This window comes from Blattabacterium sp. (Mastotermes darwiniensis) str. MADAR, from assembly GCF_000233435.1.
Lineage (GTDB): Bacteria > Bacteroidota > Bacteroidia > Flavobacteriales > Blattabacteriaceae > Blattabacterium.
In genome coordinates this window covers 173,014-288,356 of sequence record NC_016146.1, presented here as the reverse complement: position 1 = coordinate 288,356, position 115,343 = coordinate 173,014, and the positions used below count along the sequence as shown (strand labels likewise).

Annotated in this window: 112 protein-coding genes, 5 tRNA genes, 1 other RNA gene and 1 pseudogene (2 of these 119 only partly in view); 63 read left to right on the top strand and 56 right to left on the bottom strand. The window is 27.8% G+C overall.

All coding sequences use genetic code 11. The features are described from left to right. The 11 genes from cysS to mnmA form a co-directional block, all read left to right on the top strand. Nucleotides 1-177 carry the final stretch of a cysteine--tRNA ligase gene (gene cysS / locus MADAR_RS01410; protein ID WP_014158755.1) on the top strand. 1,281 nt of this gene lie to the left of the window's left edge, so 177 of the gene's 1,458 nt are visible here — the last part of the coding sequence; the start codon falls outside the window, past its left edge; its stop codon occupies nt 175-177. A 56-nt stretch (nt 178-233) separates the two neighbouring features. Then, nucleotides 234-1,256 carry a F0F1 ATP synthase subunit A gene (gene atpB / locus MADAR_RS01405; protein WP_014158754.1) on the top strand — a complete coding sequence of 341 codons (1,023 nt, stop codon included), beginning with the start codon at nt 234-236 and terminating at the stop codon, nt 1,254-1,256. 19 nt (nt 1,257-1,275) lie between these two features. Further along, nucleotides 1,276-1,503, top strand: a complete 228-nt coding sequence (gene atpE, locus MADAR_RS01400) for an ATP synthase F0 subunit C (protein WP_014158753.1) — start codon at nt 1,276-1,278, stop codon at nt 1,501-1,503. Nucleotides 1,504-1,511: 8 nt separating this feature from the next. Then, nucleotides 1,512-2,012, top strand: a complete 501-nt coding sequence (atpF, locus tag MADAR_RS01395; protein ID WP_014158752.1) for a F0F1 ATP synthase subunit B — start codon at nt 1,512-1,514, stop codon at nt 2,010-2,012. Continuing rightward, on the top strand, nt 2,012-2,551 hold the full coding sequence (gene atpH / locus MADAR_RS01390) for an ATP synthase F1 subunit delta (protein WP_014158751.1): 540 nt from the start codon (nt 2,012-2,014) through the stop codon (nt 2,549-2,551). Before atpF ends, atpH begins: the two co-directional genes overlap by 1 nt. 8 nt (nt 2,552-2,559) lie before the next feature. Then, nucleotides 2,560-4,146 carry a F0F1 ATP synthase subunit alpha gene (gene atpA / locus MADAR_RS01385; RefSeq protein ID WP_014158750.1) on the top strand — a complete coding sequence of 529 codons (1,587 nt, stop codon included), beginning with the start codon at nt 2,560-2,562 and terminating at the stop codon, nt 4,144-4,146. Nucleotides 4,147-4,154: 8 nt separating this feature from the next. Further along, nucleotides 4,155-5,012, top strand: coding sequence for an ATP synthase F1 subunit gamma (gene atpG / locus MADAR_RS01380; RefSeq protein WP_014158749.1), 858 nt, complete (start codon nt 4,155-4,157; stop codon nt 5,010-5,012). A 6-nt stretch (nt 5,013-5,018) separates the two neighbouring features. Next, a complete protein-coding gene (gene trpS, locus MADAR_RS01375; protein WP_014158748.1) occupies nt 5,019-6,005 on the top strand; it encodes a tryptophan--tRNA ligase in 987 nt (328 codons plus the stop codon). 78 nt (nt 6,006-6,083) lie between these two features. After that, complete coding sequence (locus tag MADAR_RS01370) at nt 6,084-6,626, top strand: nucleotide exchange factor GrpE (protein WP_014158747.1); 543 nt, start codon at nt 6,084-6,086, stop codon at nt 6,624-6,626. A gap of 11 nt (nt 6,627-6,637) precedes the next feature. Continuing rightward, nucleotides 6,638-7,759: a molecular chaperone DnaJ gene (gene dnaJ, locus MADAR_RS01365; protein ID WP_014158746.1), complete on the top strand. Its 1,122-nt coding sequence runs from the start codon at nt 6,638-6,640 to the stop codon at nt 7,757-7,759. 14 nt (nt 7,760-7,773) lie between these two features. Continuing rightward, nucleotides 7,774-8,958: a tRNA 2-thiouridine(34) synthase MnmA gene (gene mnmA, locus MADAR_RS01360; protein ID WP_014158745.1), complete on the top strand. Its 1,185-nt coding sequence runs from the start codon at nt 7,774-7,776 to the stop codon at nt 8,956-8,958. Between the two features lie 12 nt (nt 8,959-8,970). Here the strand turns inward: mnmA and MADAR_RS01355 are convergent. Continuing rightward, nucleotides 8,971-9,056 (bottom strand) — tRNA-Leu (locus tag MADAR_RS01355). Nucleotides 9,057-9,169: 113 nt separating this feature from the next. Between MADAR_RS01355 and dapB the strand changes: the two genes are divergently transcribed. Both dapB and lepB read left to right on the top strand, forming a co-directional pair. After that, nucleotides 9,170-9,874, top strand: coding sequence for a 4-hydroxy-tetrahydrodipicolinate reductase (gene dapB / locus MADAR_RS01350; protein ID WP_014158744.1), 705 nt, complete (start codon nt 9,170-9,172; stop codon nt 9,872-9,874). A 1-nt stretch (nt 9,875) separates the two neighbouring features. Next, complete coding sequence (gene lepB / locus MADAR_RS01345) at nt 9,876-11,369, top strand: signal peptidase I (protein WP_014158743.1); 1,494 nt, start codon at nt 9,876-9,878, stop codon at nt 11,367-11,369. On the opposite strand, the gene MADAR_RS01340 is transcribed toward lepB, so the two are convergent. Genes MADAR_RS01340 through mutY form a run of 6 tightly spaced genes read right to left on the bottom strand, consistent with a single transcriptional unit; the run spans nt 11,366 to nt 17,357 of the window. Further along, the gene (locus tag MADAR_RS01340) at nt 11,366-12,064 is read right to left on the bottom strand and encodes a rhomboid family intramembrane serine protease (RefSeq protein ID WP_014158742.1); all 699 of its coding nucleotides are present in this window, start codon (nt 12,062-12,064) and stop codon (nt 11,366-11,368) included. The genes lepB and MADAR_RS01340 overlap by 4 nt on opposite strands. Continuing rightward, nucleotides 12,065-13,804: a DNA mismatch repair endonuclease MutL gene (gene mutL / locus MADAR_RS01335; RefSeq protein ID WP_014158741.1), complete on the bottom strand. Its 1,740-nt coding sequence runs from the start codon at nt 13,802-13,804 to the stop codon at nt 12,065-12,067. It abuts the gene before it with no gap. A gap of 11 nt (nt 13,805-13,815) precedes the next feature. Next, entirely contained in the window at nt 13,816-14,274 is a 459-nt protein-coding gene (gene ribH / locus MADAR_RS01330; protein WP_014158740.1) for a 6,7-dimethyl-8-ribityllumazine synthase, read from the bottom strand. A 12-nt stretch (nt 14,275-14,286) separates the two neighbouring features. Continuing rightward, a complete protein-coding gene (locus MADAR_RS01325) occupies nt 14,287-14,919 on the bottom strand; it encodes a tol-pal system YbgF family protein (protein ID WP_238523429.1) in 633 nt (210 codons plus the stop codon). Nucleotides 14,920-14,945: 26 nt separating this feature from the next. Next, nucleotides 14,946-16,256 carry a gliding motility-associated protein GldE gene (gene gldE, locus MADAR_RS01320; RefSeq protein WP_014158738.1) on the bottom strand — a complete coding sequence of 437 codons (1,311 nt, stop codon included), beginning with the start codon at nt 16,254-16,256 and terminating at the stop codon, nt 14,946-14,948. 54 nt (nt 16,257-16,310) lie between these two features. Next, nucleotides 16,311-17,357: an A/G-specific adenine glycosylase gene (mutY, locus tag MADAR_RS01315; RefSeq protein WP_238523424.1), complete on the bottom strand. Its 1,047-nt coding sequence runs from the start codon at nt 17,355-17,357 to the stop codon at nt 16,311-16,313. Nucleotides 17,358-17,439: 82 nt separating this feature from the next. Between mutY and MADAR_RS01310 the strand changes: the two genes are divergently transcribed. From MADAR_RS01310 to MADAR_RS01300, 3 genes are all read left to right on the top strand, one after another. Continuing rightward, nucleotides 17,440-17,772: an HU family DNA-binding protein gene (locus tag MADAR_RS01310; protein ID WP_014158736.1), complete on the top strand. Its 333-nt coding sequence runs from the start codon at nt 17,440-17,442 to the stop codon at nt 17,770-17,772. Between the two features lie 152 nt (nt 17,773-17,924). Next, nucleotides 17,925-19,457 (top strand): Rne/Rng family ribonuclease, encoded by a 1,533-nt coding sequence (locus tag MADAR_RS01305; RefSeq protein WP_014158735.1) that lies wholly within the window; start codon nt 17,925-17,927, stop codon nt 19,455-19,457. Nucleotides 19,458-19,466: 9 nt separating this feature from the next. Continuing rightward, nucleotides 19,467-19,549, top strand: a tRNA-Leu gene (locus MADAR_RS01300). Between the two features lie 11 nt (nt 19,550-19,560). Here MADAR_RS01300 and MADAR_RS01295 read toward each other — a convergent pair. The 3 genes from MADAR_RS01295 to fabD are packed head-to-tail and all read right to left on the bottom strand — an operon-like array spanning nt 19,561 to nt 22,668. Beyond that, nucleotides 19,561-20,817, bottom strand: a complete 1,257-nt coding sequence (locus MADAR_RS01295; protein ID WP_014158734.1) for a citrate synthase — start codon at nt 20,815-20,817, stop codon at nt 19,561-19,563. Between the two features lie 44 nt (nt 20,818-20,861). Continuing rightward, nucleotides 20,862-21,821, bottom strand: a complete 960-nt coding sequence (locus MADAR_RS01290) for a GYDIA family GHMP kinase (RefSeq protein ID WP_014158733.1) — start codon at nt 21,819-21,821, stop codon at nt 20,862-20,864. After that, a complete protein-coding gene (gene fabD, locus MADAR_RS01285; RefSeq protein WP_014158732.1) occupies nt 21,811-22,668 on the bottom strand; it encodes an ACP S-malonyltransferase in 858 nt (285 codons plus the stop codon). The genes MADAR_RS01290 and fabD overlap by 11 nt, the downstream gene beginning before the upstream one ends. A gap of 32 nt (nt 22,669-22,700) precedes the next feature. On the opposite strand from fabD, the gene MADAR_RS01280 reads away from it, so the two are divergent. Then, nucleotides 22,701-23,474, top strand: a complete 774-nt coding sequence (locus tag MADAR_RS01280; protein WP_014158731.1) for a TatD family hydrolase — start codon at nt 22,701-22,703, stop codon at nt 23,472-23,474. Between the two features lie 3 nt (nt 23,475-23,477). On the opposite strand, the gene fumC is transcribed toward MADAR_RS01280, so the two are convergent. Further along, nucleotides 23,478-24,860, bottom strand: a complete 1,383-nt coding sequence (gene fumC / locus MADAR_RS01275; RefSeq protein WP_014158730.1) for a class II fumarate hydratase — start codon at nt 24,858-24,860, stop codon at nt 23,478-23,480. Nucleotides 24,861-25,053: 193 nt separating this feature from the next. Here fumC and MADAR_RS01270 point away from each other — a divergent pair, with 193 nt between their 5' ends. Next, a complete protein-coding gene (locus tag MADAR_RS01270; RefSeq protein ID WP_014158729.1) occupies nt 25,054-25,332 on the top strand; it encodes a septum formation initiator family protein in 279 nt (92 codons plus the stop codon). Here the strand turns inward: MADAR_RS01270 and mnmG are convergent. Next, nucleotides 25,329-27,200 carry a tRNA uridine-5-carboxymethylaminomethyl(34) synthesis enzyme MnmG gene (mnmG, locus tag MADAR_RS01265; protein WP_014158728.1) on the bottom strand — a complete coding sequence of 624 codons (1,872 nt, stop codon included), beginning with the start codon at nt 27,198-27,200 and terminating at the stop codon, nt 25,329-25,331. The genes MADAR_RS01270 and mnmG overlap by 4 nt on opposite strands. Nucleotides 27,201-27,207: 7 nt before the next feature. Then, on the bottom strand, nt 27,208-27,630 hold the full coding sequence (gene ybeY / locus MADAR_RS01260; RefSeq protein WP_014158727.1) for an rRNA maturation RNase YbeY: 423 nt from the start codon (nt 27,628-27,630) through the stop codon (nt 27,208-27,210). A gap of 70 nt (nt 27,631-27,700) precedes the next feature. On the opposite strand from ybeY, the gene MADAR_RS01255 reads away from it, so the two are divergent. Next, nucleotides 27,701-28,378: a phosphatidylcholine/phosphatidylserine synthase gene (locus tag MADAR_RS01255; RefSeq protein WP_014158726.1), complete on the top strand. Its 678-nt coding sequence runs from the start codon at nt 27,701-27,703 to the stop codon at nt 28,376-28,378. Nucleotides 28,379-28,397: 19 nt separating this feature from the next. Continuing rightward, a complete protein-coding gene (locus tag MADAR_RS01250) occupies nt 28,398-29,168 on the top strand; it encodes a 3'-5' exonuclease (protein ID WP_014158725.1) in 771 nt (256 codons plus the stop codon). On the opposite strand, the gene htpG is transcribed toward MADAR_RS01250, so the two are convergent. The 5 genes from htpG to rpmB all read right to left on the bottom strand — a co-directional run bounded on the left by htpG (nt 29,169) and on the right by rpmB (nt 32,582). Further along, a complete protein-coding gene (gene htpG, locus MADAR_RS01245; protein WP_014158724.1) occupies nt 29,169-31,007 on the bottom strand; it encodes a molecular chaperone HtpG in 1,839 nt (612 codons plus the stop codon). It lies immediately after the preceding gene. Between the two features lie 77 nt (nt 31,008-31,084). Then, the gene (ftsY, locus tag MADAR_RS01240) at nt 31,085-32,011 is read right to left on the bottom strand and encodes a signal recognition particle-docking protein FtsY (RefSeq protein WP_014158723.1); all 927 of its coding nucleotides are present in this window, start codon (nt 32,009-32,011) and stop codon (nt 31,085-31,087) included. A gap of 25 nt (nt 32,012-32,036) precedes the next feature. Next, nucleotides 32,037-32,183: a DUF4295 family protein gene (locus MADAR_RS02990; protein WP_014158722.1), complete on the bottom strand. Its 147-nt coding sequence runs from the start codon at nt 32,181-32,183 to the stop codon at nt 32,037-32,039. Continuing rightward, nucleotides 32,180-32,362: a 50S ribosomal protein L33 gene (gene rpmG / locus MADAR_RS01235; protein ID WP_014158721.1), complete on the bottom strand. Its 183-nt coding sequence runs from the start codon at nt 32,360-32,362 to the stop codon at nt 32,180-32,182. The genes MADAR_RS02990 and rpmG overlap by 4 nt, the downstream gene beginning before the upstream one ends. Then, nucleotides 32,343-32,582 (bottom strand): 50S ribosomal protein L28, encoded by a 240-nt coding sequence (rpmB, locus tag MADAR_RS01230; protein WP_014158720.1) that lies wholly within the window; start codon nt 32,580-32,582, stop codon nt 32,343-32,345. Before rpmB ends, rpmG begins: the two co-directional genes overlap by 20 nt. A gap of 75 nt (nt 32,583-32,657) precedes the next feature. On the opposite strand from rpmB, the gene MADAR_RS01225 reads away from it, so the two are divergent. From MADAR_RS01225 to MADAR_RS01220, 3 genes are all read left to right on the top strand, one after another. Next, nucleotides 32,658-33,371, top strand: coding sequence for a YebC/PmpR family DNA-binding transcriptional regulator (locus MADAR_RS01225; protein WP_014158719.1), 714 nt, complete (start codon nt 32,658-32,660; stop codon nt 33,369-33,371). After that, an RNA gene (rnpB, locus tag MADAR_RS02970) (RNase P RNA component class A) lies at nt 33,365-33,659 on the top strand. The genes MADAR_RS01225 and rnpB overlap by 7 nt, the downstream gene beginning before the upstream one ends. 5 nt (nt 33,660-33,664) lie before the next feature. Then, nucleotides 33,665-33,752 (top strand) — tRNA-Ser (locus MADAR_RS01220). A 1-nt stretch (nt 33,753) separates the two neighbouring features. Here MADAR_RS01220 and MADAR_RS01215 read toward each other — a convergent pair. The 3 genes from MADAR_RS01215 to rho all read right to left on the bottom strand — a co-directional run bounded on the left by MADAR_RS01215 (nt 33,754) and on the right by rho (nt 36,558). Continuing rightward, on the bottom strand, nt 33,754-34,920 hold the full coding sequence (locus MADAR_RS01215) for a DNA recombination protein RmuC (RefSeq protein WP_014158718.1): 1,167 nt from the start codon (nt 34,918-34,920) through the stop codon (nt 33,754-33,756). Between the two features lie 28 nt (nt 34,921-34,948). After that, nucleotides 34,949-35,021: transfer RNA gene (locus MADAR_RS01210), tRNA-Met, on the bottom strand. 46 nt (nt 35,022-35,067) lie between these two features. Beyond that, nucleotides 35,068-36,558, bottom strand: coding sequence for a transcription termination factor Rho (rho, locus tag MADAR_RS01205; protein ID WP_014158717.1), 1,491 nt, complete (start codon nt 36,556-36,558; stop codon nt 35,068-35,070). An 89-nt stretch (nt 36,559-36,647) separates the two neighbouring features. On the opposite strand from rho, the gene MADAR_RS01200 reads away from it, so the two are divergent. Together MADAR_RS01200 and prfA are read left to right on the top strand one after the other, a co-directional pair. Further along, nucleotides 36,648-37,031 carry a DUF4293 family protein gene (locus MADAR_RS01200; protein WP_014158716.1) on the top strand — a complete coding sequence of 128 codons (384 nt, stop codon included), beginning with the start codon at nt 36,648-36,650 and terminating at the stop codon, nt 37,029-37,031. A gap of 10 nt (nt 37,032-37,041) precedes the next feature. Continuing rightward, nucleotides 37,042-38,154, top strand: coding sequence for a peptide chain release factor 1 (gene prfA / locus MADAR_RS01195; RefSeq protein ID WP_014158715.1), 1,113 nt, complete (start codon nt 37,042-37,044; stop codon nt 38,152-38,154). On the opposite strand, the gene accC is transcribed toward prfA, so the two are convergent. Genes accC through rpmF form a run of 3 tightly spaced genes read right to left on the bottom strand, consistent with a single transcriptional unit; the run spans nt 38,136 to nt 40,172 of the window. Then, nucleotides 38,136-39,488, bottom strand: a complete 1,353-nt coding sequence (accC, locus tag MADAR_RS01190) for an acetyl-CoA carboxylase biotin carboxylase subunit (protein ID WP_014158714.1) — start codon at nt 39,486-39,488, stop codon at nt 38,136-38,138. The two genes, prfA and accC, sit on opposite strands and share 19 nt — an antisense overlap. Nucleotides 39,489-39,491: 3 nt before the next feature. Then, nucleotides 39,492-39,971: an acetyl-CoA carboxylase biotin carboxyl carrier protein gene (gene accB, locus MADAR_RS01185; protein WP_014158713.1), complete on the bottom strand. Its 480-nt coding sequence runs from the start codon at nt 39,969-39,971 to the stop codon at nt 39,492-39,494. A 24-nt stretch (nt 39,972-39,995) separates the two neighbouring features. Further along, nucleotides 39,996-40,172: a 50S ribosomal protein L32 gene (rpmF, locus tag MADAR_RS01180; RefSeq protein ID WP_014158712.1), complete on the bottom strand. Its 177-nt coding sequence runs from the start codon at nt 40,170-40,172 to the stop codon at nt 39,996-39,998. 74 nt (nt 40,173-40,246) lie between these two features. Here rpmF and proS point away from each other — a divergent pair, with 74 nt between their 5' ends. Then, nucleotides 40,247-41,713 (top strand): proline--tRNA ligase, encoded by a 1,467-nt coding sequence (gene proS / locus MADAR_RS01175; RefSeq protein ID WP_041177990.1) that lies wholly within the window; start codon nt 40,247-40,249, stop codon nt 41,711-41,713. On the opposite strand, the gene MADAR_RS01170 is transcribed toward proS, so the two are convergent. Beyond that, nucleotides 41,710-42,657 carry a dihydroorotate oxidase gene (locus tag MADAR_RS01170; protein WP_041177989.1) on the bottom strand — a complete coding sequence of 316 codons (948 nt, stop codon included), beginning with the start codon at nt 42,655-42,657 and terminating at the stop codon, nt 41,710-41,712. The genes proS and MADAR_RS01170 overlap by 4 nt on opposite strands. A gap of 60 nt (nt 42,658-42,717) precedes the next feature. Between MADAR_RS01170 and pyrF the strand changes: the two genes are divergently transcribed. Together pyrF and MADAR_RS01160 are read left to right on the top strand one after the other, a co-directional pair. After that, nucleotides 42,718-44,112, top strand: a complete 1,395-nt coding sequence (gene pyrF / locus MADAR_RS01165; RefSeq protein WP_014158709.1) for an orotidine-5'-phosphate decarboxylase — start codon at nt 42,718-42,720, stop codon at nt 44,110-44,112. A gap of 82 nt (nt 44,113-44,194) precedes the next feature. Further along, nucleotides 44,195-44,776 (top strand): MarC family protein, encoded by a 582-nt coding sequence (locus tag MADAR_RS01160; RefSeq protein ID WP_041177988.1) that lies wholly within the window; start codon nt 44,195-44,197, stop codon nt 44,774-44,776. Here the strand turns inward: MADAR_RS01160 and MADAR_RS03100 are convergent. Genes MADAR_RS03100 through fbp form a run of 3 tightly spaced genes read right to left on the bottom strand, consistent with a single transcriptional unit; the run spans nt 44,761 to nt 46,142 of the window. After that, a complete protein-coding gene (locus MADAR_RS03100; protein WP_083812383.1) occupies nt 44,761-44,952 on the bottom strand; it encodes a hypothetical protein in 192 nt (63 codons plus the stop codon). The two genes, MADAR_RS01160 and MADAR_RS03100, sit on opposite strands and share 16 nt — an antisense overlap. 22 nt (nt 44,953-44,974) lie before the next feature. After that, the gene (locus tag MADAR_RS03040) at nt 44,975-45,133 is read right to left on the bottom strand and encodes a hypothetical protein (RefSeq protein WP_158306296.1); all 159 of its coding nucleotides are present in this window, start codon (nt 45,131-45,133) and stop codon (nt 44,975-44,977) included. Between the two features lie 16 nt (nt 45,134-45,149). Beyond that, on the bottom strand, nt 45,150-46,142 hold the full coding sequence (fbp, locus tag MADAR_RS01155; RefSeq protein WP_014158707.1) for a class 1 fructose-bisphosphatase: 993 nt from the start codon (nt 46,140-46,142) through the stop codon (nt 45,150-45,152). A 121-nt stretch (nt 46,143-46,263) separates the two neighbouring features. On the opposite strand from fbp, the gene MADAR_RS01150 reads away from it, so the two are divergent. After that, on the top strand, nt 46,264-47,022 hold the full coding sequence (locus MADAR_RS01150; protein ID WP_014158706.1) for a 1-acyl-sn-glycerol-3-phosphate acyltransferase: 759 nt from the start codon (nt 46,264-46,266) through the stop codon (nt 47,020-47,022). An 18-nt stretch (nt 47,023-47,040) separates the two neighbouring features. After that, nucleotides 47,041-47,526, top strand: a complete 486-nt coding sequence (locus tag MADAR_RS01145; protein ID WP_148256088.1) for a ribonuclease HI — start codon at nt 47,041-47,043, stop codon at nt 47,524-47,526. Here MADAR_RS01145 and MADAR_RS01140 read toward each other — a convergent pair. Beyond that, nucleotides 47,523-48,287 (bottom strand): RNA methyltransferase, encoded by a 765-nt coding sequence (locus MADAR_RS01140; RefSeq protein WP_238523422.1) that lies wholly within the window; start codon nt 48,285-48,287, stop codon nt 47,523-47,525. The two genes, MADAR_RS01145 and MADAR_RS01140, sit on opposite strands and share 4 nt — an antisense overlap. A gap of 41 nt (nt 48,288-48,328) precedes the next feature. On the opposite strand from MADAR_RS01140, the gene MADAR_RS02980 reads away from it, so the two are divergent. Then, nucleotides 48,329-48,763 carry a dCMP deaminase family protein gene (locus tag MADAR_RS02980; RefSeq protein WP_014158703.1) on the top strand — a complete coding sequence of 145 codons (435 nt, stop codon included), beginning with the start codon at nt 48,329-48,331 and terminating at the stop codon, nt 48,761-48,763. Then, nucleotides 48,746-48,828, top strand: a tRNA-Leu gene (locus tag MADAR_RS01135). The genes MADAR_RS02980 and MADAR_RS01135 overlap by 18 nt, the downstream gene beginning before the upstream one ends. Nucleotides 48,829-48,833: 5 nt before the next feature. Here MADAR_RS01135 and ureC read toward each other — a convergent pair. Beyond that, nucleotides 48,834-50,540: an urease subunit alpha gene (gene ureC, locus MADAR_RS01130; RefSeq protein ID WP_014158702.1), complete on the bottom strand. Its 1,707-nt coding sequence runs from the start codon at nt 50,538-50,540 to the stop codon at nt 48,834-48,836. Next, a complete protein-coding gene (locus MADAR_RS01125) occupies nt 50,537-51,166 on the bottom strand; it encodes an urease subunit gamma (protein WP_014158701.1) in 630 nt (209 codons plus the stop codon). Before MADAR_RS01125 ends, ureC begins: the two co-directional genes overlap by 4 nt. Nucleotides 51,167-51,347: 181 nt before the next feature. Between MADAR_RS01125 and thrA the strand changes: the two genes are divergently transcribed. Beyond that, on the top strand, nt 51,348-53,807 hold the full coding sequence (gene thrA / locus MADAR_RS01120) for a bifunctional aspartate kinase/homoserine dehydrogenase I (protein ID WP_014158700.1): 2,460 nt from the start codon (nt 51,348-51,350) through the stop codon (nt 53,805-53,807). A gap of 51 nt (nt 53,808-53,858) precedes the next feature. Here thrA and MADAR_RS01115 read toward each other — a convergent pair whose 3' ends face one another. Continuing rightward, nucleotides 53,859-54,656, bottom strand: a complete 798-nt coding sequence (locus MADAR_RS01115; protein WP_014158699.1) for a thymidylate synthase — start codon at nt 54,654-54,656, stop codon at nt 53,859-53,861. Between the two features lie 35 nt (nt 54,657-54,691). Here MADAR_RS01115 and MADAR_RS01110 point away from each other — a divergent pair, with 35 nt between their 5' ends. From MADAR_RS01110 to MADAR_RS01100, 3 genes are read left to right on the top strand one after another with little or no spacing between them, the layout of a single operon-like run. Further along, complete coding sequence (locus tag MADAR_RS01110; protein ID WP_014158698.1) at nt 54,692-55,627, top strand: ribose-phosphate pyrophosphokinase; 936 nt, start codon at nt 54,692-54,694, stop codon at nt 55,625-55,627. An 8-nt stretch (nt 55,628-55,635) separates the two neighbouring features. Beyond that, nucleotides 55,636-56,232 carry a 50S ribosomal protein L25 gene (locus tag MADAR_RS01105; RefSeq protein ID WP_041178032.1) on the top strand — a complete coding sequence of 199 codons (597 nt, stop codon included), beginning with the start codon at nt 55,636-55,638 and terminating at the stop codon, nt 56,230-56,232. Nucleotides 56,233-56,235: 3 nt separating this feature from the next. Continuing rightward, nucleotides 56,236-56,667 (top strand): nucleoside deaminase, encoded by a 432-nt coding sequence (locus tag MADAR_RS01100; protein ID WP_014158696.1) that lies wholly within the window; start codon nt 56,236-56,238, stop codon nt 56,665-56,667. Between the two features lie 6 nt (nt 56,668-56,673). Here the strand turns inward: MADAR_RS01100 and MADAR_RS01095 are convergent, their stop codons facing one another. Next, nucleotides 56,674-57,327: a DedA family protein gene (locus MADAR_RS01095; protein WP_014158695.1), complete on the bottom strand. Its 654-nt coding sequence runs from the start codon at nt 57,325-57,327 to the stop codon at nt 56,674-56,676. A gap of 252 nt (nt 57,328-57,579) precedes the next feature. Here MADAR_RS01095 and aroB point away from each other — a divergent pair, with 252 nt between their 5' ends. Both aroB and gyrA read left to right on the top strand, forming a co-directional pair. Beyond that, on the top strand, nt 57,580-58,626 hold the full coding sequence (gene aroB / locus MADAR_RS01090) for a 3-dehydroquinate synthase (RefSeq protein ID WP_014158694.1): 1,047 nt from the start codon (nt 57,580-57,582) through the stop codon (nt 58,624-58,626). A gap of 49 nt (nt 58,627-58,675) precedes the next feature. Continuing rightward, nucleotides 58,676-61,126 (top strand): DNA gyrase subunit A, encoded by a 2,451-nt coding sequence (gyrA, locus tag MADAR_RS01085; RefSeq protein WP_014158693.1) that lies wholly within the window; start codon nt 58,676-58,678, stop codon nt 61,124-61,126. A 5-nt stretch (nt 61,127-61,131) separates the two neighbouring features. Here gyrA and MADAR_RS01080 read toward each other — a convergent pair whose 3' ends face one another. Continuing rightward, nucleotides 61,132-63,264 (bottom strand): carboxy terminal-processing peptidase, encoded by a 2,133-nt coding sequence (locus MADAR_RS01080; RefSeq protein ID WP_014158692.1) that lies wholly within the window; start codon nt 63,262-63,264, stop codon nt 61,132-61,134. Between the two features lie 29 nt (nt 63,265-63,293). Between MADAR_RS01080 and surE the strand changes: the two genes are divergently transcribed. From surE to guaA, 13 genes are all read left to right on the top strand, one after another. Next, nucleotides 63,294-64,157 carry a 5'/3'-nucleotidase SurE gene (gene surE, locus MADAR_RS01075; protein ID WP_014158691.1) on the top strand — a complete coding sequence of 288 codons (864 nt, stop codon included), beginning with the start codon at nt 63,294-63,296 and terminating at the stop codon, nt 64,155-64,157. Next, nucleotides 64,114-65,082, top strand: coding sequence for a Holliday junction branch migration DNA helicase RuvB (gene ruvB / locus MADAR_RS01070; protein WP_014158690.1), 969 nt, complete (start codon nt 64,114-64,116; stop codon nt 65,080-65,082). Before surE ends, ruvB begins: the two co-directional genes overlap by 44 nt. A gap of 58 nt (nt 65,083-65,140) precedes the next feature. Then, nucleotides 65,141-66,445 (top strand): adenylosuccinate synthase, encoded by a 1,305-nt coding sequence (locus tag MADAR_RS01065; RefSeq protein WP_014158689.1) that lies wholly within the window; start codon nt 65,141-65,143, stop codon nt 66,443-66,445. A 23-nt stretch (nt 66,446-66,468) separates the two neighbouring features. Next, the gene (gene purB, locus MADAR_RS01060) at nt 66,469-67,905 is read left to right on the top strand and encodes an adenylosuccinate lyase (RefSeq protein WP_014158688.1); all 1,437 of its coding nucleotides are present in this window, start codon (nt 66,469-66,471) and stop codon (nt 67,903-67,905) included. 20 nt (nt 67,906-67,925) lie between these two features. Continuing rightward, entirely contained in the window at nt 67,926-71,660 is a 3,735-nt protein-coding gene (locus MADAR_RS01055; RefSeq protein ID WP_014158687.1) for a phosphoribosylformylglycinamidine synthase, read from the top strand. 14 nt (nt 71,661-71,674) lie between these two features. Next, entirely contained in the window at nt 71,675-72,148 is a 474-nt protein-coding gene (gene purE, locus MADAR_RS01050; RefSeq protein ID WP_014158686.1) for a 5-(carboxyamino)imidazole ribonucleotide mutase, read from the top strand. 2 nt (nt 72,149-72,150) lie between these two features. Beyond that, a complete protein-coding gene (purC, locus tag MADAR_RS01045; protein WP_014158685.1) occupies nt 72,151-72,885 on the top strand; it encodes a phosphoribosylaminoimidazolesuccinocarboxamide synthase in 735 nt (244 codons plus the stop codon). Between the two features lie 62 nt (nt 72,886-72,947). Then, entirely contained in the window at nt 72,948-74,360 is a 1,413-nt protein-coding gene (gene purF / locus MADAR_RS01040; protein WP_014158684.1) for an amidophosphoribosyltransferase, read from the top strand. A gap of 35 nt (nt 74,361-74,395) precedes the next feature. Further along, the gene (gene purM, locus MADAR_RS01035) at nt 74,396-75,385 is read left to right on the top strand and encodes a phosphoribosylformylglycinamidine cyclo-ligase (RefSeq protein WP_014158683.1); all 990 of its coding nucleotides are present in this window, start codon (nt 74,396-74,398) and stop codon (nt 75,383-75,385) included. Between the two features lie 6 nt (nt 75,386-75,391). Continuing rightward, entirely contained in the window at nt 75,392-75,964 is a 573-nt protein-coding gene (locus MADAR_RS01030) for a formyltransferase family protein (protein WP_014158682.1), read from the top strand. Nucleotides 75,965-75,983: 19 nt separating this feature from the next. Next, on the top strand, nt 75,984-77,504 hold the full coding sequence (gene purH / locus MADAR_RS01025) for a bifunctional phosphoribosylaminoimidazolecarboxamide formyltransferase/IMP cyclohydrolase (protein WP_014158681.1): 1,521 nt from the start codon (nt 75,984-75,986) through the stop codon (nt 77,502-77,504). Between the two features lie 4 nt (nt 77,505-77,508). Next, nucleotides 77,509-78,744, top strand: a complete 1,236-nt coding sequence (purD, locus tag MADAR_RS01020) for a phosphoribosylamine--glycine ligase (protein WP_014158680.1) — start codon at nt 77,509-77,511, stop codon at nt 78,742-78,744. After that, a complete protein-coding gene (guaA, locus tag MADAR_RS01015) occupies nt 78,707-80,263 on the top strand; it encodes a glutamine-hydrolyzing GMP synthase (protein ID WP_014158679.1) in 1,557 nt (518 codons plus the stop codon). The genes purD and guaA overlap by 38 nt, the downstream gene beginning before the upstream one ends. A 6-nt stretch (nt 80,264-80,269) precedes the next feature. On the opposite strand, the gene accD is transcribed toward guaA, so the two are convergent. Beyond that, nucleotides 80,270-81,109, bottom strand: coding sequence for an acetyl-CoA carboxylase, carboxyltransferase subunit beta (accD, locus tag MADAR_RS01010; RefSeq protein WP_014158678.1), 840 nt, complete (start codon nt 81,107-81,109; stop codon nt 80,270-80,272). Further along, nucleotides 81,109-82,176: a class II fructose-bisphosphate aldolase gene (gene fbaA, locus MADAR_RS01005; protein WP_014158677.1), complete on the bottom strand. Its 1,068-nt coding sequence runs from the start codon at nt 82,174-82,176 to the stop codon at nt 81,109-81,111. The genes accD and fbaA overlap by 1 nt, the downstream gene beginning before the upstream one ends. Nucleotides 82,177-82,238: 62 nt before the next feature. Here fbaA and MADAR_RS01000 point away from each other — a divergent pair, with 62 nt between their 5' ends. Next, the gene (locus MADAR_RS01000) at nt 82,239-84,884 is read left to right on the top strand and encodes an exodeoxyribonuclease V subunit beta (RefSeq protein ID WP_014158676.1); all 2,646 of its coding nucleotides are present in this window, start codon (nt 82,239-82,241) and stop codon (nt 84,882-84,884) included. 13 nt (nt 84,885-84,897) lie between these two features. Here MADAR_RS01000 and lipA read toward each other — a convergent pair whose 3' ends face one another. Beyond that, nucleotides 84,898-85,752 carry a lipoyl synthase gene (lipA, locus tag MADAR_RS00995; RefSeq protein ID WP_014158675.1) on the bottom strand — a complete coding sequence of 285 codons (855 nt, stop codon included), beginning with the start codon at nt 85,750-85,752 and terminating at the stop codon, nt 84,898-84,900. A gap of 104 nt (nt 85,753-85,856) precedes the next feature. Between lipA and MADAR_RS00990 the strand changes: the two genes are divergently transcribed. The 3 genes from MADAR_RS00990 to MADAR_RS00980 are packed head-to-tail and all read left to right on the top strand — an operon-like array spanning nt 85,857 to nt 88,342. Beyond that, nucleotides 85,857-86,960 (top strand): Nif3-like dinuclear metal center hexameric protein, encoded by a 1,104-nt coding sequence (locus tag MADAR_RS00990; RefSeq protein ID WP_014158674.1) that lies wholly within the window; start codon nt 85,857-85,859, stop codon nt 86,958-86,960. An 8-nt stretch (nt 86,961-86,968) separates the two neighbouring features. Beyond that, nucleotides 86,969-87,760 (top strand): zinc ribbon domain-containing protein, encoded by a 792-nt coding sequence (locus tag MADAR_RS00985; RefSeq protein WP_014158673.1) that lies wholly within the window; start codon nt 86,969-86,971, stop codon nt 87,758-87,760. Between the two features lie 18 nt (nt 87,761-87,778). Continuing rightward, on the top strand, nt 87,779-88,342 hold the full coding sequence (locus MADAR_RS00980) for a thioredoxin family protein (RefSeq protein WP_014158672.1): 564 nt from the start codon (nt 87,779-87,781) through the stop codon (nt 88,340-88,342). Here MADAR_RS00980 and MADAR_RS00975 read toward each other — a convergent pair. Genes MADAR_RS00975 through MADAR_RS00960 form a run of 4 tightly spaced genes read right to left on the bottom strand, consistent with a single transcriptional unit; the run spans nt 88,326 to nt 92,171 of the window. Then, nucleotides 88,326-89,339, bottom strand: coding sequence for a bifunctional oligoribonuclease/PAP phosphatase NrnA (locus MADAR_RS00975; protein ID WP_014158671.1), 1,014 nt, complete (start codon nt 89,337-89,339; stop codon nt 88,326-88,328). The two genes, MADAR_RS00980 and MADAR_RS00975, sit on opposite strands and share 17 nt — an antisense overlap. Nucleotides 89,340-89,341: 2 nt before the next feature. Next, nucleotides 89,342-90,769 carry a CCA tRNA nucleotidyltransferase gene (locus tag MADAR_RS00970; RefSeq protein WP_014158670.1) on the bottom strand — a complete coding sequence of 476 codons (1,428 nt, stop codon included), beginning with the start codon at nt 90,767-90,769 and terminating at the stop codon, nt 89,342-89,344. Between the two features lie 5 nt (nt 90,770-90,774). Next, nucleotides 90,775-91,353, bottom strand: coding sequence for an L-threonylcarbamoyladenylate synthase (locus MADAR_RS00965; RefSeq protein ID WP_014158669.1), 579 nt, complete (start codon nt 91,351-91,353; stop codon nt 90,775-90,777). Between the two features lie 2 nt (nt 91,354-91,355). Continuing rightward, on the bottom strand, nt 91,356-92,171 hold the full coding sequence (locus MADAR_RS00960; RefSeq protein WP_014158668.1) for a 2,3,4,5-tetrahydropyridine-2,6-dicarboxylate N-succinyltransferase: 816 nt from the start codon (nt 92,169-92,171) through the stop codon (nt 91,356-91,358). A 50-nt stretch (nt 92,172-92,221) separates the two neighbouring features. Between MADAR_RS00960 and ruvX the strand changes: the two genes are divergently transcribed. Both ruvX and def read left to right on the top strand, forming a co-directional pair. Further along, nucleotides 92,222-92,647: a Holliday junction resolvase RuvX gene (ruvX, locus tag MADAR_RS00955; RefSeq protein WP_014158667.1), complete on the top strand. Its 426-nt coding sequence runs from the start codon at nt 92,222-92,224 to the stop codon at nt 92,645-92,647. Between the two features lie 3 nt (nt 92,648-92,650). Next, nucleotides 92,651-93,176 (top strand): annotated as a pseudogene (gene def / locus MADAR_RS00950) (peptide deformylase). Here def and rplT read toward each other — a convergent pair. From rplT to MADAR_RS00895, 11 genes are all read right to left on the bottom strand, one after another. Beyond that, nucleotides 93,166-93,513, bottom strand: a complete 348-nt coding sequence (rplT, locus tag MADAR_RS00945; RefSeq protein WP_014158666.1) for a 50S ribosomal protein L20 — start codon at nt 93,511-93,513, stop codon at nt 93,166-93,168. The pseudogene def and the gene rplT sit on opposite strands and share 11 nt — an antisense overlap. Before the next feature lies 1 nt (nt 93,514). Continuing rightward, on the bottom strand, nt 93,515-93,703 hold the full coding sequence (gene rpmI / locus MADAR_RS00940; RefSeq protein WP_014158665.1) for a 50S ribosomal protein L35: 189 nt from the start codon (nt 93,701-93,703) through the stop codon (nt 93,515-93,517). A gap of 1 nt (nt 93,704) precedes the next feature. Beyond that, entirely contained in the window at nt 93,705-94,166 is a 462-nt protein-coding gene (gene infC, locus MADAR_RS00935; RefSeq protein WP_014158664.1) for a translation initiation factor IF-3, read from the bottom strand. A gap of 133 nt (nt 94,167-94,299) precedes the next feature. Continuing rightward, nucleotides 94,300-95,502 (bottom strand): threonine--tRNA ligase, encoded by a 1,203-nt coding sequence (gene thrS / locus MADAR_RS00930; protein WP_014158663.1) that lies wholly within the window; start codon nt 95,500-95,502, stop codon nt 94,300-94,302. Nucleotides 95,503-95,573: 71 nt separating this feature from the next. Beyond that, nucleotides 95,574-96,296, bottom strand: a complete 723-nt coding sequence (locus tag MADAR_RS00925) for an MIP/aquaporin family protein (protein WP_014158662.1) — start codon at nt 96,294-96,296, stop codon at nt 95,574-95,576. A 7-nt stretch (nt 96,297-96,303) separates the two neighbouring features. Further along, complete coding sequence (glpK, locus tag MADAR_RS00920; protein ID WP_014158661.1) at nt 96,304-97,794, bottom strand: glycerol kinase GlpK; 1,491 nt, start codon at nt 97,792-97,794, stop codon at nt 96,304-96,306. Nucleotides 97,795-97,816: 22 nt separating this feature from the next. Beyond that, nucleotides 97,817-99,397 carry a glycerol-3-phosphate dehydrogenase/oxidase gene (locus MADAR_RS00915; protein WP_014158660.1) on the bottom strand — a complete coding sequence of 527 codons (1,581 nt, stop codon included), beginning with the start codon at nt 99,395-99,397 and terminating at the stop codon, nt 97,817-97,819. An 81-nt stretch (nt 99,398-99,478) separates the two neighbouring features. Then, complete coding sequence (gene ffh / locus MADAR_RS00910; RefSeq protein WP_014158659.1) at nt 99,479-100,831, bottom strand: signal recognition particle protein; 1,353 nt, start codon at nt 100,829-100,831, stop codon at nt 99,479-99,481. Nucleotides 100,832-100,846: 15 nt separating this feature from the next. Beyond that, nucleotides 100,847-102,595, bottom strand: coding sequence for an arginine--tRNA ligase (argS, locus tag MADAR_RS00905; RefSeq protein WP_014158658.1), 1,749 nt, complete (start codon nt 102,593-102,595; stop codon nt 100,847-100,849). Next, nucleotides 102,595-103,656 (bottom strand): branched-chain amino acid aminotransferase, encoded by a 1,062-nt coding sequence (locus MADAR_RS00900; RefSeq protein WP_014158657.1) that lies wholly within the window; start codon nt 103,654-103,656, stop codon nt 102,595-102,597. Before MADAR_RS00900 ends, argS begins: the two co-directional genes overlap by 1 nt. 50 nt (nt 103,657-103,706) lie before the next feature. After that, nucleotides 103,707-106,172, bottom strand: coding sequence for a thiamine pyrophosphate-dependent enzyme (locus tag MADAR_RS00895; protein ID WP_014158656.1), 2,466 nt, complete (start codon nt 106,170-106,172; stop codon nt 103,707-103,709). 53 nt (nt 106,173-106,225) lie between these two features. Here MADAR_RS00895 and ndk point away from each other — a divergent pair, with 53 nt between their 5' ends. The 3 genes from ndk to MADAR_RS00880 are packed head-to-tail and all read left to right on the top strand — an operon-like array spanning nt 106,226 to nt 108,066. Continuing rightward, nucleotides 106,226-106,660, top strand: a complete 435-nt coding sequence (gene ndk / locus MADAR_RS00890; protein ID WP_014158655.1) for a nucleoside-diphosphate kinase — start codon at nt 106,226-106,228, stop codon at nt 106,658-106,660. A gap of 37 nt (nt 106,661-106,697) precedes the next feature. Next, nucleotides 106,698-107,297: a LemA family protein gene (locus MADAR_RS00885; RefSeq protein WP_014158654.1), complete on the top strand. Its 600-nt coding sequence runs from the start codon at nt 106,698-106,700 to the stop codon at nt 107,295-107,297. A gap of 10 nt (nt 107,298-107,307) precedes the next feature. Next, complete coding sequence (locus tag MADAR_RS00880; RefSeq protein WP_014158653.1) at nt 107,308-108,066, top strand: YgcG family protein; 759 nt, start codon at nt 107,308-107,310, stop codon at nt 108,064-108,066. A gap of 5 nt (nt 108,067-108,071) precedes the next feature. Here the strand turns inward: MADAR_RS00880 and MADAR_RS00875 are convergent, their stop codons facing one another. Continuing rightward, entirely contained in the window at nt 108,072-110,696 is a 2,625-nt protein-coding gene (locus MADAR_RS00875) for a valine--tRNA ligase (RefSeq protein ID WP_014158652.1), read from the bottom strand. Nucleotides 110,697-110,729: 33 nt separating this feature from the next. Here MADAR_RS00875 and MADAR_RS00870 point away from each other — a divergent pair, with 33 nt between their 5' ends. Then, nucleotides 110,730-111,221 (top strand): dihydrofolate reductase, encoded by a 492-nt coding sequence (locus MADAR_RS00870; protein ID WP_014158651.1) that lies wholly within the window; start codon nt 110,730-110,732, stop codon nt 111,219-111,221. Here MADAR_RS00870 and MADAR_RS00865 read toward each other — a convergent pair whose 3' ends face one another. After that, nucleotides 111,222-111,830 carry a bifunctional nuclease family protein gene (locus MADAR_RS00865; RefSeq protein WP_014158650.1) on the bottom strand — a complete coding sequence of 203 codons (609 nt, stop codon included), beginning with the start codon at nt 111,828-111,830 and terminating at the stop codon, nt 111,222-111,224. Between the two features lie 145 nt (nt 111,831-111,975). Here MADAR_RS00865 and MADAR_RS00860 point away from each other — a divergent pair, with 145 nt between their 5' ends. Beyond that, nucleotides 111,976-112,575 carry a hypothetical protein gene (locus MADAR_RS00860; protein ID WP_014158649.1) on the top strand — a complete coding sequence of 200 codons (600 nt, stop codon included), beginning with the start codon at nt 111,976-111,978 and terminating at the stop codon, nt 112,573-112,575. Between the two features lie 61 nt (nt 112,576-112,636). After that, entirely contained in the window at nt 112,637-113,617 is a 981-nt protein-coding gene (locus tag MADAR_RS00855) for a pyruvate dehydrogenase complex E1 component subunit beta (protein WP_014158648.1), read from the top strand. Here the strand turns inward: MADAR_RS00855 and metF are convergent. Next, the gene (metF, locus tag MADAR_RS00850; RefSeq protein WP_014158647.1) at nt 113,614-114,573 is read right to left on the bottom strand and encodes a methylenetetrahydrofolate reductase [NAD(P)H]; all 960 of its coding nucleotides are present in this window, start codon (nt 114,571-114,573) and stop codon (nt 113,614-113,616) included. The genes MADAR_RS00855 and metF overlap by 4 nt on opposite strands. Nucleotides 114,574-114,583: 10 nt before the next feature. After that, a protein-coding gene (serS, locus tag MADAR_RS00845) for a serine--tRNA ligase (protein WP_014158646.1) crosses the window boundary here: on the bottom strand, nt 114,584-115,343 show its 3' portion. It continues 509 nt past the right edge of the window; 760 of the gene's 1,269 nt are visible here — the last part of the coding sequence; the start codon falls outside the window, past its right edge; it ends in the stop codon at nt 114,584-114,586.

Below are 115,343 nucleotides of genomic sequence, written 5' to 3'. Positions count from 1 at the left end.
ATAGTTGAAAGAAATATTTTAGAAAATGATTCTAAAAAATTAAAAATTCTTATTGAAAGATTAATAAAAATTCGTACAGAAGAAAGAAAGAAAAAGAATTGGATTCTTTCGGATAAAATCAGAGAGGAATTATCGAACATAGGAATTTCATTACATGATGAAAAAATTATTTTATAAAAGATTTACTTTTTTTATGGAAAAAAATCTAAATTTGTTGCCTATTCGTCTATTGAATGACTTTAAATAAATTAGTAATATTTTATTTATTTTTTAGCATTATTCATGTGAATCTTTTCGCAAAAGAAAAGAAAAATATTGATGTAGCTAAAACCATTATTGAACATGTCAGCGATTCCCATGATTGGGATATAGTTGGAAATATAAAATTATCTTTGCCTATATTCTTGTGGAATGATGGATTGGAAGTTTTTCTTTCTTCTCAATTTTACTATGGAAAAGTAGCAAGAGGAAAATATGGATATTATAAAATGTTTCAAGAAAAAATATATCAAACCGATTCTATCGGTCATTTATATATGAATTCAAAAGGGATTCCAAAAAATGATAAACCTTGGGATTTTTCTATTACAAAAAATGTAGTATCTCTTTGGATCTCCTTTTTGTTATTGTGTTTGATTTTCAGTAAAATGGCACAAAAATATGAAAATAATCAGATTAAATGGAATTTAGGAATTCTTTTAGAGTTCTTAATTCTATTTATTCGTAATGAAATTGTTGTTCCAAATATTGGGAAAAAAAAATATAAAATCTATTTTCCTTTTTTGTTGACTGTATTTTTTTTCATATTAATTAACAATTTGATAGGAATAATTCCAGGATTTCCAAATGTTACAGGAAATATAAGTATTACGTTAGTTTTAGCAGCCATTACTTTTATAATAGCCCTGATTCAGGCTAATAAAAGTTATTGGAAACATACTTTTTGGATGCCAAATGTTCCTATAGGTATAAAGTTATTACTAGCTCCAATAGAATTAGTTAGTATTTTAATTCGTCCGTTAACTTTATGTATTCGTTTGTTTGCTAATATTTCTTCTGGTCACATTGTAATTTTAAGTTTTATTTGTCTTATTTTTATTTTTAAAAGTTTTTTTATTGCTAGTTTTTCTATTATATTCGGTTTTTTTATTTATCTGTTAGAAATTATGGTAGCTTTTTTGCAATCCTTTATTTTTACCACTTTATCTTCTTTACTTATAGGAATTTCCGTAAAAAATTATGAAAATTATGAATGAATTAAAATAATATTATATTATGGATATAGATTTGACTTATTCAGGAATAGCAGCTTTAGGTGCTGGATTCGCAGTAATAGGAGCAGGGTTAGGAATTGGGAAGATTGGGAGTTCAGCTATGGAAGCTATTGCTAGACAACCTGAAGCTTCAGGAAAAATACAAAATTCCATGATTATTGCTGCAGCCCTTATTGAAGGAGCGGCTCTTTTTGGAATAGTAACTGCTTTATTAACGGTTTTTAAATAATGTGATTAATGGATTTGGTAACTCCTTCTATTGGATTAATTGTTTGGCAAACCATAATATTTTTGATATTGATGTTTTTTCTTACAAAATATGCTTGGAAACCAATAATAAAATTTATTGATAAAAGGGAAGAAAAAATTCGTATTTCTATAGAAAAAGCAGATCAAGTTCAAAGAAAATTAGATTCTGTAGAGAATGAAAAAAATAAAATTTTGAAAGATGCTCGTATAAAAAGAGATATGATTCTAAAAGAAGCTATTCAAATTAAAGAAAATATTAAACATAAATCCATGGAAGAAGGTTTTTTAGAAAAAAAGAAGATTTTAGAAGAAACGAAAAAAATTATACAAATAGAAAGAAAAACAGCTATTCAAGATTTGAAGAATCAAATAGGAGATATTTCTATAAAAATTGCCGAAAAAATATTAATGAAAGAATTTGATAAACATCCAAAAATGGATAAACAAGAAAAATTCATAAAGGAATTACTAAATAATAAGTTTCACTAATGTTTTCGGAAAAAAGAGTAATTCAACATTATGCTATGGTTCTTTTTGAGTTTTCCGAGAAAAACCATAATAGAGATTCTATTCCCCAAAAAATAAGAAGAATATCTTTGTTGTTGTCTAAAAATTTAGAGTTAAATAAAGTTTTTGATACCTGTTTGTTAAGTGATGAAAATAAAATACAAATTGTAGAAAAAATTTTCTATTCTTTTGATATTTTTATTTTTCATTTTATCAAACTTTTGATTACCAAAAAGAGGGGAATTCTTCTAAGAAAAATTCTTTTAGAATATCAAGAAATATATAATAGAAAAAGTTTTTTGAGATGCATTCTTACTTCAGCTTATCCTTTAAGTATAGATCTTCAAAAGATTGTGGTACAAAAAATAATTTCTTCAAAATCAAAAAAGTATAAAATTTTTAATAAAATCGATAAATCAATTATTGGAGGTTTTTTGCTGAGGACAGGATATAAAGAATGGGATTTAAGTATCAAGGGTCAATTATTTAATATTCAAAAAAAATTGAAAAATTCAATATAAAGCATTTCATGTCCGATTTAAAATATTCTGAAATATCATCTATATTAAAAAAACAATTGTCTGATTTTAAATATGAATCCAAATTATCTGAATACGGAATTATTGTCCAAATAGGAGATGGGATAGTTCAATCTTTTGGACTTAATTCTGCTTTTTGTGGAGAAATGGTAGAATTTCCTAATGGAAAAAAAGGGATCGTATTGAATCTGGAAGAAGATTATGTGAGTATTGTATTACTTAGTTCCTCAAAAGATATAAAAGAAGGAGATAGAGTAACACGCACAGGAAAGATTTTTTCCATAAAAGTTGGAGAAGGAATGTTAGGACGTATAATAGATCCTTTAGGAACTCCTATTGATGGAAAGGGACCTATAGAAGGAAAACTATTTGAAATGCCATTAGAAAGAAAAGCACCAGGCGTTATTTATAGAGAACCTGTAAAAGAACCTCTTCAAACAGGTATAAAATTTATAGATTCTATGATCCCTATAGGAAGAGGACAAAGAGAACTGATTATTGGAGATAGACAAACTGGAAAAACAACCATAGCCATTGATACCATTATTAATCAAAAACATTTTTTTGAAACGGATAATCCCGTTTATTGTATTTATGTAGCTATAGGACAAAAAGGATCTACAATAGCTAGAATAACGAAAATTCTAGAGGAAAATGGGGCAATTCCTTATACTATTGTAGTAGCTTCTAGCTCTTCGGATCCTGCATCTATACAGGTTTTTTCTCCATTTTCTGGAACCGCTATAGGAGAATATTTTCGTGATACGGGTCGTTCTTCTTTAGTAGTTTATGATGATCTTTCAAAGCAAGCTGTATCCTATAGAGAAATATCCTTATTATTACGACGTTCCCCTGGAAGAGAAGCCTATCCAGGAGATGTTTTCTATTTACATTCTCGTTTGTTGGAACGTTCAGCTAAAATAATCAGAGATCAAGAAATAGCTGAAAAAATGAACGATATTCCAGAATCCATCAAAAATAATATAAAAGGTGGAGGTTCTCTAACCGCTATTCCTATTATTGAAACCCAATCTGGAGATGTATCTGCTTATATTCCCACCAATGTTATTTCTATAACAGATGGACAGATTTTTTTAGAAAAAGACCTATTTCTTTCTGGAATACGTCCGGCAATTAATGAAAGTATTTCTGTTTCCAGAGTAGGAGGATCTGCTCAAATTGAATCTATGAGAAAAATATCTGGATCTCTAAAAATAGATCAAGCTCAATTCAGAGAATTGGAATCTTTTTCTAAATTTGGTTCTGAATTAGATCCTACAACTATTAAAATTATACAAAAAGGAAAAAGAAATATAGAGATTTTAAAACAAAAACCTCATAATCCATACAATATTTACGATCAAATCGCTATTATTTATGCTGGGACTAAAAATCTTTTGAAAGATATACCGATTGAAAATGTTTCTTCTTTTGAAAAAGAGTTCATTTTTTATTTAAATGAAAAACACAAAAGTTTATTGAATTCTTTAAAAAATGGAATTTTAGATAAAAAATCAGCTTTAATATTAGAAAATGTTGCCATGAAATTAAGTCAAAAATATTTGTCCTCCTCTTGAATTAAATTATGTCCAATATTAAAGAAATAAAGAGAAAAATTTTATCCATTTCTTCCGTGATAAAGACTACGGAAGCCATGAAAACAATCTCTTTTATAAAATTACGAAAATCAAAAAAATTACTTTCTCATATAAATAAATATTCAAGTTCTATAGAACAATTGTTCCAACATATTATAGGAGATAAAGAAAATTTAAACAAGAATAGATATTTCTTTTCATACAAATACAACAAAAAGAATAAATTGTTTATTGTCATCACTTCTGATCGTGGATTATGTGGATCTTTTAATTCCTTAATTTTTGATAAAATTTGTAAAATAATTCAAAAAGAGGAAACATGTCTTTTTTTTTCTATTGGAAAAAAAGGTTTGGATTTTTTATCCAGAAGATATGCTGCTATGTATGAGTATAATAAGAATAAAAGTTTCGACTATAAGGGAATATCTATTTTTGTAAAAAAATTAATTGAAGATTTTTTATCCCAGAAGATTTCTTCTATATATTTGATATATAATCGTATAAAAAGATCTTTATTTCAAGAAATAATTGTAGAAAAAATTCTTCCAATTGATATTCAAATTAAAGAAAAAACATCCAAATATAACTATTTCATTTTAGAAACATCCAAAAAAGAAATTTTAGATCATCTTATTCCAAAACTTATGAGTGTTAAACTATTCAAAAGTTTACTGGAATCACATACTTCAGAACATGCTGCACGTATGATTTCTATGCATAAATCTACAGAAAATGCTTATGCCATTCAACATAATCTTATGTTGAATTATAACAAGGAAAGACAAACCACCATTACTAAGGAAATACTTGAAATCATTGGGGGATTGGAAGCTTTAAATAAATAATAACTTATGAAAAGAATTTTAACAGGAATTCAAAGTACAGGAACTCCTCATTTAGGAAATATTTTAGGAGTGATGATTCCATCTATAGATCTATCTAATCAAAATTCAAAATTTTCTTCATTTATATTTGTAGCAGATTTACATTCACTAACAAAGATAAAGGATTTTGATGTTATACGTAATAATACTTATCAAATTGCGGCGGCATGGTTAGCTTTTGGTTTGAATACAGAAAAAAGCATATTTTATAGACAATCGGATGTTTCGGAAGTTACTGAATTAGCTTGGTATCTTAATTGTTTTTTTCCATTTCAAAGATTAACATTAGCTCATTCTTTTAAAAAAAAAAGGGAGAATCATGAGAAGATTAATGTAGGATTATTTACTTATCCTATTCTAATGGCAGCTGATATCTTACTTTATAATGCAGAAATAATTCCAGTAGGAAAAGATCAGTTACAACATGTAGAAATAGCACGATATATAGCCAATCGTTTTAATCAAAGAATAGGGAAAAAAATATTCGTATCACCTGAGTCTTTCATACAACAAGAGGCTATGTCCATTATAGGTACAGATGGAGAAAAAATGAGTAAATCCAAAAAGAATTGTATCGATATATTTTCTTCAGACGAAATACTAAGAAAACAAATTATGAATATTCATACAGATAATAAATCTTTAAAAGAAAAAAAGAATCCGGATAAAGATTCTATAATGTCCTTATATAAATTGCTAGCTCCCATAGATAGAGTAGAAGAAATGAGAAAAAAATATATAGAGGGGGGATATGGATATTTAGATGCTAAAATAGCGTTATATGAGTGTATTATTAAAAAATTTTCAGTGGAAAGAAAAAATTTTTTTTCTTTGATAAAGAAGAAGTCTTTATTAGATCGTATTCTTTCTTCAGGTGCTCAAAAAGCAAAATATATTGCCAAGGATAGATTAAATAAAATTAGAAAAAATTTGAAGTTGAATCCTTCATCCTAACGTGTCATAATGACACAATTATAAAATGTGGCAAATATTTTGCTCTAGAGCATAAAATTTGCAAATATTTTTTATGTTATGAATACCAATGAAAAAAAGGACGAAAGTCCATCTATTAGTGATCTATCGGATATGGATAAAACCTCTTGTAAAAAAGATGATCCATTAAAAAAAGAAGTAGAAATTCTTAAAGAAAAATTAGAAAAAGAAAAAGATAAATTCTTGCGTGTTTTTGCAGAATTTGAAAACTATAAAAAACGTATTCAAAAAGAAAGATTGGATTTCTTTAGAATTATTCATCAACAAATTATCATAGATTTAATTCCGATTTTAGATGATTTCGAGAGAGGACTTAAAGAATTGAAAAAATCCAAAGATGAAATTCTCATTCAAGGAGTATCCCTCATACAGGAAAAACTTATCAAAATTTTAAAAGAAAAAGGGTTGAATAAAATTCAAATAAAAAAAGGAGATGATTTTAATACAGATTTCCATGAGGCAATTACACAAATACCAGCTATTACAGAAGATTTAAAAGGGAAAGTAATAGAAATTGTAGAAGCTGGATATATCCTTAAGGAAAAAGTTATACGACATGCTAAAGTCATTACTGGAAAATAATTAACTTTTACATGGGGAAAAAAGATTATTACGAAGTATTAGGTGTTTCTAGAAATGCCACTTCAGAAGAAATAAAAAAAGCTTATAGAAAATTAGCTATTAAATATCATCCGGATAAAAATCCGGATAATAAAAAGAGAGCAGAAGAAAAATTTAAAGAAGCGGCTGAAGCTTATGAAATATTAAGCAATCCAGAAAAAAGACAACGTTATGACAAGTTTGGACATTCTGGTGTTAAAGGAAGTGGATCTGGGTCAGGAATGAATATGGAAGATATTTTTGCCAATTTTGGAGATATTTTTGCAGATGCATTTGGGGAAGGATTTTCTAGTTTTGGATTTGGAAAATCTACCAGACATAGAAGAACTATTAAGGGTAGTGATCTTAGAATTAGAGTAAAGTTAACCCTAGAAGAAATAGCTAATGGAATAGAAAAAAAAGTGAAGGTCAAAAGACTAAAAGTAGCTCCTGGGGTAAAATTTAGAACTTGTAATTCTTGCAATGGGACTGGTCAAATAACACGTATAACCAATACTATTTTAGGAAGAATGCAAACCACTTCTCAATGTAACCTATGTTCTGGAACTGGAAAAAAAATTGAAAATATTCCATATGGAGCTAATAAACATGGTTTAATTAAAGAAGAAGAATTAGTTAATATACAAATACCTGCTGGACTTACAGAAGGACTTCAATTAAAAGTTTCTGAAAAGGGGAATGAGGCTCCATTTGATGGAATTTCTGGAGATTTGATTGTATGGATTGAAGAAATTCCTCATCCTAAATTAAAAAGAGAAGGATGTCATCTTCATTATGATTTATACATATCATTTCCAGATGCTGTATTAGGAGCTTCAAAAGAAGTTCCTACCATTAGTGGAAAAGCTCGTATTAAAATAGATCCAGGAACACAATCAGGAAAAACTCTTCGATTAAAAAACAAGGGATTACCTAATATTGAAGGATACGGATTTGGAAGTCTTTTAATTCATGTTAATGTTTGGACTCCACGAAGAATTAATGAAGAACAGAGAAAATTTTTTGAAAAAATGAGGAAAAATGAAAATTTTCTTCCTCATCCTGGAAATGAGGAAAAATCTTTTTTTGATCGTGTTAGAGAAATGTTTTCATAACATAAGACATAAATATGAAAAGAGTAGTGGTAGGACTTTCAGGAGGGGTTGATTCCAGTGTTGCTGCTTTACTTCTTAAAAAAAAAGGTTATGAAGTTATTGGTTTATTTATGCATAATTGGGATAATTATAGTTCCAGTAATAATCAGTGTACTTGGTTAGAAGATAGTATTGATGCTATGTTGGTATCTAAAGAATTGAATATTCCTTTTCAAGTAATAGAAATGAAAAAAGAATACAAGAATTCTATTCTCAATTATATGTTTGATGAATATAGATCTGGGAGGACTCCTAATCCAGATATATTGTGTAACAGAGAGATAAAATTCAATGTTTTTTTGAAAATAGCTATGGATTTAGGAGCTGATTTTATTGCTACAGGTCATTATGTTAATAAAAAAATAATTATAAAAAATAATAAAATTATTTATCGTCTTTTGATTGGAAAGGATTCCAATAAAGATCAATCGTATTTTTTATGTCAATTAACACAATATCAATTAGAAAAATCTATATTTCCATTAGGAATGTTGACCAAAAATCAAGTACGAAAAATAGCAGAAATAAATGGATTATGTAACGCCAAGAAGAAAGATTCTCAAGGATTATGTTTTGTTGGAAAAATTAAATTATCCAAATTTCTTCAACAAGAAATTATTCCGAAAAAAGGAGAGATCATTAATATAGATTCAAATGCATCAATATATAAAAAAAAAAAGAGATCCTTTTTATCCAAAGAGGAAGAATTATTCTTTCTATCTAAGAATAAAAAATATAAAAAGTCAGATGGAAAATTAATTGGATATCATAAAGGAGCTCAATTTTTTACAAAGGGACAACGTAAAGGAATTTCTGTAGGAGGATATAAGAAAGCTCTTTTTGTTCTAGAGACAGATATTCAAGAAAATATTGTTTATACAGGAATGGGGAAAACTCATCCTGGGTTATATAAAAAATCCTTATTCATTAAGGAAAAAGATATTCATTGGATACGAGAAGATCTTTCTCTTCTTAATGGAGAAAAAATGGAGGTTTTTTGTAGAATTCGTTACAGACAACCATTGCAAAAATCCTTGTTATATAAGATGAAAAATGGAATGTTTATAGAATTTGAAACAATGCAATGTGCAATCACTGAAGGACAATTTGCCGTTTGGTATCTTGAAAAAGAATTAATAGGATCCGGAGTTATTTCATAAAATAAATAATTGTACCCACGACTGGATTCGAACCAGCATATCCTGAATTGGATACCACCCCCTCAAGGTGGCGTGTCTACCTATTTCACCACGTGGGTAGGTTATGCTTAGCTTTGGAGATATTGTTCCGTTAAATCCACAGAAAACTATTACTTTTTTTTTCATTTATTATAAATATAATTTATTTTATAATAAAATTTCAATAATAAATATGAATATAGCTATAATAGGATATGGAAAAATGGGAAAATCTATAGAAAAAATAGCAAAAGTTAGAAATCATAAAATTTCCTTTTTTTCTAACAAAAGTCCTTGTCCCATTTTACTGAAAAAGTCAGATGTAGCAATAGAATTTAGCCGACCTGATTCTGCCTTTAAGAATATAAAGATTTGCATAGAAAATCATATTCCTATAGTATGTGGAACTACAGGATGGATAGAAAAACTTCATCTTGTTAAAGATTTATGTGAAAAAAATAATGGAACTTTTCTATACTCTTCGAATTTTAGTATAGGAATGAATATATTTCATGAAATTAATCATAAATTGTCAAAATTGCTATCCCCATATTCTATAAATTACGAAGTAAAAATTGAAGAAATTCATCATAAAGAAAAATTAGATAAACCTAGTGGAACTGCTTTGGTTTTAGCAAAAAGTGTTCTCAATAATCAAATGAAAAAAACATGGACTTTAGATCCCAATAAAAAAAAAGATAAAATATTAATCGTTTCAAAACGAATTGAAAATATCCCAGGAATACATATAGTTACATATCAATCTAAAATGGAAAGTATTGAAATGCAACACAAAGCTCATAATAGAGACGTATTTGCAATTGGAGCTATTATTGCTGCAGAATGGATCAAAGATAAAAAAGGGATTTTTTCTATGAAAGAAGTATTAGGGATATAATATGTTTCAATATATTTTATTTAGTGGTATTTTTTTATTATTTGAACATTTTATTCATGTTCTAGGTACATGGAGGCTTTATAAGAAATTAGGAATAACTTATCATAAGGTAATTATTCCCATATACAATATTATTCTCCTCTTTAAAATTAATCGTATACCTGTCTGGTTTTTGTTTCTTTTGTTTTTTCCATTAACAAGTATTTTTCTACTTGTATTTTTATGGATAAATTTACTTAAAATGTTTGGAAAAAATAGAAGAAGAGATATTTTTTTATTTTTATTTACCTTTGGATGGTATATATTTTATATAAACTACTCCTACTCCAAAAATATTGTTGTTGCATCTAAAATTAAAAAATTTAAGGAAGATACTGGATCTAGTATTGTATTGGCTATGATTCTTTCTTTCCTTACACATACTTATATAGTTCAACCTTTTTCTATTCCTACTTCTTCTATGGAAGGAACTTTACTGGTAGGAGATTTTATATTAGTAAGCAAAATCCATTATGGATTGCGTATGCCTATTACACCTCTATCTATTCCATTTACACATAACACTATTCTTGGAAAATGGAAATCTTACATTTCTTTTCAATGGCCTTATTTCCGTCTTCCTCCTATAAAAAACATAAGAAGAAACGATATTGTAGTTTTCAATTTTCCTAAAGATGTAAAACACAAAGTGATAGATAGAAAAGAGAATTATATCAAACGTTGTGTAGGGTTACCAGGTGATTCAATTTTCATAAAAAATGGAATTGTATTTATCAATCATCAAAAAGAAAAATCATCAAAAGAAAAGCAACATGGATACTTGATTAAAACAAAAAATATTCCATTAAATATAGAATTTATCAAAGACCACTTGGATGTGGAAGATGTAGAATTTATAGAAGAAAACAATGACGAATATCTTTATCAAATAATGTTAACAGAAAAAAAAGCAATACAAATAAAAAACTTATTTGATAATATAATTTTTATAAAAAAATATATTTTACCAATTCATTTTAAAGAAGAATCTATATTTCCAAACAATCTTGGTTGGAATAGAGATTTTTTTGGTCCGTTATTGATTCCTAAAAAAGGAGATTTTATTAAATTGAATTCAAAAAACATTAATATTTATTATGATCTTATTGTAGATGAAGGAAACAATATTGAAAAAAAATATTTCATAAACCATAAAAGAAATAATTATTATAGAATAAAAAAAAACTATTATTTCATGATGGGGGATAACAGAGATAATTCTTACGATTCTCGTTATTGGGGTTTTGTTCCAGAAGATCATATAGTAGGAAAACCTATATTCATATGGATGAGTATTGATTGGAATAGAGAAAATCCCTTAAATTTTTTTAATTGGAAATTTCGCTGGAATCGTATGATGACTACTATAAATGGGAAAAATTCTTATTTGTCCTTTTTTTTTGCATTTCTATTTTCTTATATTTTATTCTATAAGACAATAAAAAATTCGTCTTAAAAGATATTTTTTTCTTTTTTTAAAAAAAAGTTTCCTATAAAATAACCGGATAATATTCCTCCAATATGAGCAAAATGTGCAACTCCAGGCGATAAATTAAAAATTACAGAAAGAAAACTTCCAAAAATAAAAATAAAAATAGCTTTTCGTACGGCAATTGGAAAAGGAAAAGGTAAAATAAATATTTTATGTTCTGGAAAATATCTAGCGAAAGCCCCTACTATTCCACTTACGGCTCCAGATGATCCCATCATAGGAGAATACATAGAACTATAAAGATTGATACGTTGTTCCTGATTCAAATAATCAAATATTTTTTTCGCTTTGGAAAAGTCTAATGTATGAACAAAATAATACAGAATACCAGTATTGAATACTATTTGTAATAAAGCTGCTAATATTCCTGATAAAAAATATATTATCATAAATTTTTTTATCCCTAATAAAGTTTCTATCTTCCATCCAAACATGAATAAGGCTAACATATTGAAAATTATGTGCAAAAAAATCCGTTTGGAATGGACAAACATATGAGTAAAAATCTGATACAATTCAAACCTATCATCCAAAGGATGATATAAAGATAAAACACTTTCTATTTTGTATTGTGAAAAAACAAAGGTAGCTGTATATACAAGTATATTAATACTAATTAAGTGCTTTACAGCATCTGCATTAAAATTTGAGATATTCACTTACAAAATTGTTTTTTTTATAAAATTTTTATTCAAAATAAAAAATATAGGATCTCCTGAATATGTATAGTTGATATTTTTACAGGAAAAAAAATCTCTAATTAAACATTCCATTTTCTCTGAATGTAATTTTGTTCCGTATTTTACAGCTGCAGATTGAGATATAGATTTAATCAATATTTTTTTATTTATTTTTTCTCCTTTAATAAAATTATATGTTAGAATATTCTTAAAAACTTCAATCAGTATATTTTGATGGATATTCTCAGGGATAGAATATAAATATGCGGATTGATTCAAAAAGTATAAATGAAACCCTATTTCAATCAATTCATGTTGAATATTTTTTAATGAAATAAATTCATTCTTTAAAAGTCTCATTTTAATTGGAAAAAGGAACTGTTGACTTATTTTTTTTCTTGCTTTAAAAAAAAATTCAAATAATATGTTTTGATGTGCTCTATGTTGATCTACTAATATTATATCTTCATTATTCCATGAAAAAATTATATATTTCCCATTTATTTGAAAAGTTTTTATATTCTTTTCATGACATACATAATTAGATACTTTTTTCGTAAAGTGTACATCAGGAATAAAATTATATTTTTTCATTTTAGGAAAAAAATTTTCCAATTGAGCAACTTTTTCTTTATAAGAAAGTTCCTCAAAAAAAGAATCGTAAGGATTCATAAATAGAAATGATTCTTTTTTAAAAGAATAAAATTTATCTAAATCTTCTTTGTTCACTTTGTATTGAAAACATAAAATATTTTTTATTTCTTGTTGAATCATATTGGAAATAGGATCTTCTTCTTCCAATTGTACTTCTTTTTTTGTAGGATGAATATTACAGTTTACTAAAATTGGATCTATATAAATAAAAATAAAATAAGAAATAGTTTTTAAATCGTTTAAAAGACCTTTATAAGCATGAATAATTTTTCTATGTAAAAGTGTATTTGTTATACAACGTTGATTCACAAATAAAAATTGATCTCCTTTTTTTACAGAATGATCTGGTTTACTAACAAATCCTTCTATAAGAATTCTATTTTTTTTTATTGAAATAGGAATTAATATTTTTTTATTATTTTTTATAAAAATTTCTTTTATTCTTTCTTTTAAAGAAGCCTTTTTAAAAGAAAAAACAATTTTATCGTTATGATAAAAACGATAAACTATATCTCTATGTGCTAAAATAATTTTATAAAATTCATGAATAATATGTTGAAATTCTGTTCTAGAAGATTTTAAAAATCGTCTTCTTGCAGGAAATTTATAGAAAATGTTTTTTACTGAAACTCTTGTTCCTTTAAGCATATCAATGGGTTTCTGTTTGTTTATTTTTCCTTCTTCTACAAAAAGGTGCACCCCCACTGTATTTTCTTTATTTTTAGTTTGTATTTCTAACTGAGAAATGAATGCTATTGCAGCTAAAGCTTCTCCCCGAAACCCTTTTGTATGAATTCTAAAAATATCTTCATTTTTTTTTATTTTAGAAGTAGCGTATCTTTGAAAACTTTTCCTAGCATCATTATAACTCATTCCATCTCCATTATCCATTATTTGAATCAATGTTTTTCCTGAATCTCTTATAAAAATATCAATTTTTTTAGATTTTGCATCTATTGAATTTTCTAAAAGTTCCTTTAATACAGAAGAAGGACGTTGTATTACTTCACCAGCCGCAATTTGATTGATAACTTTTTTAGGTAAAAATTGAATAATATCCTTCATAAAAAATATTTTTATTCCATGGATTTTTTAAATAAAGCCATATTTAAAGCTGTTTTAGCACATTCTATTCCTTTGTTTCCATTTTTTCCACCTGATCGATCAAAAGATTGTTTTTTATTTTTATCGGTAAGAACACAAAATATAACCGGAACATCATATTTAATATTTATATCTTTAATACCTTGTGAAACTGCTTGACAAAGATACTCAAAATGAGGAGTTTTTCCTTTTATAATAGATCCTATAACAATAATTGAGTCGAAATTATAACAAAGAGCTATTTTTTTAGCAGAATAAATTAGCTCATAACTTCCAGGAACTTCCCATTTTTTTATTTTTTCTTCTAAAATTCCTGACTGAATTAAAGTGTCATAAGCTCCTTTATACAATTTATGAGTAACATCACTATTCCATTGTGCAACAATAATGGCAAATTTTAAATCTTCACTTATTTTTTTATTGATCTTCATGATCAAGAATTTTTATAATTTATTTTCAATAAACATGAGATATTTATCTACATTGTCTTTATGCAAAAAAAAAGGATATTTTTTTTCTATTATTTTAAAAAAAAATTTAGAATCTTTGTATTTTTTCATAGAAAAAGTTAGCAATGCTGCTTTGTAATAATAAAGGGGTGTAGTTATTTCATTATCTCTTATATTAGCTGCCTTTATGTAATTTTTTAAAGCCTCATTTTTGTTTTTAATATGTGTAAAAGCATCTCCTATTATTCCATATTTTATAGAGGATAAAATTTCATCTTTTGCAGAAAAGTTATTCATCATTTTTATAGATTCCTTGTAGTTCCCTAATTGATAATAACAAATACCGGCATAAAATTTGGATATATTTCCTGCTTTAGTAAAAGGATACTTATCTACAATTCCATAAAAACCTAGATAAGGATTTTTAAGCTTATTTTTGTTTAAAGCTTTCTCTATTTCTCCCTGTGAAAGATATTGTTGAGCAAAAGTTAATTCTTTCAAAGCTTTTTCTTCTGATGGATATAAAATAAATTTTTTGTATAAAAAAAAGATTACTGCTGTTACAATAAAAATTATACTAAAAAAAAGAACTATAATTTTTTTCTTTTTTAAAAAGATTTTCTTCATACAATTCATGATACTAAATCGTTAATTTAATTTTTTTTTCTTATTACCTCTATACTCTTTATTCTTTTATTATCTATGCTCCTTATAATAAAGGAATAATTTAAGAAATTAATTTTTTGTTTTACATTTGGAAATTTTTTATTTATTTCCATAATAAAACCACCTAAAGTATCTGCATCTCCTTTTTTTTTTTCAAAAAAAACTTCTTCTTCTATTTCCATTATACGGTAGAAATTAATCAGAGAAGTTTTTCCATCAAATAAATAGTTATTTTCATTCAATTTGGAATAAGAAATTTCTTCTTCATCAAATTCATCAACAATATCTCCCACTATTTCTTCAATAACATCTTCAAGAGTTACTAAGCCACAAGTTCCTCCATATTCATCTACTACAATTGCTAGATGTATTTTTCTTTTTTTAAAATCACTCAAAAGATCATCTATCTTTTTATTTCCTGGAACAAAAAAAGGAGAATGAATTAGTTTGATCCATTCAAATTGTTTCTCATGAATAAATGGAAGAATATCTTTAGAAAAGAGTATTCCTTCTATATCGTCTATACTATCTTTGTAAATAGGAATTCTAGAATATCCATGATAACGAATTAATTCTAAAACGTTATAAAATAAAGTATTCTTGTTCAAAGCAAACATATCTATTCTTGGAGTCATAATTTGATGTGTTTCCGTATTTCCAAAATCAACAATTCTTTGCAAAAATTGACCTTCTTTGAGGTTATTTTTATTTGAAGACGCTATTTTTAAAGCTTTTGAAAGCTGATCCACAGATATCCTATTATTTTTTTTTATCATAACTTTTTCTATCATTCTAGAAATTAAAATCATAACTTTACTAATAGGATACAATATTTTAATAAGAAAAATCAATGTTTTTGACATCAAAATGGCAAAACGAAAATTATTTCTTTTAGCATATATTTTTGGAATTATTTCTCCAAATAAAAGTATAACAAAAGTCAAAAGCACTACTTCTAAAAGAAAGTTAATAGGAATATTATAAATAAAACTATCTTGTAAATATTCTGTTATTAAATATGAACTTAATATAACTATTCCAATATTTGATAAATTGTTGGATATTAGTATAGTAGCAAGAAGTATTTTTCTATTCTTAAGAATATTTAATACTCTATTTCCTCTAGAGGGATTTTTTTTTCTTTCTTTCTCAATGGTTTTTTTTTCCAGACAAAAAAAAGCAGTTTCAGATCCAGATATAAGTGCAGAAAATAATAGTAAGAGGATTATTAACAAAAAATAAATAACTATATATAGAGTACTTTCTAAAAAAATATTCGTCGAAGATCCTATTTCCAATAGATTTAATTTTTATAATTGGATATTTAATCCAAAATCTAAAGTTAAAAAAAACTAAATCATTTTTTCATTTTTCAAAAATAAGGTGATAGGACGAGGAAAAGGATAATCACAAATTTTTTCATTTGGAATAAAAAATAATTTATCCAAATATCTTTTACTGATAATTTTCCCATTTAAAAAATGAATAAATAAAGTCTGATTAGTAATTCTATGGTTGACTTGATAAATGATTTTTTCCGAATATACTTTAAATTTTTTCCAAATTTTATCTCTTATTTCGAGAATAGTGAGACTTTTTTCTGATACTATTAAAGGAAAATCGTAAAGTCCTTTCCATATATCTTGATCCGATCGTTTATGGATCCCAAAGTTTTTGTTGCTATCACATAGAAAGATATAATAAAAAAATCTATTTTTTATTGATTTTTTTTTTATATTCTTTACAGGTAATTCATATACTGTTCCATTTTTAAATGAAAAACAAGAATTTTTTACGGGACATAATAAACACTTTGCTCTTTTTGGAGTACATAAAGTAGAACCTAAATCCATGATGGATTGATTGAAAACACCTGGATTTTTTTTATCCATCATTTTTAAAATTAAAATACTGAATATATTTTTTGTAACCATCGATGTGATGTCCTTATAAATTCCTAGATATCTAGCGAATACCCTATAAGCATTTCCATCCATGGCTGGAACAACTTCATCGAAACATATAGAGGCTACAGCAGCACCAGTGTATGGGCCTATTCCCTTATACTTAATCAAGTCTTTGTATTTACTTGGAAAAAAGAACCCTTGGTTTTTTTTTAATCTTTTGGCAAATAAATGTAAATTTCTAGCTCTGGTGTAATAACCTAAACCTTCCCATTTCTTCAATACCTCTTTTTCTTCAGCTTCAGCAAGTTTTTCTAAATTAGGAAATTCTTGTATAAAATTTAAATAATATTTTACAACTTGTGAAGCTTTGGTTTGTTGCAACATAAATTCTGAAACCAATACATAATATGGATTCTTAGTTTTTCTCCAAGGAAATTTTCTATAATTATTTTTATACCAAATTGTTATATTTTTAGAAAAATTCATTTTCATTTAATTTTAGAACAATTTTATAAAAAATTGGTATATTTAAGAAACAAAATTTTGTTATTCGATATTATAAGAAGGTTTTAACATGACAAAAGCAGATATAATAACAGAAATAATATCAGAAACTGGATATGAGAGAATTGAAACGAAAAAGGTTATAGAGACTTTTATGAAAAAAATCAAACAAAGCCTTACATCTGGAGAAAATGTTTATTTAAGAGGATTTGGATCATTTATTATTAAATATAGAGCTAAAAAACTTGGTCGTCATATATCCAAGAATATGTCCATTGTAATTCCTGCGCATAATATACCAGTATTTAAACCTGCAAAAACATTTACTGAACTAGTAAAGAAGAACGTTTCTATTAAAAGAAAAAGAAATAGTATATCCGAAAATAAATCAACAACGATTTAAAATTATGCCCAACGGAAAAAAAAGGAAAAGACGTAAAATGGCTACCCATAAAAGAAAAAAAAGAAATAGAAAAAATAGGCATAAGAAAAAAAAATAAAAATATCAAGTAATTGAATTAATCCATTTTTAAAATTTTTACCTTGTTTTTGTGTATGAATAAAGAGTTAGTTATAAATGCAAATGCAGAAGAACAAGAAGTTAAAATTGCCCTTCTAGAAGAAGGAAAGTTGTTGGAACTTCATAGAGAAATTTTCAATAAAAAATTATCCGTTGGAGATATATATTTAGGAATAGTGAAAAAAATTTCATATGGATTGAATGCAGCTATTGTTGATATAGGAGTTTCCAAATCAGCTTTTTTGCACTATGATGATATTGGATTTCAAGTAGGAAATATGTTGGAATTGATTGCTCAAAATCAAAATAAATATTTAACAAATACTTGTTCCTTTTCAAGGGGAAATAAAAGTTCTATAGAAAAAATATTGCATCCTGGACAAAATATTTTGGTTCAAATATCTAAAGAACCAATTTCTAACAAAGGACCAAAATTAACGACAAAAATCTGTATCCCTGGAAGAAATTTAGTATTAATTCCTTTTTCAGAAAAAATTTTTATTTCTCATAAAATAAAAAATACAAAAGAAAAAAATAGATTAATCTCCTGTATACAAAAAATAAAACCAAAAGAATTTGGGATTATTATTCGTACAGCAGCATGCTTTAAAGTGGAACAAATTTTAAAAAAAGAACTTTTTCTATTGATAAATAAATGGAAAAAAACATTAAGTAATTTAATGAAAATACCTCCAGTTAAAGTTTTCAGTGAAAGCAGTAAAACTTCTTGTTTATTGAGAGATACTTTTAATGATGATTTTAAATATATTCATTGTAATAATAATTTCATTTGTAAAGAAATTCATTCTTATTTATCTTTAATTTATCCAGAAAAAACCAATATTATTAAACATTATAAAGGAAATATTCCCATATTTGAAAAATATGGAATTGAAAAACAGATACAAACTTTTTTAGGAAAAAACGTACCTCTAGCAAACGGTGCTTATCTTGTCATTGAACATACTGAAGCTTTACATGTCATAGATGTTAATAGTGGAATGATTAATCACATGAAACAAAATTGTACAGAATCGGAAAGAATTGATCATGTATTAGAAATAAATCTTTTAGCTGCCACGGAAATAGCTAGACAACTTAGATTAAGGGATATGGGAGGAATAATTGTGGTAGATTTTATAGATATGTCTGAACCCTATCAAAAAAGAAAATTATACGAACATTTAAAAGAAAAAATGAAAAATGATAGAGCCAGACATCAAATATTACCTCCAAATGAATTTGGTTTAGTTCAATTTACTCGTCATAGAGTAAGACCTGAATACATCCATAATAAAAAATATCAAGAATTAGAAGTATCTCCTATAGTTTATGTTCATCATATAGAATTTATTTTAGAAAAAATAATAAAAAGGCATAAAAAAATACAATTACATCTACATACTTTTGTAGCTGCCTATCTTAAAAGTGGTTTTCCTTCTATTCAACAAAAATGGTTGTTTAAATATAAAAAATGGATTAAAATCATTCCTAGAAATTCATTCAAATACACGGAATATCAAATTTTTAATGATAAAAAAGAAGTTCTTTCTTCTTCCTATTCATAAAAAAAAAATGTGGGCGTGGTGGAATTGGTAGACACGTCAGACTTAGGATCTGATGCTTATCATGCGTAAGGGTTCGAATCCCTTCGCCCGCACAACCATTAGTCTAGTCTATATTCCTTTTTTTATATCCTATATAAATCTGTCGAGGTCTTCCTATAGGTTCTCTATTCAATCTCACTTCTTTCCAATGAGCCATCCATCCAGGTAATCTTCCCAAAGCAAACATTACCGTAAACATCTCTTTTGGAATTCCTATAGCCTGATAAATAATTCCTGAGTAAAAATCTATATTCGGATATAGTTTTTTCTCCATAAAATAAGGATCTTGAATAGCAATTTCTTCAAGTTCCTTTGCCAATTCTAGAATCGGATCATCAATTTCTAATTCACTAATAATATTTTCAGCTACTTCTTTTACTATTTTTGCCCTTGGATCAAAATTTTTATATATCCTATGTCCAAACCCCATCAATCGAAAAGGATCTTTTTTGTTTTTTGCTCTTTCAACCCATTTTCTTATATTTCCACCACATTTTAAAATATTTTCCAGCATTTCAATGACAGCTTGATTAGCTCCTCCATGCAACCTCCCCCATAGAGCACTAATTCCTGCGGATACAGAGGCAAACAAACCTGTATGAGCAGATCCTAATAAACGAACCGTAGTAGTGGAGCAGTTTTGTTCGTGATCTGCATGTAATATTAAAAGTTTATCTAAAGCATCCGTAATAATAGGATCGTTTTTATAATATTTTTTAGGGACGGAAAAAAACATTTTTAAAATATTAGAAGTATAATATAGATTTTTATCTGAGGTAGATGGAGGAAGTCCTATTTTTTTCCTATAAGTCAAAGCAGCTAATATAGGAAGTTTTGCCAAAAGATGGATATACATATCTTTTTCTTTAAGTCCATCTTTTTTTGTAATAAAAGCTGTAAGAATACATGTCAAAGAAGACAACATTTCCATAGGATGATAAAATACAGGGGATTTATCAAGTATTTGATGAATATCCTTATTGATTGAATTGAATTCTTTTATTCTTTCAGAAAAAGATTTTAATTGTGCCGTATTAGGTAATTCTCCATTTAAAAGAAGATAACTAGTTTCTATAAAAGAACATTTTTTAATAATTTGTTCAATAGGATAACCTCTATACAATAGAATTCCTTTTTCTCCATCTATGAAACTGATAGAACTTTTAACAATTCCTGTATTTTTGAATCCTGGATCAAATGTAATAAATCCTGTATTTTCTCTAAGTTTAGATATATTAATAGCTTTTTCATAATAAGTTCCACCAACTATTGGTAATTTATAATTGCATCCATTTATATTGAAATTAACAATACGGCACATAATAAATAAATTTTGAATAATATAATAAAAATCGTAATATTCTGTTATAAAATCATTTCATCAAAGGAAAGAATAGTATGAAATCCTTTTTTTGAAAAATACTTCTTCATTCCACTTCTATAACTTATTAAAACAAAATCTCCACCCCAAGCTCCTAAACTTTTTACTATTCCTAAATAATCTGGAAAATAGATTTCTTTTATAGTAGGAATATCCAGTATACAGGATATAATCCTCTCATGTTGGATCAATAACATTTCAAATTCTTTTAAAGTTTTACAAAAAAGTATTCTTTTAGTTATAAAAGAAATAGTATCAATGATTTTTATAGATACATTTTTTTTTGAACGAAACAATCGTATTCCTTCACAAGTATTTTGTTTTCTATTAAGATGTAGAAAAAAAAGTTGATCTTTAAATGGGGGATTAAAATCTATAGGAATAACATGAGGTCTTTTATTTTTTAATCTATAGATTATAGGTCTTGATTCAGATACACAAGCAATGTCATACCCACTTCCTGTAAATTTATTTTCCAATAACATATAGGGATTTATTTTTGCCCATTTTGCGATGTTATTGATTAAAGTAGAGCTACTTCCTAATCCCCAATTTATAGGAAATTCTAATTTTGTTTTTACATAATATATTCCTAATGAGTTTTGAAGAAATTTTTTTTTAATTTTTCTAGATTTTAATAATAGATCCCTTAATCTAAGAGCTATTTTATTTTCTGTTTCATAACAGATATCTAAAGAAGGAAGTTTAAAAAATACTTCAAACCAAAGTTTGTCTATTTCATCAAAACTTTTCCAATATAATCCAGAAAATTTAGAACTATTATTGTAATATATGGTCAATGATTGTCCTTTAACGGTAGGTAATGCTAAACCAGAACTTCCATATAAAATAAAATATTCTCCTGTTAACAATAATTTTCCATGGCTATAAAAAAAATGTTGATATTGTCTCATAGGAAAAATATCATTATTTCTAAATATCATTGAAAATTTTTTTCATCATTCCTTGTAAGATATTACTTGGTCCTATTTCAGTGAATGAAATTGCTCCATTATGGATCATTTTTTTCACCAATTGTTTCCATTTTACGGGAGAAGTCAATTGTTCAATTAAATTCTTTTTTATATCTTTAGATTTTGTAACCGATTCTGCGGTAACATTTTGATATATTATACATTTAGGATCTTTAAATAAAATTTTTTCTATAAATTTCGATAATTTTTTTTTAGCTGGTTCCATAAGAGGAGAATGAAAGGCTCCATGAACAGGAAGTCTTAATATTTTCTTAGCACCTATTTTTTTTAAAGAATAGCAAACTCTTTTCAGAGCTTCTTCTTCCCCAGAAATTACCAATTGTCCAGGACTATTATAATTAGATGGGACTATAATCCCTTTATCTTCCTGACAAATTTTTTCTATAATATTATCTTCCAATCCAAATACCACAGCCATCCCTCCATGTATAGATTCACATATTTCTTGCATAAAAGTTGCTCTTTTATCTACTAACATCAATCCTTCTTCAAAAGAAAAGACATCAATAGCTGCCAATGCAGAAAATTCTCCAAGAGAATGACCGGCTACCATATCTGGATTAAAATTATTTAGTATTTTTGATTGTATTACTGAATATATATAAATTGAAAGTTGTGTGTATCTGGTTTTTTTTAACACTTTCATAGGACCATCGAACATGATTCTTGTCATCCTAAATCCTAAAATATCATCGGATAATTGAAACAATTTTCTTGCTAGGCTGGAAGTATTGTATAAATCTTTTCCCATTCCAACAAATTGAGTACCTTGACCAGGAAATATATAAGCATTCATAACATAAGTTTTTAATTAAAATAACGTTTTCAATGAAAATTTCTGATACTCATGCTCATTTATACATGGAACAATTTGATGAAGATAGGGATTGTGTTATAAAAAAAGCAATTGATAATGGAATAAATCGATTCTATCTTCCTTCTATAGATAGTACCAACATTCCTAAAATATTACAATTGGAACAACAATATCCAAACATATGTTTTCCTATGATAGGATTACATCCTAGTAAAGTACATCCGAATAATTTAGAAAAAGAATTGAATTTCATAAAAAAATGGTTAAATAAACATTCTTTCATTTCTGTAGGAGAGATAGGAATGGATTTACATTTAGAAAATAAATTTGTTCTTGAACAAGAATATGCCTTTACCACTCAAATACAATTGGCAAAAGTAAAAGGATTACCCATAGTTATTCATTGTAGAAAAGCGTTTGATCAAGTTTTTAATATTTTATCAAAAGAAAACAATTCTTCCATGACAGGGATCTTTCATTGTTTTTATGGAACTTTAGAACAAGCAAAAAAGATTGTTGATTTTGGACTAAAACTAGGAATTGGAGGAATGATTACTTTTAAAAATAACAAACTCCGTACTTTTTTACATAAAATAAGTTTAAAAAATATAGTATTAGAAACCGATTCTCCCTATTTATCTCCTTATCCTTTTAGAGGAAAAAGAAATGAACCATTTTATTTAAAAATAGTTTTAACAAAAATGTCTCAAATATATTCTATTTCAGAGGAAGAAATAGCTAATGTAATCGATATGAATGTAAAAGAATTATTTCGTAAAGGATAAATACTACACCATTTTATCCGGTTTGACTAATTCATCAAATTCTTCAATGGTTAAATATCCCAGACGAATAGCTTCTTCTTTTAAAGTACTATTGTTTTCATAGGCTAACCTTGCAATTTTTGCGGATTTTTCGTATCCAATACGAGTATTGAGAGCTGTTACTAACATTAAGGATCTATCTAGTAATTCTTTAATTCTTGGATAATTAGGAGTGATCCCCTTAACACAAAGATTAGAAAATGAATAAGATGCGTCAGAAAGAAGATGTGCCGATTGTAAAAAATTATAGGCCATCAATGGTTTAGAAACGTTTAACTCATAATTTCCTGATGATCCAGCTATTGATATAGATAGATCATTTCCTATGACTTGTGTACAAACCATAATAAGAGCTTCACATTGTGTAGGATTTATTTTTCCGGGCATAATAGAAGATCCAGGTTCATTCTCAGGAATATGAATTTCTCCTATTCCTGAACGAGGTCCGGAAGATAAAAATCGAATATCGTTTGCTATCTTAATTAAAGAAACAGCTATTTGTTTTAAGGATCCATGAGATTCCACAATAGCATCGTGAGATGCTATAGATTCAAATTTATTTTTTGCTACTTGAAATGGAAGGCCAGTATATTCGCAAATATATTCAGTAACTTTTAGATCATATCCTTTAGGAGTATTTATTCCAGTTCCAACCGCTGTCCCTCCAATAGATAATTCAGAAAGATGATCTAAAGTTTTTTTAATAGAATTTAATCCGTGATCTACTTGAGAAACGTAACCGGAAAATTCCTGTCCTAAAGTTATAGGAGTGGCATCCATAAGATGAGTTCTTCCTATTTTAATCACATTGTTAAATGATTTTGTTTTTTTTTCCAATGTATTACGTAACTCTTTTAAAGAAGGAATGGTTTTCTCTATCAATTTTTTATAAGAAGCAATATGCATTGCTGTAGAATAAACATCATTAGATGATTGCGACATATTAACATCATCATTGGGATGTAGAACAGTTTTTTTTCCAAGAATTCCACCTGTTAAAACATGAGATCTGTTAGAAATTACTTCATTCACATTCATATTGGAATGTGTTCCAGATCCTGTTTGCCATATAACTAAAGGAAATTGATCATCTAATTTCCCTTCTATAATTTCCTCACAAACAGAAGTGATTAAATCTCTTTTTTTTCTAGATAAAAACCCCAATGAAAAATTAGCATGTGCAGCTGCTTTCTTTAAAATAGCCAAAGCATGAATAATTTCTATAGGCATAGACCCTTCTAATCCAATTCTAAAATTATTTCTGGATCTCTCTGTTTGTGCCCCCCAATATTTATCTATGGGAACTTGTACAAAACCCAAAGTATCTCTTTCTGTTCTAGAAATCATTTTTATCTGTTTATTTTTACAAAATTAATAAAATTTATAAATATGATAATGAAATTCATAGGATTTTTGTTTTTTCTATTTATAATTATATCTGGATTTTGGTGTATTATTTTTTTATTCCTTATAAGTTTATATTGGTCTATAAGTATAGGATTTTACACTATAAAAAACTGGATCAATAAAAAAAAATAAAATGTTTTTTGTCAATAAATATTTTTGGATCAGTTTATTTTTTTTTGTATGGATGCTTTTTTTTGACACTAATTCTTTGGTATTACACTGTAAGTTAAAAAAAACTATCCATAAAATGATACTGGATAGAAATTGGTTAAAAAATCAAATTTTATTGGAAAAAAATCATTTAAATAAATTAAATACAGATTATAAATACTTGGAAAAAGTAGCTAGAGAAAAATTTCACATGAAGAAAGATGATGAAGATTTATTTGTACTATCTAAAAAAAAAAACTAGCGTCCCATATAAATCAACAAAATACTTAAATCGGAAGGAGAAACTCCACTAATTCTTGAAGCTTGCGACAAAGATTCTGGACGATGATAAGTTAATTTTTCTCTAGCTTCTAGGGATAAAGATTGTATTTGATAATAATCAAAATCATTAGGAATTCGAATATTTTCAAGTCTCAACAATTTCTTGGCATTTTCTTTTTCTCGTTCAATATATCCTTTATATTTAATCTGAATAGAAACTTGCTCTAAAATTTCTTGATCAAAATTATTTTTTTCTACTTCTTGTTTTAAAGGTGGAATAGACACTATATCTTGTATTTCTATTTCAGAACGAGACAATATTGTATCAATTTTTTGTTCATGATGTACAATAGTAGATCCTTTTTGGTTTAAAATAGGATTTATAATTTCTGGTTTTAAACTCTTATTTTTAAAAAAATAGATACATTTTTCTACCTTATATTTTTTTTTATCTACAGATTTCATTTTTTTTTCTGAAACTAATCCAATCTTATATCCCATAGGAGTTAGTCTTTCGTCTGCATTATCTTGACGTAATAACATTCTATATTCAGCTCTTGAGGTAAACATTCTATAAGGCTCTTCTGTTCCTTTTGTAATCAAATCATCTATTAAAACTCCAATATAAGCCTGATTCCTTTTAAGAATAAAAGGTTTTTTTTGATTAATCTTTAAATGAGCATTAATTCCTGCCATCAATCCTTGAGCAGCCGCTTCTTCATATCCTGTAGTTCCATTAATTTGTCCGGCCAAAAAAAGATTTTCTATTAACTTACTTTCCAAAGTAAGTTTTAATTGTATTGGAGGAAAATAATCATATTCAATAGCATATCCAGGTCTTAACATTTTCACTTGTTCAAATCCTGAAATTCTTTTTAAAGCTTTATATTGGACTTTCTCTGGCAAAGAAGTAGAAAAACCATTTATATAAACTTCTACAGTATTCCAACCTTCTGGTTCTACAAAAATAGGATGTTCTTCTTTATCATAAAATCTATAAATCTTTTCTTCAATAGAGGGACAATATCTAGGACTAACTCCTTTAATAGATCCTGTAAAAATAGGAGAATAGTTAAAATTTTTTCGAATAATATCATGTACTTCTTTATTTGTGTAAGAAATATGACATTCACGTTGTTTCTTTAATTTTATAGTTCTTGAAAAAGAAAATTTTTTAGGATGAATATCTCCATTTTGAGATTTCATTTTATTGTAACTTAAGGAACGTCCATCTACTCTAGGAGATGTTCCTGTTTTCATTCTCCCATGCATAAACCCAAAATATTCAGTTAATTGTTCCGTAATTCCTCTAACTTCTTGTTCCGCTATTCTTCCTCCATTAATTTTATTTTTTCCAATATGTATTTTTCCGTTTAAAAATGTTCCATTTGTGAGTATTACAGATTTTCCCTTAATTTCTATTCCAAAAGAAGTTATCACTCCTTGAACTTTATTTTTTTTTACTATTAGAGAAGTCACGGTATCTTGGTATAGATCTAATTTTGGATTCTTTTCCAAAAAAAATCTCCAATTATTAGAAAATAATTTTCTATCACATTGTGCTCTAGGACTCCACATAGCAGGTCCTTTAGATTGGTTCAGCATTCTAAACTGAATCATACTATAATCCGTGATGATTCCAGAATAACCACCTAAAGCATCTATTTCTCTTATTATTTGTCCTTTAGCTATTCCTCCTATAGCTGGATTGCAGGACATTTGACCAATAGTTTGTAAATTGGTTGTAATAAGTAAGGTTTTTGATCCCATGTTAGAAGATGCAGAAGCTGCTTCAGCTCCAGCATGTCCTCCTCCAACAACAATAATATCGTATATATCCAAAAACATGATTCTTTTATAGAAATAAAATTAAGTAAAACTCCTCTTTTTTTCTCATTAGTTCTTTATTTATTTTATCTTTATCCTTATATCCTAAAAAATGTAGTAGAGCATGTATCATAATACGATTTAATTCAGTTTGGAACAACTGATTCCATCGTTTAGAATTTTCTAAAACTCTATCTATGCTAACAAATATATCTCCTGAAATATATTTTTCTTTTTTTTCATTCAAACCAGAAAAAGCTATGACATCTGTATAATAATTTTTTCGAAGATATTTTTTATTGATATTCAAAATATAATCATCATTACAAAAAATATAATTAATATTTCCTACATGACTTCCTTCATTCACTAATATAAGATGAATGGATTGGATAACCATAGATTTATTGGCAATAGAAAAGTTAGAAACTTTATAAAAAAAATTAATCATAAAATGAAATGGAATATTTTTTTTATTTTTAAAATATCTATCCTAGATAGAAAAAAATAATTTTCTTTCGATGAAAAAAGTTATTCCAAACATTTTTACCTTATTCAACTTATTTTTTGGATGCCTTTCTATTATTCAATCTAAATGTTTGGAATGTTCCGCTTGGTTTACTATTGGATCATTGATATTTGATTTATTAGATGGATTTACATCTAGATTCATGAAAACCGAAAGTAAATTTGGTAAAGAATTAGATTCCTTAGCGGACATGGTATCTTTTGGTATAGTTCCATCTATAAGAATTTTTATTTTGTTTAGTAGTATGAATGAAAATCAAAAAATTCCATTCATAGAATGGTCTTCATTTTTAATTCCAATATTTTCTGCATGTCGTTTGGCTCAATTTAATATGGATCAAAAACAATATGGATTAACCACTCCAGTAAATGCCTTATTCTTCACTTCCTTATCTCTTATTAAAAAATATACAATTCCTAGCAATAATATAGGAATTTTAATAAAAGACATCGTTTTTTCTCCTATTACAATACTTTTCATAATTTTTTTTTCCTGTTATTTTTTAATATCCAAGATACCGATGTTATCCCTTAATTTTTCTGGTTTTTCTTGTAAAAGAAATAGAAAACGTTATTTGTTTTTACTGATTAGTATATTTCTTTTATTAACTTTACACATAGTGGCTATTCCATGTATTATTATTTTTTACATTATAATTTCAATTTATTAAAAAATTTACATCAAACAACATGAAATTACAACTTCATCGTCCTATTTGTTTCTTTGACATAGAAGCTACAGGGATAAATATTTGCAAAGATAGAATTATAGAAATATCTATATTGAAAGTATATCCAAATGGGAATCATAAAGATCAAACTTGGCTGATATTTCCTGAAATCCCTATTCCACCACAATCAACAGCTATTCATGGTATTAAGGATGAAGATGTAGCAGGAAAATTACCATTTAAAGAGGTAGCTATCCATATTTTCAAGATGATTGAAAATACGGATTTAGCGGGTTATAATTCTAATAGATTTGATATCCCCATCTTAGTGGAAGAAATGCTTCGTGCAGGAATTTCTTTTGATATAAAAAAACATAGAACAATAGACGTACAAGTTATATTTCATAAAATGGAACCTAGAAATCTTTCTGCTGCTTATAAATATTATTGTAAAAAAGATCTTATGAAGGCTCATAGTTCTAAAGAAGATACGTTTGCTACGTATGAAATATTGCTAGCTCAATTAGAAAAATATGAATCTTTAAAGAAAGACGTTCAAAGTCTCAATCAATTTTCTCATCAAAAAAACATAGCCGATCTCGCTGGATTTATAAAAATAGATGAAGAAGGAAACGAAATATTCAATTTTGGAAAATATAAAGGAGAAAAAGTTTTTGATATTTTTGAAAAGTATCCCAATTACTACAATTGGATACAAAACTCCGATTTTCCACTATATACTAAAAAAATATTAACCAATGTTAAATTCAGAAATCATGGAATAGGATAACTATTGTTTAACAAGATCTTCTATTTTTTTTTCAATAAAAATGGTTAAATTTTTTCCATTCAATAAATTTTTTGATAATAGAGTTAAATTTAAGGCCTCTTGAATGAGGCTTTTTTTTATTTCATTATCTGGTTCTTTTAATATCTTTTTCATTAAAAGATGATTTGTATTTACAATCAATTGATAAAAATTCTTCTTATCCTTAATCTCTGTTCCCAGAGAACTCATTTCTCTCATTCTTCGTACAAATTCTGGAATAATGATTAAAAAAGGAGGATCTTTCTTGGATAAATTTTCCAATTTTACGGAAAATTCATATTCATTCATTAAATGTGAATGTACAATATTTTTTAAATCTTTTTTTTCTTTATCGGAAAGTTCCGAAAAATATTGTTCCTCTTTTTTATCAATTAATTTATCAATATGATCTGAATCTACACGAACAAAAGAAATATCTTTGTGAGTTGTTTCTAGTTTTTGAACAAAATGTACTGTAAGTGGACTATCCAAAATAAAAACTTCATAGGATCTATCTTTTGCTTCCTTAATATAAGAATATTGTTTTTCTGGATCCGAGGTATAAAGAAAAACAATTTTTCCTTCTTTATTTATTTGAATGTTCTTTATTTGTTTTTTTACTTCCTTGAAAGTAAAAAAATACCCATTGACTGTTGGATAAAGAAAGAAATTATTAGCTTTTTCAAAAAAACTTTTTGTAGTAATCATTCCATATTCTACAAATGTTTTTATATCCTTCCACTTATTTTGAAAATTTTTTCTATTTTTTAAAAACATAGAATCCAATTTATCAGCTACCTTTCTTGTGATATATTTGGAGATGTTTCTTACCGAAATATCTGATTGCAAATGAGAACGTGATACATTAAGAGGAATATCTGGAGAATCTATCACTCCTCTTAACAAACTTAGAAAGTCTGGAACTACTCCTTCCAAATTTCCCGTAATATAAACTTGATTTTGATATAAAAAAACTTTATCCTTATGAACATACATTCTATTTTCTATTTTTGTAAAATATAAGACACCCGTTAAACGAAAAGGATGATCTATCTTTAGATGGACCCAAAACAAAGCATCTTCTAATTGTTCTGGATATAATTCATGATAAAAATTTAAATAGTCCTTGTCTTTTAAATGAATAGGATTTTTTTTCCATATGGGAGAGGTATTATTGATAATAATTTCTTTTTTTTCCTCTTCTGAGTAGATCGATATGGGAATCGGCATAAATTTACAATATTTATGAAGTAATTTTAAAATACGATCGTATTCTAAAAATTCTTTACTTTCCTCATTTATAAATAGAACGATCTCTGTCCCTCTTTCTCTTTTTTCTTCTATTTCTTCTATACTAAATGTTGGAGTCCCTTCGCAAGACCAAAAAACAGATGAGTATTTTTTCCTATAAGATTGAGTGAATATCATCACCTTTTTTGCTACCATAAAAGAAGAATAAAAACCTAATCCGAAATGCCCGATAATAGTAGATCCTTTATCTTGATACTTTTGAATGAATTCTTCTGCTCCAGAAAAAGCTATTTGATTTATATATTTTTCTACTTCTTCTTTGGTCATTCCAATTCCATTATCAATGATGTGAATAGTTTTCTCCTTCTTATCTATTCTTACTTTTATTTTCAATAATTCATTAACCGCTTCTTCTATTTCTCCTAATTTTACTAGGGTTTTGAATTTTATAATAGCATCAGTAGCATTAGAAACCAATTCACGTAAAAAAACTTCTTGATCCGAATAAAGAAATCTTTTAATGATAGGAAAAATATTATCTGAAGTAACATTTATCTTATTTTTTTCCATATATACCAAAAATTTTAACAAATATTATACAAATGAAGCATATGAAAAAGGAGAAATACTTTTAGGTTAACAGTATGTCAGTTAATAAAAAGAGAATCAACAAATTTTTTCCCATCAAATTCTTTTAAATCCTGTATTTTTTCTCCTATTCCAATATATTTGATAGGAATTCTAAATCTATCCATTATTCCTAAAACTACTCCACCTTTAGCAGTTCCTTCTAATTTTGTTAATACAATAGAAGAAATTTTTACAAAAGAAGAAAATTTATTAACCTGCTCAAAGGCGTGTTGACCTGTTGTAGCATCTAAAACTAGCATAATTTCATGAGGAGCTTTAGAAACTACTTGATTCATGACTCTGCTTATTTTAGATAGCTCTTCCATAAGACCAATTCTATTTTGTAATCTACCGGCTGTATCGATTAACACTACATCTATATTTTTAGATTTTGCAGATTGCAAAGTATCGTATGCTACAGATGCTGGATCTGCATGTCTATGTTGTTTAATCAATGGGACATTAACTTTTTTGGCCCATATTTCAAGTTGAGGGATGGCTGCAGCACGAAATGTATCCGAAGCTCCTATCATTAAATTAAATCCTTTTTTTTTTAATAAAAAAGCTAATTTTCCAATTGTCGTAGTTTTACCTACTCCATTTATTCCAATCATCATAATAACGTATGGTTTGTTCTCATATTGTATTTTTTGTTCTAAACGTTCGTTTTTAATATCCATAAAAAGAATCTCCATTTCTTCTTTAAGCAATGCATATAATTCTTTTATATTTTCATATTTTTTATTTTTAATATAGTTAATTATCTTGATTGTTGTTGTAGTTCCTATATCCGAAGATAATAATATTTCTTCTATATGATCTAGATCTATGTTAAATTTTTCTTTTCGAAAAAGAATATTTTTTATTCTAGAAAATAAGGATTCTCTAGTTTTTTTTAATTCATGATCGAAGGTATCTTTGCTTTTTCTTTTTGTAAAAAACATTTCTATGAATTTAATTTAACAAGAATTATTTTTTTTCTTTGAAATAATTTTTTACTTCCCTATCCGTTATAATTTTATTTTCAAAAGTATAACAACCCGATTTCTTAGATTTAATTATTCGAATAGCAAAAATCATTTTTTTTGAAACTTTTTTTTTTCTATTTTTATTCATTTAATTTCTTTATGAATTGTATATTTTCTCAAGATAGGATTGTATTTTTTTAATTCTATTCTATTTGGAGTGTTTTTTTTATTTTTTGTAGTAATGTATCTAGAACAACCAGGGATTCCTCTTTTTTTTTGTTCGGTACATTCTAATATTACTTGTATTCTATTTCCTTTTTTTCCCATTATATTTGAAACGTTTTAATGTATTTTCAATTCCAATTTTATTAATTATTTTAATAACGGAAGCACAAATTTTTAAAGTAATCCATTTTTTTTCTTTTGTTAAAAAAAAACGTTTTTTACATAAATTTATATTGAATCGACGTTTGTTTTTATTGTTAGCATGAGAAACTTTATGACCTATCATAGCCTTTTTTCCTGTCAATTCGCAAATTTTTGACATAATTATTTTTTTTACTAAATTGCTTATTCATTCTTCAGCGAAGATAGCTAAAAATAGCTTATATAAAAATTTTCCATGTCAGGACATAGTAAATGGGCCAACATCCAACATAGAAAATATAATCAAGATTTTAAAAAATCCAAAAAATTCTCTAAAGTTATTAGAGAAATATCCATTGCAGTTAAAGAATCAGGATCGGATAGAAAAACCTCCTATCGTTTAAGAAAGGCCATTATCAATGCAAAATCAATGAATATCCCTAAAGAAACTATAGAAAGAACTATACAAAAAGCCTCACAAAATAACACAAAAAATTATAAAAGTTTAAATTTAGAAGGAAGAATTTACGGAATTAGTATGATTATAGAGTGTTTAACGGATAACAGCATTAGAACTACTTCCGATATAAGAATCTTTTTATCCAAAAATGGAGGAAGATTATGTCATAATGGAGAGTTAACCCATTTATTTAATAGAATAGGTTTTTTCTCTATCAAAAAAGAGGATATTTCTTTTCCAATAGAAAATTTTGAATTAATGGTAATAGATTTTGGGGCAAAGGATATTATAAAAGATGAAAATAATATCTATATATACACAGATTTTGAATATTTTGGTCCTATGAAAAATAATTTAGAAAGAATGAAAATTTTTCATAGATCTATGGTAAAACGTATAGCTAAACATCCAAAATTACTTTCAAAAGAAAACAGTAAAAAAATATACAATTTTATTGAAAAACTTAAAGAAAATGAAAATATAAGAAATATTTACTCTAACATAAAGTAAGACGTCCTATCGCATTTTTTTTAAATAAAAATGAGGAAAGTCCGGACACCATAGAGCAGTACAATGGGTAACACCCATCCACTGTAAGGTGAGGAATAGTGCAACAGAAAGAAAGTACAGTTTAGCTGTAGTGAAATCATGTAAACTCTGTACGGTGAAATGCCATGTATACCGGAAAACTTGCTCGGTTGATACCGGGGGGTAGGCAGATAGAGATAATGGGTAACTATTATCCTAGATAAATGATAGGAATAGAAACAGAATCCGGCTTATAGTCTTTCTTTTGTTCTTTTGGAGAGATGGCCGAGAGGTTTAAGGCGCACGCCTGGAAAGCGTGTTCACAAAAAAAGAGTGTCAAGGGTTCGAATCCCTTTCTCTCCGCTCAATAGTTCTCTATGTCTCTTAATTTTTTTTCAATTAAATTGTTCCTAACACCCATCACCTTATCTATATCTTTGGAAGCTGCTTGTAATTTATCTTGTGCTTGATGAAGCAATAATCCAAATTTTGCAAATTCTTTTTTTACAGTTTCTAAAATTTTCCATACTTCAGAACTTCTTTTCTGAATGGCTAAAGTACGAAATCCTATCTGTAAACTATTTAACATGGCAGCTAATGTAGAAGGACCTGTGATTACAATTTTATATTTTCTTTGCAATTCTTCTAATAAACTTGAATTTTTCACAATTTCAGCATATATACCTTCAAAGGGCAAAAAAAGAATTGCAAAATCAGTAGTATTTGGAGGATCTATATACTTATATTGAATATCTTTGGACATTTTTTTAAGGACAGAAACCATATTCTTTTTAGCTATTTCTAACTCCTTTTTCTCTCCAAAATTATAAGCCATTTGGACTTTTTCATAAGTTTCTTTTGGAAATTTTACATCTATAGGCAACCATATAATATTTCCATCCCCAATTCCTGGAAGTTTAATAGCAAATTCCACTACAAAATTTGTATTAGATTTAGTAATAACGTTACATGCATACTGTTCTGGGGATAAAATTTGTTGTAATAACATGGAAAGTTGCATTTCACTGAAATTTCCACATACTTTAACATGATTTAAAGTTCTTTTCAAGGCATTTACATCCTGTGCTAAATTCCTCATATCACCTAACCCCTCTTGCAAGAAGGATAATTGATTCCTTATTATTTCAAAAGATTTATCCAAATGTAGATTTAAAGAACTTTGAAGTTTCTCATTCACATTTTCTTTTATATCTTCTAGTTTTTTTTCTGTTATTCTAACTAGTCTTTCTTGTTCTACATGAAGAATATTTAATCTATTAGATTGATCTTCAATATAAAAATGAATCTTTCTATCTATGTAATTCTGAAAATCTCTTACCGATTGCATAAATCCATCTTTCACATCCTTTAAGGTATTTACAAATACTATCTTATCATATTGAGCTATTTTTTGATTCTCATTTTTATGATTTTTTAACTCATTTCTTAAAATAAATTCTATTTTTTTAAATGAATAGATGAAAATAAAAAAAATAAAGAAACATAAAATACCCAAAAAATAATAAATCATAAAATGAATATGAATGTATGAAGTATAATAGCGGGAATAGGACTCGAACCTATGACCTTCGGGTTATGAGCCCGACGAGCTACCAACTGCTCCACCCCGCGATGTTAATATTTAATATAATGTTTTTTATTCAAAAAATAAAATTATTCATCCATTCATGGATATTAAAAATTCTTCGTTATTTTGAGTTCTGGCTATACGCGATATTAAAAATTCCATAGCTTCTACTGGATTCATATCGGAAAGATGTTTTCGTAAAATCCACATCCTTTGTAATGTATTGGGATCCAACAAAAGATCATCCTTTCTTGTACTAGAAGAAACGAGATCGATAGCTGGATAAATTCTTTTATTAGCTATTTTCCTATCCAATTGAAGTTCTTTATTTCCTGTTCCTTTAAACTCTTCAAAAATTACCTCATCCATTTTTGATCCTGTATCAATCATAGCGGTAGCAATAATGGATAAAGAGCCTCCATCTTCTATATTTCTAGCAGCTCCAAAAAATCTTTTTGGTCTATGTAAAGCATTAGCATCTACTCCTCCTGATAAAACTTTCCCAGAAGCAGGAGCAACAGTATTATACGCACGTGCTAAACGTGTTATAGAATCCAGTAATATAACAACATCATGAGAACATTCTACCATTCTTTTAGCTTTTTGTAATACAATATTAGCTACTTTTACATGTCTTTCTGCTGGTTCATCAAAAGTAGATGCTATTACTTCTCCTTTAACATTTCGTTGCATATCGGTCACTTCCTCTGGACGTTCATCAATAAGCAATATAATCAGATATACCTCTGGATGATTAGCAGCAATAGCATTGGCTATTTCTTTCAATAAAGTAGTTTTTCCTGTCTTTGGAGGTGCAACAATCATACCTCTTTGTCCCTTTCCTATAGGAGTGAAAAGATCTACTATTCTTGTAGAAAGAGTGGCTTTTTTTTCAGCTATTTTAAATTTTTCATTTGGAAAAAGTGGAGTTAAATGTTCAAAAGAATCTCTTCCTCTTACAAAGGAAGGATTTCTTCCATTGATTTCAATAATTTTAATTAAAGGAAAATATTTCTCTCCATCTTTAGGTGGGCGGACTTCTCCTCTTATAGTATCTCCTGTTTTCATTCCAAAAAGTCTAATTTGAGATTGAGAAACGTAAATATCATCGGGAGAAGATAAATAATTGAAATCGGAAGATCTTAAAAAACCATAATTTTCTGGCATAATTTCTAATACTCCTTCGCTAATGATAATTCCATCAAATTCATATTCTGGAGAACAATATTTATTAGAATTTTTTTTTACTGTTCCAATAGATTCTGATCTATCGTTTTTTTTCCAATTTTGGAAATATCTTTTTGGATATTTTTTTGCAGATTCTTCTGAACTTTTGGAATAGTTTTTTAAATTCTCTTGAGAAGGAGAAGTTAATTTTTTTTTTCTACCTTTAAATCCTTTTTTTAATAAAGAATTTTCTATCTTTGAAGAAGAAGGATTGTTTTTAATATTGAGAATGGAAATTATTTTTTCAAGTAGCTCGTTTTTTCGTAGTTGTGTACATTTTTTTAATCCTGACAAACGGGCGATTTCCTGTAATTCAAAAAGTTTTTTACTTTTTAATTCCGTAATATCATACATAAAGTAATTGGGTTATATATTAGCCAATCTTGGCTTCAAGATGGTAAATGCAATTATACAAATTAATTTAAATAAAATTTTTTTAATTTATGTTCTATAGGATACAAACTTTTTATTTATTTTTATCTGTGCTAATATCTTCTATTTCTTTATATTATTATCCTAATACCCAAATACATCCCTTTTTTTTGGATAAAATATTTTTTACTTTTATAATTATATGTTTGATCTTATCTATTTTAAGTATTCTTCTTTTTAAAAAAAAATCCATACAAATATTTTGTAACTATTTAAATATAATTATAAATAGTACTACTTTTCTATCAATTATTTTCATTTCATGTTATCAAAATAAACTTTTAAGAAAAACGAATTTATTTCTTCTCTTATCAATGATATTGTTCTTATCTCTTTCTAATAAAGCAATAAAAAAAGATTTAGAATTGATTCATTCTATAAATAGAATACGATAAATAAATACCTATGAAAAGATCTTCATTGCTCAATCAATTTGAAGTATTGGAAAAAAAATTTCATGAAATTTCAAATTTTATTTTAAAACCTCTATCTAATCAAAAGAAATATAAAATTTTATTCAAAGAATATCAAAAATTAAAAAAGATAATGTCTCTCTACGAGAGATACAAAAACAAATTATTCTCTCTTCAAGAAGCAAAAAATGTTTTAGAAAACGATTCAGATCCTGAAATGAAGGAAATAGCATCCTTGGAAAAAAAAAAAATTTTAGAAGATTTATCTTCTATTGAAAAAGAATCATATAATTTTCTATTATCCGATTCCATAACAGAAGTAGAAGAAGATCATAGAAATGCTATCGTAGAATTACGTTCTGGAACAGGAGGATATGAAGCTTGTCTTTTTGTAGAGGACATTTTACGAATGTATATCATGTACTTTAAACAAGTAGGTTGGAAATATGAAATACTACATTCTCAAAAGGGAGGAATTAAAGGGTATAAAGAAATAATTTTAGAGGTAAGTGGAAATGATGTAAAAAAAAAAGGAGGAGTCTATTCCAATTTAAAATTGGAATCTGGAGTACATAGGGTTCAAAGAATTCCAAGAACTGAGTCTCAAGGAAGAATACATACATCTGCTATTACAGTAGCTGTTCTCCCTGAAATAAAAAGTGTAGAAATGAACATAGATCTATCTGATATAAAAAAAGAAACGTTTCGATCCAGTGGAGCCGGAGGACAACATGTAAATAAAACAGAATCCGCTGTGCGATTGACTCATATTACAAGTAAAATAACAGTGGAATGCCAAGAAGAACGTTCTCAACACAAAAACTTTGAAAAAGCTATGAAGGTTTTAAGATCACGTATCTATAAGAACGAAATGGAAAAACGAATTAAAGAACGATCTATCAAAAGAAAATCTTTAATTTCTACAGGAGACCGTTCCGTAAAAATACGAACTTATAATTATCCTAAAAGTAGAGTAACGGATCATAGAATTCATAAATCAATTTATGATATTGTAGGATTCATGAATGGAAATATTCAAGAAATGATTGATCTTCTAAAAATTTTTGAAGAAAAAAATAAAAAAAATCAACAGTTGGAATTGTAATAGTGAAGTTTTTCTAAAAAATTTGTATTATAGTTTCCTTTTAAAAAATCATTATTTTGCATAAATTCTCTATGAAAAGGAATAGTTGTACGAATTCCTTCTATCACAAATTCATCTAATGATCGACGCATTTTTTCAATAGTTTCCTTTCTGCTTTTTGCTGTAGTAATAATTTTCGCAATCATAGAATCATAATAAGGTGGAACCCTATATCCAGCATAAACATGTGTATCTACACGTACTCCTTTTCCTCCTGGAATATGCATCTGAGTAATTTGTCCAGGAAACGGACGAAAATCTTGGGAAGGTTCTTCTGCATTGATTCTACATTCTATTGAATACATTTTTGGATAATAATTTTTTCCAGAAAGTCTTTTTCCACAAGCCAAAAAAATTTGTTCTTGTATCAAATCCAAACCTGTTATTTCTTCGGTTATAGGGTGTTCTACTTGAATTCTGGGATTCATTTCCATAAAATAAAAATTTCTATCTTTATCCACTAAAAATTCTATAGTTCCTATTCCTTCATAATGAATGAATTCTGCAGCTTTTACAGCTTCTTCTCCCATCTTTTTTCTCAAAGATGTGGTTAAAAAAGGAGAAGGAGCTTCTTCTACCAATTTTTGGTTTCTTCGTTGAATAGAACAATCTCTTTCTGATAGATGACAGGATCTTCCATATTGATCGCTAATTATTTGTATTTCTATATGTCTTGGATCTATGATTAATTTTTCTATATACATGTCTTTTTTTCCAAAACAGGATAAAGCTTCTTTTTTAGCTTCTTCCCAAGAATATTTTAATCCATTTTTATCTAAAACAGATCGTATTCCTTTTCCTCCACCTCCAAAAACTGCTTTAATAATAATTGGATATCCTATTTCTTCTGCTATTTTTTCTATTTCTTTATAAGAAGATTCAACAAAACAATCCGATCCAGGCAAACACAAAATTCCAGCTTTTTTCATAATTTTTTTAGCTGAAATTTTATTCCCCATTTGAATTATATGATTTGGAAGAGGACCTATAAACTTAATCCCATGTTTGATGCACATAGATGAAAAATAGGCATTTTCGGATAAGAAACCATATCCAGGATGAATGGCATCTGCATTCGTAATTTCAGCAGCGGATATTAAATTAGGAATATTCAAATAAGATTGATATGGAGAAGGAGGACCAATACATACCGCTTCATCTGAAAAATAAACGTGAAGACTATGTTTATCTGCTGTAGAATAAACAGCGACTGTCTTTATTCCCATTTCTTTAGCTGTTCGTATAATCCGTAAAGCTATTTCACCACGATTAGCTATTAATATTTTTTTAAACATAAATTATTCTTCCATAGGATCTAAAAGAAATAAAGGTTGATCATAATCTACTGGAGTAGAATCTTCTACAAGAATTTTAACTATTTTTCCATTCACTTCAGATTCTATATCATTAAATAATTTCATTGCTTCTATTACGCAAATTTTTGTCCCTATCTTTATTTCATCTCCAACCTTTACAAAAGGTTCTTGATTGGGATGTGGTCTACGATAAAAGGTTCCAATCATAGGAGATCTTATGGTAATATACCGATTATTATTAGGTTTTTTTTCTTCGTATTTAGAAAACCTATCGGAAAAATCAGAAATATAGGAAGGATTTCTTTGATTATTTTTGTTAAAAACAATTTGATCCAATGCATTTTTTTTTCTAACGATTTTATTTTTAATATGTATTTCTGTTTCTCCTATCTTAATCATTATTTCATGAATATCCGATTTAGAAATAAATTGAATCAACGATTTAATATTTTTGTAATCCATAAATTTTAAAAATTTATGATGGAATTATTCCAATACAATTTTTCCTCTATAATATAGTTTTTTTTCATGCCAATAAGCGTGATGATATAAATGTTGTTGATGTGTTAAAGGGCATTGAATTAATAGAGGTTTTCTTATCTTTAAGTGAGTTCTTCTTTTATCTCTTCTTGATTTAGACTGTCTTCTTTTAGGATGTGCCATTACTCTTATTTTAGAATCACTAATTTATAAATAAAATTGAATGCAGAATAAAAATAATTTTTTTATATTATTCCATTATGCAATTAACTAAACGTAAGGAGGATTATTCTAAATGGTATAATGATATTGTCATTAAATCTGGATTGGCAGAATTTTCTGGTGTTCGTGGTTTTATGATTATTAAACCATATGGATTTTCTATATGGGAAATTATGAAAAATAAATTAGATAAAATGTTTAAAGATTCCGGACACAAAAATGTTTATTTTCCCTTATTAATCCCCAAATCATTTTTTTCGAAAGAAAAAAAACATATTCAAAATTTTTATAAACAATGTGCTATAGTTACGCATTCTCAGTTTAAAAGAAACGAAGAAACATTGACTATTGATCCAAAATATCAATTACAAGAAGAATTAGTAATCCGACCTACTTCTGAGAGTATCGTATGGAAAACTTACCGACGTTGGATTCATTCTTATAGAGATCTACCTATTCTTTACAATCAATGGGGAAATGCCATTAGATGGGAAATGCGTACTCGTCTGTTATTAAGAACCTCTGAATTTTTATGGCAAGAAGGTCATACCGCTCATTCTACAAAAAAAGAAGCTATAGAAGAAACTAAAAAAATATTGAATATCTATACAAATTTCTCTGAAAATTGCATGGCTATTCCTGTATTACAGGGAATAAAACCTTTTATGGATAAATTTTCTGGATCTGAAACAACATATTGTATTGAAGCCCTCATGCAAGACGGAAAAGCTTTACAAATTGGAACTTCTCATTTTCTTGGACAAAATTTTTCAAAAGCTTTTGATGTCCAATTTACTAATCATAATGGAAAAAAAGAATATGTATGGTCTACTTCATGGGGAATTTCCACTAGGTTAATAGGAGGACTGGTAATGTTACATTCAGATGATCATGGATTGGTTTTACCTCCTAAAATAGCTCCTATACAAATTGTTATTATTCCTATATATAAAAACAAAAAAGAATTAAAAAAAATTAATGAAATAGTTGAAAAGATTCAGAATATTTTAAAAAAAACAGAACTTAGTATAAAGTATGACAACAGAGATATTTTTACTCCTGGATGGAAATTTAATGAATACGAAATGAAGGGAATTCCCATACGAATTAGTATTGGAAAAAATGAAATTAAAATGGAGAAAGCAGAAGTATTTAGAAGAGATACTTACGAAAAAATATATGTATCTTGGAATAGTTTAATCACATTTATTCCAGAACTTCTTGAAAAAATACAAAGAAATATTTATCAAAAAGCTTTGAACAAAACAAAAAAATTGACTGTTTGCTTAGATCATTATGAAGATTTTAAAAATAGAATCAATGAAACAGGAGGTTTTATTCTTGCTCATTGGGATGGAACAATGAGTACAGGAAAAAAAATACAAGAAGAAACGGAAGCTACTATACGTTGTATTCCTATCAACAATGAAAACGAAACTGGAAAATGTATTTACTCTGGAAAACCTTCTTGTCAACGAGTCGTTTTTGCAAAATCTTACTAGAAAACATTTAATTTTCCTTTGAAATTATTTATGGATGAATATTGTTTATTTTTTAGAATTAAAATGAATTCTTGAATTAATCTATCAAATACAGTAATTCCTTCTTTTATAAATTGAGTACCAACCTGAACTGCAGAAGCCCCACATAATATATGTTCAAATATATCTTTTCCAGAACAAATTCCTCCACATCCTATTATAGGAATATCTTTACGAAGATAAGTATAAAATTTACAAATATTAGACAATGCAAATGGTTTGATAGATATACCTCCTATTCCTCCAAATCCTTTTTTTGGTTGAATAACAACGGATTCTTTATTTATATCGATGAAAATGCCATTGGGTAAACTATTAATGCAAGTAACAAAACAAAGAGGATATTTATTTAAAATAGAAGCCATTTTTATAAAGTTCTCATCTTCAAAATAAGGCGGGAGTTTAACTCCTAAAGGTTTTTTATAAAATTTAAATAGATTATCCAGAAAATACGAAACCTTAGAAAAATCGTAACCTAATACTTTATTTCCTTTTTCCACTATATTTGGACAAGATAAATTTAATTCTATAGCACTAATTTTTGAAGAAAGATTGGCTTTACGAAGAAGAATATAATTTTCTTCAATAGAAAGTCCTGATACGGATAATAAAAAAGGTTTTTTATAATTTTTTCTTTCGAAAAAATCCAAATAAAAATCTATTCCAAGATTTGGCAATCCCATAGAATTGATACTTCCAATATTCCATTCGAAATATCTTGGCTTTAAATTTCCCTTCCTTGGTTTTAGAGTACAACTTTTTGTAACAACAGCTCCAGAAGAACTAATCAAAAGATCGGAAAGCTCTTTATCTGTACTACAACGAACTCCTGAAGCATTCATGATACAGGATGGAAATTTTATTCCATTTATATTAGTGGAAATATCTATTTTTTTCATGATTATAAATTAGCAAAAAATCCCACAAGTATAAATTTTTTAAATTTACCGAAACAGGTTTTTTTTATGAAGGAAAAAGAACATTTTTTTTATAAAATTTATAATTTAGGAATTATTAAATTTGGTTGTTTTACCTTAAAAAGTGGAATGAATTCTCCTATATATATAGATTTTCGTCCAATTGCTTCTAGACCCGATTTATTAATAAAATTATCGGATTTGATTTTGAAGGAAGTCCCATATCACGTGTTTGAATTGATTTGTGGAGTTCCATATGCCGCTTTACCTATAGCGACTACTTTATCGTTAAGATCTAATATTCCTTTAATTATTAAAAGAAAAGAAAATAAAGGTTATGGAACAAAACGAATGATAGAAGGAATTTACAAGAAAGGACAAAATTGCCTTCTTATAGAAGATGTTATAACAAGTGGAGACAGTTTGTTAAAAACTGTAATAGATCTTGAAAAAGAAGGATTAATTATCAAAAATATTTTATCCATTCTTGATCGTGAACAAGGAGGAATAGAAAATCTAAAAAATAGAGGATTCAACATACGATCTTTATTTCGTCTAGGAGAAATTTTAAAGATGTTGAAAGAAAAAAATCTATTAAAAAAAGAAGAAATACATATAATTCAATTTTTTTTCAAGAAAAAAAAATTAAAAAATATTCAAGGAAAACGTATTTCTTATGAAGAAAAGAAAGAAAAAATTTCTCATCCTATAGGAAAAAAACTTCTTGACATAGCATTGAAAAAACAAACAAATTTGATAGTTTCCGCTGACTTAATATATTCTGAAGAAATTTTAAAATTGGTAAATTTAATTGGGGATAAAATTTGTGGATTAAAGATTCATGTAGATATTATTAGTGATTTTTCATTTTCATTTATCGATTCACTTAAAAAAATTTCGATGGAAAAGAAATTTTTATTGTTTGAAGATAGAAAATTATGTGATGTAGGACCTACAAATTATCTTCAATTACATTATGGAATACATAAAATATCTTCTTGGGCAGATATTATAACGGTCCATGTTCTTGCAGGAAGTGAAAGTATACAAAACTTGAATATTCCTTCTAATATGGGGGTAATTACTATATCTGAAATGTCTTCTTCTGGAAGATTATCTGATGATAACTATATAAGAAAAGCATTAAATATTTCTTTAAAAAATTCTAAAGTCATTGGAACAGTTGCTCAAAGAAAAGTGGACGATAGATTATTATTATTTACTCCTGGTATACATTTTTCTGATTCAAAAGAAAATTGTAGGGGAAATACCTACATTCATCCTAATCAAGCTTTTATTAAGAATAGTAGCGATTTTATTATCGTTGGAAAAGCGATTTATCAATCGAATAATCCAAAAATACTGGCAGAAAAATATAGAAATTCAGGATGGAAAGCCTACGAAAACGTCCTTTTTAAAAAAAATACTTTGTCCAAAAATTAAAACATGTAAAGTTTTTTTTTTTAATTGGTGAAAAATATTATGTTTGTATTTCCACTACTTACTGGGCAATAAAATAAATAATATGGAATGGATTAATTCATTAATCAGTTGTTTTATGATTCTTTTTAGCATTATAGATATATTAGGAAATGCTCCCATAATTATGAGTTTTAAATCCAAAGGAAACATTATAGACACTAAAAAAGTGATAATCACTTCTCTTCTTATATTTTTATCTTTTTTATTTTTAGGACAACCTATGCTCAAAATCATTGGTGTAGATGTTAACTCTTTTTCTGTAGCAGGATCTATAGTGTTATTTCTAATTGGATTAGAAATGATACTAGGAATAGATATCCATAAAGTTACAGAAAATGCTCAAACTTCTATAGTTCCAATAGCCTTTCCACTTATAGCTGGACCAGGATCTTTAACTACTCTAATTTCACTAAGAACAACTTATGATGTTAACATTATTCTTTTATCTCTAATATTGAATATGATTGTTGTCTATTTTGTTATAGACCGATGTGATTTTATCGCTAAAAAAATAGGAACAAACGGTTTAGATATACTAAAAAAAATATTTGGAATTGTTTTACTTGCATTTTCCGTGAAGATTTTTGGAGCAAATGTTGGTCAATTATTTCAACAAGGATTATGATCCTGATTTATTGATCTTATTATTTCATAAAATATTGTTTTCATGGATTGATCAATTTCTTTGAATTTAGGTATAAATTTTCCTTGATAAAGAAAGACAATATGATAACCATCCACTATATTTTTTTCTAAAACAGATTTATTCAATAAAAAAGAAGATCGTAATAACCGTTTGATTCTATTTCTATGAACTGACTTTTTAAAATTTTTTTTTTACCAAAGTTCCAATTAGTTCTATTCTTTTCATATTCTTCTTTGGATACAATAGTATTGATGTATAAATTGGAAAATCGGAAAATGTTTTTCCGTATTTCATTGTATCAATAATATTGTTCTTCCCTTTCAATTTTACTTCCATATTTTTTGTTTTATTTTTACCGATCCATAAATTCTTCCAATTTAGAAACCATTCTTACAGGTCCACAAATAAATGGAGTCCTTTGATGTAAATTTAAAGGTTTTATATCTAGAATTCTTTTCTTTCCATCAGAAGCTTTTCCACCAGCTTGTTCTGTTAAAAAAGCCATAGGATTACATTCATAAAGTAATCTTAATTTCCCCTCTGGAGAATGTTCCGTTTTAGGATAAATATAGATACCACCTTGTATCATATTTCTATGAAAATCCCCTACTAAAGATCCAATATACCGTGCTGTATAAGGACGATTTTCTTTTTTTTCTTGACAATATTTTATAAATTTTTTTATTCCATTAGGAAATTTAGCATAATTTCCTTCATTAATAGAGTAAATTCTTTCTATTTCAGGAAAACGAAGATTTGGATGAGATAAATAAAAAGTTCCAATAGAGGGATCCAAAGTAAAACCATGGACTCCATTTCCTGTTGTATAGACTAATATGGTAGATGATCCATAAATAATATATCCTGCTAATATTTGTTTATTTCCTTTCTGCAAAAAATCTTCTATTGTTAAATCCATTGGAATAGGAGTTCGTCTTATATACACAGAAAATATAGTTCCAATAGAAACATTTACATCTATATTGGAAGACCCATCCAATGGATCTATCAAAACAATATATTTAGGATTTTCTTTTTCCCCCTTTTCCACAATAACTATAAAATCTTTGCTTTCCTCAGAAGCTATTCCGCAAACTACATTTCTGCTTTTAAATGATTCTATGAAAACTCTATGTGCAAAATCATCCAATTTTTGTTGATTCTCTCCTTGTATATTAGTTATCCCCGAACTCCCTATAATTTTTTCTGTTAAACCTGCTTTGTTTACTTCTTTATTGATAGCCTTAGCCGCTAATTTAATGGAGCTAAACAAACGTAACAATTCTTCTGTAGAATACAAAAAACGATCCCTATTTTCTATAATAAACTCTCCCAATGTATACATGTTTTTTTTTCTAAAGAAAAAAAACAGACAATTTTTTAAAAAAAAAAGTTATAAATTTTTTAACAAAAATGAAAAATATTTTTCAATATGCATATATTTTTTTGATTAATTTTATTGATTAATGAAAATAATTCAAACATCCTTAATATTCTTATGGAGAATATGGTTTTTTCTAATAAACTTATTTCTCATTCCATTATGGGCAGGAGCTTCTGTTCCATTTCTTTTTAAGGATAAATATTATCACATTGCTTATTGGTTTCATCAAATGTGGGCTAGAAGTAATCTTTTTCTTATGGGATTCTGGTATGTATTAGAAAAAGAAGAAATACTAGATAAAAACAAACAATACGTGATTATCAGTAATCACAGTTCCATCATGGATGTTATGTTGATTTATTCTTTGATGAGAAAGAATCCTTTAGTTTTTGTAGGAAAGGCGGAACTAGCTAAACTTCCTTTTTTTGGTTTTGTTTATAGAAAAAGTAATATATTAATAGATAGAAAAAATTTATCCAGTTGTATACAAGTGTTTAAACAAATACAAGAAAAAGTAGATTCTGGAAAAAGTGTATGTATTTTTCCAGAAGGTGGAGTTCCTAATCCCTCTATTTTCTTAGATCATTTTAAAAGTGGAGCTTTTTCTATTGCAATAAGAAAAAAAATATCCATTGTTCCGTTTACTATAGCAGACATCAAAACAAAATTTCCTAGTTTTACTATAATCAAAGGGGGTCCTGGTAGAATACGTATCAAACAACATCATTCTATTTCCACCAAAAACTTGTCTTTAAAGGACAAAAATTATTTAAAAGAAAAATGTTTTAATCTAATAAAGTTTCAATTGAAAAAATTCGAACGTGAAAAAATAAACAATTAAACATTGTATGATCAATTCGTGAGTAGTAGAAAAATTCATATTTACACTGATGGTTCTTCTAAAGGAAATCCTGGACCGGGAGGATATGCTATTTTTATAGAAATAGTAGGAACTTCTCATAGAGAAGTTATTTCCGAAGGATTTCGTTATACGACCAATAATCGGATGGAGCTTTTAGCCGTAATAGTTGGTCTAGAACAAATAATAAAAAAAAAACAAAATATTATTGTTTTTACTGACTCTAAATATATAGTAAATGCTATTCAAAAAAATTGGATTTATCAATGGAAAAAAAACAATTTTAGAAAAAAAAAAAATGTGGATTTATGGATACGATTCTTAGATATATTTAACCAGCATTTTATTGTTTTTCAATGGATTAAAGGGCATCACTTTCATTGTATTAATAATTATTGTGATCAATTATCTGTAGCAGCTTCAAAAGGAAAAAATTTACAAATTGATTATGTATATGAAAAACAAAATTTCAAAAAAATTAATTAGGAAAAATTATGTAATTTCCTTTGTCTGATTACTTCATATATAATTATAGATGTAGCATTGCTCACATTCATAGAATCAATATTTCCGAACATGGGGATAGTTATTATTTTGTGGGCTATCTTTAACCAAATTTTGGATACTCCTTTGCTTTCTGATCCTAAAACAATGGCTAAATGGGAAGAAAATTGAGTTTGATATAATTCTATAGATTTTTTTTTATGAAATCCTGTTACTGCAATTTCTATTTTATTTTCTTGTAACCAAGCAATAATGGATTTTATTTCTTCTACAAAAATTTTCTTTGTAAAAACGCATCCTAAACTACATCTAATAACATTTGGATTGAAAATATATGTTTTTGTATTGCATAATATAATAAAATGTACCCCTGCTGCATCAGCTGTCCTTAATATAGATCCCAAATTTCCTGGTTTTTCTATCCCATCCAATACAAGAATAAAAGGGTTTTTGGGTACTTTTATATTTCTCAAATTATTAGAAACTTCTTTCTTAAATAAAGCAATAATTCCACCCGAATTTTTCCTACATGAAAATTTTTGAAAGGCTTTAATGTTAATAAAACAAACAATATCATTAAATGATTTAATCATATTATATTGATGGAATATATTTTTACATATGAATATCTCTATGGGGAAAAAATTCCCTTTTATAGCCATTTCAAATTCTTTAATTCCTTCAACAAGAAATATTTTTTTATTATTTTTTTTATTAATTTTTATTAATTTTTTAATTTTCATATTGTGTGGACCATATATTCTTTCCATAAAACTAATGAGTTATGAATGAAATTTATAAAAAAAATGATATGAATTATATGAATTTGGCCATGGAATGGTCCAAATTCTCTTATTGTAAAAAGAAAAAAGTAGGAGCTGTTATAGTTAAAAATAATAGAATAATTTCTGATGGATATAATGGAACACCAAGTGGTTTTGATAATATATGTGAAGATCAAAATGGATATACTAAATGGTATGTTTTGCATGCAGAAGCAAATGCCATATTAAAATTGGCTTATTCTTCACAATCCTGTAAAGGAGCTACTTTATATATTACACATTTTCCTTGTAAAGAATGTAGTAAATTAATTCATCAATCTAAAATTGAAAGAGTTGTCTATTTCTATCAATGTTCCATCATAAATGATGAATTAAATTTTTTGAAAAAATCAAAAATTATAATCGATCAATTACGTACCCAGATGGCGGAATAGGTATACGCGCTGAACTCAAAATTCAGTGATGTAAAATCATGCGGGTTCGAATCCCGCTCTGGGTATTCTTTTAGAATAAAAAATATCTTTGAGAAAGCGGTAAAATATCCGATGGCTTTGATTGTATTCTTTCTCCATTGATATAAACTCCATAAGTTTTTGGATCTATATTTATATTTGGAGTTTCTTCATTTAATATCATATCTCCTTTGGATAAAGAACGACATCCTTTTACTATCTTAATTTCCTTTTCTATTTCATTTTTTTCTATAAATCCATCATTTATTGCATGTATAGAAATAAAAATACTACTCAATTTTTGTTCAAAATAACCAAACATCTTACGATACATAAACGGTTGAGGAGTAGGTATAGTAGCATTAGGATCTCCAATACTAGCGTATACAATCATTCCACTTTTTATAACTAATTCTGGTTTTACTCCAAAAAAAGAGGGTTTCCATAACACCAAATCGGCCATTTTTCCAATATGAATGGATCCTACATATTCTGAAATCCCATGAGTGATAGAAGGATTTATAGTATATTTAGATATATATCTTTTTACTCTAAAATTATCATTTCTATAGGAATCATTGTTTAGAGAGCCTCGTTGTTTTTTCATTTTATCGGCTGTCTGCCAAGTTCGTTTTATGATCTCCCCAATTCTTCCCATAGCTTGAGAATCAGAACTCATCATACTAATAGCTCCTATATCGTGTAATACTCCTTCAGCACTAATAGTTTCAGATCGTATTCGTGATTTAGCAAATGCGATGTCTTCTGGAATATTTGAATCCAAATGATGACATATCATTAACATATCTAAATGTTCATCAATAGTGTTACAAGTATAAGGCATAGTGGGACTTGTAGATGATGGAAGCACATTGGAATAAGATATTACTTTCAGTAAATCAGGAGAATGTCCACCTCCTGCTCCTTCCGTATGATAAGTATGAATAGTCCTATCCTTAAATATTTTTAAGGTGTCCTCCACATAACCTGATTCGTTCAAGGAGTCTGTATGAATATTCACTTGTACATCTAGATTTTCCGATACTTCTAAACATTGATCTATAACATATGGAGTACTTCCCCAATCCTCATGAATTTTTAAACCACCAGCACCAGCCTTTATTTGTTCGATTAAGGCCTGAGGATGAGAACTATTGCCACTGGCAAGAAAAAGAAAATTTATAGGAATGTGATCTGTACTTTTTAACATTCGTTGAATATTCCATACTCCTGAAGTACAATTAGTAGCTATGGTACCAGTAGTAGGACCTGATCCTCCACCTACAATAGTGGTAGTTCCGTTTTCTAAAGCTACTTCCAATAATTGAGGACATATAAAATGAACATGACTGTCCACACTCCCAGCTGTAACAATCATATTTTCAGAAGAAATAACTTCGGTTCCCGCTCCAATATACATATTCTTCGTTACTCCATCCATAAAATATGGATTTCCGGATTTCCCAATTCCAACAATGACTCCATTTTTTATTCCAATATCTGCTTTCACGATTCCCCAATGATCAATAATAATAGCATTAGTTAGGACTAAGTCCAGGATTCCTTCGTCTCTTGTTGCAAATGGATGTTGTCCCATTCCGTCTCGAATTACTTTTCCACCTCCGAAAACACATTCATCTCCATAAATTGTATAATCTTTTTCTATTTCAATCCATAAAGAAGTATCTCCCAAACGAATTTTATCTCCTTTTGTTGGACCATACATCCTTGCATAAGATTCTCTATCTATTTTTTTCATATTTTTATATTTTCTTTACCGGAAAATCCATAAACTTTTTTACTTCCTCCTATTTTTACCAATAGAACTTCTTTTGTTTCCAATGGTTCAAAACGTACCGATCTCCCAGAAGGGATATCTAGTCTATATCCTTGAGTTCCATTTCTGTCAAAATGAAGAGCAAGATTGGTTTCATAAAAATGAAAATGAGATCCGACTTGTATAGGACGATTCCCAGTATTATACACTATTCTTTTTATACGAGATCTTCCAGTTAGTAAAACTACTTTTTCTTTAAGAAGATCATATTCTCCTGGAATTAAATTGGATTTTTTTTGAATGTTTTTTTTAATAGGATGGTGAATGGTTACTAGTTTTGTTCCATCAGGAAAAGTGGCTTCTATTTGAACATATTTGAGTAATTCATCTACTCCATCCATAACTTGATCATCATGAAGAATATTTCCTGCTTCATCCATAAGTTCTTTCACTGATTTTCCATCACGTGCTCCTTCCATAACATAATGAGTAATTAAAGCTACAGATTCAGGATAATTCAATTTCAATCCTCTTTCTAAACGTTTTTTCGCTAATTCTCCAGCCATGTAAAGAATAATTTTTTCCCTTTCATAAGAATTTAAGTGCATACTTTCTTGGTTTTATAAAAAACATTCAAAGTTATGAAATATTTTATTTTTTTTAAGTGGTATTAATTTACATGATAAATAAATAATTGAATATAAAATCAATTATTCCTCTCTCTGCAAATTATCATTATTTTTGTCATCCTCTTTTTTTTTTGGAAAATTATTTTATCTATAATAGAAAATGCAAGTTTTAAAATTTGGGGGAAGTTCCGTAGCTAATTCCGATTCCATAAAACGTATTTGTTATTTATTGAAAAAAAAACCAAAAGGAAGATATGCTATTGTGGTATCCGCATTAGAAAATATTACCGATCAATTGATACAATGTGGAAAATTAGCTTATGAAAGAAAAAATACTTATAAAAATACTTTAGAAAAAATAAAGATTCGTCATCTAAACATCATCAGAGATTTATTTCCTCTATCTTATCAAAGTGATATGATTGGTTATATCAAAAAAAATATAAAATATCTAGAAAATTTATGTCACGGAATTTTTCAAGTTAAAGAGCTTTCAAAACGTTCTTTAGATAAAATCATGAGTTTTGGAGAACTTACTTCCTCCTTTATTATTACGGAAAAACTAAAACAATATGGTTTAAACGCTGTTTGTAAAGATAGTAGAGAATTAATTGTAACAGATTCCCAATTTGGATGTGCAAAAGTTGACTTTAGGACAAGTAATCATCATATAATTCAATTCTTTCGTGAAAAAACATCAGAATATATTGTTTTTCCAGGTTTTATAGGTTCTACTTCCGAACACGAGACAACTACTCTTGGAAGAGGGGGTTCTGATTACACTGCCGCTATTTTAGCTTCTGCTATATCTGCAAATTTACTTGAAATATGGACGGATGTTAGTGGAATGATGACGGCCAACCCAAAATTTGTTGATCAAGCTTTTCCTATCAAGAAAATTTCTTATGAAGAGGCAATGGAATTATCTAATTTTGGAGCTAAAGTTATTTATCCTCCAACAATACACCCTGCTATGAGAAAAAAGATTCCTATACAAATTAAAAATACTTTTTCTCCTACAGATCCAGGAACTTTAATCCATATTGAAAAAAAAAAGACGAATATCAGTCAGCAAGAGCCAGTTACTGGAATTTCTGGAATTCAGAATTTAGCTTTTATTACTCTTGAAGGAAATAAGGGAATAGGAGTAATTTCAGGTTATTCCAAACGTTTATTTGAAGCTTTATCACGTGAAAAAATAAATATTATTTTTATAACACAAAGCTCTTCAGAATATTCCATAACTACAGGAATACATGAAATGGATATAATCAAAGCCCAATCTATAATAGATAGTGAATTCTCCCTGGAAATACATCAAGGAATAATGGATCCATTAAAAATAGAAAAAAACCTTTGTATCATTTCTATAGTAGGAGACAATATGAAAAATCTTCATGGGACCAGTGGAAAAATGTTTTCTTCTTTAGGAAAAAATGGGATCAATGTTATAGCAATAGCGCAAGAATCTACGGAAAAAAACATATCAGCTGTTATTCGTAAAAATGATTTTAAAAAAGCCTTAAATACTTTGCATGAAACATTTTTTGAAAAATATCCAAAACAAATTAATCTTTTCATTTGCGGAGTTGGAAAAGTAGGAAGTAAATTGATTGAACAAATTGATCAACAGAAAAATTACTTACTGGAAAAATTAAAACTTAAAGTTAGAATAATTGGATTAGCCAATAGTCAAAAAATGTATTTTGACGGTAAAGGAATAAATTTATGTAAATGGAGGTTAATTTTGAATGAAAATGGGATTAGAATGAATGTCTATTCGTTTATGGAAGAAATATGTAAGTTTAATTTAAGGAATAGTTTATTTGTCGATAATACAGCTAGTGAAGAAATGGCTATGACTTACGAAAAATTTTTTCAAAATGGAATTGGAGTCATTACTTGCAATAAAATAGCTTGTTCTTCTGATTACAATCATTATAAAAGATTAAAAACACTTTCCAAACATTTTAGATCTCCATTTTTATTCGAAACCAATGTAGGATCTAGTATTCCCGTAATTAGTACTATTAACGATCTTATAAATGGTGGAGATAAAATAAAGAAGATAGAAGCTGTATTATCTGGAAGTTTAAATTTTATTTTCAATCATTTTATAGGAGAAAAATCTTTTTTAGAAGTTGTAAAAGAAGCCCAATACAAAGGGTATACAAAACCAGATCCTCGTATAGATCTTAGCGGGTTAGATGTAATGCGAAAAATACTTATTTTAGCAAGAGAATGTGGATCTCCATTAGAACTAAGCGATATTGGTCATAAATCTTTTCTTCCTAAAAGTTGTTCGAATGCAATTTCCATAGAAAATTTTTATCAAGAATTACATAGATACAGAGATTATTTTTCTGTAATTAGAAAGGAATCAGAAAGGAAAAAAAAACGATTACGTTTTATTGCTCGTTACGAAAATGGAAGGGCTTCTATAGGTTTAGAATCGGTTAAACCAACCCATCCTTTTTATCAACTAGAAGGGAAAGATAATATGGTTGTATACAACACCTCTCGTTATGACGAACACCCTCTGATTATAAAAGGAAGTGGAGATGGAGCAGATGTTATTGCTTCTGGAGTATTGTCGGATATTATTAAAGCTACTAAATAATGAATCCATTCACAAACGATAGAACAACGATTTTTTTTTATTCAAAAAGATCTAAATGGCTACGTCCCCTTTGATATGAGGATGAGGTTTATAATTTATTAATTCAAAATCTTCGAAACGAAATTCAAAAATATTCTTGATGGAAGGATTTAGAATAATTTTTGGCAATGGTTTCGGTTTACGTTGTATTTGTAGTTGAACTTGTTCTATATGGTTATGATAAATATGGGCATCCCCTATAGTATGGATTAATTCCTTTTCTCTAAAATTTAGAGTTTTTGCTATCATAGTAAGTAATAAAGCATAAGAAGCTATATTAAAAGGTAATCCAAGAAAAATATCTGCACTTCTTTGATATAATTGTAATGATAATTTTTTTTTGTCCGAAACATAAAATTGAAAAAGTAAATGACAGGGAGGTAAAGCCATATTCTGAATCATACCTACATTCCAAGAAGAAACTATTAAACGTCGTGAATTAGGATTTAATTTCATTTCTTCTATAAGGTTAACTATTTGATCAATAGAATGACCATCGTAAGTAGGCCATTTTCGCCATTGTAATCCATATATTGGACCAAGGTCTCCATTTTCGTTGGCCCATTCATTCCAAATGGATACTTTATTTTTTTTTAAATATTGTATATTCGTATCTCCTTTTAAAAACCATAATAATTCATAAATAATGGATCGTATACTTAATTTTTTTGTGGTTAAAAGAGGAAAACCTTTCTCTAAATCAAATTTCATTTGATATCCAAATAAACTTCTCGTTCCTATTCCAGTACGATCCATTTTTTTCATTCCATTTTTTAATACTTTTCTTAATAAATTTAAATATTGTTTCATTTATAAAGAGTATTTTTGTATAAAAAAAAATAATTATGAATCAAAAGGTACTATTCTTTTCGACAAGAAGTGGGTTAAAACTATCAGAAAAGATTGCCTATTATTATGGGAATGTTTTAGGAAAGATTTGTTTTTTGAAATTTAAAGATGGAGAATATACACCTTGTTTTGAACAATCGGTTCGTGGATCACGAGTATTCTTGATTGGATCTACTTTTCCTCCAGTGGATAATTTAATGGAATTACTCCTAATGTGTGATGCAGCTCGTAGGGCTTCTGCTCATGATATAACACTTGTCATCCCCTATTTTGGATGGGCAAGACAAGATCATAAGGATATACCTAGAACTCCTATTGCAGCAAAACTTGTAGCTAATCTAATAGTGGCCTCAGGAGCTACAAGAGTCATGACCATGGATTTACATGCAGATCAAATTCAGGGTTTTTTTGATATTCCTGTAGATCATTTATATGCATCTAGAATATTTATTGATTATATTAAAAAATTAAATATAGATAAACTAACCATGGCTTCTCCAGATATGGGAGGAGCAAAAAGGGCTAGAAGTTATGCTGGTTATTTAGGAACAGATGTAGTAATCTGTTATAAGGAAAGAAAGAAAGCAAATGAAATAGATTTTATGAATCTTATTGGAAATGTAAAAGAAAAAAATATCATACTCATAGACGATATGGTAGATACAGCTGGAACTTTAACAGAAGCAGCTAATCTCATCAAAGAGAAAGGGGCTAAAAGTGTACGTGCCATAGCTACTCATCCAATTTTATCAGAAAAGTCTTATGAAAAAATAAGAAAATCAGCTCTAGAAGAATTAGTAGTTACGGATACCATTCCAATAATAATAAAAAATAGTGAAAAAATAAGAGTATTGTCCTGCGCTCCTCTTTTTGCAGAAGTAATGCAATCAGTACACAATGACGAATCCATCAGTCATAAATTTATAATTTAATGAATAATATGAAATATATAAATATATATGGAAAAAAAAGAAACATAGGAAAAAAAGCTGTTAGATCCATTCGATTTTCAGGAGAGGTTCCTTGTGTTTTATATGGAAAGAATATTAATATTCCATTTTCTACTGCATTGGAAAGTTTCAAAAACTTAATACATACAACATTAAATTGGGTAAATATACAAATAGAAGGAGAAAGAACGAACATAAATGCAATTCAAAAAGAAATACAATTAGATCCTATTAGTGAAAGAATATTGCATGCTGATTTTTGCAAGATTGAGGATAACAAACCTATAACATTAGAAATTCCTGTAAAAACTTTTGGAATGCCTATTGGGGTTTCTAGGGGAGGAGAATATTATTCTCCGATTAGAAAATTAAAAGTAAAAGCTCTTCCATCTTATTTTCCAGAATATATAAAACTGGATATTAGTCGTTTAAATATAGGAGAAAAAATAACAGTAAAAGATATATCTAAAAAAGAATATACCATTTTACATCCTATCAATACTCTTATAGCAAGAGTGAAACATTCTCGTACAACTACAACAACAACTAATAGTAGTAAGAGTTCTCAAGATGAAAAAAAAGACTAATAAATGAGTGACCTTTATTTTATGGAAATAGCTCTCGAAGAGGCTTTGATTGCTTTTCATGAAAATGAAGTTCCTATAGGAGCTGCAATAACATATAAAAATATAGTCATAGCTAGAGCTCATAATTTAACCGAAACTTTAGGTAATATAACCGCACATGCGGAAATGTTGGTAATAAACTACGCTTCTAATTTTTTAGGAGAAAAATATATACGAGAATGCACTTTATATGTGACTATTGAACCATGCATTATGTGTGCGGGAGCTTTATTCTGGTCTCAAATTGGAAGAGTAGTATGTGGAGCGAGAAATTCTAAAAGAGGATTTTTATATACAGGAATTAAGTTGCATCCTAGAACAAAATTTTTATCTGGAGTAATGAAAAATCAATGTAGGACTATTCTACAAAAGTTTTTCTTTTTCAAAAGAAAATAATCCATATTAGATAAGTACTTTTTTCTTTTTTATGATTCTTAGTTTAAGGAATACTGGAAACGTAGTCATTAAAACAATCATAAAAATGATCCATTCCAAATGATTCTTTAATTCTGGGAAACTTTTATCTAAGTAATGTCCAGCTAACATTATTGGAGAAGCCCAAGAAATAGCTCCGATAATATTATAAATCATAAATTTTTTAAAATCCACACGTATAGCACCTGCTACAATGGGAGAAAAAGTACGAAGAATTGGAAGAAATCGACTCATGATAAGAGCCGTTGTTTTGTATTTATTATAAAATAATTTTGCTATGATAAAATGTTTTTTTTTAAAAAGAAGGGTATCCTTTTTTTTATACAATAAATTTCCAGATTTATATCCTATCCAATATCCTTGCATATTTCCAAGAATAGCAACTATTGAAACAATTAAAATAATAACAAAAAAAGGAACATTGTAAAAATTTTTACATAAGTCTTCTCCAAAAATTCCAGCAGTAAATAACAAAGAATCTCCGGGTAAGAAAAAACCGATAAAGAACCCTGTTTCTGCAAAAACAATGGCTAAAAGAATAAATAAAGCCGTATTTCCAAAATAGAAAAAAATCCATCTAGGATTGAACAAATGCTGAAAAAAATCCCAAATATCTGACATTTTATTTTTTTTTATATTGATTGAGTACGATCCTATAAAGCTATAGAAAATTTAAATAGATTCTAAAAATATTTATTTTTATGGAATATTTGTTCAAATTTATTGATATTTTAGGATGGGGACCAAATATATTTTTCCTAATTGTTTTTTTCATTTTTTTAATTTTTTGGTTATACAAAATCTATCACTTTATCGATTAATAATAATCATCTAAAATTGATTAATTTTGTTCTAAAAAGAAAGCATTCATGTATGTCGTTGTTCGAAACAAATATCTTCTTTAATGAAGAGGCTTATAATAAATTGAAAAATTATCTTCTTAATGAGGTGTATCCTATAGAGAATACATTTATTTTAGTGGATCATTGTACCTATATACATTGTCTTCCAATTCTTTTATCTCATATAAATCTTTTAGAAAGATCCAATGTCATTAAAATTAAGTCAGGAGAAAAAGAAAAAAATATTTATACCTGTATTAAGATATGGAAAGATATGGAAAATTTAAAGGCCAATAGAAATAGTTTAATGATTAATTTAGGAGGAGGTGTTATTACAGATATTGGTGGATTTGTAGCTTCTGTATTTAAAAGAGGAGTTCGTTTCATTAATATTCCTACAACGTTATTAGGAATGGTAGATGCCTCTATAGGAGGCAAAACGGGGGTTAATTTAGAATCCATTAAAAATGAAATAGGATCTTTTAACCCTCCAGAATTTTTGATCATCGATCCTATATTTTTAAAAACTCTTCCTGAAAAAGAATTGATTTCAGGAATGGCCGAAATGTTTAAACATGGATTAATAGCAGATAAAAATTTTTGGATCGATATGAAAAATAATAAAAATAATAAATGGGATGATTTAATTTATCAATCCATATTGATAAAAAATAAAATTGTAGAAAAAGATCCTAAAGAAAAAGGATTAAGAAAAATTCTTAATTTTGGACATACTATAGGTCATGCTTTAGAAAGTTATTTTATGGATTCTAAAAAAAAAATTTTACATGGGATAGCTATTGCTATGGGAATGGTTTATGAATCTTGGATTTCTCACAAAATAAATGGGTTATCCATAGAAGATTATCAAGAAATAAAATCTATTCTTTCTGGAATGTATCCACTTAAAAAAATATCTGATTCAGAAATGGATCAAATATTTTCAATCATGGAGCATGATAAAAAAAATGAAATGAATAAAATACAGTTTTCTTTATTAAAGGAAATAGGGATTTGCTCCTACAACTGTCAGGTTCCTTATTCCTTAATCAAGGAAAGTTTCTTACAAAGAAACTAATTGATTGATAATATTTTCTTTAAATTATGCAAAAAAAATAAATAAAAAGATGGGAGAAAAATTAATTTCTATTAATATTGAAGATGAAATGAAATCCTCCTACATAGATTATTCTATGTCCGTTATTGTATCCAGAGCTCTTCCTGACGCAAGAGATGGATTAAAACCTGTACATAGAAGAGTTCTTTATGGAATGTACCAATTAGGAATTTTTTCTAATAATTCCTATAAAAAATCGGCTCGTATTGTTGGAGAAGTACTGGGAAAATATCATCCGCATGGAGATATTTCCGTTTACGATACGATGGTTCGTATGTCGCAAAAATGGACTCTTCGTTATCCATTAATAGATGGACAGGGAAATTTCGGTTCATTAGATGCAGATCCACCTGCAGCAATGCGTTATACGGAAGTTAGGATGAAAAAAATATCTGAAGAAATGTTGTTGGACATAAAAAAAGGAACAGTGGATATGCAACTGAATTTTGATGATTCTCTAGAAGAACCTACGGTATTGCCTACACGTATTCCTAATCTTTTGATCAATGGGTCTTCTGGAATAGCCGTAGGAATGGCCACAAACATTCCTCCTCATAATTTAAAAGAAACTATAAAAGCTATTTGCGCATATATAGATAATAATGACATATCCGTAGAACAAATAATGGAATATATTAAAGCTCCAGATTTTCCTACAGGAGGAATTATTTACGGATACGATGGCGTAAAGAAAGCTTTCCATACTGGAAAAGGTCGTATTGTATTACGCGCAAAGGTTCATTTAGAAGAAATTCATGGAAGACAATGTATTGTTGTGGATGAAATCCCTTATCAAGTGAATAAATCAGAGATGATTAATAGAACAGTAGAATTAATGAAGGATGGAAAGTTGGAAGGAATTTATCAAATTCGTGATGAATCGGATAGGAATGGATTACGTATAGTATATGTACTGAAACAAAATATAATAAATACTAATGTTTTATTGAATAATCTATTCAAATATACTTCTTTACAAACTTATTTCAACGTTAATAACATTGCTTTAGTTAATGGAAAACCAGTTCAACTAAATATAAAAGATCTTATACAACATTTTGTGGATCATAGACAAAGTGTTATTATTCGTCGTACTCAATACGAATTGAAAAAATATAAAAATCGTATTCAGACTTTGATAGGTTTTTTAACAATATTGGATCATTTAGATAAAATGATTGAATTAATCAAAGATTCTAAGGATCATAATGAAGCTTGTGATAGACTTATTCAAAAATTTAAACTATCTAAGCATCAATCCAAATCCATTTTGGATATTCGTTTACAAAGTCTTACTTCTTTAGAAATTGATAAGATTAAAAGAGAACATAAAGAATTGGTGAAAAAGATAGCGTTTTTAGAAAATGTCTTAAGACAACATTCTATCAGGATGAGAATTATAAAAAAAGAACTTTTAAATATCAAAGATAAATATCAAGATAAACGTCGCACACAAATTGATTACTTAGGAAGTGAAGTGAACATGGAAGATCTTATTGAAGATGAACAGGTAGTCCTGACTATTTCTCATGCTGGATACATCAAAAGAACTTCTTTATCAGAATACAAATGTCAAGGAAGAGGAGGTTTTGGAAATAGAGGGGCAATTGCTAGAGAATCGGATTTTTTCAAACATCTACTCATAGCTACTAATCATCAATATTTACTTATTTTTACAGAAAAAGGGAAATGTTTTTGGTTAAGAGTCTATGAAATTCCAGAAGGATCAAAAATTTCTAAAGGAAGAGCCATACAAAATATGATTCATCTACAACCAGATGATAAAGTGAATGCTTACATATTAACTGGAGACCTGACAAAAAATAAGTATGTTAAGAATCATTACGTCATGATGGTAACTCAAAAAGGAATGGTTAAAAAAACTTCTTTGAAGCATTATTCACGTCCTAGAAAGGATGGAATCAAAGCTATTGTAATTCGTGAAGGAGATTCCTTATTAGAAGCTATCTTAATTAAGGGAAATAGTCATATTTTTATTGCTGTAAAAAGTGGAAAAATAATTCGTTTTTCAGAAGATAAAGTTCGTTCAACTGGAAGAATGTCTTCTGGAGTTATAGGTATTAATTTAACCATTCCGGAAGACTCTGTAATTGGAATGATATGTTTAGAGAAAGAGGAAAAAGGACAACATTTATTGGTGGTTTCTGATAAAGGATTTGGAAAAAGATCCAATTTAAAAGATTACCGAATTACTAATCGTGGAGGAAAAGGGATAAAAACAATAAACATCACTCAAAAAACAGGGAGTTTAATCGCTATAAAAAAAGTAACGGATCAAGATGATCTAATGATTATTAAAAAATCTGGAATTATCATACGTATTCCTGTCTCGGATATACGAGTTATGGGAAGGGATACTCAAGGAGTAAAACTGATAAATTTAAAAAAAAATGAGGAAATTGCTGATGTAGAAAAAGTTTATAACAAACAGGTAGTTTAATCGCTTCATGAAATTTCCTTGAAATCTCGTAAAATATTTACACATTCTGCTATATGAAAATCTTTCAATAGATTATTGATCCATTCTTTTTGTTCTAATTTATATTTTGAAACAATTTTGTAACGTGGAGGAAAAGCTCGTAATCCATATACATTGAAGCAGTTTTTTAATGTTTCAAATTCTTTGTTAATTTTTTTTATTTTTAAGGTTTCATAATAAAAATCTTTCCAATTAAGAGAAACATATTTATTATTTAGAAATCTTTTTTCTAATAATTGGATGGTTTTATCCATGGTCATTAATTTATGATGTTTCTTTATACGATTTATACTTTTTAACTTTATTTTTTCTAAATATCCTCTATCTTTTTTCCAAAATGGAAAACTGAGAGAATCAATACGATCCCATATCATAGAATTTGGTTGATCTTTTTCCATAATTTTGAGTGAACAAGAAATATTATTTGGAATTACGATATCTGAATTTACGCCTTTCAATTGAGTAGAACTCCCATTGACTCTATAAAATTTACTTATGGTAAATTTTAAATACCCCAATTCTTCATTAAAGAAAAAAAATTTATTTAATGGATAAAAAGTTTGAACAGTTCCTTTTCCATATGTTTGATAGCTTCCAACAATGATTCCTCTTTTATAATCCACTATAGCAGAAGCAAGAATTTCGGATGCAGAAGCCGATAATTCATTTACAAGGATCACGAGAGGACCTTCCCAGAGAACTTGAGGATCTTTATTCTTTAATATTTTCTTTTTTTTTCTATCAGAAAGACCAACTTGTACTATGGGAACTTTTCCTAAGAATAATCCCGCAATTTCTACGACAGTATCTAAAGATCCACCTCCATTATTCCTTATATCCACAATAAGACCTTGAATATTTTCTTTTTTTAATTCTTGAATAATTCTTCTCATATCTTTAGCCGCATTTCTTCCATTTTTATTTTCAGGATTAAAATAAAATTCTGGTAAATGTATTAATCCATATTTATCCTTATTATTATCATCCAATAATGTAACGCTTTTTGCAAAAATTTCTTTTTTTTCAATAGTATCCCTAATAAGTATCACTTCTTCTATAGAGCCATCTTTTTTTTGAATTGTTAATTTTACTTTGCTCCCTTTTTTGCCTCTTATAAGACGAATAGAGTTGTCCAATAACATTCCTGTAATGTTCTTGTATTCTGAATTTGGATTGCTTGCTACTCGAATAATTTTATCTCCTATTTCTATTTTTTTACTTTTCCATGCTGGTCCCCCAACAATGATTTTTACAATAGTAGCATATCCTTTATCCTCTTTCAATTCCACTCCAATTCCTTCTATTTCTCCAGACATATTGAAATCAAAATTTTCCTTTTCTTTAGGTGAAAAATAAATAGTATGAGGATCATATTGTGAGGTAATAGTATTTACATACATAGAAAACCAATCTTTTTTTTTTCTTATTTTTAATTTTCTAAAATATTCTCGTATATTCTCTTCTACTTTTTTTCTTGATTGTTCTTCTTTATTCATAAATATATTTCTCCAAATATCTTTTTTTGGATTTTTCCAAATATTTTCTTTGGGATTATTCAATGGAGAAACTATTTCCATAATAGTCAAATATTTTAAATATTTTCTCCATTCTTCCATCCATTTTTGTTTATTTTTTGGATAAAAATATTTATATTCTCCAGGGATGAATACTTCTTTTTTATTAAAATCGAAGGGCTTTTTTAAAATTTTCAAACAAAAATTTTCCACATCTTTGATTCTTTGATAAAAAAAATCCATTGTAATATTGAAAAATTTTGGATCTCCATTGATCCAATCCTCGTCTATTTTTTCTCTATAACAAGAGAGATTGTCTATGTCTTTTTGCATAAAAAAACGTTTTTGATGATCTAAATTCTCAAAATATTTTTGATATACTTTTTGTGAAAAATGATCGTCAATATCAATGGAACTAGGATGTAAAAGATCAAGTGTTTGGTATATGGTTTTTAATATAATGCGATGTTTTTCTTCTTCTTTTGTAGTAGTATTATTTGAAGAACAAAAGCTTAATAAAAAAGTAAAAAGGAAACCAATTATTATATACTTTAAATTTCTAAATTTAGAAGATGGAATAATCATAATAAAATTACAATATACTTGATTAAAAAATGAAAAAAAAACCGATTATTTTAGTGACAAACGATGATGGAATTATAGCTCCAGGGATTCGAGCTCTTGTTCATGCTATGAATTCTTTAGGGGATGTCTATGTTGTTGCTCCAAATAAACCTCAATCTGGAGTAGGCCATTCCATTACAATGGATTCGGTATTGTATTGTGATTCGGTACAAATTGATAATGGATATCAAAAAGAATGGGAATGTTCAGGGACTCCTGTGGATTGTGTAAAATTAGCCCTTAGTAATATTCTTCCAAGAAAACCTGATATCTGTGTATCTGGAATTAATCATGGGTCTAATTCTTCCATAAATATTATGTATTCTGGAACTATTTCTGCAGTAATAGAAGCTGGAATAGAGGGAATACCATCTGTTGGTTTTTCTCTTTTAGATTTTGATTGGAATGCCGATTTTGAACCATCTAAAAAGTATGTATGTAAAATTGTAAATAAAATTCTTCATAATCCTATTCCAAAAGGAAATATTAGTCTCAATGTCAATATTCCAAAATTAAAAAAAGAACAAATAAAAGGAATTAAAATATGCAGACAGGCAGAAGCTAAATGGGAAGAAAGTTTTGATAAACGTTATAATCCAAAAGGAAGAACTTATTATTGGTTAGTCGGAGATTTTGTTAATTTTGATAATAATAAATCAGATACTGATGAATGGGCCTTAAAAAATGGATACGTTTCTGTTGTTCCTATAAAATTTGATTTAACCGATTATCCAACTTTAAATATTTTGAGATCATGGAATTTTATCTTAATTTTTTTTTTTCTTATTATGAACAAAAAATTTATCGGTTGTGTCAGCTCTTTTAGAAGTGGTTTTAAATCCAAAGAATATTAAAGAATTTGTTGGACAACGTGATGTTTTAGAAAATTTAAAAATTTTTATTCAAGCGGCTAAAAAAAGAAAAGAATCCTTAGATCATATTCTATTTCATGGTCCTCCAGGATTAGGAAAAACAACTCTTGCTCATATAGTGTCTAATGAATTAGGGGTAAATATCTCTGTAACTTCAGGATCTGTTTTGGATAAACCGGGAGATTTAGCCGGTTTGCTTATTCATTTAAATTTAAACGATGTTTTATTTATTGATGAAATACATCGTCTTTCGCCTATAGTTGAAGAATATTTGTATTCTGCTATGGAAAATTACAAAATCGATATTATAATAGATTCTGGATCCAATAATGCCCGATCAGTTCAAATAGATTTATCTCCTTTTACCTTAATAGGAGCAACAACAAGATCTGGTTTATTGACAGCTCCTATGCGTTCTAGATTTGGAATAAATTTTCGTTTAACCTATTATCAAAAAGAATTATTAAAAAAAATTGTAGATCGTAGTGCCAAAATATTAAAAATTCCAATCACCGAAGAAGCTTCTTATGAAATAGCTAATAGAAGTCGTGGAACTCCACGTGTAGCGAATTTTTTACTTCGTAGAATTCGTGATTTCGCTCAAATAAAAGGAAACGGAACTATAGATATTAAAATATGTAATTTAGGATTGCAATCGCTTAATGTAGACCAACATGGATTGGACGAGATGGATAATAGAATTCTTCTGTATATTATTGATCACTTTAAGGGAGGTCCTGTGGGAATTAATACCATAGCAACAGCTGTAAGTGAAAACTCCGATACAATAGAAGAAGTATATGAACCTTTTCTTATTCAAGAGGGATATTTAGTAAGAACCCCTAGAGGAAGAAAGGCCACAATGTTAGCTTATGAACATCTAAAACGAAAAATACAAAAAAAATAAAACAATTTTTTTATTATCTATTTATATTTGTAAACAAAAAAGAATTTAAAAAGATATCATGCCTTCAAATGTTATTGTTGGTCTCCAATGGGGTGACGAGGGAAAAGGAAAAATCACAGATCTACTTGCTAAAAATTCAGATTATGTAATCCGTTATCAGGGGGGAAATAATTCTGGTCATTCTATTCATATTAATAATCGTTATTTTATTCTTCATTTAATTCCATCTGGAGTTGTTTATCCTTTCATTAAATGTATTATAGGTCCTGGAGTAGTGATAGATCCAAAATCTTTGATTCAAGAAATCAAAGATATAGAATCTATAGGGATCAATACTTCTAAAGTTTTTTTGTCGAAACGTGCGCATATAACCATGCCTTATCATCGTTTACTGGATCAATATAAAGAAGAATATTTAGGAGATAGATCTATTGGAACTACACACCGTGGAATTGGACCTACTTATGAAGATAAAATAGCTCGTATAGGAATCCGTGTATTAGACTTTTTAAATTTAAAAATTTTTTATAAAAAATTAAAGGAAAACATAGATTATAAAAATAAAATTATAACAAAAGTATATAAAAGGCCCTCTATTTCCTTTCAGTCCATATATGAAGAATATATAGAGTACGCGAAAACTCTTTCTCCTCGTATTATAGATTCTGTATATGAGATACATAACGCTTTTCATAAAGGAAAAAAAATTTTATTTGAAGGAGCTCAAGCTATGCTATTGGATATAAATTATGGGACTTACCCATATGTTACTACTTCTTCAACTTCTACAGGTGGAGTATGTACAGGGTCCGGAATTCCTCCTAATCTTTTAAAAAATTTTATAGGAGTAGCAAAATCTTACTGTACACGTGTAGGTTCTGGCCCTTTTCCTACAGAGATTAGGAATAATATGAGCGATATAATCCGTCGAAGGGGAAATGAATATGGATCAACCACCAATAGACCAAGAAGATGCGGATGGTTGGATCTTCTATCCCTAAAGTATTCCTGCATGATTAATGGAATTACTCATTTAATCATTACAAAGATGGATGTTTTAAGTGAATTGGAATTCATTAAAGTGTGTGTAGAATACAAAATAAATGGAAAAAGAATCCAATATTTTCCAGCAAGCATAGAATTGTTTGAAGAAAAGGTAGAAGCTATTTATATAGATTTTCCTGGTTGGAAAAAAGATATATCTCATATATATGAGTATGAGTATTTGCCAAAAAATTGCAAAAAATATGTTAATTTTATAGAAAGTTATTTAAATTTGGAGATTCTATTAATTTCTGTAGGTTCTGAGAGAAATCAAAACATTATCAAAAATAAATCTTCTTTTTTTAAAATTTTTTCTTAATATTTACAAAAAAATCATTTCTTGTGAAAGAATATAAAAATCCTTTAATCGAACGATACAGTAGTAAAGAAATGTTGTATAATTTTTCTCCAAAAAAAAAGTTTACTACATGGAGGCAACTTTGGCTCTCTTTAGCGGAGATACAAAAAAAATTAGGTTTAAATATTAAGGAAGAACAAATCAATGATTTAAAAAAACATTTATATGATATCGATTGGAAAAGGGTTGCTTTTTATGAAAAGAAATTACGTCATGATGTCATGGCTCATCTATATGCTTTTGGAGAAAAAGCGATTATAGCTAAACCAATTATTCATTTGGGTGCTACAAGTGCTTTTCTAGTCGACAATACTGATCTTATTCTCATACGAGATGGATTAGAAATTATCCTTAATAAATTAATCAATGTTCTCTTTCGTCTGAGAAATTTTACCTTAGAATATCATAATCTACCTACCTTAGCTTTTACTCATTACCAACCTGCTCAACTGACTACTGTTGGAAAACGATCCTCTTTATGGATACAAAGTTTACTAATGGACGTAAAAGAATTAGAATTTAGATTAGAAAATATTTTTTTCAGAGGAGTTAAAGGAACTGTAGGAACAGCAGCTAGTTTCAAAGAATTATTTGATGGAGATTTACAGAAAGTAAAAATAATGGAAAAAGAATTATCCAATAAATTTGGATTTCAAAAAGTTTTTCCTGTTACAGGTCAAACTTACGATAGAAAAGTGGATGCACAAATATTAAATTTATTATCCAATATTTCTCAAACTTCTCACAAATTTAGCAACGATTTACGTTTGTTACAAAATTTGAAAGAAATAGAAGAGCCATTTGAAAAAGAACAAATTGGATCCAGTGCTATGGCTTATAAACAAAATCCAATACTTAGTGAACGTATAGCGTCTTTAGCCAAATATGTTATTTCTCTATCGAATAGTTCAGCTATGGTTGCAGCAACTCAGTGGTTGGAACGTACTTTAGATGATTCAGCCAATAGAAGATTGGTTATTGCACAAGCATTTCTAGCAATAGATTCTATTTTAATGATTTGGAATCATGTATTGGAAAATATTGTTGTCTATCCTAAAATGATAGAAAAAAATATCCATCAAGAATTTCCATTTTTAATAACTGAATCTATTCTTGTAGAAAGTGTAAAAAATGGAGCAGATAGACAAAAAGTTCATGATAGAATACGAATTCATTCCATGAAAACAAACTCAAAAATAAAATTAGAAGGAAAAGAAAATGATTTTATCGAACGTATTTTAAACGATGAAACAATTCCTATCAATAGGGATAAAATAAATAAAATGATGGATCCTAAAAAATTTATCGGATTTTCTTCCGATCAATCCTTAGAATTTATTGAAAAAGAAGTCAATCCAGTCTTGGATCGATTTCATCGTTTTATAGATTCCAATAGTAGTAGTAGAAATATTAAAGTTTAGTTTCATATCGTATAATTCTAATGGATTTTAGGATATATATACAAAAAAGAGTTTCTTTTGACATTTATTCTATAAAATTATATCAGGAATTAAAAGATATGGATATCTCATTAGATCAAGTAATTGTTTATCATATATACGATATCTTTCATATCGAAAAAAAATTTTTTACAGATACTTTGTATAAAGTTTTTGTGGATCCTGTAACAGATATTTACCGTAAAAAAATACATTTAAAGAATCCATATTTTGCTATAGAATATTTACCAGGAGAATATGATCCACGTGCAGATGCTGCTATGCAATGCTTAAAAATTATGGATCCTTTATCTACAGTATTTATAAAAACAGGTCGATTAATCGAATTAATAGGATTGAATCCAAATGAGGATATTTATAACATAAAAAATTATTGTATCAATCCAAATGTTTATAAGGAGAAAAATCTTAAAGAAATGGAGCCACATTTTTCTTCTTCTTTCAAGAAAAAAAATGGAAACAAAAAGAATCTTAAAATTGTAGAAGGTTTTATTCATTTTACTCATGAAGAACTAAAAAAAATTCATAAAGAATGGAATTTTTCTATTGATTTAAATGATTTATTGTTCATTCAACAATATTTTTATGAAGAAGAAAATCGTGATCCTACAGAAGCGGAATTACGTATTTTAGATACCTATTGGTCGGATCATTGTCGTCATTCTACATTTTTTACTACATTGGTAGATATAACTTTTGATGGAAAATTTAAAGAAACGTATCAAAATATTTTTAACGAATATTTAAAAGATCGTAATTCTATAGGAAGATCCGACCATCCTATAAATTTGATGGATTTGTCTAATCTTCCTGCTAAGATACTTTCTAAAAAAGGAAAATTGAAAAACTATGTATCCTCTTTGAAAGAACGTAATTCTTGTATGATGAAAATAGACGTAGATATTATAGATATGGATAAAAAAAAAGAAAAAGAGGAGTGGTATTTATTATTTAAAAATGAAACTCACAATCATCCTACGGAAATTGATCCTTTTGGAGGTGCTTCTACTTGTATAGGAGGGGCAATTAGAGATATTTTGTCTGGAAGAGGTTTTGTCTATCAATCTATTCGATTAAGTGGAGCCTCTGATCCTACCACCACTACAAAAACATTGAATGGAAAATTACCACAACGTAAAATATGCTGTGAATCCGCTTATGGTTATAGTTTTTATGGAAATCAAGTCGGAGTAGCCACTAGCCATATCCATGAAATTTATCATGAAGGGTATAGAGCAAAAAAAATGGAAGTAGGAATGGTTATAGGAGCTGTTCCAGTTGATTATGTAAAAATAAAGCCACCAAAAAAAGGAGATATTATTCTATTGATAGGTGGATGGACAGGAAGGGATGGAATAGGAGGCGCTACGGAATCTTCTAAAAAATACGAGGATAAGAATTCCAATATGAAAAAAATTCAAAAAGGAAATCCAATAATAGAAAGACAAATACAAAGATTTTTTAGAAAAAAAGAAGTAATATCATTGATAAAAAAATGCAATGATTTTGGAGCAGGAGGAGCTTCAGTAGCTATAGGTGAATTGAGTAATAGTTTAGTTCTTCATTTGGATAAAATTCCAATAAAAAAAAACACCTATTTAGATCCTTTAGAAATAGCACTTTCAGAATCCCAGGAACGGATGGCTGTTGTATTAGATCCATATGATGTAAAAAAATTTATGATGTTAGCTCGTAAAGAAAATATTCTTTCCGTCCCAATAGCTGTAGTAACGGATAATGAACGTATAATATTTTATCATAAAGGAAAAAAAATATTGAACTTGAAAAGTTCTTTCTTAAATACAGGTGGAGCTAATAAAAAAAAGGTGGTTCATGTCAACTCTCCTACTACTGAACTTTCTCCTTTTCAAAAATCAAAGGATGTTAATTTCAGTAAAGAAACGTTCTTAGAATCTCTTTCTCAATTAAATATTTCTTCTCAAAAAAGTATGGTAGAAATGTTTGATAGTACTGTAGGAGCTACTACCATATTGATGCCTTTCGGAGGTAAGTACCAAATAACTCCATCTGAAGGAAGTGTACACAAAATTCCTGTATATTATGGAGAAACTACAACGGTAAGCTTAGCTTCTTGGGGTTTTCATCCAGATATTTCTACTTGGAGTCCTCTTCATGGAGGAGCTTATGCTATAGTGGAATGTGTTGCTAAAATTGTTGCTATGGGTGGAAATTATAAAAATACTTATTTTAGTTTTCAAGAATATTATCAAAAATTAGGAAACGATCCAAAAAAATGGGGAGAACCATTTTCTTCTTTGTTAGGAGCTTATCATGCACAAATTGCTTTTGGTTTAGCTTCTATTGGAGGGAAAGACAGCATGTCTGGAACATATAAAAATATACACGTCCCTCCAACATTAATAGCTTTTGGAGTAACAACAGGTTCCTGTTGGAATATAGTATCCCCTGAATTAAAAAAAATAGGGAATAAAATATATTTGTATCATCATAAACCTTTAAAAAATGAAATGCCAGATTTTGATTCTCTGAAAAATGCATACGATAAAGTTTATAAAGATATTTGTTCTGGAAAAATAGTTTCTGTAAAAACTGTAAAAGATGGAGGAATTTCCGTTGCTATTGCCAAAATGTCTTTTGGAAATCGTTTAGGTGTTGTTATTCATTACAATGACCATTTTCTTGAAACCCATATAGGTTCATTAATCATAGAGACCTCTGATTTTATTTCTTCAAAAGAGTTCCTATTAATAGGAGAAGTTGTATCGTCTAAAAATTTGAATTTTAATGGAGTTTCTATTAATATAGAGGAAGCTATAAAAATTTGGTTAAAAACATTAACCCCTATTTTTAACCATGGAATTATCCATAAAAAAAATATTCTACGAAAAAAAAGAAAAAAACCTCAATCTATTTCAATATGGAAATCGAATAAAAAAGTAGTACCACGTGTATTTATTCCAATATTTCCTGGAACAAATTGTGAATTTGAATCTATTCAAGCTTTTGAAAAAGAAGGAGCCATAGTAAAAAATTATGTATTTAAAAACTCAATAGATAAAGATATTCTTATTGAATCCATATCTCAAATGGAAAGATATATAAAATCTGTACAAATATTTATGCTTTGTGGAGGATTTAGTGCTGGAGATGAACCCGATGGTTCGGCAAAGTTTATTACGTCTGTATTACATAATCCATACATACAAGAGTCTGTGAAATATTTTCTTGATCATGATGGATTGATTTTAGGTATTTGTAACGGATTTCAGGGACTAATAAAATCTGGATTATTACCTTATGGGAAAATAGGAGTTCGTCATCATAAGTCTCCTACACTAACCTATAACGAAAGCGGAAAACATATATCCCAGTGTGTTCATATAAAAGTTATTTCGGATCAATCTCCATGGTTAAAAGGAATGAAAGATAAAGTATATACTGTACCGCTCTCTCATAGTGAAGGGAGGTTTTATGCCAGTGAAAACATAACCAATATTTTATTAAAAAAGAATCAAATAGCAACGCAATATGTAGATTTAAAAGGACACCCAACTTTAGATAGACGCTATAATCCAAATGGATCTGTAGAAGCTGTGGAAGGGATATTAAGTGAAGATGGAAAAATTTATGGAAGAATGACTCATCCAGAGCGTTATAATTATGGATTATTACAAAATATCCCTGATATCAACGAACATTCTATTTTTAAAAATGCAGTTCAATACTTTTTATAATTATAATTCATCATATGAAAGTAGCTATATTTTGTGGAAGTAGATCCGATAAACCAACGATGAAAATTTCGGAAGAAATACTAAATAAATTTAATATAAAAAATCAAACTTATGTTATATCTGCACATCGCTTACCAGATATATTATCCCATACAATAAGAGAAATAGAATCTGTAAAAGAAGTGGAGGTTATTATTGCAGGAGCTGGATTATCCGCACATTTACCAGGAATAATAGCTTCAAAAACTATTTTACCCGTTATAGGGGTTCCTATTTTGGATAAAAAAAATGGATTATTAGGTGGAATGGATGCTCTTTTTTCTATTGTTCAAATGCCTAAAGATGTTCCTGTAGCTACAGTTGGAATCAATAATGCCTATAACGCGGCCTTATTATCCGTTCATATATTAGCTGTAAAATACAAAGAAATAAAAGAATCCTTGTTGAAATTTAGAAAAGATAAACTATTCACTAAAATAGAAAAATAATTATGAGTATCGATAGTAGTAGAAGAAAAAAGTTATCAGAAGGAAAAACAAAAAAAATATATGCTACAGATAATCCACATAAGATTATTATTCATTACAAGGATAGCCTCACGGCTTTAGATGGATTAAAAAATATATTTTTACAGAATAAAGGAATTTTAAACAACGAAATAACAACATTCATATTTAAATTTCTTAATTCTTATGGAATAAAAACTCATTTCATTCGTAAAATCAATGAAAGAGAACAATTATGTCATAAGGTGGAGATTATTCCATTAGAATTTGTTGTTCGTAATATTGTTTCTGGAAGTATGTCTAGGCGTTTGGGCATCAGAGAAGGAACCCCAATAAAGAATACAATTTTTGAAATATTTTATAAGAATGATGTATTGAAAGATCCATGGATAAACCATCATCATGCTGTATTTTTAAATATAATTTCTTATGAAGAATTGAATAAAATCAATCGAATTGTATCTAGGACTAACGATATTCTTAGAAAATATTTTTTAGATAAAAATATTATATTGGTAGATTTTAAAATAGAATTTGGAAAGGATCAAACAAAGAAAATTTTACTTTCTGACGAAATCAGTCCGGATACATGTCGTCTTTGGGATAAAAAAACTATGACAAAACTTGATAAAGATAAATTTAGGAGTGGATGCAATGAAGAGGTTATTCTTAATACTTATATGGAAATCTTCAAAAGATTGAATGAAAATTCATCTTAATTTAATCCATTTAAATTTAAGAAAGGGACAAATATTTTCTTTTTACAGAAAAAAAAAAGAGGATGTCTCAATTATTTCCTATTGATAAATTTCATGAGGAATGCGGTGTTTTCGGTATTTATTCCAATCATAAGATAGATACATTTTCTCTCATACAGTTTGGATTATTTTCCTTACAGCACCGAGGTCAAGAAGCTTGTGGTTTCTCTGTTTTACGAGATGGTTTTATTTTATCTCATAAAAGTGAAGGTCTTGTTTTGGATTCCTTTCGAGAAATTTCAAATTCTGAATGTTATCATGGAAATGCTGTTATTGGACATACACGTTATTCTACAGAGGGGGGACAGAGCAAAAAAAATATTCAACCATTCTTTGGAGAAAATTCTTATGGAAAAAGTACGATTTCTATCGTACACAATGGAAATTTAGTAAATGCTAATAAAATTCGTAATAATCTAGAATCAAAAGGAATCAATTTTATATCCAATTCAGATTCAGAAGTTATTTTACGTTTAATACAAAAATATTTATCAAAATATGATAATAACCTAGAAATAGCTGTTCAAAAAACAACTCTTGATATTCAAGGAGCCTATTCCGTAATAGTTCTTATGGATAATAATAAAATTGCGGCTTTTAGAGATCCAAATGGAATTCGTCCCTTATGTTATGGTATGCTAAATGAAAAAACGTATATATTTAGTTCTGAAACTTGTGGAATAGATTCTGTAGGGGGTTATTATGTAAGAGATTTATTCCCAGGAGAAATGGTCCTAGTAGATAAAAAGTCTATTCATTTTACTATTCTTAGAAAAAATAGACATACAACCAAACGAAGAATATGTTCCTTTGAATATATTTATTTCTCTCGTCCTGATTCTATAATTGACAATATCAACGTTTATGAAATTCGTGAAAAAAGTGGAGAAAGACTTTATCATCAACATCCAGTAGAAGCAGATGTTGTTATTGGTGTTCCAGATTCTGGGGTCCCAGCATCTATTGGATACTCTAAAGCATCTGGAATTCCTTTTAAACCAATTTTAGTAAAGAATAAATATATTGGGAGATCTTTTATTCTCCCTAAACAAGAAATTCGTGAAAAAATGGTTAATTTAAAACTAAATTCTATCTTAAATGAAGTAAGAGGAAAACGTATCGTCATTATTGATGATTCGATTGTTCGTGGTACTACAAGTCGTAGATTAGTTTATATATTGAAAAAAGCAGGAGCAAAAGAGATTCATTTCAGAAGTGCTTCTCCACCTATTATAGCTCCATGTTATTTAGGAGTAGATACTCCAAGTCAAAAAGACCTAATCTCATACAATATGGATAAGGAAAGTATAGCTAAATTTCTAGATGTAGATAGTTTAGAGTTTTTAAGTATGACCAATTTAATCGATGTTCTCGGAAGCCAAAATTATTGTTTTGGTTGTTTTACTGGAAGCTATCCGATTCATAAAAAAAAATGATTGTATATTAATGTATAAGTGGTAATAAATTCATCATGAAAGAAAATCATCGTAGTCCCATATCTAAAATCAGTAAAATTTTGGAAAAAACTTATAACGATAATGTTATTAGCACATTGGATAATTTTTCTTCTCTTTATAAAATGTCTGTATGTGGATACAAAGAACCTGTTTTAGTATCTGGAGTAGATGGAGTAGGAACCAAACTTCGTTTGGCTATTGATTATAAGAAATATGGGATAATTGGAGAAGATTGTTTCGCTATGTGTGTCAATGATGTATTATGTCATGGTGCCCAACCTTTATTTTTTCTAGATTATTTAGCGTGCGGAAAACTTGATGACAAGGTAGTAGAAAAAATTCTACAAGGTATAGCTATCTCCTGTAAAAGGAACAATACGTGTTTTATTGGTGGAGAGACTGCTGAAATGCCTGGAATTTACAAGATTAAAGATTATGATGTAGCGGGATTTTGTGTAGGAATTGTAGAAAAAAAAAACATTATAGATGGAAAAAAAAACCTTCAAGAAGGAGATGTTTTAATTGGAATTCCTTCCTCTGGGGTTCATAGCAATGGATTTTCTTTAATTAGAAAAATTTTTTATACGGAGGATTTGTTGATGCAACAATTTCAAAAAAAACCATTTTATGAGACTCTTCTAATTCCAACTAGAATTTATCATTTGACTATTCATCTTTTATTAAAAGATTTTTTAATACATGGATTGGTTCATGTTACTGGAGGTGGAATATACGAGAATTTATTTCGTGTTATTCCAGAAAATTTGGAAGCTATAGTAGAGAAAAAAAAAATCCCTATTCCACCTGTTTTTAATCATATTCAAGAAAAAGGGCTTTTATCTGATCAAGAAATGTGGAATACTTTTAATATGGGAGTAGGAATGATTCTAATAGTTTCTGTTAAAGACAAATGTCCTATTTTGCAAAAATTACGTTTATTAGGAGAAAAACCCTTTGTATTTGGTCATATGATTAAAGGAAATAAAAAAGTTTTTTTGAAATAAATTCATATGAAAAAAATAGCTATTTTAGTTTCTGGAAAAGGAACAAGTATGCGGCATATTCTACAATCTATTACCGATGGAGTACTTCATGAAAAAATTAAAGTTAATTTAGTGATTGCTGATAGAGACTGTGAAGCCATTCAATATGCATTGAAAGAGAATATTACAACTTTTTCTTTAGCCAATACTAAAAATTTATCCAAAGAGATAGACAATCTTTTGTTAAAAGATATTCCAGATCTTATAGTACTTTCTGGTTTTATTTCCATATTAGATGCAGAATTTTGTAAAAAATGGGAAGGAAGAATCATCAATATTCATCCATCTCTCTTACCTAAATATGGAGGAAAAGGAATGTATGGAATGAGAGTTCATCAAAAAGTTTTAAAAAATAAAGAGAAAATATCAGGAGCTACCATTCATTATGTCACAAAGGATATTGATTCTGGAAATATAATTTTAAGAAAATCATGTAGGATTTCTTCACAAGAAACTCCTATCTCTTTATACAAAAAAATATCTCTCATAGAAAAAGAGATTCTCATTCAATATTTGACTTATTTTATTGGGCTCAATTAGAATTAATTGAATTGTTGTTATGAAAAGAGCTTTAATTAGTGTTTATGAAAAAAATATAGAATTATTCGAATTTGTCAGTTTTTTGGATAAAAAAGGATATCGAATTATTTCTACTGGTGGGACCTATCAATATTTAAAAAAACATGGAATATCTAATATTCTAAAAATAGAAAACATCACCTCATATTCTGAAATATTAGATGGAAGAATAAAAACTATTCATCCATATATTTATGGGGGGATTTTGGCTAATCGTTCTATTGATGCACATATGGAATATCTTCGTTTTCACAAGATCCATCCCATTGATATTGTATTGGTAAATTTCTATCCATTTTTTGATAAATTATTAAAGGGAATAAATCCTTCATTGATTGAATTTATTGATATAGGAGGGCCTTCTATGCTTCGAGCAGCAGCAAAAAATTTTTTTCATGTTACCCCTATCACCGATAAAAACGATTACCTATTAGTGAAAAGGGAAATTGATACCTATGGTGAAACTTCATTAAAATTAAGAAAAAAATTAGCAGGAAAAGTATTCAATCTAACTTCTGCTTATGATTCTGCAATCTCTCAATATTTTTTAATGGAAGAAAATTTTCCTCCTTATTTACATTCTTCTTATGAAAAAAAGATGAATCTCCGTTATGGAGAAAATCCTCATCAAAAAGCAGCTTATTATGTTAGCACTATTCACCATGGAGCAATGCGTAATTTTCATCAATTACATGGAAAAGAACTTTCTTTTAATAATTTAAGAGATATGGATATAGCTTGGAAAGTCGTATCTCAATTTTATGAACCAGCTTGTTGCACGGTGAAACATACGACTCCTTGTGGAGTTGCATTAGGGAAGAATGTTATTGAGGCTTTTAAAAAAACTTATTATGCGGATTCTATTTCTTCTTTTGGAGGAATTATGGCCTTCAATGTTTCCATCACAAAAGAATTAGCTAAGGAAATAAATCGTATTTTTTTAGAAGTTATTTTAGCTCCTAGTTATGAAACAGATGTATTAAGTATTTTAAAAAAAAATAAAAAGAATCTAAGAATTATTAGGATAAAATACCCTATTTCTGATCAACTAGAATATGTGAAAATAGATGGAGGAGTATTGGTTCAACAAGTTGATCATTTTTTTTCTTATGATTATAAAATAGTCACAAAGAAAAAATTTTCCGAACAAGAAATAAAATCTTTATTTTTTGCTCAAAAAGTGGTAAAATATGTAAAATCTAATGCTATTGTCGTCGCTAAAGGAACACAAACTTTAGGAATCTCTGGAGGTCAAACGAATAGACTTTGGGCTGCTCGTCAAGCTATAGAAAGAGCTTTAGAAAAAAAGAAAAAAAAATTAGTCCTTGTTTCTGATGCTTTTTTTCCTTTTCGTGATGTAGTAGATGAAGCCGCTATTTCTGGTGAAATAAAAGCTATTCTTCAACCAGGAGGATCTATTCGTGATGAAGAATCTGTAAAAGCTTGTGATGAATATGGTATAGCTATGGCTTTTACGGGAAAAAGATATTTTAAACATTAATATTATGAAAGTTTTAATTCTTGGAAATGGAGGACGTGAACATGCTATTGGAAAAAAAATTTTCAAAGATTGTCACTCAGTGGATCTTTATTTTTATCCTGGGAATGGAGGAACCAATCAAATAGGAAAAAATATTGAGGATCATCATACAACATTGGATTTGTGTTTATTTGCTAAAAAAAATTCTATAGATCTAACTATTGTAGGATCTGAAACTTTTCTATATGATGGAATTGTAGACGTGTTCAAAAATTTCGGATTAGCAATAATGGGGGCACATTACCTTGCTGCTAGACTAGAGGTAGATCGTGTTTTTTCTAAATCATTTATGAAAAAATATGGAGTACGTACTCCTAAATACAAAGTTTTTTCTTCCTATCAAAAAGCTGTAGATTTTTTAGAAAAAACACATTATTCCGTAGTTATAAAAACTAGTGGAATAGCTGCAGGAAAAGGAGTGATATTAGCGAAAAATAAAACTGAAGCAAAAAATGCTTTAAATTCTATCATGATAGATAAAAAATTTGGAAAATCTGGAAATACAATTATCATAGAAGAATTTTTGAAAGGACAGGAATCCTCCATCATATCCATATTTAATGGAAAAGAGATCACTCCTTTTTTATCTGCTAAAGATTATAAAAAAATAGGAGAAAAAGAAACAGGAAGTAATACGGGAGGAATGGGGACTATAGTTCCTAATCCATATATGACCAATGAGGTTTGGATGGATTTTAAAAAAAATATATTGACTCCAACTTTAGAAGGTTTACTTTTAGAAAAATTAACTTTTTTTGGATTTATTTATTTTGGATTAATGATCACTTCGAATAATGTATACTTATTAGAATACAATACTAGAATGGGGGATCCTGAAACTCAAGCTTTATTGCCTTTAATGAACAGCAATTTTTTTCATATAATACAGTCCGCTCTTCTTCAAAAAAAGGTATCTATTTCTTGGAAAAAATTATGTTCTTGTTGTGTTGTTTTATCTTCAAAAGGATATCCTGAAAAATATGAAAGTGGAAAAATTATAAAGGGATTAAATTCTTTAATGGAACCTTTTTATATTGCTGGAGCTAAAAAAGAAAAGGAAAGATGGATAACGTCACATGGACGTGTTTTAAATATGGTAGGATTAGGGAAAACTATGGATGAGGCTATAAAAATGGCTTATAATAAGGTAAAAAAAATTCATTTTGAGAACTTATATTATCGAAAAGACATTGGATTATAAAGACTTCATTTTGGTATTGGATTTTGGTTCTCAATACAGCCAGATAATTACAAGGAAAATTAGAGAAATAGGAGTATATGCACTTTTATGTCCTTATTCTCTTTCTATTCGTAATATTTTATCAAAAAAACCAAAAGGAATTATTTTATCAGGAGGGCCTTTTTCTGTTTATGAGAAAAATCCTCCATTAATATCCAGAAACATATTCCAGTTAAATATTCCTATACTTGGAATTTGTTATGGAATGCAACTTATTTCTTTTCTTTTTGGAGGAGAAATAGAACAATCCAAATATAAAGAATATGGAAAATCCAATTTTATTATAGATTGTTATAACAATGATTTATTCCATGGAATACCTAAGAAATCTATTGTTTGGATGAGTCATTTTGATGAAGTGAAAAAGCTGCCAAAAACATTAAAAGTGATAGGACATACTTCATCTTGTTCTATTGCTGCTTTAATTCATGAGAAGAAAGATATTTATGCCGTTCAATTTCATCCAGAAGTGAGTCATACAGAATTCGGAATTTCTATAATGAAAAATTTTATTCTTCATATTTGTAAATGTAATCTTAATTGGAAATTAAATCATTTTGTACTCGATTCTATTGTAAAAAAAATAAGAAAACGTGTAGATAGTAAAAAAGTCATATTAGGTTTTTCAGGAGGAATAGATTCTTTTGTAGCCGCTCATATAATTCATAAGGCTATTGGAGACTCTTTACATTGCATTTTCGTTGATACTGGGTTACTTTTAAAAAAAGAAAAAATATCTTTTTTATGTAAAAAAATGAATCTATTCGTTAAAATAATAGATGCTAAAAAACGTTTTCTATCCATTTTAACTGGAATAACTGATCCTGAAATGAAAAGAAAAATTATCGGAAAAGAATTTATTTCTATTTTTCAAAAAGAATCCGAAAAAATTAAAGATGTAGAATTTTTAGCACAAGGAACTATTTATTCGGATGTGATTGAATCTTCTACATCATCATCATTGATTAAATCTCATCATAATGTAGGAGGATTACCTCATTTAATGAAATTAAAACTTCTGGAACCCTTAAAATACTTATTTAAAGATGAAGTGCGTAAAATAGGTAAAAAATTGGGAATTCCAAAAGAAATCTTATATCGTCATCCATTTCCTGGTCCTGGATTGAGCATTCGTATTCTTGGAGAAGTCAATCAGAAAAAAATTTCCATCCTTAAAAAAGCGGAAAGTATTCTTTTACAAGAATTAAAAGATTATGATCTTTATGAATCCGTAAGTCAAGCTTTTATCATCCTATTACCCATAAAATCTGTAGGAGTTATGGGAGATAAAAGAACATATGAATATACTGCTGTATTACGTGTTACAAATACAGAAGATTTTATGACTGCTACTTTTTCACATTTGCCTTACAATTTTTTAGAAAAAATTTCGAATAGAATTATTAATGAAGTAGATGGAATTAATCGTTTGGTATACGATATTACTTCTAAACCTCCAGCAACTATAGAATGGGAATAAATTTTATTACATCATCATAGAAACAAGATTGGATATATTTTTTTTTAATTCATTTCTAGAAGAAATTAAATCTATAAAACCATGTTCCAGAAGAAATTCTGAAGTTTGAAAACCCTCTGGAAGGTCTTTTCCAATAGTTTCCCTAATTACTCTAGGACCAGCAAATCCAATAAGAGCCCCTGGTTCCGCTATGTTTACATCTCCAAGTAAAGCATAAGATGCTGTAACTCCTCCTGTTGTTGGATCTGTAAGAACGGATATATAAGGAATTTTTGCATCACGTAATTGAGTTAATCTAGCTATTGTTTTAGCCATTTGCATTAAGGAAAAAGAAGATTCCATGATTCTTGCTCCACCAGACTTAGATATTAATACATATGGAAATTTCTTTTCAATACAATATTTTATAGCTCTAGATATCTTTTCTCCTACTACGGAACCCATAGAACCTCCTATGAAGGAAAAATCCATACAGGATATCACCATGTCAATGTCTTTCATTTTTCCAACTCCCGTTCTAATTGCATCGTATAAATTTGTTTTTTTTATTGCTTCCTTTATTCTATCTGTATATTTTTTACTATCTATCCATTTTATAGGGTCTTTACTAATCATTTTAACATTCATTTCTGAAAATTTTCCATTATCGAAAAGGATTTCAAAATATTCTTTGCTATGAATTCTTACATGATATCCATCTTCTGGACTCACATAGGCATTTTTTTTTAGTTCTTCCGCATCTATAATTTTTCCACTTGGAGTCCTATACCAAAGGCCTTTTGGAAAATTTTTTCTATCTTCTATAGGAGTAATAATATTTTTTTTCTTTCTTAAAAACCAAGTCATTATAAAGTGTTAATATTATTCATTAATTCAAAGTATTTTTTCAGAAGTGACTTGAATGATTTTTCTCCTTCCCTAAGCCATACTCTAGGATCATAATATTTTTTATTTGGAAGATATTTTCCTTTTGGATTTCCTATCTGTTGCTTTAAATATTCCTTATTTTTATTCATGTAATCTCTAACCCCACAGGTAAAAGCATATTGTAAATCTGTATCTACATTTATTTTTACCACTCCATAACTAATAGACTCTTGAATCTCTTCTACAGAAGATCCTGATCCTCCATGAAAAACAAAAAAAACTGGTTTTTCTTTAGTATCAAATTTTTTTTGTATATATTTTTGGGTATGGTTTAATATAACAGGACGAAGTACCACATTTCCAGGTTTATAGACTCCGTGTACATTTCCGAAGGAAGCAGCTATAATAAAATTTTTACTGATTTTCATCAATCTTTCATAAGCATATGAAACTTCTTTTGGTTGAGTATAAAGTTTATTGTTTTCTATATGAGAATTGTCCATTCCATCTTCTTCTCCTCCCGTTACTCCAAGTTCTATTTCTATGGTCATATTAATTTTATTCATTCTTTCAAAGTATTTTTCACAAATACCAATATTTATTTCTAAAGATTCTTGAGAAAGATCCAACATGTGAGAACTAAATAAAGTTCTTCCAAAATGTTTATAATGTTCTTCATTAGCATGTATTAATCCATCTATCCATGAAGTATTTGGTTTAGAACAATGATCTGTATGAAGAATAACAGTAGATTTATAATATTTTGCTAATTCATGAATATGTTTGGCACAAGCTATAGATCCTTTTATAGCCGCTTTTTGTTCCTGATTACTTAACCCTTTTCCTGCATGAAAAGTAGCTCCACCATTAGACAATTGAATGATTACAGGAGCATTTACTTCTGCAGAGGTTTCCATTACCGCATTCATTGTATTAGATCCAATAACATTTACAGCAGGTATAGCAAATATTTTTTCCTTAGCATATTCAAATATTTCTTGAACAAGACTACCAGTTGCTACTCCATAAGGAAATTTTTTATACATGTATTTTTTTAATTTAATATGGAAAAAAGAATATCCAAAATTATGATTCTTTTTTCAAATTTATGCAATTAATAATTGATGAGAGGTCTAATATTATTCATTTTTTTTTACTTTTTGGCTTATTTGATTCTATTATGATTCTTCCAGCTACATTAAAAATATATAACGCATCAGCAGGTTCTGGAAAAACTTCTTTTCTAGTAAAAAATTACCTTACCATTCTATTTCAAAGTTCTCATTATGATGAATTTAAACATATTTTAGCTTTAACCTTTACAAATAAGGCCTCTGAAGAAATGAAGAGAAGAATTCTACAATGTATAAAAGAATTTTCCAATCAAACAATAAGTAAGGAATATTACTTTTTGTTTGATTCTCTTAAAAAAGATTTAAAATTGACAAAAAGTCAACTATCCGAACATTCTAAAAAAATATTATCTGAAATATTATACGATTTTTCTTCTTTTTCTATAAGTACTATAGATAAATTTACTTACCGTACTATTCGATCTTTTTCAAAAAAAAATATGGATTTAGAAATGGATCCTCATAATTTTTTATGGAATGTTGTAGATAATCTATATAATAAATTAAAAAATTCAGAAAAATGGTCCCATATTTTGGGACAATTTTCTTTAGAGCAATTAAAAAAAGGAAAAAATTGGGATATACGCAAAGAATTATTTAAAATAGCTCATCTTCTAGTAGAAGAAAATAGTTTTTTTCCTATAAAAAAAATTAAAGAAAAATCTTTGGATGATTGGATTTTTTTAAAGAAAACTTTGTTAAAAAGAACAAAAGAATTTGAAAAAAAATGTAAAGAACAAGGGGAAAAATTTTTTGATTTACTGAAAAAAAAATCCATTCAAAAACATTCATTTCCTTATGAAGATTTCCCAAAATTTTTTCAAAAATTACGTATGGGAGATATAATATTCAATACTTTGAATAAACGTCTTGAAAAATCTATTCAAATAGGAATATTTTATAATAAAAACACTAGAATAGATCAAAAAAAACTGATAAAAGAAAATCAAAAAGAAATACTTTTCTTATATCAAGAAACAAAATTTTTATATGATAAATATATTGACTCTTATATTTTAGATAAACTTTTTTTAAAAAATTTTAATTTTTTATCTATAATACATGAAATAGAAAAAGAAATTCATTCTTTAAAAGAAGAAAAAAATATTCTTTTATACCCAGAATTAAATAAAATACTTCATGAAAGGATTATCCAAGAACCCTATCCTCATATTTATGAAAAAATTGGGGAAAAATACAAACATTATTTGATCGATGAATTTCAGGATATTTCATTGTTACAATGGGAAAATATTCGAATATTAGTTGAAAATGCTTTATCAGAAAATGGATCAGCAATGATTGTAGGAGATCCTAAACAATCTATATATAATTGGAGAGGTGGGGATTCTAAGTCTTTGATTCATATAATTTCTTCTTCATCTAAATCTTATCATAAAGAAGTATTCACTATAGAAACTAATTTTCGTAGCTATGAAGAAATTGTAAAATTTAATAATTCCCTTTATCAATCGGTATATAAAATTTTTAATTCTACTCTTTATAAATATAATAAAACTAAACAAAAAGTATTCAAAAAACCTGGAGGATATGTTGAATTAAATTTCGTTTGTTTGGGTGAAATTAATTACAAACAATATATTTATTGTCAAATAAAAAATAAGATACAAAAATTATTAAAACAGAGATACAAATTATCGGATATAGCTATCTTAGTAAGAAATAATGAAGATGGAAATTTATTATCTGAAAAACTTATGGAAGACGGTTTTATGGTCAATACTTCCGTTTCGCTTCTTATTAAAAATCATCTGGAAATAGAAATAATTGTACATTTTTTTTATATTCTTTTTAAACCTCTTTGTTATCAAAAAAGAGCTACTTTAATTTTATTATTATTGCAAAAAAAATTAATTCGTACTAAAAAAGAAGATCATGATTTTCTTATAGAAACTCTTTTTCTTCCATTGAATCTTTTCTTAAAAAAAATTGTTGGTTCAAAACAACATTCATTAGATTTAAAAAATTTATACAATCAATCTATATACAATATAGCAGAACAGATAATTTCTATATTTGGATTATTAAATTCATATAACACTTCATCTATCTATTCTTTTTTAGATTTCGTTCATAGGTATATGAAAATCGTAGGAAATTCTATTGTAGATTTTTTGGAATATTGGGAATATAAAAAAGAAAAAGAAAGTATCATTATTTCTGATGATCAGAATATAGATGCTATTCGAATTATGACTATTCACAAATCTAAAGGATTGCAATTTCCTGTAGTCATTCTTCCTTTCACCGATTGGAATATTGTCTCAAAAAAAAAGGAAGGAACATGGATAGATGTATGTCCTAATTTATATCATGGTTTGGATTCTATCTATTTAGAAGAGATACAACCGTATTTTGAACAAATAGATGATAATTGTATCATAAATTCTTATGAAAAATATCTATCTAAGATAAGATTTGACAATCTTAATTTATTGTATGTTGCTACTACCCGTCCCATGGAACAACTCATTATTTTTGCTAAACATGGAAATGATAAATCTGTATCGTTTTATATTAAAAATTTTCTCAAGGAAAAAAAATTATGGAAAGAAACGAAATTACAGTATTCTTTTGGAATAGAGAAAAAAAATGATTAAAAAATATTTCATTTTATTTTACATGCTTTTCCGCATGATAAGAAGAACGAACTAGAGGTCCACTCTCTACATATTTAAAACCCAATTTTAATCCAATTTTTTTCAATTTTTGAAATTGATCTGGTAAAACAAAAGAATGTACGGGAAAGTGTTTGAAAGAAGGTTGCAAATATTGTCCTATTGTAAGAATATCTACTTTAGAGTCTTTTATATCCTTCATGGTTTCCAATATTTCTTCTATTTTTTCTCCTAATCCTAACATGATTCCAGTTTTTGTCCGAATATTTTTATTTTTTTCCTTAATGTATTGTAATACTTTAAGACTACGATCGTATTTCGCTTGAATACGAATTTTCTTTGTTAACCTAGGAACAGTTTCTACATTATGAGAAATTACTTCCGGTTTGGAAGATATTATTTTTTCTATGATTTTTTTTTCTCCCTTAAAATCAGGTATCAAGGTTTCTATTGTTATAGATGGATTGATATCTTTGGTTAATTGTATGGTTTTTCTCCATATAGAAGCACCCATATCTTTTAAATCATCTCTATTCACAGAAGTAATAACCACATGTTTAATTTTCAATATTTTAATGGATCTTGCTACTTTTTCTGGTTCTTCCCAATCTACGTTTTCAGGACGTCCTGTTTTTACTCCACAAAATCTACAGGATCTTGTACAAACATTTCCCAATATCATAAAAGTAGCGACACCTTTTTCCCAACACTCTCCTATATTAGGACAACTTCCACTTTGACAAATTGTATTTAATTTATGTAAGGCCACTAATTTTTGTAATCTATTATAATTCTTTCCAATAGGAAATTTAACTCTTATCCAATTAGGTTTTTTTTGAATTAAATTCATGATTATTTTTTAGTTTATAATTAAAAATATAATTTTAAATACAATAAAATCAATTTTTTTTATAAATTTGTCATACTTTTTCTTGTGTTTTTTTTTATCTTTTTATGGAAATCTTAGTACGAGATATCGCTAAAGAATTAGAAGGTTTAGCTCCTATAGAATATGCAGAATCTTATGATAATATAGGATTAATAGTCGGTTCATATGATCAAAAAGTAAAAAAAATACTGATAACTTTAGATCTTACTGAAGAGGTACTTTCAGAATCTATAAATAAAAAATGCAATCTTATCATATCCTTTCATCCTATATTTTTACAATCTATAAAAAGTTTAACAGGAAAAAATTTATCAGAAAGAGTTGTTATTTCCGCATTGAAAAATGATGTATCCATTTATGTCATTCATACTAATTTGGACGTAATATGGGAAGGATCTACTTCTTATATATCAAAATTTTTGCAATTAAATAGAGAAAAGGTAATTTTTCCTAAGAAAGGAACTATAAGAAAATTAACAACTTATGTCCCAGTTTCTTATGCTGATAAAGTTAGAAATTCTTTATTTGAGGCAGGAGCTGGAAATATTTCTAATTATAGCCGTTGCAGTTATAACTTTGATGGATTTGGAAGTTTTATGGGGAATGAAAATTCTAAACCTCTTTTTGGTAAAAAAGGAGATTTTCATATGGAAAAAGAAACTTGTATTAACGTGGTTTTTCCATTTCATAAATTAAATATAATTAAAGAAGCTCTTTTTAAAAGTCATCCTTATGAAGAAGTCTCCTATGAGATTTATAATATTGAAAATATTAATCCCTATATAGGTATAGGAATAATAGGATATTTACTGGAAGAAATGAATGAATATGATTTTCTTCTTTATTTAAAAAATAGAATGAATTTGCTCTGTATTAGACATTCTCCATTCATAGGAAGAAAAATTAGAAAAATAGCGATGATTACAGGTTCAGGAAGATTTGGTATTGAAACAGCTATAAAAGAGAATGCTCATGTTTTTATATCATCTGATTTTAAATATCATGATTTTTTTAAATCGGAAAATAAAATATTAATTGTAGATATAGGGCATTATGAATCTGAAAAATTCAATAAGAATTTACTAAAATCTTTTTTAGATAAAAAATTTGTTCATATTCCTATTTACGAATCAGAAATTCATACTAGTCCAGTTAAATATTTTTATTAAAAAATATCATGGAAAATAAAATACAAGAAACTGTTACCAAAGTTGCAGATCAATTAAGAGTTTTATACAATCTTCAATTGATAGATTCTCGTATGGATGAAATAAAAAACTTCCGTATAAATATACCCGTGGAAATAAATAAATTGGAAGAAGAACTTGAAAAGGTAAAAATAACATTAAAAGATATTTATGAGGAAATTATTTCTATCGAACAAAATATTGATAAAAAAAACAAAGAAATTAAATACTCTGAGAATTTGATCAAACAATATGAGAAACAAAAGGATAATGTTGTAAGAAATCACAAGGAATTATATTTTATAGAAAAAGAAATTGATTATCAGAAATTAGAAATTCAATTATCTGAAAAAAGAATACAAGAAATGAATCTTAAAATTTATAAAAGTAAGAAACTTTTAGAAAATAAAGAAGAAATTTTTAGAAATCAAAAAGAACATCTTTTTCATAAAAAAAAAGAATTAAATAAAATTTTATTAGAAAATGAAAAAGAAGAAAAAATTTTACTAGAAAAATCTATATTTTTTGCTAAAAAAGTAGATAATAATTTATTAAAAACTTATAAAAAAATAAGAAATAGGGTTAAAAATGGAATAGCTGTTGCTCCAGTTCAAAGAGGAGCTCCATTAGGATCCTATCTTTCTATAACTCCACAAAAGTATTCCGAGCTAATACAACGAAATAAACTTTTAATAGATGAACATAGTGGAAGGATATTAATAGACGAAGAATTAGCTGAAGAAGAAAAGAAGAAATCTTTTGTTTTTTGTTCAAAAAAATAATTAAAAAAATAAATATGTATGGTCGTTACCCATTCTTCTAATGAGATTAGAAAAATAAAAATAAAAAATTTTGAATTATTAGAATCTATATCAAGAAAGAATAAATTTCTTAAAAATTTTTTTTCCGATAAAGCTACTGTCATTATGTTTATTTGTAATCATTGTCCGTATGTCAAACATATTAATCCAGAATTAGTACGTTTAACTAAGGAATATATTCCTAAAGGAGTTTCTTTTTTGGCTATAAATTCTAACGATATCGAAAAATATCCAGAAGATTCTCCTGAGGAAATGAAAAAAATATCTCATCAATTGGGTTATCCATTTCCTTATTTTTTTGATGAAAAACAAGAAGTAGCTAAGTATTATGGGGCTAAATGTACTCCTGAATTTTTTATATTTAACGGTCTAGGAAATTTATGTTATCATGGACAATTAGATGATTCTAGACCAGGAAATGGAATTCCTGTTACAGGAAACGATGTGAGAGAAATATTACAAGATATTTTAGAAGGAATAGAAAAAATAACATATCCAAAAATAAAACCAAGTTACGGATGTAATATCAAATGGAAAGTATAAGATTTTTATGATAATTAGGAATGATACTTAAAAAGTATTCAATTGTTTCGTATAGACTTTTTTCCAATATTCCTCCAGCAGCATTTTTATGTCCACCCCCTCCAAAATGTTTTCTAGCAAAGATGTTGACATCGAAATTCCCTCTTGAACGAAAAGAAACTCTAATCGGAGATAGTTCTTTTTCTTCAAAAAAGAAAACGGAAAAAACAATATTTTTTATTCCTAATCCATAGGAAATAATACCTTCGGTATCCCCTTGTTGGTATGAGTATAAATTTATATCAGAGGCATTAATGCTGGTATATGCTGTACGATATTTTTCTATTACTTTTAGTTTTTTCAAGGCTGTAGACAAAATTTTTAACCTATTTTCGTTATATCTTTCGTGTAAATGATTATAGATGTTTTCAATATTAATTCCCTTTTCTATCAACTTCCCAGCAATAAAATGAGTTTCATAGGTAACAGAAGGAAAACGAAAAGAACCAGTGTCTGTCATTAAACCAACGTATAAACAGGTAGCTATTTCTTGATCAATTTTGTCTAAATCATTCATTTTAGATAGAAATCTAAATACTAAAATACTGGTAGAAGCTGCCGTTGGATCTAAAAACATAAAATCAAAATACAAGGGATAAGGATAAGGATGATGATCTATTAATATTTTTTTTGCTTGAGAATATTCCAAAAAATTTATCAATGTTTTTAATCTTGATGGATTATTGAAATCTATAAAAAAAATATAATCGGAATCTACTATTTTTTTTCTTATAAGGTATTTTTTTTCTTCAGAAAAAACAATAAGATTTTGAATCCCAGGCATCCATTTGAAAAATTCAGAATATTCTGTAGGCGATATTAAATCTACATCATGTTTAAGTTTTCTTAAATAGAGTAAAAGTGCTAAAGATGAACCTAAAGCATCTCCATCTGGATGAGGATGTGGTAATAATATAATTCTTTTTTTATATTCCCCGTTAATACTAGAAAAAAACATATTTATTTTTTTTTCAATCCTAATTCTTTTCCTTTTTTTAACATAAGAAAATAGGCAGAATGAAATTCATTGGATATTCTTCCTTCCAAAATAGATTCCTTAATAAAATTTTTTATGATTCCTATTTTTTTACATGGGTCTATATGAAAAGCATTCATTATATCGTTTCCTGATATAGGAGATTTCCAGTTTTTAATACGATCTCTATCTTCTAATTTTCTAATCCTTTCCATTAGAAAAAATAAATTTTTTTTATATCTATTTTTTTTTTCTATATTCTTTGTAGTAATATCCGCTATACATAGATTGATTAAATCTTCTATATCTTTTCCCATATCAAATAATAATCTACGAAGAGCAGAATCACTAGTGATAGTTCCTATTAACGAAATAGGCCTGTAACTATGCTGAATCATTTTTTTCACATATTTCATAGGTTTCCCTTTTGGTAATTTTAAACGTTGAAAGATATTAGGGACCATTTTTGATCCTACAAATTCATGTGCATGAAAAGACCAACCAGTTTTTGGAAAAAATTTTTTAGTGTAGGATTTTCCTATATCATGAAGTAAAGCAGCCCATCTTAACCAAATAGAATTTTTTTCTTTTTGACTTATATTATCCACTACTTGTAAAGTATGATCAAAATTATCTTTGTGCTTATAACCGTCTTTTTCTCCTATCCCTTTCAATAGAGTGAGTTCCGGTAATATCATTGATAATAATCCAGATTTATATAATAGAAATAAACCTATAGAAGGATTCTTAGATAGAAGAATCTTATTAAATTCTTCTGTTACTCTTTCTATAGCAACAATGTTTATTCTATTTTTATTTTTCTGAATGGACTGAAAAGAAGATTCTTCTATGATAAATTTAAGTTGAGTAGCAAATCGTATAGCACGCATCATTCGTAATGGATCATCCGAATAAGTTCTGTCTGAATTTAATGGAGTCCTTAAAATTTTTTTTTTCAAATCTAATAAACCTCCAAATGGATCTATCAATTCTCCATAATTTTTTTGGTTTAAACTAATAGCTAAAGCATTAATTGTAAAATCTCTTCTATTTTGATCATCCTGTAATGTACCGAAATTTATTATAGGTTTTCTACTATATAAATGATACGATTCTTTTCTAGATCCAACAAACTCTATTTTTTGATTATTATATTCTAACATAGCAGTTCCAAAACGTTTAAATATATTTATTCTAGGAGAAGGTTTTATATGTTTAGATACTTCTTGAGCTAATTTAATTCCTTCTCCTATTGTTAGAATATCTAAATCTTTGTAAAAAAGATGACTACTTCTTCTAAGTAGGAAATCCCGAACATAACCCCCTACAACATAACAATCTTGTTGTATATTTTGAGCAGATTGACTAACAATACGAAATATAGACCGATGAACAGCAGAAATTAAATTCATGGAAATTATACACGTAATATTTTAACCTTATTTGAAATAATTTTTATTATAGAAGAATGATTATAACGGGACTTTTCTTTTCTACGAAAATTCACAGCATAATCAATTTTACTTAATATAGAAGGATGAATATCCGAAAAGTATTTAGGATTTTGAAATCCTGATAAATTGGCAGAAGTAGATACAATTGGTCTATCTAATTCTTTAATCAAACTATTACAAAAAAGATCGTTAGTTAGGCGTATGGCTAAAGTGTTATCCCTTATCAATAGATTATAAATCTTTTTACTAGGATTGTCATACACTATAGTAATAGGTTTTTTTCTTTTTATATGATTATCCTGAATAATTCTCTTAACTAAATTAGGAATTCTTTCTATTAATTCGTATAAACGATCTATTTTTTCTACTAAAACAATCATAGATTTAGAAATATCTCTATTCTTTATTTTATATATTTTTTCTATAGCATTTAAATTAAAAGCATCACACCCCAGTCCCCATACAGTATCTGTAGGATATAATAGAACTTTTCCTTTTTTTAATATTTTTACACTTATTTCTATTTCTTTATGAAAAGACATAATTACACAACAATATGATGAGTTCTCAATACCTCATTTAAAGAGGTTTTTTTATTAGTGCTATATTTTCGTTTTCCTATAATCATGGCACATGGAATATGATATATTCCTGAAGGAAATTTCTTGGGATAAGATCCAGGTATTACTACGGAGTATTTAGGAACTACTCCTTTCATCTCTATAGGTTTTTCATTTGTAACATCAAATATTTTAGTAGAAGAAGTTATAACAACATTTGCTCCTAATACTGCTTCTTTTTCTATAAGAATACCTTCCACTAAAATACATCTAGATCCAACAAAAACATCATCTTCAATAATTACTGGATTCTTTTGTATTGGTTCTAATACCCCTCCTATTCCAACTCCTCCACTTATATGAACGCGTTTTCCAACTTGAGCACAACTTCCTATTGTTGCCCATGTATCTATCATTGTTTTTTCTCCTATATATGCTCCTATATTTACGTAAGAAGGCATAAGTATAACTCCAGGAGAAATATAAGAACCATAACGTGCTATTGCATGAGGAACTACGCGAATTCCCTTTTCTTTAAATTTATTTTTTATTGGTATTTTATCATAAAATTCTAATGGTCCTAATTCTATGGTATTCATCCTTTTAATGGAAAAATACATAATTATAGCTTTTTTTATCCATTCATTTACCCTCCACTTTCCATTTCTGGATTCAGAAACTCTTATTAATCCTTGTTCTACATAATCAATCACATGAATTACTATTTTCTTTATATTACTATCTGTAGACCATGTTTCTTTATTCCAAGCCTTTTCTATTTCTAATTTTAATTTATTCATACTGATAAAAAGCAAAAGTAGTAAATAAATAATATATTTGTTACACTATAATGAAAAAAATATTGGGAATAGATTACGGAGAAGTGATAACAGGTTTGTCTATAACAGACTCTTCACAAGAATTTGCATTTGGACTAAAAGCCATTCCGACTAATAAATTAATGAATTTTTTAGATATTTTTATAGATCATGAACGGATAAAAAAAATTGTTATAGGATTACCTAAAACATTTAACAATAAAGAGTTTTTAATAGAAAAGTCTATTAAAAAATTTATTTATAAATTTCAGAGAAAACATCCTAAAATTATAATAGATCGACTGGATGAACGTTTGACATCTAAAATGGCATTTCACACAATGATAAAATTAGGTTTAAAAAAAAAAAAGAGAAGAAAAAAAGAAATTTTAAATAAAATTAGTGCCATCCTTATTTTACAATCTTATCTTTCCATTAAAAGAAGAGAAAAAAATTAATCTATGATTTTACCTATAGTCATTTATGGTCATCCTATTTTAAGAAAGAAATGTATAGATATAGATATCTCTTTCCGAAAGAAAACTAGTCAATTGATAAAGGATATGTTTGAAACTATACATAAAGTAAAAGGAATAGGATTGGCTGCTCCTCAAATTGGAAAAAGTATACGACTTTTTATAGTTGAAACGCCTTATTCATCGGAAAAAGATATATATAAAGAAGTTTTTATTAACGCTAAAATATTGAAAATTTATGGGAAAGAATATTCCTTCAATGAAGGTTGTTTAAGTTTTCCTGGAATTATGGGATATATAAAAAGAAAATCTCATGTATTAATAGAATACTACGATCATAACTGGAAAAAAAAAAAAAACTTTTAAAGGGATCTGTGCAAGAGTAATACAACATGAATATGATCATATTGAAGGGAAACTTTTTATAGATTATTTGTCCTCCATGAAAAAAAAATCGATAGAAAAAAAAATGATCTATTTTTTGGAAAAAATAAAATTATCTATGAGGTGATATGATCTACTATTTTTTTTAAGGAATCTGGATCGTTCATAGAAAAATATGAAAGGAATTTTCTATTAATTTTAATGTTTTTATCAGATAGTTTTTTCATAAATACGGAATAGGATATTCCGTATTGACGAACCCCAGCATTAATACGTTGAATCCAAAGAGATCTGAAATATTTTTTCTTTTTTTTTCTTCCTGAAAAGGCATAGATCAAAGATTTTTCTACAGCATTTTTAGCTACTGTATAAACTTTACTTCTTGCTCCATAAAAACCTTTTGATAATTTAAGTATTTTTTTACGTCTTCGTCTAGAAAAAACGGAATTTGTAGATCTTGGCATTTTATAATTGTTTGTCTATATTTTTTTGATCGGATCTCTTCAATAAAGAAAATACTGAAAGTTTACGTTTTCTTTTCTTCGATTTTTTAGTTAAAAGATGATTTTTAAATGCATGTTTTTTTTTTATAGATCCATTAGCTGTCTTTTTGAATCTTTTTTTTGATCCTGATTTTGTTTTTAATTTAGGCATACTAAACTTTTTTTGGAGCTAAAATCATGTACATTCTTTTGCCTTCCATAACTGGCATTTTTTCTACCCTTCCATATTCTTCAATTTCTTCTGCGAATTTTAACAATTTTATTTTTCCTTGATCTTTATATACTATTGAACGTCCCTTAAAGAAAACAAAAACTTTTACTTTATCCCCTCGCATTAGAAATTTTTCAGCACTTTTTATTTTAACCTTTCCATCATGATCTCCTATTTGAGGGCCAAATCTAATTTCTTTAGTATTCACTTTAATTTGTTTCGCTTTAAATTGCTTCTTTTTTTTCTTTTGTTCATATAAAAACTTCTGATAATCCAGTATTTTACATACAGGAGGATCCACTTTTGGATTAATTTCCACTAAATCAAGTCCTTTATGTCTAGCAAATTGAATAGCTTCTTGTATAGAGTAAATCCCATTTTCTATACTACAATTTCCAACCAAACGAACTTGATGAGAATCTATATGATTATTAATACGATGTGTATCCTTTTTTTGTTGTGTAAATGGACGATATATTCTCTTTTTTTTACCTCCTCTAGATCTAAAAAATTTCTTTTTTATGATATTTATAAGTTTAATTAGTTTCTTTAAAAATAGTGTCTATTCCATTGGAAATAGAAAATATTCCCATATGACCTAAACCATGTCGGCGCAATGAAATAGTTTCATTTCTTTCTTCTTTTTCTCCTACAACAATCATATATGGAATTTTATTTTCTTCCGAATCTCTGATTTTTTTATCTATTTTCTCATTTCTTTTATCAATAAAAACACGAATTCCACAATTTAACATCAAATTTAAAATTTTTTTTGCATAAACTATATATTTATCACTTATAGGAAGTATAACCGCTTGATTAGGAACTAACCAGAATGGAAGATTTCCTTTTGTATGTTCTATAAGAATGGCTATAAGACGTTCCAAAGAACCAAAAGGAGCTCTGTGTATCATTACAGGACGATGTTTTTCATTATTTTTTCCCTTATAATATAAATCAAATCTTTCAGGTAAATTATAATCAACTTGAATAGTTCCTAACTGCCAATCTCGTCCCAAAGAATCTTTGATAAGAAAATCCAATTTTGGGCCATAAAAGGCTGCTTCTCCATAATGAATAGGAGCTTCTATCTTTTCTTCTCTAACAGCTCTAAGTATAGCTTCTTCAGCTTTTATCCAATTTTTTTCAGACCCAATATAATTTTCTATTCTTTTTGTATCTCTAAGTGAGACTCTTATCGTATATTCCAAAAAACCTAAACGACGAAATACGTAAAAAACCAAATTTATTACTTTTTTAAATTCTTCCACTAATTGATCATAAGTGCAAAAAATATGTGCATCATCTTGGGTGAACCCTCTAACTCTTGTAAGACCATGAAGCTCACCACTTTGTTCATAACGATACACGGTCCCAAATTCTGCAAAACGTTTAGGGAGATCACGATAAGACCATTCTTGGGAACGATAAACTTCGCAATGATGAGGACAGTTCATTGGTTTTAATAAAAATTCTTCTTTCGAACGAGGAGTTTGAATAGGTTTGAAACTATCTTTTCCATATTTATTCCAATGACCGCTTCTAACATACAATTTTTTATGTCCAATATGTGGAGTAACAATCATTTCGTATCCATATTCTTTTTGAATATCGGTCAAGAATTTTTCCAAATTGTTTCTAAAAATGGTCCCTCTTGGTAACCATAATGGTAAACCTGTCCCAACTCTATCAGAAAAAATAAAAAATTTTAGTTTTTTCCCTATTTTCCTGTGATCCATACTGGGTTTTAACTTAAAAAAAGTATTCGAATATTTATTTCCAATAAAAAAAAGTTACGAGTTTTTTTCATTTATTTTGAAAACAACAAATATAATATAGAGGCAATAGAACTACCAATAACAGGACCTAATACAGGAATCCAAGCATAATCCCAATTACTTTTTCCTTTCCCAGGAATTTTGATTAAAGAATATATAATTCTTGGACCTAGATCACGAGCAGGATTAATAGCATATCCAGTAGTCCCCCCTAAAGATAATCCAATTCCCAATACAATCAAAGATAATGGAAAAGCTATAGAATATTTTTTTTCATGAAAAAAAATAGATCCTTCTGTAAGGTTAAAATTCAAAAACATAAAAATAAAAGTAGCTAATACTTCACTTAAAAAATTGGATGTAAAATTTCTTATAGAGGGACATGTTGCGAAAACAGATAATTTATACTTTTCATTTTCAGTTATCAAAAAATGATCCTTGTATAAAATCCATACTAATAAAGCTCCTAACATAGACCCAATAAATTGAGATAAAATATAAAACGGAACAAGACCCCAATTGAATTTTCCAACTATGGCTAAACCTATCGTTACAGATGGATTTAAATGGGCTCCACTATAAGGAAAAGATACTATGATTCCCATAAAAACAGCTAAAGCCCATCCTATAGTAATGGTTAACCATCCACCATCCTTATGTCCTTTTGTTTTGGACAAAAGGACATTTGCTCCCACTCCATTTCCTAAAAAAACTAAAATCATAGTTCCTATAATCTCTGCATAAAATTTTATCATAAAAAAATTATTTACTAGACCAAGATCTGGTAGTTTTTATTGCTCTTTTCCAACCTTTAATTCTTTCCAAACGACTTGACATTCCTTTTGGTTCAAAAATATGTTCTAATTTCCAGTTCTCCTGAATTTCTTCAAGACCAGTCCAATAATTTACGGCTAATCCTGCTAGATAAGCTGCTCCTGCTGCTGTAAGTTCAGAAATTTTGGATTTAACTACTTTCACATTGAGGATCTCAGATTGAAATTGCATCAATAATTTATTGACTGTTGCCCCTCCATCTACACGAAGTTCTTTGATAGAAATTCCTGAATCAGCCTCCATGGCTTTCAATACATCCATATTTTGAAAAGCAATACTTTCCAAAGCTGCACGTACAAAATGAGCAGAAGAAGTCCCTCTTGTTATTCCTACAATGGTTCCTCTTGCTTTTTGATCCCAATAAGGAGCTCCTAATCCGGAAAAAGCTGGTACCATATACAACCCTTCTGTATTTTCTACTGAAGAAGCAAGTAGTTCTGCTTCACTTGAAGATAACAGTAAACCTAATCCATCCCTAAGCCATTGTACAACTGCCCCTGCTATAAAAACACTACCTTCTAAAGCATATTGAATTTTATCTTTAATTTTCCAAGCAATAGTAGTTATTAAATTATTTTGAGAAAAAACAGGAGTCTCTCCTACATTCATCAACATAAAACAACCCGTTCCATAAGTATTTTTCACCATTCCAATCTTCGTGCACATTTGACCAAAAAGTGCAGCTTGTTGATCTCCAGCAATTCCAGAAATAGGAATTTTATGAGAAAGTATATGACCAGTTGTATAACCGAAAATTTCACTAGATGATTTTACTGATGGAAGCATTGTATATGGAATATCGAATAAATTGATTAAATCTTGATCCCAACTAAGAGTATGAATATTGAACAGCATAGTTCTAGAAGCATTGGTTACATCTGTTACATGAATTTCTTTTCCGGTTAAATTCCATATTAACCATGAATCTATAGTTCCAAAAGCTAAATTTCCAGAATTAGCTTTATCTCTTGCTCCTGGAACATTTTCTAATATCCATTTTATTTTCGTAGCAGAAAAATAAGGATCTATAACGAGACCTGTTTTTTTTCTAATCATTTCAGTTAATCCATCATATTTTATTTGATCACAATAGTTGGATGTACGTCTATCTTGCCAAACGATAGCATTAAAAATAGGTTCGCCCGTTCTTTTATCCCATACAACAGTAGTTTCTCTTTGGTTAGTTATTCCTATTGAAACAATATTTTCCCCTTCTAAATTTGCTTTTAAAATAGCTTCTAAAGCAACAGAAGCTTGCGTAGACCATATTTCTTCTGCATTATGTTCTACCCATCCAGGGTAAGGATAAATTTGTGTAAACTCTCTTTGAGCTACGGAAATAATATTTCCAATTTTATCAAAAATAATAGCTCTAGAACTAGTAGTTCCCTGATCTAATGAAAGCACATATTTTTTCATACATATATAATTACAATACTTACTACTGGATAGGATAATAATAATGCATAGCTAAATCTTTAAAAGAAGCTATCTGTGATTTTTTCCACTTTTCATCTCTAGAAAGCTCTTGAGCCATTAATTCTGCTACTATTGGGGCTATATCTATAGCTTTCCTAGCATTCAAAAACAATAAACGAAACCTCCTTGCTAAAACATCTTCTATTGTTCTAGCCATTTCATGACGAACCATCCATATAACTTCTGCTTTTATACAATAATAAGGAGACTGAGATATCAATGGATCTCCCCATAAAGGATTTTCCTCAATTAATTTTTTAATATACAATTCTTTTTTTCCATCAGTACTTTTAAAAAAAGAGGTACTATAACCAAAAATCTTTATATTTTTGGTTACAGAAGGAACTTTATTTAATCTTCCTATTTCGATAGCTTTATTGACCGTTTCTTCCGCCATTTTTCTATATGTAGTCCATTTTCCACCTATGATGGTTACTAATCCAGAAGGACTAATTATTAGTTTATGAGATCTAGAAATATCTTTAGTGGAAGTAGTAGAAGATGAATTAGGAGGTACAACAAGAGGACGTAATCCAGAAAAAACACTTAATATGTCCTTTTTTTTCGGATGAAATACAAAATATTTTTTAAAAGTGTGCAAAATAAAATCTATTTCTTTTTCTAGAGGTTTAGGTTCAAGAACACTTTCTTCTAAAAAAGTATCTGTAGTTCCTATTAGAACATGATCATACCATGGAATGCTAAACAGAATTCTTCCATCAGAAGTTTTTGGTATCACTATAGCATCAGAACTGCTAAAAAAAGATTTTTTTAATACAATATGCGTTCCTTGACTAGGTCTTATGAAAATAGGCCATGTAGATTCATCCATTTTTGAAATATTATTGGAAAAAACCCCAGTAGCATTGACTACTGTTTTTGAATGAATAGAATATTTTTTTTTAGTTTCAAGATCATAAGCTATTACCCCAGATATCTTATTTCCTATTTTCTTAATAAGATTTTTTACTTGAAAGTAATTTAACAATACACCTCCTTTATGAACACAAGTTTGAGCTATATTAATAGCTAGACGAGCATCATCAAACTGTCCATCATAATACAAAATACCTCCTTTCAAACTTTTTTGTCTAATTTCAGGAAATATTTTGATAGTTTCATTTTTAGATAAAAATTGTGATTTTCCAAAACTCAATGATCCAGCCAACCATTCATAAATTTTTAAACCAATCCAATACAATAAACCCATTCTCCAACTAAAAATTGGAATAACAAATCGTTTTTTTTTAACCAAATGAGGAGCATTTTTCAACAAAAAACCCCTTTCCTGTAAGGCTTCATATACTAATTTTATATTTCCTTGAGATAAATATCGTATTCCTCCGTGGATTAATTTTGTACTACGACTAGAAGTTCCTTTAGAAAAATCAGATTGTTCTAAAAGTAGAGTCTTATATCCTCTAGAAGCTGAATCCAAAGCAATACCTAAACCTGTAGCTCCTCCTCCGATAATGACCATATCCCAAATCTTTCTATTTTCTAAAATACTTAGAAATCTATTTCTATTTAAAAAATTTTTCATGATGAATCATTCATATCCGTGATCTCCCCATATCGCATATTGGACCAACAAAATTAAAAATATTTTCAAAAAAAAAGAAAATTAATGCATATTATTATTCTCTTTATTGATAATTTTTGATAAAAAATTTTTTATAATTTCTTTCCCTGAATTTTCCTTAATTGTTTTCATCATCCTACTAATGTTATAAAATTGTTTCAAAAAAAGATCCATATCCATCAATGTAACTCCAGCTCCCTTTGAGATTCTTTTTTTTCTTCTGATATCATCAGTAAATACTTTTGGATGATTTCTTTCATAAGGAGTCATGGACAAAATAATGGATTCTATTTGGTTTAAAGAATCTTTTTTATCTTTGACAAAGAAGTTTGCCATTCCAGGAATCATGGAAACAATATTTTTAATACTTCCTATTTTTTTTACTTGTTGTATTTGTTCTAATAAATCTTCAAAATCAAAACGATTTTTTGATATTTTTCTATAAATCTTTTTAGTTTTTTCCTCATCAAATTGTTCTTGAACTTTTTCTACAAAAGAAATTATATCTCCCATTCCTAAAATTCTATTAGCTATTCTTTCTGGATAAAAAATTTCCATATCCTCTACTTTCTCTCCATTACTAATAAATTTAATAGGTTTTCCAACTACGCTAGACATAGTAATAGCTACTCCTCCTCTACTATCTCCATCCAATTTAGTCATTACTATTCCATCAATGTTCAAATATTTAGAAAAAACTTGAACAGTATTTATAGCATCCTGTCCAGTCATTGCATCCACGACAAATAGAGTTTCACTTGGTTGAGAATATTGATGAATTTTTTTGATTTCATCCATCATAATTTGATCAATAGACAATCTTCCTGCCGTATCGATGATGATAACGTTGTGTTTTTTTTCAGAAGCATAAATAAAAGATTTTTCCATAATTTCTATTACACTTTTACTTTCTCTTAAAAAAAAAACGGGAATATTTTCTTTATCACCCATTATTTTTAATTGATCTATAGCTGCAGGACGATGAATATCTGCAGCTACTAGCAAAGGAGTTTTGTTTTTTTTTCTCAAAAAGAAAGCAAGTTTAGAAGAAAAAGAAGTTTTCCCACTTCCTTGCAATCCACAAATTAAGATAATGGAAGGATTATTGGAAAGGTTTATATCCATTTTTTTTTCTCCCATAAGAAGAACTAACTCATCATATACAATTTTTATGATTAATTGCTTTGGATTTAAAGAAGTTAGTACTTTTCTTCCAATAGATTTTTCTTTAATCTTTTGAACAAATGTTTTAGCTATTTTATAACTAACATCCGCATCGATAAGAGCCCTATGAATTTCTTTCAGAGTTTCTACAATATTTATTTCAGTTATTTTGTTATTTCCCTTTAAAATATAAAGGGCTTTATTCAAGTTTTTCTGTAAGTATTCAAACATAATCGTTTATTTTTTTTACATATGATCAAGCATTTTTATACCTAATAAACTCATTCCTGATTTTAAAATATTCCCTGTAACATGAATAATATTCATACGAATATTACTATGAAGAATATCTAAAGGATCAATTAATTTTTTATTTTGATATAGATGATTAAAAATTTTAGCAACATCATAAACATAATTCGCTACTAAAGAAGGATTCAAATCCATTGCTGATTTTTTTAATATCAATGGATATTTTTGAATAATTTTAATCATATTTTTTTCATATACATCTAATTTTGCGTTCGACCAATCTTCATTAGTTAAAGAACATAAATCTAAAAATTTTCGTTCCAATGAACGAATTCTAGAATAAGCATATTGAATATAGGTTCCTGTTTTTCCAGAAAAATCCATAGATTTTTCTGGATGAAAAATTATTCTTTTTTTAGGATCAACTTGAAGAAAATTATATTTTAGAGCTCCTAATCCTATTACTTCAGCATATTTTTCTTTTTTTTTATTGGAAAAATTATTTGACAATTTTTTTTTTGCCATAGAAATAATTTCCAGTATATAACTATCAGCATCTATAATATTTCCTTTTCTTGATTCCATTTTCCCACTTGGTAAATCCACCATTCCATAAGAAAGATGGGATAATTTTTTAACCCATACATATCCTAAATGTTTTAATATCCTAAAAAGAACTTTAAAATGATAATCTTGTTCTTCTCCTACAATGTAAATCAATTGATCTATAGAATATTTTCTAAAACGTTCTACAGCTGTTCCTATATCTTGAGTTATATATACGGAAGTTTCATCCGACCGCAATAAAAGTTTCTCATCAAAACCTTCTTTTTCCAGATTAACCCAAATAGACCCATCTTCTTTTTTAAAAAAAATACCTTTTTCAAGACCATTTATAACAATATTTTTCCCAATTTCATAAACATTACTTTCATATTCTACTTTATCAAAAGTTATTCCCAATTTTTTATAAGTCTTTTTAAAACCATCATAAACCCATTTATTCATTTTTTTCCAAATATTCATAGTTTCAATATCTCCAGATTCCCATTTTTTTAATAAATTCCTTGCTTCTTTTAAAATAGGTACTATCTTTTTAGGTTTAGAATTTTTTTTATATTGATTATGATAAATTTTATCAAATAAACTATAATATCGACCAACAAAATGATCCCCTTTCATTCCTGTACTATCAGGAGTTTTTCCTTCTCCTAATTTTTTCCAAGCAATCATAGATTTACATATATGTATTCCTCTGTCATTAATTATCTGAACTTTTGTTATTTTATGCCCAATCATTTTCAATATTTCGGATATAGAAAAACCAATAAGACTATTTCTAATATGACCTAAATGAAGAGGTTTATTGGCATTAGGAGAAGAATATTCTATCATTATATTTTCAGAGGAAGATTTTAAGTTATAATAAAAATTGTTATTTAACATTCTTTTAAGAAGATGAATATAATAACCATCCTTAAAAATAAAATTTAAAAAACCTCCAATAATAGAAAAAGAAATAAGACCCCCTAATTGATTCTGTACATAATTTCCAATACTATTTCCAATTTTTTCGACAGGTTGTTTTAACTTCTTAGATAAAGAAAATAAAATCAAAGTAATATCTCCTGGATATTCTTTTTTAGTATATTGAAAATCCAATTTTGGACATGAGTCCAATTTATATAAAATAGATAAAGACTGTTTCGTAACTTTTTCTATATATTGAAATTTTCCTTTCATTATAAAATTTTTTCCAATTTTAATCTCCATCCAAAAGGATCTTCCGATAAATTGTGTTGTATATCTAACAATCTTTTTTTCAAAAAAATAGAAATTCTTTCCTCATCTGGAAGATCCGGTAAATAAAAATTCTTTCCTTTATAACTAATTGTTTGAAAATAGGTAATAACTACTGCTGTTCCGCAACCAAAAGCTTCTTTTAAAAAACCTTTTTTTAATCCATCTATGATTTCTGAAACACTTAAATTACGTTTTTGTATATCTATTCCTTCTTTTTTGGCCAAAGAAAGAACACTTTTACATGTTATTCCATTTAATATTTTTTCGTTAGCTAGTGGAGTAACTAGTTTATCTTTTAACCAAAAACAAACATTCATTGTATCAGATTCTTCAATCAGTGTGTGAGTGGAAGAATCTGTCCATAATATCTGATCAAAACCCTCTTCCCTCGCTAATCTAATAGGATAGAAAGAAGGAGCATAATTTCCAGAATATTTAGTAAATCCTACACCTCCTGGAGAAGAACGACTGTATTTTTCTTCAATTTTTATTTTTAAAGGATTTTTATAATAAGCGTCTGAAGGTGTAGTCATGATCATAAATAAATAATCGTTAGAAGGATTAACGGATAGACCAACATCTGTTGCAATCAATAAAGGACGAATATATAAAGACTGTCCATAATTTTTTGGAATCCAATTTCTATCCAAACCTATTAAATTTTTCAATCCATTCATAAAGATGTATTTTGGAATAGTAGGCATTTCCAAACGTATAGCTGATCGATTCATTCTTTTAAAATTTTCTTCCGGACGAAATAAAAAAACTTCTTCATTTTTATCTTTATAAGCTTTCATTCCTTCGAAAACAGCTTGTCCATAATGAAAAACAAGAGAACCAGGAGAAAACATCATATTTTCAAAGGGTTGAATAATGGGATTAATCCACTTTCCATTTCTAAATTCTGAACAAAATATATGATCCGAATAGGAATTTCCAAAGGATATATTATTAAAATCCATATTATTTATCCTTGAATTTAAGACTTTTTCTATTTTCATATTTTAGGTTGGACAAAAGATTACTTCTAATCAAAAATAAGAATTGAATTTCATTTTTCATGAACAATTTGCAATACTTTTTCTACAACATCTTCTACAGATGGTTTTGAAAAATAATCTCCATCTGATCCATAAGGAGGACGATGTTCTTTAGCTGTAATTGTAACAGGAGGACTATCCAAATAATAATATCCATTTTGTTCTTCTAATATTTTTTGTAATATGTAGGCAGAAGCTCCTCCTGGTACATCCTCGTCTATGATCAACAATCGATTAGTTTTCTTTAAACTTTTTACTATATCTTTTGGAAGATCAAAAGGTAATAATGATTGAATGTCTATTATTTCAGTTTCTATATTTATTTTAGATAATTCTTCTGCTGCTTCATGAACGATTCTCCATGTAGATCCATAAGTAACAATGGTGATATCATTTCCTATTCTAGTTAATTCCACTATTCCAATTGGAGTTCTGAAATAACCCAAGTTTTCTGGTAACTTTTCCTTTATTCTATAACCATTAAGACACTCAACAACTAAAGCAGGATCATCCCCTGCTAATAAAGTATTATAGAATCCAGATGCTTTTACCATATTTCTTGGGACAAGTACTAAAATTCCTCTTAAATAATTAATAATTCCTCCCATAGGAGATCCAGAATGCCATATTCCTTCCAAACGATGACCTCTAGTTCGAATAATAACTGGAGATTTTTGCCCCCCTTTTGTTCTATATTGTAAACAAGAAAGGTCATCACTCATAATTTGCAGAGCATATAAAAGATAATCTAAATATTGAATTTCAACTATAGGACGAAGTCCTCTCATAGCAAGACCTATACCTTGTCCAATAATAGTAGATTCACGTATTCCAGTATCGAAAACACGAATTTCTCCATATTTTTTTTGAAGACCTTCCAATCCTTGATTTACATCTCCAATTTTCCCAACATCTTCTCCAAAAATTAAAAGATCAGGATGCAGTTCTAATAATTTGTCAAAATTATCTCTTAAAATGATCCTTCCGTCTACTTTACAAGAGTTTTTTTTATAGATAGGACTAACTTCGGTTAAGTTTATCGATGATTTTTCAGAAATACTATACAAATTAGAAGAATAATTTTCTTGTTCTTTATTATATGTTTTTTTTAACCATTCTATAAGACAATTTTTGGGATAAGATTCTTCTTTAGAAGAAAGTAAATATAAAGATTTTCTAACGATACTAAATATGGATTTTTTCGTATGATATACATGTAAATTTTTTTTGTCTATCTGCAATGTTTTTATCTGTTCTTCTATCCATTTTTTACAAGGGAATGAAAACTGTATTTTCTGTAAAATACTTAGGGCTTCTTTTTGTATTTTTTCAATAGGTTTTCGAAAAGCTTTCCAAGCCTTTTGTTGTTCATTACGGACATATTCTTTGGAATCTATATCTATTTTATCTAGAGCATGATCATCTGCTATTTTATGAAATATTCCTGAATCTGTTTCCAATCTAAAATTCAAAATCCAATCTCTAAATTTTTTTATTCCATCGTTATTTATTTCCCACTGTAAACGTTCTTTTGATTTGTATCTTTCATGAGATGAAGAAGTAGAATGTCCTTGTGGTTGAGTCAAATTAGTAACATGTATGATTACAGGAACATGTTCGTTCCGTGCTATTTTATCAGCTTGAATATATGTTCTTGTCAGTTTCATATAATCAGATCCATTTACACGAAAAATCTCTATTCCATTCTCTTTTTTATTCCTTTGAAAACCAGAGAGAATATCACTAATATTTTGTTTAGAAAATTGATATTTATTAGGAACGGATATTCCATATCCATCATCCCAAACGGAAAGGATGATTGGTATTTGTAATACCGAAGAAGCATTCATAGTTTCCCAAAATAAACCTTCAGAAATGCTTGCATTTCCAATAGTTCCAAATGCTACTTCATTTCCATTATGAGAAAATATTTTATGTGTTTCTTTTAAATTTTTTAAATTTTTATAAATCTTGGAAGCATGAGCTAATCCTAATAATCTTGGCATTTGAGAAGCTGTAGAAGAAACATCTGCAATAGAATTTTTTTGTTCCATGAGATTTTTCCAATTTCCATCATAATTCAACAGACGTGAACCAAAATGAGATGTCATCATTCTACCAGAAGAAAAAGGTTCTTCTTTTAAATTAGAATCTGCATACAACTGAGAAAAAAAATTTCTAACCTTTAAAAGGCCAATGGCCATCATGAAAGTTTGATCTCTATAATATCCAGATCGGAAATCTCCATTTCTAAAAACCTTAGCCATAGCTAGTTGAGGTATTTCCTTGCCATCTCCAAATATACCAAATTTTGCTCTTCCATTTAATACTTCTTTCCGTCCTAAGATACTTGTTTCACGACTTATTTTTGCTAATTTATAATCATTTAGAATCATCTTTTTGAAAAAATCAAAAGAAGAGACTCCATCATAAAAAAGACTGCTAAATTTATTACTATTTTCTTTTTTTTTATTCATGATTATGAATACTAATTTTTTTGTATATGAAAATACAGTAATTTTCATAAAATATGAGAGTGAAAATAGGAAAAATAACATTAGCTATTATAAAACCTGATGCGGTTGAAAATGGATATATAGGATCCATTTTATTTCATATAGTTCGTGCAGGGTTTCGTATAAAGGCACTTAAAATGACGAAAATTTCAAAAAAATCAGCTAAAAAATTTTATGAAGAACACAAAAAAAGTTTATTTTTCGAATCTTTGGTGGATTTTATGTCTTCTGGTCCGATAGTCTTGGTTCTACTAGAAAAAGAAAATGCAGTCAAAGATTTTAGAACTTTAATAGGAGATAAAAATCCAATAAAAGCAAAAAAAGGAACTATACGTAAATTATATGCAAGTTCTTTAGAAAGAAATGCTATTCATGGATCGGATAGCGATAAAAAAGCTTTTAAAGAATGTCGATTTTATTTTTCTAATCGAGAAATTTTTTTTGATTGAAACATTACAAAAAATTCGTATATAAAATATTTAGTTTATGAAAAAAGGTTTTTTAATTAGTATTTACACTATTGTTGCATTAATATTTTTAATTTTTTTTTGGATTACTGAAACATACAATCAATTAGTTCAATTGAACGAAAATATAAAAACACAATGGAGTCAAGTAGAAAATGTTTATCAACGAAGAGCAGATTTAGTTCCAAACTTAGTCAATACAGTAAAAGGATCTGCTAATTTTGAAAAAAATACATTGAATCAAGTAATAGAATCAAGAGCAAAAGCTACTTCCATAAAGATAAATCCAAATAATTTGAATCAAAATCAAATTAGTAAGTTTCAAAGAACACAGGAAGGATTAAACAATTCCATCAGCAGATTGCTATTGATTGTAGAAAATTATCCTCATTTAAGATCTACACAAAATTTTTCAGAATTACAAAATCAATTGGAAGGGACAGAAAATCGTATTAATGTGGAAAGAAACCGTTTCAATGATCAAGTAAATAATTTTAATACTTATAGGAACAAGTTTCCAAAGATTATTATCTCTAATTTATTTTCTAAATTTAAAGAAAAAGGATATTTTAGATCTAAGATAGGATCAGAAAAAGTTCCTATTGTAGATTTTCAATAATCATAAAAAAATGAAAAATTTCATAAAAAAAGTTTTTAATTCATTATTAATTTTACTTTTTTTCACAAATTTTGTACAAGGACAATTTTATATACCTGAAACTACAAAAAAAATATATCCTGTGAACGACTATGCAGGAGTACTTACCAATAGTCAAAGAGAAAATTTGAATAAAAAACTTATTCAATATTCGAAAATAACTTCAACAGAAATTTTAGTTGCTATAGTTAAAGATCTTCATGGAGAAAATCCTAATTTTTTAGCTTATAGATGGGGAGAAAAATGGCGTATAGGAAAAAAAAATGAAAATAATGGAATTGTCATTTTGTTATCCATAAACGATCATAAGATATCTATACAAAATGGATATGGAATAGAACCTTACCTCACAGATTTTTCAACTCAACGCATCATAAAGAAAATAAAACCTCTATTAAAGAATAATCTTTATTTTAAAGCCATAGATAATAGTATTCAAGAAATATTTAAAATATTAAAAAATAAAAAATATGAATATAAAAAAAAACATAATAAAAATCATCTTTTGAATTTTTTTATTCCTATTAGTATTTTTTTTATTATGTTTTTTTTATTCTTATTCCCTTTTCAAAGAAAAGGAATAGAACCTTCATTATTCAATGCATTATTTTTAACCGATTTTCTTTTTCTATTCCAAAAAAAAAACTACCAACATGAAAACGAAGATAATTTTGATGGATTTGGAGAAGGTGGAACATTTGGAGGTGGTGGATCCAGCGGAAACTGGTAAATATACTATTCCATTTTATTCAAAATCTCTTTGAGATAAACTATTTTTTTTAAAGTGTCACTTTCTTTTTTTTTCTCCTTTAGAAGAATATCTTTTGACACATATTTCACATATTTTTCGTTTGACAAATTTTTACGAATCATGGATAATAAATTATGAAAGTACTGAATTTTTTTTTCAATATCAACAATATCCATTCTATGATAGTATTTTTTATCCACGGATAAAAAGTATCTATCCGTTCCTAAAAAAAAAGAAAGTAACCGTTGTTTTTCAGGTTTTTTTACATAAATTATTTGAGATAAATTTGCCAATTTTAATATAACAGAATGATATTCTTCTTTCTTTCCGATAGAAAATAAAATAAGACTAGTTTTATAAGGAATATGAATTTTATTTCTTATATGACGTATTTTAGATACAATTTTAGTAGTTCTTTCAAAAGAACTTAATAAGTTCTTATTATACGATCTTTTTTTAGGCCAAGAAGAAATAATTAATGCTTCTTCTTTTGTTCTTATTCTAAGAAGATTCCATATTTCTTCTGAAAGAAAAGGCATATATGGATGTAATAATTTTAATACATTTTCAAACAATTTAACCGTGTTAGAATACTCTATTTTTGATATACACTTTCCAGAAACAGGTTTGATAATTTCAAGAAATAAAGAACAAAAATCATTACAAATTAACTTGTATAAAATCATCAATGATTCATCCAATTTATATTCTTTAAAAAGTTTTTCAAAAATTTCTAAAACATAATAAAAACGATTTTCAAACCATTCAATTGCTTGCTTAGAAGCTTCATGAAGCTCCTTATTTTCTTCCACTATTTTCCAACTTTGTATCAAACGAAAAGCATTCCATATTTTGTTAGAAAAATTTTTTCCTTGCAAACAAAAATTATCCTCAAAATGAAAATCTTTTCCTGCACTAGCTCTGAGCATAATTCCCATACGAACAGAATCAGCTCCATATTTTTCAATTAAATCTATAGGGTTTGGAGAATTATTTAGAGATTTAGATATCTTTTTATTTTTAGAATCTCTCACTATTCCAGTAAAATAAACATTTTTAAATGGTTTTTTTTTCTTAAAAAGTAAACCGGCCATAATCATACGAGCAACCCAAAAAAATAAGATATCCGAACCTGTTACCAAATCTTCAGTAGGATAATAATAAGACATTTCATGATTATGTGGATTAGAAATTCCATCAAATACAGATATTGGCAAAATCCAAGAGGAAAACCAAGTATCCAAAACATCCGAATCTTGCCAAATTTTATCATAGCTTATATTAGGAATCTTTAGTTTTACTTTTTTTAAAGCTTCTTCCAAGTTTTCTGCTACAACAAAATCATGTGGAGAATTTCCATAATAATAAACAGGAATACGATGCCCCCACCATAATTGTCTTGATATATTCCAATCACGGATTCTATCCATCCATTGAAAATAATTTTTTTTAAATCTACTTGGATGAAATTTAATTTCCCCATTTTTTACTACTTTTATAGCAGGAATTGATATTTCTTTCATTTTTAAAAACCATTGAAGAGATAATTTTTGTTCTACCATCGATTTTGTTCTTTCTGAAAAACCTATCCTTTGATGAAAATTTTCTTCTATATTTTCTATAAATCCTAATTCATCCAATTCTTTAATTATTTTTTTTTTGACTTCAAAACGATCCATTCCTTGATAATGAAGTCCTTTTTCATTTAAAGTTGCATCTTCATTAAAAATATCAATTATATCCAAGTGATATTTATCCGCAATATTTTTATCGTTGATATCATGAGCTGGAGTAATTTTTAAACATCCTGTCCCAAAATTTGGATCGACATATGAATCTTGAATAATTGGAATGATTCTATTTATTATTGGGATTATCGCGTATTTTCCCTTTAAATGAGAATAACGTTTATCATCTGGATGAAAACAAATAGCTGTATCCCCAAATATTGTTTCTGGACGAGTTGTGGCAATACTAACAAAATCTTTTTCTCCTTTTATTGGATATTTTATTTGATAAAGTTCCCCTATACTTTCTTTATAGATAACTTCTTCATCCGAAATAGTTGTCCTAGCTTCTGGATCCCAATTAACCACATGATATCCTCTGTATATATATCCCCTTTCATATAAATCTATAAAAATTTTTGTGATAGATTTGGATGAATTTTCGTTCATCGTAAATTGAAGACGATTCCAATCACAAGAACATCCCAATTTTTTTAATTGATTTAAAATAATATTCCTATGTTTCTTAGACCATTCCAAAATATGGGATAAAAATTTATCTCTTCCTATAAGAATTTTAGATATTCCTTTCTTTTTTAATTGATGAACTATTTTTGTTTCTGTGGCAATAGAAGCGTGGTCTGTTCCTGGTACCCAACATGGGTTATACCCATTCATTCTAGCATATCTAATCAATACATCCTGTATGGTATTATTCAATATGTGTCCTATATGAAGAATTCCAGTGATATTTGGAGGAGGCATTACAATTGTATAAGGAGTTCTCTTATCTGGAAAGGATAAAAAGTAATTTCCATTCATCCAATAACGATATATTTTTCTTTCCACAGATTTTGGATTGTATTTAATTGGAATATTCATAAATTAAAAATATAAAAAAAATCAAAATATTTGATGAAAATTATACTTATATCTTCCATTTCTAGAAATGGATTCATAGGAAAAAATAATAAATTAATGTGGCATTTGCCCAATGATTTAAAACGTTTTAAAAACATGACTGTAGGAAATCCCATTCTTATGGGGAGAAAAACTTTTGAATCCATTGGAAGAATTCTTCCTGGAAGAAAAAATATCATTTTAACAAAGAAAAAATATTTTTCATCTTACAACAATGAAAATTTTAAACTTCTTTCTTCCATGAAAGAAGTTTATGATTTAACTTATGAAAAAATATTCGTTATAGGAGGGGAGGAAATATATACCTCCATTATAGATCAATCCCATATTATAGAATTAACCATTGTTCATAAAAAATTTTATGGGGACAAAAAATTCCCAAAAATCCATCCTAACAAATGGAAGAAAACATATGAATTTTTTTATGAAAAGGATAAACATCATTTATATGATTATAGTTTTGTACGATTCGAAAGAAAAGGTTAATTATTCTTCTCTTCTATCCAGTTCTTTTTTTATCTTTGCTGCAAGTTCATAACATTCATTTACTACTGCATGATTCAATAAAGCATTAAGATCTTTTTCTGTCATCTTTTCTAAGTCCTTTTGACTTTTTTCCTTCAAAAAATTGGAACGAGATTCTATTCCTACTTCAGAATTTTCATTTTCTTTGGGAACTCCATTTTCGAAATAAATTCCAGCCTTATCAAAAATTTCTTTTGTAGTATAAATAGGAGCTTGAAATCGTACAGCTAAAGCAACTGCATCGGAAGTTTTTGAATCTATTTTATGTTCTTTGTTTTCTCCTTCAAAAAGAATATAGGAAAAAAATATTCCATTAACCAATTTATATATAACAACTGATTTTAACCTAATATGAACCACTTTTGCAAAAGTTAGAAATAAATCATGTGTAAAAGATCTGGATGGATCTCTTTTGCTTATGGCGGAAGCAATAGATTGAGCTTGTAAACTTTCTATAATAATAGGAAGTTTTATTCTTCCAGATTCTTCTTCCAGTAATAAAACATATATCCCAGATTGTATTTGACTTAAGGATATTCCACGTATAGCTAATCTGATGAGTTGTTCCATAGCAATTAGGAAATAATGATTATCATCAAATATAATAAATTTATGGATTATTATTATATAGAAATTTTTATAAAAAAATTGTTGTCATATTCAATAATTCTTTATATTATGTAATGTAACTGTAATTTAAAATACAATTTTTATTATGAATGTTTCTACCATGAGATTTATAATTCCAACTATTTGTTTATCGTTAGGAATTCTTTTTGTATCCTGTAATGATGATGCACTCACTTTTTCTTCTAATGATCCTACGACAACGAATACAGATACTTCTTTTGCTAGTTCTAATCCTTCAGATAAACCTTCTAATCCTCCCGTTTTCAATCCTCCAATTCCTGCGGATATTAGTCCTGAATATTTATCTAAAAGAATAAAGGAAATAGGAGAAAGAATAGAAAGATTAGAGAAAGAAAGCGAAGTCCATTACAATGAATATTATGATCTAGTCAGTGCTCAGAAAAAAATTATGGATGAAGTAAAGAGAAGAAGAATGGTAATGAAATCTAAACCTTACGGATCTGCAGAACAATTTAAAGCTCAAAAAGAATTTGAAGATCATAAAAAATATGGCAAAGAAAAATTAAAAATTATTAAAGAAAAGAATATTTTTTTGAATAAATTAATTGATTCTATAACAGAGGCTAAAAATGAAAAACTAGCTCTTCAAAAAATGCAGGAAGAATTACAAAAAAATAAATCTACTAACAACAATAACGAACAAACAACAAAAACAAATAATTAATTATTCCAAACAACGGGAAAGTGATTCACTTTTCCGTTGTTTTTTTTTTTTTGATCCGATCATGAAAGAAATAACTTTTCGTGAAGTTATAGCGGAAGCTATGAGTGAAGAAATGAGAAGAGATAAAACCGTATATCTTATGGGAGAAGAAGTAGCTCAATATAATGGAGCTTACAAAGCTTCTAAAGGTATGTTAGAAGAATTTGGACCAAAGAGAGTCATTGACACCCCAATATCAGAACTTGGTTTTTCAGGTATAGGTGTAGGGTCTGCTATGAACGGTTGTCGACCTATTATTGAATTTATGACATTTAATTTTTCTTTATTAGCAATGGATCAAATTATCAATAATGCTGCAAAAATACGTTATATGAGTGGAGGACAATGGGACATTCCTATTGTTTTTCGAGGTCCTACTGGATTTTCTGGACAATTAGGAGCAACCCACTCTCAATCTTTTGAAAGTTGGTATGCTAGTTGTCCTGGATTAAAAGTCATAATTCCATGTAATCCATATGATGCTAAAGGTTTGTTAAAATCTGCTATACGAGATAATAATCCCGTAATCTTTATGGAATCTGAACAAATGTATGGGGATAAGATGATGATTCCAAAAGAGGAATATATTATTCCCATTGGAAAAGCGGATATAAAAAAAAAAGGGACGGATATTAGTTTGGTTTCTTTTGGTAAAATTATGAAACTTGCTTTAAGGATAGCAAAAAAATTAGATAAAGAAAACATTAGCGTAGAAGTAATAGATATTCGCACTATTCGTCCATTGGATTACGAATCCATACTTTCTTCTGTAAGAAAGACCAATCGTTTGGTAATATTAGAGGAATCATGGCCTTTTTCTTCAATAGCTTCTGAAGTTTCGTATATTGTACAAAAAAAAGCATTTGATTATCTTGATGCCCCTATCAATAGAATTACTTTATTGGATACTCCAGCCCCTTATGCTTCTAACTTGATTGAATCCTGGTTACCTAATGAAGAAAAAGTAATAAAATCCATCAGAGAAACTCTTTATATAATTTAATAAACGGCTTGAACTATTTTATAAATATTTTCTGGTTTGTCCATAGTGTAATAATGGATTACTTCCACTCCAGAATTTTTTAACTCCTTAGATTGCTGTATAGCCCATTCTATTCCGATATGAGAAATTATTTTTTTATCCTTAGCTTTTTCAATTTCTTTCACTAATTCATTAGGAATATTTAAAGAGAAACGAGAAGGAAGACTATTCAACTGTCTTTTAGAAGAAATAGGTTTTATTCCAGGTATTATAGGTACAAAAATACCTTTTGATCTACATTTTTTTACAAAAGAAAAGTATTTTTTATTGTCGAAAAACATTTGAGTAACAATATAGTTTGCTCCAGCTTCAACCTTTTTCTTCAAAAAGAATAAATCGCTTTCCATATTTGGAGCTTCTAAATGTTTTTCCGGATATCCAGCTATACCAATACAAAAATCAAATAATGGAGAGTCTTTTCTTTCAAAAGTTTTATCAAGATACTTTCCTATGTTCAAATTTTGAACTTGTTCTACTAATTCCACTGCATATTTGTGTCCGTCTTTTTTTGCAAAAAAACTCTTTTCTGATTTAAGTGGATCTCCTCTAAGAACTAAAACATTATTTATCCCTAAAAAATTTAGATCTATTAAAGCATTTTCCGTCATCTGTTTATTAAAACCACCACAAATAAGATGTGGAACAGCATCTATCCCATATTTATTCATAATAGCTGCACAGATTCCTACAGTTCCTGGACGTCGTGAAATAATCCTTCTTTGTAAGAGTCCATTTTCTTTCTCTACATAAAAAAATTCTTCACGATGATACGTGACATCAATAAAAGGAGGATTAAATTCCATTAAAGGATCTAAAGTAGAAAAAATATCTTTTATATCATGTCCTCTTAAAGGAGGTAATATTTCAAAAGAAAATAAACTTTTTTTTGCTTTAGCTATATGATCCGTCACTTTCATAAAAACTTTTTTATTTAATATTATCAAATCCTGTATAAGGAATTAAAACTTTAGGAATATTAATTTGATTTATAGTTTGATTATTTTCCAATAAAGCGGCCATAATACGTGGTAAAGCTAAAGCGCTACCATTAAGCGTATGACAAAATTCTATTTTTCCTGTTATGGTTCTATACCGTATATTTGATCTAACTGATTGAAAATTAGTACAATTAGATAAAGAACTTACTTCTAACCATTTTTTTTGTGCCATAGAATAAACTTCAAAATCATAAGTAATGGAAGAAGAAAATCCTAGATTTTTTCCAATTATACGAAGAACACGAAACGGTAATTCTAAGGATTTTAAAATATTCTTAATATGTAGAATCATTTCCTCTAAATAATAAGAAGAAGAATCAGGGGTAGTAATTTGAATGATCTCTACTTTTTCAAATTGATGTAACCTATTTAAACCTCTTACTTTAGAACCATAAGATCCTGCTTCCCTTCTAAAGCAAGAAGTATAAGTTGTTGCTTTTATAGGTAAATCTTTATATTTTAATATATTGTCTCTATAATAATTAATCAGAGGAATTTCTCCAGTTGGAATAAGATAAAAATTATCTTTCTCTATTAGATACATTTGCCCTTCTTTATCAGGAATTTGTCCTGTGGAGTATCCAGATTTTTCATTGATAAGATAAGGAAAACTGTATTCTGTATATGCAGCACGTATATTCTGATCTAAAAAATATTGAATCAAACTTCTTTGTAATTTAGCTCCTTTC

Coding starts and splice junctions, on each gene's coding strand:
- mnmG (WP_014158728.1), bottom strand. CDS start 27,200: ATGTTTTTGGATATATACGATATTATTGTTGTTGGAGGAGGACATGCT.
- MADAR_RS01100 (WP_014158696.1), top strand. CDS start 56,236: ATGAGTGACCTTTATTTTATGGAAATAGCTCTCGAAGAGGCTTTGATT.
- MADAR_RS00960 (WP_014158668.1), bottom strand. CDS start 92,171: ATGAATAAATTAAAATTAGAAATAGAAAAGGCTTGGAATAAAGAAACA.
- metF (WP_014158647.1), bottom strand. CDS start 114,573: ATGAAAGTGACGGATCATATAGCTAAAGCAAAAAAAAGTTTATTTTCT.
- rho (WP_014158717.1), bottom strand. CDS start 36,558: ATGTATGATATTACGGAATTAAAAAGTAAAAAACTTTTTGAATTACAG.
- lipA (WP_014158675.1), bottom strand. CDS start 85,752: ATGAATTTAATTCAAAAAAAACCTAATTGGATAAGAGTTAAATTTCCT.
- MADAR_RS00990 (WP_014158674.1), top strand. CDS start 85,857: ATGGAAATCTTAGTACGAGATATCGCTAAAGAATTAGAAGGTTTAGCT.
- MADAR_RS01125 (WP_014158701.1), bottom strand. CDS start 51,166: ATGCACTTAAATTCTTATGAAAGGGAAAAAATTATTCTTTACATGGCT.
- MADAR_RS01200 (WP_014158716.1), top strand. CDS start 36,648: ATGTTCTATAGGATACAAACTTTTTATTTATTTTTATCTGTGCTAATA.
- purE (WP_014158686.1), top strand. CDS start 71,675: ATGAAAGTAGCTATATTTTGTGGAAGTAGATCCGATAAACCAACGATG.
- atpG (WP_014158749.1), top strand. CDS start 4,155: ATGTCCAATATTAAAGAAATAAAGAGAAAAATTTTATCCATTTCTTCC.
- rplT (WP_014158666.1), bottom strand. CDS start 93,513: ATGCCAAGATCTACAAATTCCGTTTTTTCTAGACGAAGACGTAAAAAA.
- MADAR_RS01295 (WP_014158734.1), bottom strand. CDS start 20,817: ATGTGCCGTATTGTTAATTTCAATATAAATGGATGCAATTATAAATTA.
- purC (WP_014158685.1), top strand. CDS start 72,151: ATGAGTATCGATAGTAGTAGAAGAAAAAAGTTATCAGAAGGAAAAACA.
- MADAR_RS00965 (WP_014158669.1), bottom strand. CDS start 91,353: ATGTCTTTTCATAAAGAAATAGAAATAAGTGTAAAAATATTAAAAAAA.
- MADAR_RS02990 (WP_014158722.1), bottom strand. CDS start 32,183: ATGAATAAAAATAGAAAAAAAAAAGTTTCAAAAAAAATGATTTTTGCT.
- fabD (WP_014158732.1), bottom strand. CDS start 22,668: ATGAATGCTTATATATTTCCTGGTCAAGGTACTCAATTTGTTGGAATG.
- MADAR_RS01225 (WP_014158719.1), top strand. CDS start 32,658: ATGTCAGGACATAGTAAATGGGCCAACATCCAACATAGAAAATATAAT.
- MADAR_RS00855 (WP_014158648.1), top strand. CDS start 112,637: ATGAAAGAAATAACTTTTCGTGAAGTTATAGCGGAAGCTATGAGTGAA.
- ndk (WP_014158655.1), top strand. CDS start 106,226: ATGAGAGTGAAAATAGGAAAAATAACATTAGCTATTATAAAACCTGAT.
- prfA (WP_014158715.1), top strand. CDS start 37,042: ATGAAAAGATCTTCATTGCTCAATCAATTTGAAGTATTGGAAAAAAAA.
- ureC (WP_014158702.1), bottom strand. CDS start 50,540: ATGAAAAAAATAGATAGAGAATCTTATGCAAGGATGTATGGTCCAACA.
- MADAR_RS00885 (WP_014158654.1), top strand. CDS start 106,698: ATGAAAAAAGGTTTTTTAATTAGTATTTACACTATTGTTGCATTAATA.
- MADAR_RS02980 (WP_014158703.1), top strand. CDS start 48,329: ATGAATGAAATTTATAAAAAAAATGATATGAATTATATGAATTTGGCC.
- ftsY (WP_014158723.1), bottom strand. CDS start 32,011: ATGTTTTTTACAAAAAGAAAAAGCAAAGATACCTTCGATCATGAATTA.
- argS (WP_014158658.1), bottom strand. CDS start 102,595: ATGAAAGGAAAATTTCAATATATAGAAAAAGTTACGAAACAGTCTTTA.
- ybeY (WP_014158727.1), bottom strand. CDS start 27,630: ATGATTAATTTTTTTTATAAAGTTTCTAACTTTTCTATTGCCAATAAA.
- MADAR_RS01150 (WP_014158706.1), top strand. CDS start 46,264: ATGAAAATAATTCAAACATCCTTAATATTCTTATGGAGAATATGGTTT.
- MADAR_RS00915 (WP_014158660.1), bottom strand. CDS start 99,397: ATGAAAAATTTTTTAAATAGAAATAGATTTCTAAGTATTTTAGAAAAT.
- accC (WP_014158714.1), bottom strand. CDS start 39,488: ATGTTTAAAAAAATATTAATAGCTAATCGTGGTGAAATAGCTTTACGG.
- ffh (WP_014158659.1), bottom strand. CDS start 100,831: ATGTTTGAATACTTACAGAAAAACTTGAATAAAGCCCTTTATATTTTA.
- atpE (WP_014158753.1), top strand. CDS start 1,276: ATGGATATAGATTTGACTTATTCAGGAATAGCAGCTTTAGGTGCTGGA.
- glpK (WP_014158661.1), bottom strand. CDS start 97,794: ATGAAAAAATATGTGCTTTCATTAGATCAGGGAACTACTAGTTCTAGA.
- atpB (WP_014158754.1), top strand. CDS start 234: ATGACTTTAAATAAATTAGTAATATTTTATTTATTTTTTAGCATTATT.
- atpA (WP_014158750.1), top strand. CDS start 2,560: ATGTCCGATTTAAAATATTCTGAAATATCATCTATATTAAAAAAACAA.
- fbaA (WP_014158677.1), bottom strand. CDS start 82,176: ATGTATAAAAAATTTCCTTATGGAGTAGCAACTGGTAGTCTTGTTCAA.
- dapB (WP_014158744.1), top strand. CDS start 9,170: ATGAATATAGCTATAATAGGATATGGAAAAATGGGAAAATCTATAGAA.
- fumC (WP_014158730.1), bottom strand. CDS start 24,860: ATGATTTCTAGAACAGAAAGAGATACTTTGGGTTTTGTACAAGTTCCC.
- MADAR_RS01280 (WP_014158731.1), top strand. CDS start 22,701: ATGAAAATTTCTGATACTCATGCTCATTTATACATGGAACAATTTGAT.
- rpmI (WP_014158665.1), bottom strand. CDS start 93,703: ATGCCTAAATTAAAAACAAAATCAGGATCAAAAAAAAGATTCAAAAAG.
- MADAR_RS00895 (WP_014158656.1), bottom strand. CDS start 106,172: ATGAATAAAAAAAAAGAAAATAGTAATAAATTTAGCAGTCTTTTTTAT.
- thrA (WP_014158700.1), top strand. CDS start 51,348: ATGCAAGTTTTAAAATTTGGGGGAAGTTCCGTAGCTAATTCCGATTCC.
- MADAR_RS01115 (WP_014158699.1), bottom strand. CDS start 54,656: ATGAAACAATATTTAAATTTATTAAGAAAAGTATTAAAAAATGGAATG.
- MADAR_RS01310 (WP_014158736.1), top strand. CDS start 17,440: ATGACAAAAGCAGATATAATAACAGAAATAATATCAGAAACTGGATAT.
- rpmF (WP_014158712.1), bottom strand. CDS start 40,172: ATGGCACATCCTAAAAGAAGACAGTCTAAATCAAGAAGAGATAAAAGA.
- MADAR_RS01110 (WP_014158698.1), top strand. CDS start 54,692: ATGAATCAAAAGGTACTATTCTTTTCGACAAGAAGTGGGTTAAAACTA.
- MADAR_RS01105 (WP_041178032.1), top strand. CDS start 55,636: ATGAAATATATAAATATATATGGAAAAAAAAGAAACATAGGAAAAAAA.
- MADAR_RS01065 (WP_014158689.1), top strand. CDS start 65,141: ATGCCTTCAAATGTTATTGTTGGTCTCCAATGGGGTGACGAGGGAAAA.
- MADAR_RS01095 (WP_014158695.1), bottom strand. CDS start 57,327: ATGTCAGATATTTGGGATTTTTTTCAGCATTTGTTCAATCCTAGATGG.
- MADAR_RS01255 (WP_014158726.1), top strand. CDS start 27,701: ATGAAAAAAGTTATTCCAAACATTTTTACCTTATTCAACTTATTTTTT.
- MADAR_RS00970 (WP_014158670.1), bottom strand. CDS start 90,769: ATGAATTTAATTTCTGCTGTTCATCGGTCTATATTTCGTATTGTTAGT.
- MADAR_RS01080 (WP_014158692.1), bottom strand. CDS start 63,264: ATGATTATTCCATCTTCTAAATTTAGAAATTTAAAGTATATAATAATT.
- mnmA (WP_014158745.1), top strand. CDS start 7,774: ATGAAAAGAGTAGTGGTAGGACTTTCAGGAGGGGTTGATTCCAGTGTT.
- MADAR_RS01325 (WP_238523429.1), bottom strand. CDS start 14,919: ATGAAGAAAATCTTTTTAAAAAAGAAAAAAATTATAGTTCTTTTTTTT.
- purD (WP_014158680.1), top strand. CDS start 77,509: ATGAAAGTTTTAATTCTTGGAAATGGAGGACGTGAACATGCTATTGGA.
- purM (WP_014158683.1), top strand. CDS start 74,396: ATGAAAGAAAATCATCGTAGTCCCATATCTAAAATCAGTAAAATTTTG.
- mutL (WP_014158741.1), bottom strand. CDS start 13,804: ATGAAGGATATTATTCAATTTTTACCTAAAAAAGTTATCAATCAAATT.
- rpmG (WP_014158721.1), bottom strand. CDS start 32,362: ATGGGAAAAAAAGGAAATAGAATACAAGTAATATTAGAATGTACCGAA.
- atpF (WP_014158752.1), top strand. CDS start 1,512: ATGGATTTGGTAACTCCTTCTATTGGATTAATTGTTTGGCAAACCATA.
- MADAR_RS01250 (WP_014158725.1), top strand. CDS start 28,398: ATGAAATTACAACTTCATCGTCCTATTTGTTTCTTTGACATAGAAGCT.
- lepB (WP_014158743.1), top strand. CDS start 9,876: ATGTTTCAATATATTTTATTTAGTGGTATTTTTTTATTATTTGAACAT.
- aroB (WP_014158694.1), top strand. CDS start 57,580: ATGTCGTTGTTCGAAACAAATATCTTCTTTAATGAAGAGGCTTATAAT.
- accD (WP_014158678.1), bottom strand. CDS start 81,109: ATGACTTGGTTTTTAAGAAAGAAAAAAAATATTATTACTCCTATAGAA.
- ribH (WP_014158740.1), bottom strand. CDS start 14,274: ATGAAGATCAATAAAAAAATAAGTGAAGATTTAAAATTTGCCATTATT.
- MADAR_RS01160 (WP_041177988.1), top strand. CDS start 44,195: ATGGAATGGATTAATTCATTAATCAGTTGTTTTATGATTCTTTTTAGC.
- gyrA (WP_014158693.1), top strand. CDS start 58,676: ATGGGAGAAAAATTAATTTCTATTAATATTGAAGATGAAATGAAATCC.
- MADAR_RS01215 (WP_014158718.1), bottom strand. CDS start 34,920: ATGATTTATTATTTTTTGGGTATTTTATGTTTCTTTATTTTTTTTATT.
- surE (WP_014158691.1), top strand. CDS start 63,294: ATGAAAAAAAAACCGATTATTTTAGTGACAAACGATGATGGAATTATA.
- MADAR_RS03040 (WP_158306296.1), bottom strand. CDS start 45,133: ATGGAAGTAAAATTGAAAGGGAAGAACAATATTATTGATACAATGAAA.
- MADAR_RS00860 (WP_014158649.1), top strand. CDS start 111,976: ATGAATGTTTCTACCATGAGATTTATAATTCCAACTATTTGTTTATCG.
- MADAR_RS00985 (WP_014158673.1), top strand. CDS start 86,969: ATGGAAAATAAAATACAAGAAACTGTTACCAAAGTTGCAGATCAATTA.
- fbp (WP_014158707.1), bottom strand. CDS start 46,142: ATGTATACATTGGGAGAGTTTATTATAGAAAATAGGGATCGTTTTTTG.
- ruvX (WP_014158667.1), top strand. CDS start 92,222: ATGAAAAAAATATTGGGAATAGATTACGGAGAAGTGATAACAGGTTTG.
- MADAR_RS01000 (WP_014158676.1), top strand. CDS start 82,239: ATGCAATTAATAATTGATGAGAGGTCTAATATTATTCATTTTTTTTTA.
- dnaJ (WP_014158746.1), top strand. CDS start 6,638: ATGGGGAAAAAAGATTATTACGAAGTATTAGGTGTTTCTAGAAATGCC.
- trpS (WP_014158748.1), top strand. CDS start 5,019: ATGAAAAGAATTTTAACAGGAATTCAAAGTACAGGAACTCCTCATTTA.
- MADAR_RS00880 (WP_014158653.1), top strand. CDS start 107,308: ATGAAAAATTTCATAAAAAAAGTTTTTAATTCATTATTAATTTTACTT.
- accB (WP_014158713.1), bottom strand. CDS start 39,971: ATGGATTACAAAAATATTAAATCGTTGATTCAATTTATTTCTAAATCG.
- MADAR_RS00975 (WP_014158671.1), bottom strand. CDS start 89,339: ATGTTTTTTTCTAGTATTAACGGGGAATATAAAAAAAGAATTATATTA.
- purH (WP_014158681.1), top strand. CDS start 75,984: ATGAAAAGAGCTTTAATTAGTGTTTATGAAAAAAATATAGAATTATTC.
- MADAR_RS00980 (WP_014158672.1), top strand. CDS start 87,779: ATGGTCGTTACCCATTCTTCTAATGAGATTAGAAAAATAAAAATAAAA.
- MADAR_RS00900 (WP_014158657.1), bottom strand. CDS start 103,656: ATGAAAATAGAAAAAGTCTTAAATTCAAGGATAAATAATATGGATTTT.
- MADAR_RS01370 (WP_014158747.1), top strand. CDS start 6,084: ATGAATACCAATGAAAAAAAGGACGAAAGTCCATCTATTAGTGATCTA.
- MADAR_RS00870 (WP_014158651.1), top strand. CDS start 110,730: ATGAAAATTATACTTATATCTTCCATTTCTAGAAATGGATTCATAGGA.
- MADAR_RS01140 (WP_238523422.1), bottom strand. CDS start 48,287: ATGAAAATTAAAAAATTAATAAAAATTAATAAAAAAAATAATAAAAAA.
- pyrF (WP_014158709.1), top strand. CDS start 42,718: ATGAAGGAAAAAGAACATTTTTTTTATAAAATTTATAATTTAGGAATT.
- MADAR_RS01270 (WP_014158729.1), top strand. CDS start 25,054: ATGTTTTTTGTCAATAAATATTTTTGGATCAGTTTATTTTTTTTTGTA.
- htpG (WP_014158724.1), bottom strand. CDS start 31,007: ATGGAAAAAAATAAGATAAATGTTACTTCAGATAATATTTTTCCTATC.
- MADAR_RS01055 (WP_014158687.1), top strand. CDS start 67,926: ATGGATTTTAGGATATATATACAAAAAAGAGTTTCTTTTGACATTTAT.
- atpH (WP_014158751.1), top strand. CDS start 2,012: ATGTTTTCGGAAAAAAGAGTAATTCAACATTATGCTATGGTTCTTTTT.
- MADAR_RS00875 (WP_014158652.1), bottom strand. CDS start 110,696: ATGAATATTCCAATTAAATACAATCCAAAATCTGTGGAAAGAAAAATA.
- thrS (WP_014158663.1), bottom strand. CDS start 95,502: ATGGATCACAGGAAAATAGGGAAAAAACTAAAATTTTTTATTTTTTCT.
- MADAR_RS00865 (WP_014158650.1), bottom strand. CDS start 111,830: ATGGAACAACTCATCAGATTAGCTATACGTGGAATATCCTTAAGTCAA.
- MADAR_RS01030 (WP_014158682.1), top strand. CDS start 75,392: ATGAAAAAAATAGCTATTTTAGTTTCTGGAAAAGGAACAAGTATGCGG.
- rpmB (WP_014158720.1), bottom strand. CDS start 32,582: ATGTCAAAAATTTGCGAATTGACAGGAAAAAAGGCTATGATAGGTCAT.
- MADAR_RS01305 (WP_014158735.1), top strand. CDS start 17,925: ATGAATAAAGAGTTAGTTATAAATGCAAATGCAGAAGAACAAGAAGTT.
- mutY (WP_238523424.1), bottom strand. CDS start 17,357: ATGAAAATGAATTTTTCTAAAAATATAACAATTTGGTATAAAAATAAT.
- MADAR_RS01290 (WP_014158733.1), bottom strand. CDS start 21,821: ATGATATTTAGAAATAATGATATTTTTCCTATGAGACAATATCAACAT.
- MADAR_RS00925 (WP_014158662.1), bottom strand. CDS start 96,296: ATGATAAAATTTTATGCAGAGATTATAGGAACTATGATTTTAGTTTTT.
- purF (WP_014158684.1), top strand. CDS start 72,948: ATGTCTCAATTATTTCCTATTGATAAATTTCATGAGGAATGCGGTGTT.